The 112,242-nt window shown below is 64.9% G+C and carries 104 protein-coding genes (1 of these 104 only partly in view); 55 read left to right on the forward strand and 49 right to left on the reverse strand.

The genetic code is table 11. The features are described 5' to 3' along the window. Positions 1–1,320, reverse strand: a 1,320-nt coding sequence (locus I6F20_RS25665) for a T6SS phospholipase effector Tle1-like catalytic domain-containing protein (protein ID WP_225128400.1), incomplete at its 3' end; no start/stop codon positions are given. Between the two features lie 161 nt (positions 1,321–1,481). Between I6F20_RS25665 and I6F20_RS25670 the strand changes: the two genes are divergently transcribed. Beyond that, positions 1,482–2,159, forward strand: coding sequence for a hypothetical protein (locus I6F20_RS25670; RefSeq protein ID WP_225128402.1), 678 nt, complete (start codon positions 1,482–1,484; stop codon positions 2,157–2,159). Positions 2,160–2,343: 184 nt separating this feature from the next. Here I6F20_RS25670 and ftsZ read toward each other — a convergent pair whose 3' ends face one another. From ftsZ to rpmB, 4 genes are all read right to left on the reverse strand, one after another. Beyond that, entirely contained in the window at positions 2,344–3,600 is a 1,257-nt protein-coding gene (ftsZ, locus tag I6F20_RS25675; RefSeq protein WP_225128404.1) for a cell division protein FtsZ, read from the reverse strand. Between the two features lie 148 nt (positions 3,601–3,748). Then, complete coding sequence (locus I6F20_RS25680; protein ID WP_225128406.1) at positions 3,749–4,264, reverse strand: hypothetical protein; 516 nt, start codon at positions 4,262–4,264, stop codon at positions 3,749–3,751. A 205-nt stretch (positions 4,265–4,469) separates the two neighbouring features. Then, positions 4,470–5,141, reverse strand: coding sequence for an SNF2-related protein (locus tag I6F20_RS25685; RefSeq protein WP_225128407.1), 672 nt, complete (start codon positions 5,139–5,141; stop codon positions 4,470–4,472). A 212-nt stretch (positions 5,142–5,353) separates the two neighbouring features. Next, positions 5,354–5,662, reverse strand: coding sequence for a 50S ribosomal protein L28 (gene rpmB / locus I6F20_RS25690; protein WP_036001998.1), 309 nt, complete (start codon positions 5,660–5,662; stop codon positions 5,354–5,356). A 592-nt stretch (positions 5,663–6,254) separates the two neighbouring features. Between rpmB and I6F20_RS25695 the strand changes: the two genes are divergently transcribed. The 5 genes from I6F20_RS25695 (at position 6,255) to I6F20_RS25715 (ending at position 13,141) form a co-directional block, all read left to right on the forward strand. Next, positions 6,255–7,073, forward strand: coding sequence for a DUF3108 domain-containing protein (locus tag I6F20_RS25695; RefSeq protein WP_225128586.1), 819 nt, complete (start codon positions 6,255–6,257; stop codon positions 7,071–7,073). A 716-nt stretch (positions 7,074–7,789) separates the two neighbouring features. Beyond that, positions 7,790–11,221: a helicase-related protein gene (locus I6F20_RS25700; protein ID WP_225128409.1), complete on the forward strand. Its 3,432-nt coding sequence runs from the start codon at positions 7,790–7,792 to the stop codon at positions 11,219–11,221. Between the two features lie 28 nt (positions 11,222–11,249). After that, positions 11,250–11,501 carry an RNA-binding S4 domain-containing protein gene (locus tag I6F20_RS25705; protein ID WP_074447665.1) on the forward strand — a complete coding sequence of 84 codons (252 nt, stop codon included), beginning with the start codon at positions 11,250–11,252 and terminating at the stop codon, positions 11,499–11,501. A gap of 132 nt (positions 11,502–11,633) precedes the next feature. Beyond that, positions 11,634–11,972 (forward strand): ferredoxin FdxA, encoded by a 339-nt coding sequence (gene fdxA, locus I6F20_RS25710; protein WP_018643465.1) that lies wholly within the window; start codon positions 11,634–11,636, stop codon positions 11,970–11,972. A 344-nt stretch (positions 11,973–12,316) separates the two neighbouring features. Continuing rightward, a complete protein-coding gene (locus I6F20_RS25715) occupies positions 12,317–13,141 on the forward strand; it encodes a CarD family transcriptional regulator (RefSeq protein ID WP_074447640.1) in 825 nt (274 codons plus the stop codon). An 84-nt stretch (positions 13,142–13,225) separates the two neighbouring features. Here the strand turns inward: I6F20_RS25715 and I6F20_RS25720 are convergent, their stop codons facing one another. Further along, on the reverse strand, positions 13,226–14,614 hold the full coding sequence (locus I6F20_RS25720) for an adenylate/guanylate cyclase domain-containing protein (protein ID WP_225128588.1): 1,389 nt from the start codon (positions 14,612–14,614) through the stop codon (positions 13,226–13,228). A 28-nt stretch (positions 14,615–14,642) separates the two neighbouring features. Beyond that, the gene (locus I6F20_RS25725; protein ID WP_057028499.1) at positions 14,643–15,020 is read right to left on the reverse strand and encodes a winged helix-turn-helix transcriptional regulator; all 378 of its coding nucleotides are present in this window, start codon (positions 15,018–15,020) and stop codon (positions 14,643–14,645) included. Between the two features lie 108 nt (positions 15,021–15,128). Between I6F20_RS25725 and I6F20_RS25730 the strand changes: the two genes are divergently transcribed. Beyond that, entirely contained in the window at positions 15,129–15,833 is a 705-nt protein-coding gene (locus tag I6F20_RS25730) for a glutathione S-transferase family protein (protein WP_225128411.1), read from the forward strand. A gap of 185 nt (positions 15,834–16,018) precedes the next feature. Here the strand turns inward: I6F20_RS25730 and I6F20_RS25735 are convergent, their stop codons facing one another. The 7 genes from I6F20_RS25735 to cyoA are packed head-to-tail and all read right to left on the reverse strand — an operon-like array spanning position 16,019 to position 22,955. Continuing rightward, positions 16,019–16,552 (reverse strand): response regulator transcription factor, encoded by a 534-nt coding sequence (locus I6F20_RS25735; RefSeq protein WP_225128413.1) that lies wholly within the window; start codon positions 16,550–16,552, stop codon positions 16,019–16,021. Beyond that, the gene (locus I6F20_RS25740) at positions 16,542–17,945 is read right to left on the reverse strand and encodes an ATP-binding protein (protein ID WP_225128415.1); all 1,404 of its coding nucleotides are present in this window, start codon (positions 17,943–17,945) and stop codon (positions 16,542–16,544) included. The genes I6F20_RS25735 and I6F20_RS25740 overlap by 11 nt, the downstream gene beginning before the upstream one ends. Continuing rightward, on the reverse strand, positions 17,917–18,768 hold the full coding sequence (locus tag I6F20_RS25745) for an SURF1 family protein (RefSeq protein WP_225128417.1): 852 nt from the start codon (positions 18,766–18,768) through the stop codon (positions 17,917–17,919). Before I6F20_RS25745 ends, I6F20_RS25740 begins: the two co-directional genes overlap by 29 nt. Then, complete coding sequence (gene cyoD, locus I6F20_RS25750) at positions 18,765–19,145, reverse strand: cytochrome o ubiquinol oxidase subunit IV (RefSeq protein ID WP_036001948.1); 381 nt, start codon at positions 19,143–19,145, stop codon at positions 18,765–18,767. The genes I6F20_RS25745 and cyoD overlap by 4 nt, the downstream gene beginning before the upstream one ends. Further along, a complete protein-coding gene (cyoC, locus tag I6F20_RS25755) occupies positions 19,142–19,771 on the reverse strand; it encodes a cytochrome o ubiquinol oxidase subunit III (RefSeq protein ID WP_225128420.1) in 630 nt (209 codons plus the stop codon). The genes cyoD and cyoC overlap by 4 nt, the downstream gene beginning before the upstream one ends. Next, entirely contained in the window at positions 19,772–21,769 is a 1,998-nt protein-coding gene (gene cyoB / locus I6F20_RS25760; RefSeq protein ID WP_109142142.1) for a cytochrome o ubiquinol oxidase subunit I, read from the reverse strand. 25 nt (positions 21,770–21,794) lie between these two features. Then, positions 21,795–22,955: a ubiquinol oxidase subunit II gene (gene cyoA / locus I6F20_RS25765; RefSeq protein WP_225128421.1), complete on the reverse strand. Its 1,161-nt coding sequence runs from the start codon at positions 22,953–22,955 to the stop codon at positions 21,795–21,797. Between the two features lie 181 nt (positions 22,956–23,136). On the opposite strand from cyoA, the gene I6F20_RS25770 reads away from it, so the two are divergent. Next, positions 23,137–24,465, forward strand: coding sequence for an MFS transporter (locus tag I6F20_RS25770; RefSeq protein ID WP_225128423.1), 1,329 nt, complete (start codon positions 23,137–23,139; stop codon positions 24,463–24,465). A 59-nt stretch (positions 24,466–24,524) separates the two neighbouring features. On the opposite strand, the gene I6F20_RS25775 is transcribed toward I6F20_RS25770, so the two are convergent. Continuing rightward, entirely contained in the window at positions 24,525–25,019 is a 495-nt protein-coding gene (locus I6F20_RS25775) for a VOC family protein (RefSeq protein ID WP_225114901.1), read from the reverse strand. Positions 25,020–25,108: 89 nt separating this feature from the next. Next, positions 25,109–25,654: a carboxymuconolactone decarboxylase family protein gene (locus tag I6F20_RS25780; RefSeq protein WP_036001930.1), complete on the reverse strand. Its 546-nt coding sequence runs from the start codon at positions 25,652–25,654 to the stop codon at positions 25,109–25,111. A 127-nt stretch (positions 25,655–25,781) separates the two neighbouring features. On the opposite strand from I6F20_RS25780, the gene I6F20_RS25785 reads away from it, so the two are divergent. Together I6F20_RS25785 and I6F20_RS25790 are read left to right on the forward strand one after the other, a co-directional pair. Continuing rightward, positions 25,782–26,996 (forward strand): acyl-CoA dehydrogenase family protein, encoded by a 1,215-nt coding sequence (locus I6F20_RS25785; RefSeq protein WP_225128424.1) that lies wholly within the window; start codon positions 25,782–25,784, stop codon positions 26,994–26,996. 145 nt (positions 26,997–27,141) lie between these two features. Further along, positions 27,142–28,281: an acyl-CoA dehydrogenase family protein gene (locus I6F20_RS25790; RefSeq protein WP_225128425.1), complete on the forward strand. Its 1,140-nt coding sequence runs from the start codon at positions 27,142–27,144 to the stop codon at positions 28,279–28,281. 169 nt (positions 28,282–28,450) lie between these two features. Here I6F20_RS25790 and I6F20_RS25795 read toward each other — a convergent pair whose 3' ends face one another. The 10 genes from I6F20_RS25795 to I6F20_RS25840 form a co-directional block, all read right to left on the reverse strand. Continuing rightward, positions 28,451–29,488: an amino acid ABC transporter substrate-binding protein gene (locus I6F20_RS25795; RefSeq protein WP_036001959.1), complete on the reverse strand. Its 1,038-nt coding sequence runs from the start codon at positions 29,486–29,488 to the stop codon at positions 28,451–28,453. A gap of 130 nt (positions 29,489–29,618) precedes the next feature. Next, the gene (locus I6F20_RS25800; protein ID WP_225128427.1) at positions 29,619–30,212 is read right to left on the reverse strand and encodes a L,D-transpeptidase; all 594 of its coding nucleotides are present in this window, start codon (positions 30,210–30,212) and stop codon (positions 29,619–29,621) included. Positions 30,213–30,569: 357 nt separating this feature from the next. Then, positions 30,570–31,541, reverse strand: a complete 972-nt coding sequence (locus I6F20_RS25805; protein ID WP_036001914.1) for a hypothetical protein — start codon at positions 31,539–31,541, stop codon at positions 30,570–30,572. 103 nt (positions 31,542–31,644) lie between these two features. After that, a complete protein-coding gene (locus I6F20_RS25810; RefSeq protein ID WP_036020278.1) occupies positions 31,645–32,208 on the reverse strand; it encodes a thioredoxin family protein in 564 nt (187 codons plus the stop codon). A 31-nt stretch (positions 32,209–32,239) separates the two neighbouring features. Then, positions 32,240–32,938, reverse strand: coding sequence for a cytochrome c biogenesis CcdA family protein (locus I6F20_RS25815; protein ID WP_225128428.1), 699 nt, complete (start codon positions 32,936–32,938; stop codon positions 32,240–32,242). A gap of 484 nt (positions 32,939–33,422) precedes the next feature. Beyond that, positions 33,423–34,034: a sigma-70 family RNA polymerase sigma factor gene (locus I6F20_RS25820; protein WP_036020284.1), complete on the reverse strand. Its 612-nt coding sequence runs from the start codon at positions 34,032–34,034 to the stop codon at positions 33,423–33,425. Between the two features lie 407 nt (positions 34,035–34,441). Next, entirely contained in the window at positions 34,442–35,173 is a 732-nt protein-coding gene (locus I6F20_RS25825) for a response regulator (protein ID WP_036001902.1), read from the reverse strand. 39 nt (positions 35,174–35,212) lie between these two features. After that, a complete protein-coding gene (locus I6F20_RS25830) occupies positions 35,213–36,958 on the reverse strand; it encodes an ATP-binding response regulator (protein WP_225128430.1) in 1,746 nt (581 codons plus the stop codon). Then, positions 36,928–38,958 (reverse strand): sensor histidine kinase, encoded by a 2,031-nt coding sequence (locus I6F20_RS25835; RefSeq protein ID WP_225128589.1) that lies wholly within the window; start codon positions 38,956–38,958, stop codon positions 36,928–36,930. The genes I6F20_RS25830 and I6F20_RS25835 overlap by 31 nt, the downstream gene beginning before the upstream one ends. Before the next feature lie 54 nt (positions 38,959–39,012). Further along, entirely contained in the window at positions 39,013–40,023 is a 1,011-nt protein-coding gene (locus tag I6F20_RS25840) for a TRAP transporter substrate-binding protein (RefSeq protein ID WP_057028609.1), read from the reverse strand. Between the two features lie 296 nt (positions 40,024–40,319). Between I6F20_RS25840 and ugpB the strand changes: the two genes are divergently transcribed. From ugpB to I6F20_RS25895, 11 genes are all read left to right on the forward strand, one after another. Further along, the gene (ugpB, locus tag I6F20_RS25845) at positions 40,320–41,642 is read left to right on the forward strand and encodes a sn-glycerol-3-phosphate ABC transporter substrate-binding protein UgpB (protein WP_225128432.1); all 1,323 of its coding nucleotides are present in this window, start codon (positions 40,320–40,322) and stop codon (positions 41,640–41,642) included. A 162-nt stretch (positions 41,643–41,804) separates the two neighbouring features. Continuing rightward, entirely contained in the window at positions 41,805–42,752 is a 948-nt protein-coding gene (locus I6F20_RS25850; RefSeq protein WP_225128433.1) for an aminoglycoside phosphotransferase family protein, read from the forward strand. 352 nt (positions 42,753–43,104) lie between these two features. After that, positions 43,105–44,724, forward strand: coding sequence for an ABC transporter substrate-binding protein (locus I6F20_RS25855; protein WP_225128434.1), 1,620 nt, complete (start codon positions 43,105–43,107; stop codon positions 44,722–44,724). 218 nt (positions 44,725–44,942) lie between these two features. Then, positions 44,943–45,956, forward strand: a complete 1,014-nt coding sequence (locus I6F20_RS25860) for an ABC transporter permease (RefSeq protein ID WP_225128435.1) — start codon at positions 44,943–44,945, stop codon at positions 45,954–45,956. 62 nt (positions 45,957–46,018) lie between these two features. Continuing rightward, positions 46,019–46,918 (forward strand): ABC transporter permease, encoded by a 900-nt coding sequence (locus I6F20_RS25865; RefSeq protein ID WP_225128436.1) that lies wholly within the window; start codon positions 46,019–46,021, stop codon positions 46,916–46,918. A gap of 94 nt (positions 46,919–47,012) precedes the next feature. Further along, positions 47,013–48,797, forward strand: coding sequence for a dipeptide ABC transporter ATP-binding protein (locus I6F20_RS25870; RefSeq protein ID WP_225128437.1), 1,785 nt, complete (start codon positions 47,013–47,015; stop codon positions 48,795–48,797). 26 nt (positions 48,798–48,823) lie between these two features. Then, the gene (locus I6F20_RS25875) at positions 48,824–49,003 is read left to right on the forward strand and encodes a DUF4089 domain-containing protein (protein ID WP_036001861.1); all 180 of its coding nucleotides are present in this window, start codon (positions 48,824–48,826) and stop codon (positions 49,001–49,003) included. A 4-nt stretch (positions 49,004–49,007) separates the two neighbouring features. Next, entirely contained in the window at positions 49,008–50,402 is a 1,395-nt protein-coding gene (locus tag I6F20_RS25880; RefSeq protein WP_225128438.1) for an AtzE family amidohydrolase, read from the forward strand. A 1-nt stretch (position 50,403) separates the two neighbouring features. Then, a complete protein-coding gene (gene hpxZ / locus I6F20_RS25885) occupies positions 50,404–50,799 on the forward strand; it encodes an oxalurate catabolism protein HpxZ (RefSeq protein ID WP_057028479.1) in 396 nt (131 codons plus the stop codon). After that, a complete protein-coding gene (locus I6F20_RS25890; protein ID WP_225128439.1) occupies positions 50,796–51,518 on the forward strand; it encodes a GntR family transcriptional regulator in 723 nt (240 codons plus the stop codon). The genes hpxZ and I6F20_RS25890 overlap by 4 nt, the downstream gene beginning before the upstream one ends. Before the next feature lie 100 nt (positions 51,519–51,618). Next, entirely contained in the window at positions 51,619–51,834 is a 216-nt protein-coding gene (locus I6F20_RS25895; protein ID WP_225113424.1) for a hypothetical protein, read from the forward strand. A 15-nt stretch (positions 51,835–51,849) separates the two neighbouring features. On the opposite strand, the gene atzF is transcribed toward I6F20_RS25895, so the two are convergent. Then, on the reverse strand, positions 51,850–53,658 hold the full coding sequence (gene atzF, locus I6F20_RS25900) for an allophanate hydrolase (RefSeq protein WP_225128442.1): 1,809 nt from the start codon (positions 53,656–53,658) through the stop codon (positions 51,850–51,852). Between the two features lie 185 nt (positions 53,659–53,843). Beyond that, positions 53,844–54,350, reverse strand: coding sequence for a MarR family winged helix-turn-helix transcriptional regulator (locus tag I6F20_RS25905; RefSeq protein WP_225128445.1), 507 nt, complete (start codon positions 54,348–54,350; stop codon positions 53,844–53,846). A 152-nt stretch (positions 54,351–54,502) separates the two neighbouring features. Here I6F20_RS25905 and I6F20_RS25910 point away from each other — a divergent pair, with 152 nt between their 5' ends. After that, entirely contained in the window at positions 54,503–56,350 is a 1,848-nt protein-coding gene (locus tag I6F20_RS25910) for a feruloyl-CoA synthase (protein ID WP_036020320.1), read from the forward strand. Positions 56,351–56,693: 343 nt separating this feature from the next. Here I6F20_RS25910 and I6F20_RS25915 read toward each other — a convergent pair whose 3' ends face one another. Further along, positions 56,694–57,200, reverse strand: coding sequence for a MarR family winged helix-turn-helix transcriptional regulator (locus I6F20_RS25915; protein WP_225128447.1), 507 nt, complete (start codon positions 57,198–57,200; stop codon positions 56,694–56,696). Between the two features lie 83 nt (positions 57,201–57,283). Between I6F20_RS25915 and I6F20_RS25920 the strand changes: the two genes are divergently transcribed. From I6F20_RS25920 to I6F20_RS25930, 3 genes are read left to right on the forward strand one after another with little or no spacing between them, the layout of a single operon-like run. Continuing rightward, complete coding sequence (locus I6F20_RS25920; RefSeq protein ID WP_225128449.1) at positions 57,284–58,492, forward strand: cytochrome P450; 1,209 nt, start codon at positions 57,284–57,286, stop codon at positions 58,490–58,492. A gap of 11 nt (positions 58,493–58,503) precedes the next feature. Continuing rightward, positions 58,504–58,827, forward strand: a complete 324-nt coding sequence (locus I6F20_RS25925) for a 2Fe-2S iron-sulfur cluster-binding protein (protein WP_225128451.1) — start codon at positions 58,504–58,506, stop codon at positions 58,825–58,827. Positions 58,828–58,875: 48 nt separating this feature from the next. Continuing rightward, positions 58,876–60,087, forward strand: coding sequence for an ABC transporter substrate-binding protein (locus tag I6F20_RS25930; RefSeq protein WP_036001888.1), 1,212 nt, complete (start codon positions 58,876–58,878; stop codon positions 60,085–60,087). 216 nt (positions 60,088–60,303) lie between these two features. Here the strand turns inward: I6F20_RS25930 and I6F20_RS25935 are convergent, their stop codons facing one another. Beyond that, positions 60,304–61,566 (reverse strand): NAD(P)/FAD-dependent oxidoreductase, encoded by a 1,263-nt coding sequence (locus I6F20_RS25935; RefSeq protein WP_036001827.1) that lies wholly within the window; start codon positions 61,564–61,566, stop codon positions 60,304–60,306. A 322-nt stretch (positions 61,567–61,888) separates the two neighbouring features. Between I6F20_RS25935 and I6F20_RS25940 the strand changes: the two genes are divergently transcribed. Beyond that, positions 61,889–63,061 (forward strand): ABC transporter substrate-binding protein, encoded by a 1,173-nt coding sequence (locus I6F20_RS25940; RefSeq protein ID WP_036001824.1) that lies wholly within the window; start codon positions 61,889–61,891, stop codon positions 63,059–63,061. A gap of 172 nt (positions 63,062–63,233) precedes the next feature. On the opposite strand, the gene I6F20_RS25945 is transcribed toward I6F20_RS25940, so the two are convergent. From I6F20_RS25945 to I6F20_RS25990, 10 genes are all read right to left on the reverse strand, one after another. Then, entirely contained in the window at positions 63,234–65,105 is a 1,872-nt protein-coding gene (locus I6F20_RS25945; RefSeq protein WP_225128453.1) for a bifunctional sugar phosphate isomerase/epimerase/4-hydroxyphenylpyruvate dioxygenase family protein, read from the reverse strand. After that, on the reverse strand, positions 65,102–66,160 hold the full coding sequence (locus tag I6F20_RS25950) for a Gfo/Idh/MocA family protein (RefSeq protein WP_225128455.1): 1,059 nt from the start codon (positions 66,158–66,160) through the stop codon (positions 65,102–65,104). Before I6F20_RS25950 ends, I6F20_RS25945 begins: the two co-directional genes overlap by 4 nt. Continuing rightward, on the reverse strand, positions 66,157–66,894 hold the full coding sequence (locus I6F20_RS25955) for an ABC transporter ATP-binding protein (protein WP_036020339.1): 738 nt from the start codon (positions 66,892–66,894) through the stop codon (positions 66,157–66,159). The genes I6F20_RS25950 and I6F20_RS25955 overlap by 4 nt, the downstream gene beginning before the upstream one ends. A 9-nt stretch (positions 66,895–66,903) precedes the next feature. After that, a complete protein-coding gene (locus I6F20_RS25960; RefSeq protein WP_036001814.1) occupies positions 66,904–67,647 on the reverse strand; it encodes an ABC transporter ATP-binding protein in 744 nt (247 codons plus the stop codon). Then, entirely contained in the window at positions 67,644–68,642 is a 999-nt protein-coding gene (locus tag I6F20_RS25965) for a branched-chain amino acid ABC transporter permease (protein WP_036020342.1), read from the reverse strand. Before I6F20_RS25965 ends, I6F20_RS25960 begins: the two co-directional genes overlap by 4 nt. Further along, positions 68,639–69,514 (reverse strand): branched-chain amino acid ABC transporter permease, encoded by an 876-nt coding sequence (locus I6F20_RS25970; RefSeq protein WP_036042799.1) that lies wholly within the window; start codon positions 69,512–69,514, stop codon positions 68,639–68,641. The genes I6F20_RS25965 and I6F20_RS25970 overlap by 4 nt, the downstream gene beginning before the upstream one ends. A 218-nt stretch (positions 69,515–69,732) precedes the next feature. Then, complete coding sequence (locus I6F20_RS25975; RefSeq protein WP_036001805.1) at positions 69,733–70,863, reverse strand: ABC transporter substrate-binding protein; 1,131 nt, start codon at positions 70,861–70,863, stop codon at positions 69,733–69,735. Positions 70,864–70,919: 56 nt separating this feature from the next. Next, positions 70,920–71,795 (reverse strand): shikimate dehydrogenase, encoded by an 876-nt coding sequence (locus I6F20_RS25980; RefSeq protein WP_225128457.1) that lies wholly within the window; start codon positions 71,793–71,795, stop codon positions 70,920–70,922. 132 nt (positions 71,796–71,927) lie between these two features. Further along, positions 71,928–72,866 carry a LysR family transcriptional regulator gene (locus I6F20_RS25985; RefSeq protein ID WP_225128458.1) on the reverse strand — a complete coding sequence of 313 codons (939 nt, stop codon included), beginning with the start codon at positions 72,864–72,866 and terminating at the stop codon, positions 71,928–71,930. Positions 72,867–73,233: 367 nt separating this feature from the next. Next, positions 73,234–73,410: a hypothetical protein gene (locus I6F20_RS25990; protein WP_036001797.1), complete on the reverse strand. Its 177-nt coding sequence runs from the start codon at positions 73,408–73,410 to the stop codon at positions 73,234–73,236. 165 nt (positions 73,411–73,575) lie between these two features. Here I6F20_RS25990 and I6F20_RS25995 point away from each other — a divergent pair, with 165 nt between their 5' ends. The 9 genes from I6F20_RS25995 (at position 73,576) to I6F20_RS26035 (ending at position 82,330) form a co-directional block, all read left to right on the forward strand. After that, a complete protein-coding gene (locus I6F20_RS25995) occupies positions 73,576–74,304 on the forward strand; it encodes a helix-turn-helix transcriptional regulator (protein ID WP_036001794.1) in 729 nt (242 codons plus the stop codon). An 83-nt stretch (positions 74,305–74,387) separates the two neighbouring features. After that, positions 74,388–75,047: an acyl-homoserine-lactone synthase gene (locus I6F20_RS26000; RefSeq protein ID WP_036020350.1), complete on the forward strand. Its 660-nt coding sequence runs from the start codon at positions 74,388–74,390 to the stop codon at positions 75,045–75,047. Position 75,048: 1 nt separating this feature from the next. Then, the gene (locus I6F20_RS26005) at positions 75,049–75,267 is read left to right on the forward strand and encodes a hypothetical protein (RefSeq protein ID WP_036001783.1); all 219 of its coding nucleotides are present in this window, start codon (positions 75,049–75,051) and stop codon (positions 75,265–75,267) included. A gap of 303 nt (positions 75,268–75,570) precedes the next feature. Beyond that, a complete protein-coding gene (locus I6F20_RS26010; RefSeq protein WP_036001780.1) occupies positions 75,571–76,488 on the forward strand; it encodes a branched-chain amino acid ABC transporter permease in 918 nt (305 codons plus the stop codon). Further along, on the forward strand, positions 76,485–77,429 hold the full coding sequence (locus I6F20_RS26015) for a branched-chain amino acid ABC transporter permease (protein WP_036001776.1): 945 nt from the start codon (positions 76,485–76,487) through the stop codon (positions 77,427–77,429). The genes I6F20_RS26010 and I6F20_RS26015 overlap by 4 nt, the downstream gene beginning before the upstream one ends. After that, positions 77,422–78,189, forward strand: a complete 768-nt coding sequence (locus tag I6F20_RS26020) for an ABC transporter ATP-binding protein (protein ID WP_036001772.1) — start codon at positions 77,422–77,424, stop codon at positions 78,187–78,189. The genes I6F20_RS26015 and I6F20_RS26020 overlap by 8 nt, the downstream gene beginning before the upstream one ends. After that, on the forward strand, positions 78,182–78,895 hold the full coding sequence (locus tag I6F20_RS26025) for an ABC transporter ATP-binding protein (RefSeq protein ID WP_036001768.1): 714 nt from the start codon (positions 78,182–78,184) through the stop codon (positions 78,893–78,895). Before I6F20_RS26020 ends, I6F20_RS26025 begins: the two co-directional genes overlap by 8 nt. A 232-nt stretch (positions 78,896–79,127) precedes the next feature. Next, complete coding sequence (locus I6F20_RS26030) at positions 79,128–79,895, forward strand: helix-turn-helix transcriptional regulator (RefSeq protein WP_225128460.1); 768 nt, start codon at positions 79,128–79,130, stop codon at positions 79,893–79,895. A 185-nt stretch (positions 79,896–80,080) separates the two neighbouring features. Further along, positions 80,081–82,330, forward strand: a complete 2,250-nt coding sequence (locus tag I6F20_RS26035) for a TonB-dependent siderophore receptor (protein WP_225128462.1) — start codon at positions 80,081–80,083, stop codon at positions 82,328–82,330. 31 nt (positions 82,331–82,361) lie between these two features. Here the strand turns inward: I6F20_RS26035 and I6F20_RS26040 are convergent, their stop codons facing one another. Then, entirely contained in the window at positions 82,362–82,715 is a 354-nt protein-coding gene (locus I6F20_RS26040; RefSeq protein WP_370142355.1) for a hypothetical protein, read from the reverse strand. A 652-nt stretch (positions 82,716–83,367) separates the two neighbouring features. On the opposite strand from I6F20_RS26040, the gene I6F20_RS26045 reads away from it, so the two are divergent. Continuing rightward, complete coding sequence (locus I6F20_RS26045) at positions 83,368–83,700, forward strand: PRC-barrel domain-containing protein (protein WP_036001758.1); 333 nt, start codon at positions 83,368–83,370, stop codon at positions 83,698–83,700. Between the two features lie 47 nt (positions 83,701–83,747). Here the strand turns inward: I6F20_RS26045 and I6F20_RS26050 are convergent, their stop codons facing one another. From I6F20_RS26050 to I6F20_RS26065, 4 genes are all read right to left on the reverse strand, one after another. Next, positions 83,748–84,182: a VOC family protein gene (locus tag I6F20_RS26050; protein WP_225128465.1), complete on the reverse strand. Its 435-nt coding sequence runs from the start codon at positions 84,180–84,182 to the stop codon at positions 83,748–83,750. A gap of 119 nt (positions 84,183–84,301) precedes the next feature. Continuing rightward, positions 84,302–85,030 (reverse strand): AraC family transcriptional regulator, encoded by a 729-nt coding sequence (locus tag I6F20_RS26055; protein ID WP_225128467.1) that lies wholly within the window; start codon positions 85,028–85,030, stop codon positions 84,302–84,304. A gap of 243 nt (positions 85,031–85,273) precedes the next feature. Then, positions 85,274–85,669 carry a group II truncated hemoglobin gene (locus tag I6F20_RS26060; RefSeq protein WP_225128468.1) on the reverse strand — a complete coding sequence of 132 codons (396 nt, stop codon included), beginning with the start codon at positions 85,667–85,669 and terminating at the stop codon, positions 85,274–85,276. Between the two features lie 2 nt (positions 85,670–85,671). Continuing rightward, positions 85,672–86,580 carry a helix-turn-helix transcriptional regulator gene (locus I6F20_RS26065; protein ID WP_225128469.1) on the reverse strand — a complete coding sequence of 303 codons (909 nt, stop codon included), beginning with the start codon at positions 86,578–86,580 and terminating at the stop codon, positions 85,672–85,674. A 121-nt stretch (positions 86,581–86,701) separates the two neighbouring features. Between I6F20_RS26065 and I6F20_RS26070 the strand changes: the two genes are divergently transcribed. The 4 genes from I6F20_RS26070 to boxB all read left to right on the forward strand — a co-directional run bounded on the left by I6F20_RS26070 (position 86,702) and on the right by boxB (position 92,677). Beyond that, the gene (locus tag I6F20_RS26070; protein ID WP_225128470.1) at positions 86,702–88,243 is read left to right on the forward strand and encodes a benzoate-CoA ligase family protein; all 1,542 of its coding nucleotides are present in this window, start codon (positions 86,702–86,704) and stop codon (positions 88,241–88,243) included. Between the two features lie 255 nt (positions 88,244–88,498). Then, a complete protein-coding gene (locus I6F20_RS26075) occupies positions 88,499–89,311 on the forward strand; it encodes an alpha/beta fold hydrolase (protein ID WP_225128471.1) in 813 nt (270 codons plus the stop codon). 124 nt (positions 89,312–89,435) lie between these two features. Then, on the forward strand, positions 89,436–91,124 hold the full coding sequence (gene boxC, locus I6F20_RS26080) for a 2,3-epoxybenzoyl-CoA dihydrolase (protein WP_225128472.1): 1,689 nt from the start codon (positions 89,436–89,438) through the stop codon (positions 91,122–91,124). Between the two features lie 101 nt (positions 91,125–91,225). Continuing rightward, positions 91,226–92,677 carry a benzoyl-CoA 2,3-epoxidase subunit BoxB gene (gene boxB, locus I6F20_RS26085; protein ID WP_212256045.1) on the forward strand — a complete coding sequence of 484 codons (1,452 nt, stop codon included), beginning with the start codon at positions 91,226–91,228 and terminating at the stop codon, positions 92,675–92,677. A 72-nt stretch (positions 92,678–92,749) separates the two neighbouring features. Here the strand turns inward: boxB and I6F20_RS26090 are convergent, their stop codons facing one another. Further along, positions 92,750–93,559: an SDR family oxidoreductase gene (locus tag I6F20_RS26090; RefSeq protein ID WP_225113441.1), complete on the reverse strand. Its 810-nt coding sequence runs from the start codon at positions 93,557–93,559 to the stop codon at positions 92,750–92,752. 91 nt (positions 93,560–93,650) lie between these two features. After that, the gene (locus tag I6F20_RS26095; protein WP_036020404.1) at positions 93,651–94,709 is read right to left on the reverse strand and encodes a polysaccharide deacetylase family protein; all 1,059 of its coding nucleotides are present in this window, start codon (positions 94,707–94,709) and stop codon (positions 93,651–93,653) included. A gap of 164 nt (positions 94,710–94,873) precedes the next feature. Here I6F20_RS26095 and I6F20_RS26100 point away from each other — a divergent pair, with 164 nt between their 5' ends. From I6F20_RS26100 to phoB, 10 genes are all read left to right on the forward strand, one after another. Next, positions 94,874–96,268, forward strand: coding sequence for an OmpA family protein (locus I6F20_RS26100; RefSeq protein WP_036020406.1), 1,395 nt, complete (start codon positions 94,874–94,876; stop codon positions 96,266–96,268). 2 nt (positions 96,269–96,270) lie between these two features. Next, positions 96,271–96,573: a hypothetical protein gene (locus tag I6F20_RS26105; RefSeq protein WP_036001688.1), complete on the forward strand. Its 303-nt coding sequence runs from the start codon at positions 96,271–96,273 to the stop codon at positions 96,571–96,573. A 448-nt stretch (positions 96,574–97,021) separates the two neighbouring features. Further along, complete coding sequence (locus I6F20_RS26110) at positions 97,022–98,077, forward strand: lysylphosphatidylglycerol synthase domain-containing protein (RefSeq protein WP_036001683.1); 1,056 nt, start codon at positions 97,022–97,024, stop codon at positions 98,075–98,077. 46 nt (positions 98,078–98,123) lie between these two features. After that, positions 98,124–99,416 (forward strand): ATP-binding protein, encoded by a 1,293-nt coding sequence (locus I6F20_RS26115; RefSeq protein ID WP_036020408.1) that lies wholly within the window; start codon positions 98,124–98,126, stop codon positions 99,414–99,416. Between the two features lie 149 nt (positions 99,417–99,565). Continuing rightward, positions 99,566–100,579: a phosphate ABC transporter substrate-binding protein PstS gene (gene pstS / locus I6F20_RS26120; protein WP_225128473.1), complete on the forward strand. Its 1,014-nt coding sequence runs from the start codon at positions 99,566–99,568 to the stop codon at positions 100,577–100,579. Positions 100,580–100,714: 135 nt separating this feature from the next. Beyond that, positions 100,715–101,704: a phosphate ABC transporter permease subunit PstC gene (pstC, locus tag I6F20_RS26125; protein ID WP_036020411.1), complete on the forward strand. Its 990-nt coding sequence runs from the start codon at positions 100,715–100,717 to the stop codon at positions 101,702–101,704. 4 nt (positions 101,705–101,708) lie between these two features. Further along, positions 101,709–102,554, forward strand: coding sequence for a phosphate ABC transporter permease PstA (pstA, locus tag I6F20_RS26130; protein ID WP_036001676.1), 846 nt, complete (start codon positions 101,709–101,711; stop codon positions 102,552–102,554). Next, entirely contained in the window at positions 102,551–103,372 is an 822-nt protein-coding gene (gene pstB, locus I6F20_RS26135) for a phosphate ABC transporter ATP-binding protein PstB (RefSeq protein ID WP_036020413.1), read from the forward strand. The genes pstA and pstB overlap by 4 nt, the downstream gene beginning before the upstream one ends. Before the next feature lie 11 nt (positions 103,373–103,383). Then, positions 103,384–104,100, forward strand: coding sequence for a phosphate signaling complex protein PhoU (gene phoU, locus I6F20_RS26140; protein ID WP_036001670.1), 717 nt, complete (start codon positions 103,384–103,386; stop codon positions 104,098–104,100). 22 nt (positions 104,101–104,122) lie between these two features. After that, positions 104,123–104,830: a phosphate regulon transcriptional regulator PhoB gene (gene phoB, locus I6F20_RS26145; RefSeq protein WP_008143479.1), complete on the forward strand. Its 708-nt coding sequence runs from the start codon at positions 104,123–104,125 to the stop codon at positions 104,828–104,830. Between the two features lie 300 nt (positions 104,831–105,130). On the opposite strand, the gene I6F20_RS26150 is transcribed toward phoB, so the two are convergent. Beyond that, positions 105,131–105,643, reverse strand: a complete 513-nt coding sequence (locus I6F20_RS26150) for a GcrA family cell cycle regulator (RefSeq protein WP_036001664.1) — start codon at positions 105,641–105,643, stop codon at positions 105,131–105,133. 459 nt (positions 105,644–106,102) lie between these two features. Here I6F20_RS26150 and I6F20_RS26155 point away from each other — a divergent pair, with 459 nt between their 5' ends. The 3 genes from I6F20_RS26155 (at position 106,103) to I6F20_RS26165 (ending at position 109,529) form a co-directional block, all read left to right on the forward strand. Continuing rightward, positions 106,103–107,311 (forward strand): aspartate aminotransferase family protein, encoded by a 1,209-nt coding sequence (locus I6F20_RS26155; protein WP_225128474.1) that lies wholly within the window; start codon positions 106,103–106,105, stop codon positions 107,309–107,311. Beyond that, positions 107,311–108,246 carry an ornithine carbamoyltransferase gene (argF, locus tag I6F20_RS26160; RefSeq protein ID WP_036042744.1) on the forward strand — a complete coding sequence of 312 codons (936 nt, stop codon included), beginning with the start codon at positions 107,311–107,313 and terminating at the stop codon, positions 108,244–108,246. Before I6F20_RS26155 ends, argF begins: the two co-directional genes overlap by 1 nt. A gap of 275 nt (positions 108,247–108,521) precedes the next feature. Next, entirely contained in the window at positions 108,522–109,529 is a 1,008-nt protein-coding gene (locus tag I6F20_RS26165) for an Hsp33 family molecular chaperone (protein WP_225128475.1), read from the forward strand. A gap of 190 nt (positions 109,530–109,719) precedes the next feature. On the opposite strand, the gene apaG is transcribed toward I6F20_RS26165, so the two are convergent. After that, on the reverse strand, positions 109,720–110,112 hold the full coding sequence (apaG, locus tag I6F20_RS26170; protein ID WP_024337101.1) for a Co2+/Mg2+ efflux facilitator ApaG/CorD: 393 nt from the start codon (positions 110,110–110,112) through the stop codon (positions 109,720–109,722). Positions 110,113–110,307: 195 nt separating this feature from the next. On the opposite strand from apaG, the gene I6F20_RS26175 reads away from it, so the two are divergent. Both I6F20_RS26175 and I6F20_RS26180 read left to right on the forward strand, forming a co-directional pair. Continuing rightward, complete coding sequence (locus tag I6F20_RS26175; protein ID WP_036020420.1) at positions 110,308–111,564, forward strand: OpgC domain-containing protein; 1,257 nt, start codon at positions 110,308–110,310, stop codon at positions 111,562–111,564. Then, on the forward strand, positions 111,564–112,242 hold the 5' portion of the coding sequence (locus I6F20_RS26180; protein ID WP_036020422.1) for an SGNH/GDSL hydrolase family protein. The gene runs 101 nt beyond the window's last position; 679 of the gene's 780 nt are visible here — the first part of the coding sequence; its start codon is at positions 111,564–111,566; its stop codon lies beyond the right edge, outside the window. Before I6F20_RS26175 ends, I6F20_RS26180 begins: the two co-directional genes overlap by 1 nt.

Genomic DNA, 112,242 nt, shown 5'->3' on the forward strand with positions numbered 1-112,242 from the left:
CTCCACCTCCGCCCCCACATCCGCCCCCGGCGGCACCGGCATCGGCACCGTCACGTAATCCTTCGGCAGGTTCACCGGCCGGTAGCCCGGCTCCACCGCCATGCGCTTCAGCACACTCTCATGCACATGCGCGCCTTCGGGGATCAGGCGCGGCTCGCCATCGGGGATGTAGAAGCCGAAATAGACTTTCCGCGCCGGCCATTCCCTGTACTTCGCGCGCTTCGGCAAGAACTCCAGCAGGCGCCAGGCCGCCGTCATGGAATCGTGCAGCATGCCGCTCTTGCCGGTAAAAGCGGGCTCGACGTAGGTGAACGGCGAGTTCTTGCGCTGGACGCCCCAGGCGAGCTGGTTCACCGTGCGCGGGTTGAACTTCAGCCCGGCCTTCTCGGCCTCGTCGATCATCCAGAGCAGCGGATATTTGGACTGCCCGCTCTCGGCCTCCGGATAGCCGCCGCCGACGTCGCAATGCACGCCGGCGAACCACACCTGCATGATGTCTTGCGGCACCTTCTTCTCGTCAGGCACGTAGCGGTTGCTCCAGAACTCCTGCGGCTCCGCGTAGGGCTTCAGGCGGAACATGCGCCGCCGCTCGTCGATCGCGATCGCCTGCCGGAAGATCCTGATGCTGGGATCGCGCAGTGTGAAGGCGAGCTCCTCCAGGCTCGGCCAGTAGAAGCGATCGGCGCGCGGCACGATCACGCTCGCCACCGTGTCCCAGACGCCGACGAAATGGATGGTCGGCCAGCGCGTCGAGGTGATGCGTGCGAACTGCGCGGCGAGGTCGAATTCGTCCTTCGGCAGCGGCCCGCTCTCGTCGAACACGATGTTCTTGATATCCTCGACGTCGTTGCCGCGCCCGCTGCCGGAATATTGCTTGTAGGCGATGAGGCCCGAGCCTGAGAGGTTCGCCTGCTCCGGCGAGATCAGACCAATTTTGTGGATCAGCCCCGCCAGCACGCGCACCGTGTAAGCCCCGCGCGAGAAGCCGAACAAATAGATCTTGTCGCCGGGCGCGTAATGCTGAACCAGGAAGCAATAGGATGACAGCACGTTGTCATCGAGCCCGTATCCGGTCGCGAGCCCCCACACCAGCTTGATGTTGGCCTTCCAGCGCCCCCACGTCGACGGCTCCGTCATGGTGCCGACCCCGGGATCGTAAAACACCATCTGCCGCGGCGACGTCTTGTCCGTCTTGCGCAGGCAGCGATAGAGCTTCAGGACGTTGGAGATGTTCTCCGAGATTTCGTTGCCGGTGCCGTCACAGCAGATGACGAGGTTCTTGCCGGCGCCCTTGTGGTCGGCGGGGTGGGCGGATTCCATGGGATGCGCCTCCGGGTGATGCTACCGGGGCGAGTATAGCGGAAAATGGATGGCAGCGAGGAGGCGACGTCGCCGGCACCCGGTCCCATGGCCGAAGGCTGTGTTGACATTAACCTCTTGTTAACCATGCGGTTGCCTAATGTCGACGATGGGGGATCACCATGTCGGCCCATGTGACGCGACGGAAGTTGATGCCTGTTTCGGCCGATCCGGCCATCTGGTCGATGGCGAGGCTGGCGGTTCGCGCCAAGGCCGTCCTACAGGGCAGAACGCCTGTCCTATGGAGCAAAGCCATGTTCGCAAGGGACGACTTAGTGGACAATCTCAGCCGCGATCTCGATCGCGCGCGCGGCAGACGCGATGCGCTCGCATCCGAAGCCACGACCCTGGCGGCGCAGATCGCCGAAATTGAAGCCCGCCTTTCGGAGGAGAAGAAAAGGCGGGAGCGTGAGCGCGTCCTGAGCGAGATCGAACTGATCAAGACGCGAATCAAGCAAGCCGCCGGAGCGTTTGCACCTGTCGTGGACGGTCTCTCCAGGGCGGTCGAATCGGCTGCGGCCGTTGTGCCCGAGGCGCGCGAGCTCAATAGTTTCCTGGTGTCGGTGGCGACCGAGGTCGACAGCGTGCTCGATCCCCTGTTGCGTGAACTGGATCAGCGCGCGGATGCAGTGCGATCCGGCCATGCGGCGCTGGACTTGCCGAGTTCGGCCGTTGAAGCCCCGCCCATCGAGCTGCCGAAGGACACCAACGAACGCCTGCTTCGCTTTCCGGCCTGGCTGTCCCGCGACAAGGAAACGGACAAGGAAGCAGCGGAGAAGCCGCACAGCACGGCGGCCTGAAGCCTCGGCGGCTGCGCACGCTCTACGCCGTCATTCCGGGGCGCGCCTCTTGGCGCGAGCCCGGAATCCATACTCACGATGGTGGTTATGGATCCCGGGCTCGCGACTTCGTCGCGCCCCGGGATGACAAGTTGTCGTTGGGCTCGCTGGTTGCCGAGCAGGTAACTTCCCCGCTCGCCGCCGCTCAGCTCGCCGCGCGGCGCAAGAAGGCCGGAATATCGAGAGCGCTCTCGTCGGGCGCATTGCGCGCAGGCGCACGCCCGTAAGGATCCAGCGGCTGAAGCGCCGCCTGCTGCGCATGGTCCAGGCTCGGCCGTGCCGGCGGTCCGACGGGGTGGTGCGGCTGCGGCCGCAGCGGCGGGCTTGCCGCTTGCGGAAGGGGGGCACTGCGCTCGATGCGATCGGCGATGCGACGGCCGTCATTGCGCAGCCTGCCGGCGAGCTGGGTGAGGGCGGTTTCCACCGGGTGCGCCTGCGCCGGATCGAGATTATCGATTCCGGTCGCCACCACCGAGACGCGGACGATGCCTTCTAAGCTTTCGTCAAAGGACGCCCCGACGATGATGTTGGCGTCCGGGTCGGCCTCGTCGCGAATGCGGGTCGCCGCTTCGTCGACCTCGTACAGCATGAGATCCTTGCCGCCGGTGATGGAAATGATGAGGCCACTGGCGCGCTTGATCGAGGGATTCTCGATCAGCGGATTGGAGATCGCGGCCACGGCGGCTGCGAGCACGCGCTTCTCGCCGGAAGCCTCGCCCCGTCCCATCATGGCCTTGCCCTTTTCCTTCATGACGGAGAGGACGTCGGCAAAATCGAGATTGATCAGGCCTTCCTTGACGATGAGGTCGCTGATGCAGGCCACGCCCGAGTAAAGCACCTGGTCGGCAAGGGCGAAGGCGTCGGCGAACGTGGTCTTCTCGCTGGCCACCCGGAACAGGTTCTGGTTCGGGATGATCAGGAGGGTGTCGACTGTCTTCAGCAGCTCCTCGATGCCGGCTTCGGCAAAGCGCATGCGGCGCTGGCCCTCGAAATAGAACGGCTTGGTGACGACGCCGATGGTGAGAATGCCGAGCTCGCGCGCGATTCTGGCGACGACGGGTGCAGCCCCGGTGCCGGTGCCGCCGCCCATGCCTGAAGTCACGAACACCATGTGCGCGCCGGTCAATTGCTCGCGGATCGTGTCGATCGCCTCTTCGGCTGCGGCGCGTCCCAGTTCCGGCTGCGAGCCGGCGCCGAGCCCTGCGGTCACCTTCGTGCCGAGCTGGATCAGGCGCTTCGCCTTCGACATCGCCAGCGCCTGCGCGTCGGTGTTGGCGACCACGAACTCGACCCCTTGCAGCCCGGCCGTGATCATGTTGTTGACGGCATTGCCGCCGGCGCCGCCGACGCCGAACACGACGATGCGGGCCTTCATTTCATGGATATCGGTGTTGCCAGTCATTCTTCCCTCGCGATTGCTCCGGCAAGCCGGGGATTAAAGAAAGTCTCGCGTGCTACCTGCAAGCATGATCCGGAAAAGTGCGAAGCGGTTTTCCGAAAAGATCATGCTCGAACAAAAACCTGGAGCGCGATGACGATTCATCCCAATCTCATCGCGCTCTAGCCGCGCGGTCTGCTTGCACGATGAAGGCGGCCAGATGCCCCAACCGGCGCGCCGCGTGTCCTGCGATCGAGCCGCCAGGGCGGCGATCGCTCCGCAGCGCCGCCACTTCGTCTTCCAGTCGTGCCGCCCATGCATTGGCGGCCGTCGTCTCGGCGGCCGCCTGCGTCAGCTCGACGGCGAGGCGATCGGCACGTTCGCGCTCGCGCTCGAACACGGCCCTGTAGGCGGCTGCGACGTCTTCGAGCCGCGCGATCTCCGCCTTGAAGGCCCCAATCTTGATTGCCTCGATCTTTGCCATGGAGGCATCGACGGGGTCCGCCCCGCGGCCCTTTCGCGGGCGGGGCGTGTACCGGAGCTCGGCGAGATCGACGCTCACCACCGCCTTGCCGTCGTCCGACCGCGAACGCGGCAACCGGCGACGCCGCGCCAGTGCCCGCGCGGCCTCGCGCGAGACATTGAGGCGGGCACCGAGATCGGCATACGTCAACAACTCAACGCACATCGGCGCTTCTCCTGGAGCGAACCGGGAAGGCATTTCGAGCTAATGATGGCTGGACGATTGCAGCAGGCTAGGGTGCGTTGGTTAATGGACGGTTAACGGGCGCGGGGGGTGTTTACGGGTGGCGCTGCGGTGCCGGCCTTGAGTTCGCAGGGTACCAGCTGCCACGGCTGCGTCTTGTGGGTCTTGCGCGGGCAGCGATGGAGCTTCAGGGCGTCGGAGAGTTCTCCGAAATCTCGTTGCCGGTGCCGTCACAGCAGATGACGAGGTTTACCCCGATCTCCCTATGCACTCTTCCGTCTAGTCCGACGAGCGTCATTTCCAGTCGAGGTGTGAACTCGTCTTCTAGTCTCTTGCGCTTGCGTGCATCGGACGCGCGCGTGGTCTCCTGTTCCCGGCGCTCCAAGTAGAAGCGTGAGAATTCAGAAATGCCTTCATCCGACAACGTGGCTCTTTGAAGTCTATCGACGTCGATGCCAAGAGATTGAGGTTTGTCGAACGCTTTCGCAATGGGATTGATGGCGGTTTCCTTCCATTGCTGGGCGAGAATTTTTGGACAAACGATCAGGACTTTAGACAGTCGAGATCGAACCACAAGTTCGCTAATGATCAAGCCGGCGCTGATCGTTTTTCCGAGGCCAACGTCGTCCGCGAGCAGAGTTACCGGAAGTCGTCGACAGAAAGTAATGAGGTTGGTTACTTGGTGATGATAGGGAGTGAGGCGATCGCTCCATCTTGGTGTTGATTTAAAGTCCTCAGCTCGATCAATAACGATAGGGTCGGTCAGATCCCACTCGAGACCTGCCCGGTAAATTCGATACTCGTCGGGTTCTTTGCTCCGGCTAAGAATCTTCGACTTAAATTCAGTGGCGACGTCCATCCTCCTGCCCCAACCAAAGACGTGCTCAACCACAAGATGCTCGGTGCTACTCTTGCGGGCAAGTGGCACTTTCGTCGGTGCGCTACTAACCTACCGTCGCTCCACAAACAAAAACGGCCGGATCTCCCGATCCGGCCGCTACTCAAACTCTTTACTCGGCTAAGCCTACGCCACGCGACGCAACTTAGCCCCCGCCCAATTTCGAAAAAATCTCAGCTCGCCTGCTTGGCCGGCTGGGTGTCGCCGACCTTCTTCTGGATGGCGCGCTTCAGCTCGACCGCGCGCGGGGAGAGCGCATCAGTGTTGGCCTTGAGCAGGTAGGCGTCCAGGCCGCCATTGTGGTCGACGCTCTTGATCGCGTTGGTGGAGACGCGCAGGCGCACGTTGCGGCCCAGGGCTTCCGAGATAAACGTCACGTTGACGAGGTTCGGCAGGAAGCGGCGCTTGGTCTTGATGTTGGAGTGGCTGACCTTGTGGCCGACGAGGGGGCCCTTGGCCGTCAGTTCGCAGCGGCGAGACATGGCATAAATCCTTTAGTTCGAACCCCCAACGAGTGCGGCCGCCATTTCGGCGCCACGGGGGCAAATTCTTTCGTCCTTGCAGGGAGCGGGCGGACGTATAGGGGGGAAGGGGCCTTGCGTCAAGGCGACGGGCCGTTTTTGGCCCGTCGTCCCGGGGCGGGCAGAGCCCGAACCCGGGATCTCGTGCCCCGCCTCGGTGTCATCGCCCGCGAAGGCGGGCGATCCAGTACTCCGCGGCGGCGCGGCTGACCAGAGGCGCTGCGGCGTACTGGATGCCCCGCCTTCGCGGGGCATGACAGCTGAGGGTGGGGAGAGGTGGGAACGTCCCCCGTTACCGTCCGATCACCAAAACGGCAATGATTGTCGCGCCTTACCATCACATAAAGGGCGTATTCGCCGTCGAAGAGTCCGGTGGAGTTCCCGGGGCTGCACGCCCCGACACATTGTTTGCCGCCGGTTTTGGCTTAAGTAACAGCACATCGCGCTCTGATTGGATTGTTTCGTGCCGACAACGCTTCATTTCGCGCAAGTCCTGCGCTCAGCCTGTCTGTGTCGGGGCGTCCGCTTGGACGTCCCCTTGGCCGGCCGGCTGATGGCGCTTTGTGGCCTGGCGGTGGTGCTGGGCCTGGCGTCCGGCGCGGCGCCGGCGGCGGCGCAAGGCAAGCTCGAGGCGCAATATGAGGCGACGCTGGCGGGCATTCCCGTCGGCAAGGGCGCCTGGAACATCGATATCCAGGACGACGTGTTCTCGGCGGCGGCCGCCGGCGGCACCACCGGGCTTTTGAAGTCGTTCACGGGCGGGTCCGGCACCGGCGCGAGCCAGGGGCGCGTCGTTGGCGGCGCGCTGGTTGCGACCGGCTACCAGGCCTCCACCACCACCCAGAAGAAGACCGAAGAGATCCGCATCACCCTCGACAAGGGCAATGTGAAGGATTTCGGCATTTTGCCGGAGCCGCCGGTCGATCCGGACCGCATCGTCGTCACCGAGGCCCACCGCCGCGGCGTCTGGGACCCCATGACGGCCTCGCTGCTGCGCGTGCCCGGCACCGGTGATCCCGTTTCGCAGGACGCCTGCCACAGCTCCGCGCCGGTGTTCGACGGCCGCATGCGCTACGAGCTCAAGCTCGATTTCAAGCGCATGGAGACCGTGAAGGCGGAGAAGGGGTACAAGGGCCCGGTCGTGGTCTGCGCGATCTATTTCGTGCCGATCGCCGGCTACATCCCCGACCGCCCGGTGATCAAATACCTCGCCGCCCAGCGCAACATGGAGATCGCGTTCGCCCCCATCGCCGGCACGCGCATCCTGGTCCCGTTCTGGCTGAAAGTGCCGACCCCGCTCGGCCCCGCCATGCTGGAAGCCACCAGCTTCATCACCGCCCCCCAGCCGCCACGCGTCGCGAAGACGCAGTAGGCAAGGAGGCCGCGCCGGCTCTCTCGGCCGTCATTCCGGGGCGCGCCATCTTGGCGCGAACCCGGAATCCATCGGGCTACAGAGACGGTTTCACGATGGATTCCGGGTTCGCGACTGCGTCGCACCCCGGAATGACGAGCGAAATGGGAGCCCAAAAGCGCGCCCTAATGATTTCAACGACTTACCTACTGTGCATGGGGTTGTTTTCGCACACTTCGTTTGACCAAACCCCGCCGCAGGGAATCCATTTGACTCCTCCCCGATTCTGATTCGACTCGGCGCCGTCCCCAGCTTTAACCACCCCGGTCGCTTGTGCGCCCCCGCAAAACTCCATCTAGTGCGCAACCAAGACGAGTCCCGCGACATGTTGCGTGAACGGAACGGGACTCACAGGGGAGTCAGCGATTCGGCCGCGATTCGTTCTAGAGTCGTTCCGAAGCTTAAAGCGAACGGGAAAAGCGTCGCAAAGTGAGACAGTTGCGCGGGATTTGGGGCGGGCGTTTTCACGCCCGCGGTGTGCCCCTCACCCTGAGGAGGCCGCGCAAGCGGCCGTCTCGAAGGGCGAGGGGCTTGGCTTGCCCAGCAGCACCAGCCGGGCCTTCATCCTTCGAGACGCGCTGACGCGCTCCTCAGGATGAGGAACGAAGAGCCAGCCCCCTCTCCGCCCCGGATAGCACTGACATTCGCCCAAATCGCCATTACCTAATCCCCTAGACATGGCTTTTTCCTCCTCCCCCTTCGCTTCCGAGCGCGCACCCGGCGCGGGCGTCACTGCGGTGCTCGGTCCGACCAACACCGGCAAGACCCATCTCGCCATCGAGCGGATGCTGGCGCATCCCTCGGGCATGATCGGCCTGCCGCTGCGCCTCTTGGCGCGCGAGGTCTACAACAAGATCGCCGACCGAGCCGGCGAGGCCAGCGTCGCGCTCGTCACCGGCGAGGAGAAGATCAAGCCGAAGAATCCGCGCTATTGGGTCTCGACCGTCGAGGCGATGCCGCGCGATATCGACGTCTCCTTCCTCGCCGTCGACGAGGTCCAGATCGCCGCCGATCTCGAGCGCGGCCACGTCTTCACCGACCGCATCCTCAACCGCCGCGGCCGCGACGAGACGCTGCTCTTGGGCGCCGCCACCATGCGCCCGATCATCGAGCGCCTGTTGCCGGGCGTGTCCATGATCACGCGGCCCAGATTGTCGCAGCTCGAATTCGCCGGCGATCGCAAGATCACGCGCCAGCCGCGCCGCACCGCCATCGTCGCGTTCTCGGCCGATGAAGTCTATGCGATTGCCGAGCTGATCCGCCGCCAGCATGGCGGCGCCGCCGTGGTGCTGGGCTCGCTGTCGCCGCGCACACGAAACGCGCAAGTGGCGATGTTCCAGAACGGCGACGTCGATTATCTCGTCGCCACCGATGCCGTCGGCATGGGCCTCAATCTCGACGTCGATCACGTCGCCTTCGCCTCCGACCGCAAGTTCGACGGCTACCAGTTCCGCCGCCTGACGCCGGCCGAATTCGCGCAGATCGCAGGCCGCGCCGGCCGCGCCACCCGCAACGGCACCTTCGGCACCACGGGCCGCTGCGCGCCGTTCGAGCCCGAGCTCGTCAACGCGCTGCAGAACCACACCTTCGATGCCGTGAAGGTGCTGCAATGGCGCAATTCCAAGCTCGATTTCTCCTCGCTCGGCGCGCTCCAGGTCTCGCTGAACCTCGCCCCCGGCCACGAGACGCTGACGCGCGCGCCGATCGCCGAGGACATGCGCGTGCTCGATCACGCCGCCCGCGACGGCGAGGTGCGCGATATCGCGCATGGCAAGGCTGCCGTGGAGCGGCTCTGGGAAGCCTGCCAGGTCCCGGACTATAGAAAGCTGTCGCCGGCCGCCCATGCCGAGCTGGTGACGACGCTGTACGGCTTCCTGATGCGCAAGGGCTGCATTCCCGATGCCTGGTTCGAGTCCCAGGTCACCCAGGCCGACCGCATCGACGGCGACATCGACACGCTGTCGGCCCGAATCGCCCAGATCCGCACCTGGACCTTCGTCGCCAACCGCCCGGACTGGCTGAAAGACCCGGAACGCTGGCAGGGGATCGCGCGGGAGGTCGAAAATAAATTGTCGGATGCGCTCCATGAACGCTTGACTGAGCGTTTCGTTGATCGCCGGACCAGTGTATTGATGCGCCGCCTGCGGGAGAACACGAGCTTGAATACTGAAATCGGCAAGACCGGCGAAGTCATCGTCGAAGGCCATGTCATCGGCCGCCTCGATGGCTTCACCTTTGCACCGGATGCGGCGGAAGCCGGCTCCGATGCGAAAGCCTTGCAGGCTGCAGCGCAAGCGGTGCTCGCCGGCGAGATCAACGCGCGCGCCGAAAAGCTGGGCAATGCGCCGGACGAGCAGTTCGTGCTGACGTCCGAAGGCATCATCCGCTGGACCGGCGATGCCGTGGCGCGCCTTGCCGCCGCAGACGAGGCGCTGCATCCGCGCATCCGCATCATCTCGGACGAGCGCCTGACCGGCGCGCCCCGCGACAAGGTGCAGGCGCGGCTCGAGCTCTGGCTCAAGACGCACATCGAAAAGCTGCTCGGGCCGATGTTCGAGCTGTCGAAGGCCGAGGACGTCACCGGCATTGCCCGCGGCATCGCCTATCAGCTGGTCGAGGCGCTCGGCGTGCTCGAGCGTCCGAAGATCGCCAGCGAGCTGAAAGATCTCGACCAGTCCTCGCGCGCCGTCTTGCGCAAATACGGCGTCCGCTTCGGCGCCTATCACATCTATTTCCCCGGCCTGCTCAAGCCCGCCGCGCGTGCGCTGGCCGCGCTGCTCTGGGCGCTGAAGCAGGACAATGTCGATCTCTCCGCGCTCTCGGGCGCGCAGCATCTGGCCTCCTCGGGGCGTACCTCGTTCCCGGTCGACAAGGCGCTGCCGCGCGATGCCTATCGCGTGCTCGGCTACAAGCAGGCCGGCGAGCGCGCCGTGCGCGTCGACATCCTGGAGCGCCTTGCCGACTTGATCCGCCCGGCGCTGGCCTGGCGCGAGAATTCGCCGGGCGAAAAGCCCGCCGGCGCGTTCGATGGCCGCAGCTTCGTGGTGACGCAGGCGATGACCTCGCTCACCGGATCTGCCGGCGAGGATTTCGCCTCCGTGCTGCGCGCGCTCGGCTATCGCATGGAGAAGCGCCCGCCGCTGCCGCCGAAGCCTGTCGTGACCGAGCCCGTCGCGACCGAGCAGGTCGTGACCGAGACCGTCGCGGCCGAGACGCCGCCCGTTGAAGGCAGCGTAGAGACCTCGACCGAGACTGCAGCCGAGGCCGTTGCCGGCCTGCCGGCTGAGGCCACGGCCGCTGATGCTACGGCCGAATCCGTCACGGTCGAAGACGCCCCCGGCATGGAGCCGCACGACGAGCCCGCTCCTGAGAAGGCTCACAAGGAGCCGGCGCTGGAAGCCTCTCCGGAAGCGCCCGTCACCCCCGAGGACGCCCCCGGAATCGCGCCGCCCGCAGAAGAGGCTGCGACGCCCGCCGAGGCTGCCGGCCTCGAAGCGGCCGCCGCCGAGACCGCCGCGACGGAAGCTGCTGCATCCCCCGATGCTGCCGCGCCTGAGGCAACAGTCGCACCGGCCGAGCCCGACCTGGTCGAGGTCTGGCGCCCTGCCGGTCGTCACGAAGATCGCAAGCCGCGCCACGAGCGCCATCGCCATCAGCGTCACAACAACCAGCGTCCGCGGCCCGGCGCTGCACCCGATGCAGCGAGCGCCGCGCCCGGCGAAGCCGCCGACGGCGCGAAGCCGGGCCATCGTCATGGCGGCGGCCATCGCCGCGATGGCGGCCGCGACTTCCGCAAGCCGCGTGAAGGCGGCGAGGGCGGTGAGCGCCGCGACGACCGCAATCGCAGCTTCCAGGGCAAGGGAGACCGCGACAAGGATCGCGATCGCAACCGCGACAACAAGAAGTTCGGTGGAGATCGCGACAAGGGCCGCGACAATCGTGGCCGCGACCGCGACAAGGGCCGTGACCGCCGCGATCGCGAGTCGGGTCCGTCACTGCGCCCCTACGCCTCGAGCGCGAACCCGCGCGAGCGCGATCGTCCGATCGATCCGAACTCGCCCTTCGCCAAGCTCGCCGCGCTGAAAGAGCAGCTGGGGCGGAAGGAGTAATCCCACGACGACGACCGAGCGGCAGCGCATCGACAAATGGCTGTGGCACGCGCGCGTGGTGAAGGCGCGCACCTCCGCGGCCGAGCTCGTCGTCACCGGCCATGTCCGTGTCAACGGCGTGCGCGAGACATCGCCGGGCCATGCGATCAAGCTTGGCGACGTCCTCACCATCGCGCTCGATCGCACCGTGCGCGTGCTGAAGGTCACCGCCTTCAACGAGCGCCGTGGCGATGCCGCTTCGGCTCGCGTGCTCTACGAGGAGCTCGGGACGCGCAATTAATTGCGCTTTGCATTCATTTCTTGATCGATCAAACACACAAAGCCGTCATGATCGGGCCTTCCCGACCTTGCGGCGCCCGGCCATCCGCGCTAGGCAAGCCGCGACTTCTAAAAGAGCTTTTCGGAGCGTTGGATGACTTACGTCGTCACTGAAAACTGCATCAAGTGCAAGTACACCGACTGCGTCGAGGTCTGCCCGGTCGATTGCTTCTACGAGGGCGACAACATGCTCGTCATCCATCCCGACGAGTGCATCGATTGCGGCGTGTGCGAGCCGGAATGCCCCGCCGACGCCATCAAGCCGGACACGGAACCGGGCCTCGAAAAGTGGCTCCAGGTCAACGCCGACTACGCCAAGAGCTGGCCGAACATCACCCAGAAGAAAGAATCACCTGCCGACGCCAAGGAATTCGACGGTATGGAAGGCAAGTTCGAGAAATATTTTTCTCCGAACCCCGGCTCTGGGGACTAATTCGCGCCCAAACTTAACCCTAATAGCGGCGCTGCCGCCGAAAACCAGCCCTCAAGACCCCTAAATCATTGATTTTTGCGGGAAATGTGCTATATTGGGCACATTAAGCCGAACCCCGTCAGCCCCGTTGGCCCCTCTGGGTTCCCGTGAAACCAAATGTCGAACAGGGGCGTGGCAGTTTCCGCGCGCAGGCTGTGTCACAGAAAACGCGTAAAAAGAGTACTTCAGCGAGGGCTTCCCATAAGGAGGCCAAAAAAGTCGCCGCGGCCAGCCGTAGCGCATCCAAGGGTCGGACCGCGACGAAGGCGCCGGCTGCAAAGTCCTCGAAGAACAAAAGAAGCGCAATGCCTAACAAGACTGCCAAACCGGCCGCGAAAGCGACCGCTGCCAAGCCTGCTGCCGCCAAGCCTTTGAATGTCAAGCCTGTGACTGCCAAGGCCCCCGCTGCCAAGCCCGCCGCGACGAAGGCTCCTGTTGCCGTTGCGCCCGCCAAGGCTCCCGTCGCCGCCAAGCCGGCCGCCAAGCCCGCGGCTGCGCCGAAGGTCGAGGAAAAGAAGGTCGTGACCCAGCGTCAGGGCTTCAAGGCCAACGAATTCGTGGTCTATCCCGCTCACGGCGTCGGCCAGATCCTGGCCATCGAGGAGCAGGAGATCGCCGGTGCGAAGCTCGAGCTGTTCGTCATCAACTTCATCAAGGACAAGATGACGCTGCGCGTGCCGACCGCCAAGGTCGCCAATGTCGGCATGCGCAAGCTGTCCGATCCGGCGCTGGTCAAGAAGGCGCTGGAAACGCTCAAGGGCCGCGCCCGCGTCAAGCGCACCATGTGGTCGCGCCGCGCCCAGGAATACGAAGCGAAGATCAATTCGGGCGATATCGTCGCGATCGCGGAAGTCGTGCGCGACCTCTATCGCTCGGAATCGCAGCCCGAGCAGTCCTACTCGGAACGCCAGCTCTATGAAGCGGCGCTCGACCGCCTGTCCCGCGAGATCGCGGTGGTGCAGCACTCGACCGAGACCGAAGCGGTCAAGGAGATCGAGGCGCAGCTCGCCAAGAGCCCGCGCCGCAATGCCAAGGCGGAAGCTGCCGAGGGCGAAGCTGACACGGATGCCGAGGGCGATACCGACGATACCGATGGCGACGACAGCACCGTCGCCGACGAGGCCGCGTAAGCCGGCACCGAACGCAAGCAATCAAAAGCCCGGCCGTTTGGCCGGGCTTTTTGTTTGGCTTCCTGAGGCCGCGGGAGTTCGGTTCTACGCGCCGCGCGGCTGGGTCCAGATCGCGATCGGCTGCTGAATGCCGCGGACCGCCCGCGCCTCTCGCGCTTCCAATGTCTGAAACGTTGTGGCTGCACCGCCCAGCTCGGCCTTCGCCTGGCTGACGAGGTCGTCACTTGCCACCAGCGCGCAGCCCAAGGTGCGGGTCAAGGCCTCGAGACGGCTTGCCACGTTGACGGTCGCGCCGATCACGGCAAATTCCAGACAGGTCTGCCCGAGGTCGCCGAGCACCACCGGCCCATAATGCAAGCCAAAGCTCACATGCAGCTTTGGCTCGCCTGACGCTGCCCGCTGATCGTTCCAACTCTCCGCCGCCGCGATCATCGCCTGGGCACATCGCAGCGCGTTGCTGGCGTCGTGCTCGCCGGCAAAGGGCGTGCCGAACGTTGCCATCAATCCGTCCCCGAGATATTTGTCGAGCGTGCCGCTATGGCGGAAAACCTCCTGCTCCATCAATCCGTGGAATTCCCGCAACGTCCGCACAACCTCCTGCGGCGATCGTCCATCGGCAAAGGCCGTGAAGCCGACGATGTCGACGAACAGCACCGCGACGTGTTGCGTGCGCACCTGCTTCAACGGCTCGTCCTGTTTCGACAATTCCGCCACGACATTGGGGGAGAAGTAGCGCGCCAGGTTGCCGCGCTCGCGCTCCACCGCGGCATGCCGGACCAGGAGGTCGTTGCTGCGGCGGACCGCGAGCGCCAAGGTCATGGCCACGATCATGAAGACGACGATCTCCTGGATGCGAACGTGGAACACGATCTCGCTCGGCGAGATCATCGCAAACAAGCGCTCATCGTTGCCTGTCGCGGCCGCGATGCGGGCCGTCAGCGCAGGATCGCGATCGGGTTGCCACCAGACCCAGGCGATGCCGATCAACCAGAGCGCAGCCGTCCAAACGCCGACCGCAATCACGGTCCGCCAAGTATAGGCCAGTGTGGCGCCCGCGAGCAGGACGAAGAAATAGATGAAGTTGCCGAAATGGTACTGCATCGCGACCGGCCAGTGCGAGGCTCCGAACGGATTGGGAACCACGATGAGGCACGTGAGCAGCGCCAAGTCGCAAAACAGGAGTGCCAATTCCGGCCGCGACACGCCAACCCGCCCAACCCTGACCTGGGCCCAGCCGATCAGCGCGAACAAGCCGAGCAGCGCCACGTAGTAGAGCTGCTCCCAGGCCGGGTTGATCACCATGATCAGGCAGCCAATGACGACGAGGGCGACATAGCGCGCCCGCACTGCGAGTTGCAGGCCCTCCCGCTTGGCGGACGTCAGCGCGGCCTGTGCGAACTGAACTGTTTCGGCATCGCGTTCGCTCGGCGCGGGCGAATGCGCAGCCGGCAGGTTGAAGCGCTCGACGAGCATTGTCACGGCAGTCTCCTCGCTTGGGCCTTCAGCCGCTGGTTCGCTGCGCCCTTGCCGAGACGCTGATTTCGTTCCGGCGGCCTTCTCCGTCAGCCGCCGCCGCAACCGACGTCCACCAGTCCCCCAAAGCATCGATCAAGGGCACGAGCGCGTGACCGGCGGAGGTCAGATCGTACTCCACGCGCAGCGGATATCCGCCGAATTCGGTGCGGCTGACGATGCCGGCGTCCTCCAGCTTGCGAAGCTCGAGCGCGAGCATCCTGTGTGAGATGGTCGGATTATCGCGGCGCAAGTCGCTGAAGCGCTTGGTGCCCTGCTTCAAATAATAGATCAGCAGAGTCGGCCAGCGACCGCTCAGAATCTGCATCACTTCCTCGATGGGACATCTCGACACGAGATCCTTCATCGGCGCCTCCAGGTTACAAAAAAGTTCGTAATTTACTTGATGCGGCGAGCGGCTAGGGTCGCATCACCGCTGCGCAGCGTGATCATCAGAAATCACGGAGAATGGATCATGGACCCAATTCTACTCTACGGCTTCCCGAAGGGAAGCTCCATGGGGCTCGTTGCGGCTCTCGAATGGCTGGGCAAGCCATATCGGCTGTGTCGGGTCGATATGTTGGGCGAGATGCGAAACCCGTCATACGCCCGTATCAATCCGCGACACGAGACGCCGGTCTTCATCACCGAGCAGGGCGAGGTGCTGACGGAAACGATGGCGATCGCGGCCTGGCTAGAGGCCAGGGATGTCGAACGGCGCATCAGCTTCGATCCGCTGTCGCGGCAAGCCGATCGCATGCATCAGCTCATGGCGTTCGTGAATACCGGTTTCACCGCCGCGTTCGCGCCGCTGTGGGCCGCATTGGAAGCCGAAGCCATGGAGCCTGCCGCGAAGTCGGTCCTGCGCGCCTTCGGCACAGCAAGGGTCATCGAGCGTCATGACAAGCTCGAAGAAATGATCGAAACGCAGCAATTTCTGCTCGGGGACCGGCCGACCCTCGCCGACGCCGTGCTTGTCGGTGTCGCACGCTGGCTCGACTTCCACGCGGTCGCGGAGAGGAGCCGCTGGCCGAAGCTGGCGGCGCTGCGCGCGCGCCTCGAAGCCGATCCCGCGGTCCTCTACGCCACCGCTCTGGAGGACGGCGGGTCTGATCCGGGAACGGGATCGTGCACAGGCCACGTCGCGCTAGCCGAATTGATCGCGCAGTTCGGCAAATAGCGGCCGGTGCGCACGCCTCGTCCTTCGAGACGGCGTTGACGCGCCTCCTCAGGATGAGGCTCATCAGCATCAGTGCTCGTTGAAAACTGCTGCCGCGCACTCCTCCCTCATCCTGAGGAGCCCGCTTAAAGCGGGCGTCTCGAAGGATGGGCCGCAGGGAATGCTCTCAAATGGCGATAGCGCTCCTACTTCACCGGGCGCTTCTCGAGCTTCCTCGCCAGCGTCCGCCGGTGCATGCCCAGCCGGCGGGCCGCTTCCGAGATGTTGAAGTCGGTCTCGATCAAGGTCTGGTGGATGCGTTCCCATTCCAACGTCTTGATCGAGGTCGGCCGCGAATCGAGCGCGACCTCGGCGTTGCCTTCGGCCTTGTGGAAGGCGGCCTCGATGTCGTCGGTGTTCGACGGCTTTGCCAGATAGTGACAGGCCCCCAACTTGATCGCCTCGACCGCGGTGGAGATGCTGGCAAAGCCGGTCAGCACCACGATCAGCATGTCCGGGTCATGCGTGTGCAGGAGCTCGACGCAGGCAAGGCCCGAGGCGCCGCCGAGCTTGAGGTCGACCACGGCATAACCGAAAGAGCGTTCCTCCAGCACCTGGCGCACCTCCTCGATCGAGGCGGCGAGTACCACCTCGTAGCCGCGGCGCTCGAACGAGCGCTTCAGCGTGCGGGCAAAACCCGCATCGTCCTCGACGACGATCAGCGAACGGTCAGGCGTCAAAATTCCCTCCGATCGCCAATGTTGCGAGCGGCAGCGTGAGGCGCACCGTGGCGCCGCGCTTCCTGTGGTTCTTGGCGCTCACGGTGCCCCCCAATTTGCGCACGACGTTCACCACCAGGAACAGGCCGAGCCCGCCGCCGGCGCGACCCTTGCTCGACTGGTAGGGCTTGCCCAGCTGCGCCAGCATCTCCGGCGCAAAGCCCGGGCCGCGGTCGGAGATCGACAGCACGAGATTGTCGCCCTCGCGCTCGGCGACGAGCTCGACCCACTCGCGCGAGACCTCATAGGCGTTGTCGAGCACGTTGAAGATCACCTGCTTCAGCGCGACGTCGGAGACGATTGCGACGTCCTCGCCGAAGGTGTTGACGAAGTAGAGCGTGCGGGCGGAGCGCGCATTGCGCCATTCGTCGACCAGCGCGGTGACGAAGGCCGTCACCGTCGTCGGTGAGGAGCCTTCACCGCGCGCTTCGCCCGCCGACACCAGGATGCCTGTCACGATCGACTTGCAGCGCTGCAACGAGGTTTCCATCTCCGCGAGGTCCTCGGCAAGCTCCTGATCGGCGGCAAGATCGGGCATGCGGCGCCAGTCGCTGAGGATTACCGAGAGCGAGGCGAGCGGCGTGCCGAGCTCATGCGCCGCACCGGAGGCGAGCAGGCCCATGCGCACGATATGGTCCTGTTCGGCGGCATGCTGGCGCAGCGCCGCCAGATGCGCGTCGCGCTCGCGCAAATTCCTGTTGATGCGGGTGACGAACACGACGAGCAGCACGGCGTTGAGCACGAAGCCCAGGAGCATGCCTGTTACGGTGAGCGTATAGGTCTCGCTCAACGGATTGGGCGGCAGATCGAGCGGCCGGTAGGCCAATGTCAGCCAGACGAAGCTGGCGCAGGTCAGCGCCACCAGCGACCAGGTCGATCGGGCATCGAGCAGCACCGCACCGAGCGTCACCTGGAGCAGGAACAGCGAGGTGAAGGGATTGGTGGCGCCGCCGGAGAGATAGAGCTGCGCGGTCAGCGCGGCGACGTCCAGTATCAAGGCGACCAACAGCTCGTTGTTGGTGATCGCAGCGCGATGGCGCACCCAGACCAGGCTGGAGACGTTGAGCAGCACCAGCGCGCCGATCACCGCGCCCATCCGCTCCAGCGGCAGGGGGATGCCGAGGCCGAAATGCACGGCACCGATGGTCACGATCTGGCCGACCACCGCGGTCCAGCGCAGCTGGATCAGCAGCGCCATGTTCTTGCGGTTGGTCTCGTCCTCGGTCGGCATGGTGCCGATCAGCTCGCTGCGCGCGTCGGCCTGCGATTGCAGCGTGACGGCTTGCCCGTCACGCCCAAGCGTCTGGGAAAGCGTTTTCCCGTCGTCAGGTCGGCTCGACGATCGTTCCAGCATCTGATCCCGTCCTGCGGGCGTCGGCATCCGAGCCGCCGGCCTTGTCGTGGACGAAGCGCTTGCGACGGAACAGCCCGCCGCCGAATATGACGAAAAGTCTGCCGGCCAGCATGAAAACCAGGGCAAACCACGTCAGCGCGTAGATCAGGTGGTTATTGGGAAAGCGGATCACGGTCAATCCGCCGATTGGGCCGCCGGCGATTTGTGATCCGGCGTCGGCGTCCACGAAGAAGGGCGCGACCTCGCGAAGACCGCGCGCCGCCGCAATGGCGGCGACGTCCCGCGAGTACCAGCGGTTGTGCTGGGGCACGTTGGTCCGCAAGAAGCCGCCCTTCGGCTCGGTGATGCGCAGGAGGCCGGTGATCTCGACTCGACCTTGCGGATTGCCGTCCCGGCGCGTCGATGCGTCGCGGCGCTCGGACGGCACGAAGCCGCGATTGATCAGGACCAGCATGCCGTCGTCGCGCGCAAGCGGCGTCAGCACCCAATAGCCGGGGCCTTCCTCGGTGACGGCCTGAACCAGCGTCTCGCTCTCATGCAGGAAGCGCCCGCTGAGGCTGACGTGCCTGTATTCGTCATTTGCGGCGCTAACGGTGGACCACGCCGCGGGCGAGGGGATCGGCTGAGCCGGCGCGTGGACGCGCTGCTCGATCCGGTCGATCAGCGCCAGCTTCCAGGCGCGGCGCTCGATCTGCCAGACGCCAAGCGCGATCAGAAGCACGAAAGCAATGAGCGAGAGGACCGTGAGCCACAAGGACGGCGACCGCGCAGCCTTGCTGCGCGCATCTCCGTCCTCACCCGTCACGGTCCCGGTTTCGCTCACTTCATGCCGCTCATCTGGTGCATCGGCATCATGTTGCTGTTGAGGTGGCTCATCACCCACAGCGAACCCGACAGTGCGATCACCACCATCACGATGGTGAAGATCAGCGCCATCATGGTCCAGCCGTTCTCGGAGGTCGTGTTCATGTGCAGGAAGTAGACCATGTGCACGACGATCTGCACGATTGCGAAGGCCATGATCACCAGCGCGGTGATCTGCTTGCTCGGCAGCGCGCCGCTCATCACCAGCCAGAACGGGATCGCGGTGAGCACGACCGAGAGCACGAAGCCGAGCATGTAGCCCGAGAACGTGCTGTGGGCGTGGCCGCCCTCGTGGTGATGGTCGTGCGCGCCGGCTGCGTGGGTATCGGTGCTCATCGCAGAACTCCCAGGAGATAGACGAAGGTGAAGACGCCGATCCAGACCACGTCGAGGAAGTGCCAGAACATCGACAGGCACATCAGGCGGCGGCGGTTGGCCTCGATCAGGCCGAACTTTCCGACCTGCACCATCAGCGTCACCAGCCAGATCAGGCCGCAGGTGACGTGAAGGCCGTGGGTGCCGACCAGGGTGAAGAAGGCGGAGAGGAAGGCGCTGCGCTGCGGCGTGGCGCCCTCGTGGATCATGTGGGCGAACTCGAAGAGCTCGATGCCGATGAAGGCGAGGCCGAACAGGCCGGTGATCGCGAGCCAGACCTGCGTCTGCGCGACCTTGTTCTGCTGCATCGTCAGCATGGCGAAGCCGTACGTGATCGAGGACAGCAGCAGCATGGACGTGTTCACCGCGACCAGGTTCAGGTCGAACAGGTCCTTCGGCGCGGGGCCGGCGGCGTAATTGCCGCCGAGCACGCCGTAGGTGGCGAACAGGATCGCAAAGATGAGACAGTCGCTCATCAGATAGATCCAGAAGCCGAGCGAGGTGCTCCAGCCTTCCGGATGCGGATGCTCGTCGGCGAGGTAGAAGACCGGTTCGCCGGTCTGCGAGGGATGAACAGCGGCAGTCATTTACTTGGCTCCGGCGAGCAGCTTGGTGCGCGCGTCCTCGGTCCGGATGACGTCGTCAGCCGGAATGTCGAAGTCGCGGTGATAGTTGAAGGTGTGGCCGATCCCGACGGCGAGCATCGCGATGAAGCTCAGGGCGGCGAGCCACCACATGTACCAGACGAGAGCAAAGCCCATCGCGGTGGCGAAGCCGGCGAGGATGATGCCGGTGCCGGTGCTGCTGGGCATGTGGATCGGCTTGAACCCGGTGAGCGGACGCTGATAGCCGCGCCGCTTCATGTCCCACCACGCGTCATTGTCGTGAACGACCGGGGTGAAGGCGAAGTTGTAGTCCGGCGGCGGCGAGGAGGTCGCCCATTCCAGCGTGCGCGCGTCCCAGGGATCGCCGGTGACGTCCTTGAGCTGCTCGCGCTTGAGCAGGCTGACCGCGAACTGCATCAGCATCGCGAGGATGCCGATGAAGACGAACACGGCACCGATTGCGGCGATGACGAACCAGATCTGCAACGACGGATCGTCGAACACGCGCAGGCGGCGGGTCACGCCCATCAGGCCGAGCACGTAGAGCGGCATGAAGGCCAGGTAGAAGCCCGTGACCCAGAACCAGAACGACATCTTGCCCCAGAACGGATCGAGCTTGAAGCCGAACGCCTTCGGGAACCAGTAGTTGATGCCGGCGAACGCGCCGAACACCACGCCGCCGATGATCACGTTGTGGAAGTGCGCGATCAGGAACAGGCTGTTGTGCAGCACGAAGTCGGCCGGCGGCACCGCGAGCAGAACGCCGGTCATACCGCCGATCACGAAGGTCAGCATGAAGGCGATGGTCCACATCATCGGCAGCTCGTAGCGGATGCGGCCGCGATACATCGTGAACAGCCAGTTGAACATCTTCGCGCCCGTCGGGATCGAGATGATCATCGTGGTGATGCCGAAGAACGAGTTGACGCTGGCACCCGAGCCCATCGTGAAGAAGTGGTGCAGCCAGACCAGGTAGGACAGGATGGTGATGACCACAGTGGCGTAGACCATCGAGGTGTAGCCGAACAGCCGCTTGCCCGAGAAGGTCGAGGTGACCTCGGAGAAGATGCCGAAGGCCGGGAGAACCAGGATGTAGACTTCGGGGTGGCCCCAGATCCAGATCAGGTTCACGTACATCATCGGGCTGCCGCCGAAATCGTTGGTGAAGAAGTTGGTGCCGACGTAGCGGTCGAGCGACAGCAGCGCGAGCACCACGGTCAGGACCGGGAAGGAGGCGACGATCAGCACGTTGGTGCAGAGCGAGGTCCAGGTGAACACCGGCATCTTCATCATGGTCATGCCGGGGCAGCGCAGCTTGACGATGGTGCAGATCAGGTTGATGCCGGATAGCGTCGTGCCGACGCCGGCGACCTGCAGCGCCCAGATGTAATAGTCGACGCCGACATCGGGACTGTAGCCGATGTTCGACAGCGGCGGGTAAGCCAGCCAGCCGGTGCGGGCGAATTCGCCGATGAACAGCGAGGCCATCACCAGCACCGCGCCGCCGACCGTCATCCAGAAGCTGAAATTGTTCAGGAACGGGAACGAGACGTCGCGCGCGCCGATCTGCAGCGGCACGACATAGTTCATCAGGCCGGTGACCAGCGGCATCGCCACGAAGAAGATCATGATCACGCCGTGGGCGGTGAAGATCTGGTCGTAGTGATGGGCGTTGAGATAGCCTTCGGAGCCGTTGAACGCGAGCATCTGCTGGCCGCGCATCATCAGCGCGTCGGCAAAGCCGCGCAGCAGCATCACGATGCCGAGGATCATGTACATGATGCCGATGCGCTTGTGGTCCACCGTGGTGAACCATTCGCGCCAGAGATAGCCCCAGAGGCGGAAATAGGTGAGGCCGCCGAGCAGCGCGGCGCCGCCGAGCGCGACCACTACGAAGGTGCCGACGACGATCGGCTCGTGCAGCGGCAGCGATTCGAGGCCGAGCCGGCCGAAGATGAGCTTGAGAAGATCAGGAGACATGCGCGTTCTCTTTAGGAATCTGACTTCAGGAATCGGACTTGGGACGCTGTCCGAGGAAGAAGGACGAGGACTTCAGCGGCGTGAACGACGGCCGCTTCAGGCCGGCACCCAGGAGCGGCGCGAAATCGGTCGGAGCCTTGATCGAGGCGGTGGTCTGCCCCTGCGGCGCATCCGGCGTGCAGGTGCCGGCGACGAAGGTCGGCTCTGGTCCGAGCACCGTGCCGCGGCGGGCATACTTGTCGTAGGCGAGCGGCAGGGTGTTGTTCAGGCCCTGATGGCCGTTGCCGCCCTTGGCGTCGATCGCCATCATCTCGCTCTGGCACATCTTGCCGGTCTCGACGCACATGTTGAGGATCAGGCGGTAGAGATCGGCATCGACGGCGCCCCAGCGCCGCACCGGCTCGTTCTGGCTGGGCTTCTCCAGCTGAAGATATTCGGCCCGGCCGAGCGAGCCGCCGGCCGACTTGGCGCTGGCGACCCAGGCGTCAAAGCCGTTGTCGTCGAGTCCCTTGAAGTTGAAGTGCATGCCCGAGAAGCCGGCGCCGCTATAGTTCGCCGAAAAACCCTTGTAGGTGCCGGCGTGGTTGACGACGGCGTGGAGCTTGGTCTCCATGCCCGGCATCGCATAGATCTGGCCGGCGAGCGCGGGGATGTAGAACGAGTTCATCACCGAGGACGCGGTGATGCGGAAGGTGATCGGGCGATCGACCGGAGCTGCGAGCTCATTGACGGTGGCGATGCCGTAGTCCGGGTAGATGAAGAGCCACTTCCAGTCGAGCGCGACGACGTCGACCTCGAGCGGGGCCTTGGACTTGTCCACGGCGCGCTCGGCATGAATGCGGCCGAGGGTGCGATAAGGGTCGAGCAGATGCGTGCCCATCCAGGTTAGCGCGCCGAGGCAGATGATGATGAGAAGTGGCGCCGACCAGATCACCAGCTCGAGCTTGGTCGAGTGATCCCAGTCCGGCTCATAGCGGGCCTCGGTGTTGGACTGGCGGTAGCGCCAGGCGAACAGCACCGTCAGCGCCATCACGGGCACGACGATCAGCAGCATCAGGACGGTGGAGATGATGACGAGGTCACGCTGTTGCGCGGCGATATCGCCGGCTGGCGCCAGCACGACGTAGTCGCAGCCGCTGAGCGCGGCAGCCAGAGGTAGTAGCGCCAGGATCTTGAGACGGGACACGGGCCGAGCCTTATGAGATTGAGTTTCCTTTGCGGGGCCAAGGGGTAGCTGCGGCGCAACAATGGGGACATTGGACAATTTGTCCAATGTTGCAGTGCGGGAGGTTGGGCCAGATAGGGCCAGATTGCCTGGGCCCCGCCGGGCGGTCGGCTTTGGTTTTCAGGACGTTAAGGGCGCACGAATGGCGACGGCACAGACCCCCGCAATGGCAAACCTCCACACGGGCGAGCACGGCCACGACCAGGCCAGTCCCGGCGAGATCGCCATCGGCGTCATCATCGGCCGTACCTCGGAATTCTTCGACTTCTTCGTCTTCGCGATCGCCTCGGTGATCGTGTTTCCGCGTCTGGTTTTTCCGTTCGCGAGCGAGCTGACCGGGACCCTCTATTCCTTCATGGTCTTCGCGCTGGCCTTCATGGCCCGTCCGATCGGCACCGTCGTTTTCATGACGATCGACCGGGAATACGGCAAGACGGCCAAGTTGATCTCGGCGCTATTCCTGCTCGGCACCGCCACCGTCGCGCTCGCGTTCCTGCCCGGATATCAGGAGATCGGCGTCGCCGCGATCTGGCTGCTGGCGCTGGCGCGCATCGCGCAGGGTCTGGCCTGGGGCGGCGCCTGGGACGGCATGGCTTCGCTGCTGGCGCTGAATGCGCCGGCCTCCCAGCGCGGCTGGTATGCGATGGTGCCGCAGCTCGGCGCGCCGCTCGGGCTGATCGTGGCGAGCGCGCTGTTCGCCTATTTCGCCGGCCTCCTCTCGGCCGATGATTTCTTCGACTGGGGCTGGCGCTATCCGTTCTTCGTCGCCTTCGCCATCAATGTCGTCGCGCTGTTCGCGCGTCTGCGCATGGTGACGACGGAAGAATACGCTACGCTATTCGAGACCCGCGAACTCCAGCCGGCGCGGATCTCAGAGACGGTCGCGCGCGAAGGCCAGAACATCATGCTAGGGGCCTTTGCGCCGCTGGCGAGCTTCGCGCTGTTTCACATGGTCACGGTGTTCCCGCTGTCCTGGGTGTTCCTGTTCACCCACGAAAGCCCGGTGCGCTTTTTGATCATCGAGATCGTCGCCGCCGTGTTCGGCGTCGCCGCGATCGTGGCCTCCGGCATCATTGCCGACCGCGTCGGGCGCAAGTCGCTGCTGATGGGATCGGCGATCGCGATCGCAGTCTATAGCGGCTTCGCGCCGCAGCTGCTCGACGCCGGCGCGTTCGGCGAGACCATCTACATGGTGATCGGCTTCATCCTGCTCGGCCTGTCCTTCGGCCAATCCTCCGGTGCTATCGCCTCGAACTTCCGGCAGGCCTATCGCTATACGGCGTCGGCGCTGACCTCCGACATGGCCTGGCTGTTCGGCGCCGGCTTCGCCCCGCTGGTCGCACTGCTGCTCGCCACCAATCTTGGCGTCATCGCCTCGGGTGCGTATCTGCTGTCCGGCGCGTTCTGGACCCTGCTCGCGCTCTGGCTCAGCGGCCAGCGCGAGGCGGGGGACATGGACGCAGGGCGCTGATCACGCAGCGCATGCAGGGTGGGCAACGGCGCTGGTGGCGCCGGGCCCGCCTCTAGGCATCACCCCTCCCGCTGCCGCAACAGCGCTTCGACATCCAGCCGCTTGGTGAACATCGCGAGCTTCCCGTCAGGCCCGAACGGCCATTGCTCCCGCGGCTTGTCCCAATACAGCTCCACGCCGTTCTGGTCGGGATCACGCAGGTAAAGCGCCTCGCTGACGCCATGGTCGCTGGCGCCATCGAGCGCAATCCCGGCCGTGAGCACCCGATGCAGCGCATCCGCCAGCGCGGGGCGCGTCGGAAACAGGATCGCGGTGTGATAGAGCCCGGTCGCATCACGCGGCGGCGGTGAGCCGCCCTTGCTCTCCCAGGTGTTGAGCCCGATGTGGTGGTGATAGCCGCCGGCCGAGATGAAGGCCGCCCCCGAGCCCATCCGCTGCATCAGCTCGAAGCCGAGCACGCCGCAATAGAAGCCGAGCGCACGATCGAGATCGGCGACCTTGAGATGGACGTGGCCGATCCTGGTGCCGGCAGGAATGGTGGGGCTTTGCGACATGTGAATGCTCCCTCGAAAACATGCACGTAAGCCCCGCTTCGAGCCAGTGCTACGGCCAAACTCGAAACCCATCGTTTCTGAATGGGAAACTAAGCCAGCTCCGACACCTCGCCCTCGGGCAGGCCGAACTCGAACGTGTTCAGCGTCATCGACACCAGCGTGTAGTAGCCGCACAGTCCGATGACCTCGACGACGCCGCGCTCGCCGAGCAGCTTGACCGCTTCGTCGTAGAGACCTTTCTCGACGCCGTGGCCCTCGTGCAGCGACTTCGCGAGATCGTAGATCATCTTCCCCATGGGATCGTCGAAATCGGGGGTGCGGCGGTCGCGGATCGCATCGATGATCTCGCCCTTCATGCCGCCGGCGAGCGCGAGGCGCTTGTGCGCGTACCATTCGTAATGCGCGGTCCAGTGCCGCGCCGTCACCAGGATCGCGATCTCCGACAGCTTGGCCGGGAAGATCGTGTCGAAGCGCATGACCTCGCCGAGCCGCGTGGCGTGCCGGGCCATCTCGGGACTATTGAGCCAAGCCATCATCGGAGGCGGCGGCTTGCCGCGCTTGCCGGCGATCGACTCGTCATAGGTCTGCCGCTGGCTCTCGTTCATTTCGCCAGGCGAAAGAAGTTTTAGGCGCATTGTCGTTTCCTCTTTGTTTTCAAGGCTCGCCGCAGCAATGACTATAACCGATAAGTGGTTGAATTCCGCGGGGGCTTGGCCCAGACTCGCTGTCAACAATTCGAATGTTGGGTGATGGAAACGACCAATGACCGATCTCAAAACCAGCGATTCTGAATTCGCCGATCTCGAAACATTCCGCAACGAGACCCGCGCCTGGCTGGAGGCAAATTGCCCGCCGGAGATGCGCAAGCCCGCAACGTCCGATGCCGACGTGTTCTGGGGCGGACGCAACGCGAAATTCTCGTCCGAGCCGCAGCGCATCTGGTTCGAGCGCATGCGCGACAAGGGCTGGACCGTGCCCGACTGGCCGAAGGAGTATGGCGGCGGCGGCTTAAGCGCTGCCGAGCACAAGGTGCTGCGTGCGGAGATGGCGCGGATCGGCGCGCGGCCGCCGCTGTCGAGCTTCGGCATCTGGATGCTCGGGCCGGCGCTCTTGAAATACGGCAACGAGGCCCAGAAGAAGGAGCATCTGCCGAAGATCGCCGCGGGCGAGATCCGTTGGTGCCAGGGCTATTCGGAGCCGAACGCCGGTTCCGACCTCGCTTCGCTCCAGACCCGCGCCGAGAGCGATGGCGACGACTTCATCATCAATGGCCAGAAGATATGGACGTCCTACGCCAATTACGCCGACTGGATCTTCTGCCTGGTCCGCACCGACCCGGCCGCGAAGAAGCATGACGGCATCAGCTTCATCCTGTTCGACATGACCTCCAAGGGCGTCTCGACCAAGCCGATCCTGCTGATCTCGGGCTACTCGCCGTTCTGCGAGACCTTCTTCGACAATGTCCGCGTGCCGAAGTCGCATGTCGTCGGCACCATCAACCGCGGCTGGGACGTCGCGAAATATCTGCTCCAGCACGAGCGCGCGATGATCTCGGGGATGGGCGAGCGCGGCGTCGGCCGGCCGCTCGGCCAGATCGCGGCCGATTCCGTCGGCACCGATGGGCAGGGCAGGCTCGACGACGCCATGCTGCGCGGTAGAATCGCGACCTTCGACGTCGATGAAGCCGCGCTGGCGGCCTGCGCCGAGCGCGCGGTCGATCTCGCCAAGGCCGGGCAGGCGCATCCGGCGTTCTCCTCGGCGATGAAATATTACGGCACCGAGCTCAACAAGCGCCGCCACGAGATCCTGATGTCGGCGGGCGGCGTCGATGCGCTGGAATGGGAGAGCGAGCGCTCCAGGCAGGGCGCGCGCCCGCGCGCCTGGCTGCGCACCAAGGCCAACTCGATCGAGGGCGGCACGTCCGAGGTCATGCTCGGCATCGTCGCCAAGCGCATCCTAGATCTGCCGGGGGCGTGAGGTTTCCGTCATTCCGGGGCGCGACGAAGTCGCGAGCCCGGAATCCATTCATCCTCCCCCTCTGCCGCCCGATGGATTCCGGGCCTGCGCCTGCGGCGCATCCCGGAATGACGAACCAGATAGATTTCGAATCGGAAACACGCATATGGCCCTCGTCCTCACCGAAGAACAATCCATGCTCCGCGACTCCGCGCGCGGGCTGATCAGCGACAAGGCGCCGGTGTCGCACCTGCGCCACTTGCGCGACAGCAAGGACCCCACCGGCTTCTCCAAGGATCTTTGGCATTCCTTCGCCGAGATGGGGTTTGCCGGCTTGCTCGTGCCGGAAGAGTTCGGTGGCAGCGATCTCGGTTTCGTCGAAGCCGGAATTATCATGGAGGAGATCGGCCGCACCTTGATGCCATCGCCCTTCCTCGCGACGTCAGTGGTGGCGGCATCAGTGCTGACCCGCGGCGGCAATGCCGCGCAGAAATCGGAATATCTGTCGAAGATCGCGAACGGCTCGCTGCTCGCGACGCTCGCGATCGACGAGGGCGCCAAGCATCGCCCGCTGCAGACCAGCCTCAAGGCTGTGCGCGCCGGCAACGGCTTCAAGCTCTCCGGTGCCAAGGCGCTGGTGATCGACGGTCATGTCGCCGATCTCCTCATCGTCGCCGCGCGCACCGCGGGCTCTGCCGGCGAGCGCGAGGGCCTGACGCTGTTCCTGGTCAACCCCAAGGCCAAGGGCGTTGCGATCGAGCGCACCATCATGGTCGATGCGCACAATGCGGCGCGGATCGAGTTCGCCAATGTCGAGGTCACCGCCGACAGCGTGCTCGGCGAGGTCGACCAGGCGGCCGGCCTGCTCGATGGCGTGCTCGATATCGGCCGCGGCGCGGTCGCCGCCGAGATGGTCGGCCTTAGCGACGAGGTGTTTGGCCGCACCGTCGAGTATCTGAAGAGCCGCAAGCAATTCGGCAAGCTCATCGGCGAATTCCAGGCGCTGCAGCATCGCGCCGCCGAGCTCTACATCGACATCGAGATCACCCGTGCTGCCACCATGAAGGCGCTGCAGGCACTCGATGCCGACGTCGTCAAGGCCGCACCCGCCGTAGCCGTCGCCAAGGCGCGCGCCGGCACCACCGCCACGCGCGCGGTGCAGGAAGGCGTGCAGATGCACGGCGGCATGGGCATGACCGACCAGTTCGACATCGGCTTCTTCATGAAGCGCGCCCGCGTTTGCGAGGAGCTGTTCGGCGACGCGAACTATCACACCGAGCAGCTGGCCAAGTCGCGGGGGTATTGAGATGCTCTCGTAGGGTGGGTTAGCACTGCAGAAGCGCGAAGCGCATCTGCAGTGCGTAACCCACCATCTTCGTCCGGCAAACGCGGAAGCATGGTGGGTTGCGCCGAGCAATTGCGCTTAGCGCAATTGCAAGGCTAACCCACCCTACGACGTTCCCCGGAGACACCCCTTACCGCATCGGCGGTGCGTACTGCACGCCACCTGCGTTCCACAGCTGGTTCATGCCGCGCGGGATCTTCAACTTCGACTTCTCGCCGATGTTGCGATCATACATCTCGCCGTAATTGCCGACGTGGCGGATGATGCGCGCGGCCCAGTCCTTGGTGAGGCCGAGCTGCTCGCCGTAACGGCCTTCGGTGCCGACGAGGCGCATCACCTCCGGCTTCTTCGACTTCAAGGCCTCGTCGATGTTCTCCGAGGTCACGCCGAGCTCCTCGGCGTTGATCATCGCGTAAAGCGTCCACTTCACGATCATCATCCAGTCGTCGTCGCGCTGGCGCACCACGGGGGCGAGCGGCTCCTTGGAGATCATGTCCGGCAGGATCATGTGGTCGCCGGGCTTCGTCAGGTTCAGCCTGAGAGCATAGAGCTGAGAAACGTCGGCGGAGAACGTGTCGCACTTGCCGGTGTCGTACGCCTTCACCACGTCGTTGAGGTTATCGAACTTCACCTCTTCATACTTCATGTTGTTGATGCGGAAGTAATCGGCGACGTTGAGTGTCGTCGTGGTTCCGTTCTGCACGCAGACCTTGCTGTCTGCCAGGTCGAGCGAGGTCTCCTTGTTGCGCGTGCGCGGCACCATGAAGCCGACGCCGTCGTAATAGGCCACGGCCGGGAAATACAAATCGTAGTCGAGCTCGCGTGCCATGCTCCAGGTCGTGTTGCGCGAGAGGATGTCCACCTTGCGGCTCTGCAGCTCCTTGAAACGCTCGTTGGCGTCGAGCGGAACGAACTTCGCCTTGCCGGGGTCGTTGAAGATCGCAGCGGCCACCGCGCGGCAGAAATCGACGTCGAAGCCGGTCCAGTTGCCCTTGTCGTCGGGGATCGAGAAGCCCGGCAGGCCCTTGTTGACGCCGCACAGCACCTCGCCGCGGCGAACCGTGCGCCTCAGGGTGCGGGTGTCGTAAAACTCGTAAATGATCGCGCCGATGGCGACCAGCACGGCGATGGCGACCCCGATCAGCAGGCCGCCACGAAAAGTGCGCATCATGTTGCTCTCTCGAAAAATCGGGAAAAGGAATCAGGCGAGGACGGAGTGCATGATCCGGATCCGGACGACCGCGTTGGCGCAAGGCACGCTGCGGCCGTCCGAAGCAATCATGCCGGGATCATGAACCTTAGAGCTCGGGCTTCTGCCGGATGACCACCTTGGTGCCGACAGGGACGCGATCGTAGAGGTCGGCGACGTCGCCGTTGACCAGGCGGAAGCAGCCGGACGACACCTTGGTGCCGATCGTGTCGGGTCGGTTGGTGCCGTGGATGCGGTAGACGGTGGTGCCGAGATACATGGCGCGGGCCCCCAGCGGGTTGCCCGGGCCGCCGGCCATGAAGCGCGGCAGATAGGGCTGGCGCTGGATCATCTCCGGCGGCGGTGTCCAGTCCGGCCACTCCTTCTTGTTGGTGATGGTCACCAGCCCCTGCCACTGGAATCCGTCGCGGCCGACGCCGATGCCGTAGCGGATGGCGCGCCCGCCGGGCTGCACCAGATAGAGGTGACGCTCGGCCGTCGAGACGATGATGGTGCCCGGCGGCTCGGTGGTGCGGAAGTAGACCACCTGCTTCTGCCATTCCGGCTCGAGCTGGTATCCGTCATCGGCGATCAGGCCCGGCTCGTCGCCGCGGTCCGGCTGCTGGGCGAAGGCGTGCGGCGTGGACAGGACCAGTCCCATCGCAGCCACGAAAATCCCGGTCAGGCGACGAAAATTCGTCATTTCAAGCTCTCCCCGCTGCCACAGCGCAAATCATTCGGAACCATCAAACCTGAGGGGCAAGTTCATGGCAAGTTGATGGCGCGCCGTCCTGGCATGTCACGAGAATGCTTTGGTTTTTTGACGGGCCCGGCGCAATGCCACGAACAGGGGATGGCGCGAAAAGCATAGGATGTGCGGCTGGGCGGGGTGCGCTCCCTTCCCCGCTTGCGGGGGAGGGTTGGGGAGAGGGTGCTTCCGCAATGGGACACTCCCCCAGAGGATAGAACCCTCACCCGCCGCTACGCGGCGACCTCTCCCGCAAGCGGGAGAGGCTTAGATCGAACGCGTGGTGAGATCGAGGCCGACAATTTGCGCCAGCTAAATCTTGTTGCTCCCCGCCGGGATCCCGAGCCGCCGGACGATCTCCGTCGCCACGGCGCGGGCTTCGACGCGCGAGCCGATGCGGGGGCTGCGAAACCGCCGCCCCGAATGCAGCCGGATCACCACGATGCAATGCTCGTCCTCGGAGCGGCCCCGGCGCTCGACCGTGATCGTTTTCACGTCGGGTCCGGCGATGCGGTCGGCGCGCAGGCTGCCGTCGCCCCACAGGCGCTCGACGCGAATATCGTTCGGCCCGATGATCCAGAACGCGCCGGTCGCAAGGTTGGCATAGCGATAGACGGCGAATGCGGCGATCGCGCCCAGCGGCAGCAGCAGGATATCGACATGGCTCGGCGAGAGGCCGCGCCACAGCTTGTAGGCATAGGGGGCCGCGGACAAAGCCACCGCGATCAGTGCGACGATGCGGATCTCCCGTGCAGGAAACGCCTCGAGAGGCTCGCCGAGATGCATCTCGGGATTGCTGGCGTCGAGCGGGTTGCTCGGCGCCTCGACATTGGGAACGTCGAAATGCGCCGCGATCCACGCCACGGTGTCGCGGACATGGGTGACATCGGAAATCGGCGGCGAGGTCAGCCGCTCGCCCGAGGCCAGGGTGAAGACGAGCTGGAAGCGGGCCTTCACCCTCTTGCTGCCGGGGACCTGCAGCGCCGTGATCTCGTCCTTCCCGACGAGGCGCGTCCTTAGTTTTCCGAACGGCCGTTGCCGGCCGATCAGGATCTCGTCCGGCGTGATGATCCACACCACCGCCGGCGCCATCATGATGCCGACGACGAATCCGGCTCCCACCAGCAGCGCCACCGTCGATATCGTGATTTCCAGGAGGTCCTGCGTGAACAGACCCGGCGTGAAGCAGAGGGCAACGGCAGCCGCACAGCCGGCCACGACCAGCCGCTGCGCGATCGAGGAACCTTCACGAAGGCGGATGTCGGTGCTGGTGGTCGCGTCCATTGCGGGCGGCTGATTGCGTCGGTTGCGAAACTCCACGGACGGCTCCGTGGAGTCAAGCAACAAGGGCGACAATTGAAGCCCGCCGCGCGATGACCGTGCGGCGTCAGCTGCTCGCGTTCAGCAGCTTGGCCACCGTGCGATCGATCTCGTCATAGCTGCCTTCGCCGGCGTGCTGGAACACGATCTTGCCGCTCTGGTCGACGATGTATTGCGCCGGCCAATATTGATTGCGATAGGCGTTCCAGGTCTTGGACTCATTGTCCTGCGCCACCGGATAGGTGATGCCATGGCGCTTCAGCGCGGCCTGCACGTTGGCGGCGGAGCGCTCGAACGGGAATTCCGGCGTGTGCACGCCGACCACGACGAGGCCTCGATCCCGGTACTTGGCGTAGAGGCCGGTGACATGCGGCAGCGTGTTGACGCAGTTGACGCAGCCATAGGTCCAGAAATTGACCAGCACGACCTTGCCGCGGAGATCGGCGATATGAAGCGGCTTCGAGTTGAACCAGTTGGTGATGCCGGTGAAGTCGGGCGCGGCCTGCTGGTTCGCGGCGGCGGTGACGACAGGCGCGGCGCGTGCGGCCTCGTCGCAGATGCCGGGGATCACGGCGCCGGTCACTGTGATGCCGATCAGTGCAGCAGACATTGCGAGCAGCTTGAGAGTCATGGAAAGCGTCCTCCGGTGAAGATGAGGGGGATCACAGGCCGATCTGGCCGGTGGGGTAGAAGCCGGTGAGCCACGCCACGATCAGCGTGTCGTATTGGAAATAGGCGGCGACCGCGAAGCCGATCACGACGACGCCAAAGCCCTGCTGCAGCCGCGGCGAGATCCGGGCCAGGCTGCGCACGCGCGTGGTCGCGGCCTGTCCGCCGTAGGCGATCGCCAGCATCGGGATCGCAGCGCCAATGGCATAGGCGACCAGCAGCGTGCCGGCCCAGGCAACGTTCTTCGACGTCGCCACCAGCGTCAGGATCGAGCCGAGCACGGGCCCTGCGCAGGGCGTCCAGACCAGTCCCAAGGTGGTGCCGAGGATCAGCCCACCGAGCGCGCCCTCGCGCTGCGTGGCGCCGATGTTGCCGAGATCGAGCCAGCCGTTGATCCGGAGCGACAGCCATTCGAACGGCGCCGGCCACAGCATCAACAGGCCGAAGCCGAGCAGCAGGACCGCTGCCGCCTCGCGCAGCACGTTCGGATCGAAATCGAAGGCCCGCGTGATCGCGCCGAGCGCCAGCGCGACCATCGAGAAGGAAAAGACGAAGCCGAGCGCGATCATCGCGGGTCGCAGATGCCCCGCGCGCCCGATCGAGGCGCCGAGCAGGATCGGCAACATTGGCAGCGTACAGGGCGCCGCGATGGTGAGGATGCCGGCGAGGAGAGCAAAGAGCAGGTCGAGCATGAGGCACTCGTGAGGGAGGTCACGAGGGCTGTTCGCGTGCGGTGGGGCGGTCGTTACGCAGCGTCACGGCTTCGTGACGGGGGCTGTTGCTTTGCAGAGCACGGTGGCCGCGGGCTCCCGCCTCTCCCGCTTGCCGGAGAGGCCGGCGCACTCGCAGAGTGCGGCGGGTGAGGGTTCTTTCCTCTGGGGGGAGTGCCCCGTTGCGGAAACACCCTCTCCCCAGCCCTCCCCCGCAAGCGGGGGAGGGAGCGCACCGACCGCGGAGCCGGCAACCACTCAGGCCCAAATAAAAACGACCCGGACGGGGCATCGTCCGGGTCGCTGGAGGTCTTGGGAGGTTTAACGAAACCGTATGGGAGCTTTATAGAAGGGAAGTTTTTCCGCCTGATGTTGTCGTTTGTTTCAATTGTTTCGTCAGTGGTAACGCTTCCGTGTCCGGGGAGAGGGCCAAAACGGAGGTCCTATCCCCTTGAAAACATTGTTGTTAAGCGGCGAAACGGTCGACGCCGGCGCCCTTAAGCAAATCGGCGAGTTGCTTGCGAGCATAGAACATCCGCGTCTTCACCGTGCTCTGGGGGATGCCGATGATCTGGCCGACCTCCTCCACCGACTTCTCGTGGTAATAGACGAGGTTGATGATCTCCCGATGCGCCGGCGACAGCTTCTGCACGCAGGCGCGCAGGATGGCGCTGGTGTCGCTGCGGTCGAGCGAGGTCTCCGGCGTGTCGCAACCATCAGGGATCTGACGCACGTCCTCCTGATCGATGTCCTCAAAGCGGCGCTGGCGCATCGCGGTCAGCGCCTTGAAGCGGGCGATCGAGAGCAGCCAGGTGGACACCTGCGAGCGGCCCTGGAATTGGCCGGCGGTCCGCCACACGTCCAGAAACACCTGGCTGACCAGATCTTCCGCCGTGGTGGCGTCGCGCACGATGCGCAGGATGAATCGGTACACCCGTACATTGTGCCGGCAGTAAAGGATGTGCATGGCCGTCCGGTTGCCGTCGGCAATGCTTGCGAGGAGCATGTCGTCCGAGGTCGCCTGAGCGGCAATGATGCTCTGGCTGGCTTGGGCGTTGATGGCAATGACGTTCGGCATGGACTTGGCTCCCCGTAGCGCCGCAACCGAGCGGCGTTTCCTTGGGTCAAAGTGTTAATGAGCCAACGTTTCGGGACGTCTGCACGAAAAGCGGAAAATGGTTTCGTGCGCCGTCAAATTGTTTCGCCGGACAGGGTGCGACGAAACATTCGGGGCAAAAAACCTTGTGATTTCAACGTACGGAAAATACGGGGGTGGGGATTCGGGGCCGGACGGGCGCGCCGCGGAACGAATTTAGGAGGATTGCGTTTGGTCGCGCCGCACCTACCGCTGTCGTCCCGGGGCGATAATCTCGTAGCCCGGATGAAGCGCAGCGAAATCCGGGGCAACTCCATCCGCGGCTACAGCACCCCCGGATTGCGCTGTGCTCCATCCGGGCTACGGCAGAGCGGGTTGTGCCGCTCGCCCTACGCCTTCTCGCCCTGCGGCGAGAACAGATAGCCGCCGCCGCGGATGGTGCGGATTACGGCAGGCTTGGCCGGGTCGGGCTCGATCTTGCGGCGGATGCGCATGATGCGCAGATCGACCGCGCGGTCGAAGGCTTCGGCGTCGCGGGCGTTGGCAAGCTCGAGCAGGCGCTCGCGCGACAGCACGCGCTTCGGATTGGCCGCGAACACCTTGAGCAGCCCGAACTCGGATGCGGTCAGCGGATGCTCGTTGCCCTCGTCGTCGCGCAAGGCCTGCGCTTCGAGGTCGAGCCATTTGGTGCCGAAGCGCACCAGCTGCTCCTTGTCCGACTTCGCCGCCGGCGCCTCTGCCGCCTTGGCCGGTCCGCTCCGCCGCAGCACCGAGCGGATGCGCGCCATCAGCTCGCGCAGCTCGCAGGGCTTCGCCACGTAATCGTCCGCGCCGAGCTCGAGGCCGACGACGCGGTCGATCGGGCTCGCGGTCGCCGTCAGCATGATGACGGGCACGTTGATGCGGCTCTTGAGGTCGCGGATGATCGAGAGCCCGTCTTCCTCGGGCATGTTGAGGTCGAGCACGACGAGATCGGGCATGCTGCCCTGGATCGCGGCGCGCAAGGACTTGCCGCCGTCGCACAGCGTCACGGTGAAGCCGTGCATCTTGAGGTAATCGCCGACCATCTCCCGGGCCGGAGCCTCATCGTCGACGATCATGATGTGCTGGCTTTGGGTCATGGGCTTTGCATCATGGGCTTTGCATCACGGGCTTTGGCATCACGGCGCTTCAGTCGCAGGGAGGGTGATGGTGAAGGTCGAGCCCTTGCCGGGGCCCTCGCTCTCGGCGGTCACCTCGCCGCCGTGCATGTCGATGATACGCTTGACGATGGAGAGCCCAAGTCCCGTCGAGCTCTCCCCGGCAGTCGGCTTGGCCGACAGCCGCTGGAACCGGCCGAACAGCCGGCCGAGGTCCTCCGGCGACAGCCCGGCGCCCTCGTCGCTGACGCTGACGATGGTGTCGCTGCCCTCGTGGATCACGGTGACGTCGATCTTGCCGCCGATCGGCGAGTATTTGATGGCGTTGCTGATGAGATTGTCGATCGCCTCGCGGATGCGGTCGGTGTCGCACATGGTGACGATGTTGGGCGGCGCGGTGACGCTGATCGCCTGCTGCTTGTTGACCGCGAGCGGCTGGTTGGCCTCGGCGACTTCCTTGACCAGGGCGGCGACGTCGACCGGCTCGCGGCGGATGGTGATGTCGAAGGCATCGGCCATCGCGTCCGAGATCAAATGATCGACCATCGTGGTCAGGCGCTTGGTGGCGTCGCGGATGTGGTCGACCTGGGCGACGACCCCGCTTTCCGAGGCGCCGGTCGAGATCAGCTCCTTGAGCATCTCGGTGCGGCCGAGAATGACGCCGAGCGGGTTCTTCAGGTCGTGCGCGACGGTGCCGAGAATCTCGTTCTTGAAGCCGTTGGCGCGCTGCAGCCGCAGCCATTGCGCCGAGAGGCGGCGGTTGGCCTGCATCAGGGCGCGGGTGCGCTGGGCGACGCGGTCCTCCAGCTGGGTATTGGCGTCCTGCAGCTGCTGGTAGAGGATGACGTTGTCGAAGGCGATCGAGAGCCTGGAGGAGAAGATCTCGACCAGCGAACGGTCGGTCTCCGACAGCTCGCGCTCGGCCTGGAGGAGCACCACGACCTCGCGGCCCGATCCGGTGCGCAAATAGATCACGCTCCGGTGGTCGGCGAATTCGTTCTTGCGGCGCTGGAACGCGGCCTCCACCATCTCGCGCAGCTCGGGGTCGAGCGCCTTCGATGAGGTGGTGCCGATGAAGCGGCTGTAGCAGCCGCTGCCGGCGAGCACCGAGAGCTCGGGGTCGATGCCGCCATTGTCGCGCAGCACCAGGATGCCGGCGCAGTCGACGTTGAGCAGCGAAGCGAGCTGGGTCAGGACGCCCTCAGCGAGCCGCTGCATCGACTTGAAGTCGTACAGCGTGGACGCCGCGTCGATGATGATCTCCAGCCCGCGCCGGGTCTGCACCATGCGCTCAAGCTGCTGGTAGGAGCGCAGCGCCGCGGTCAGCGAGGTGAACAGCTTGTCGGCGGTGAGCTCGGTCTTGGCCTTGTAGTCGTTGATGTCGTACTGCACGATGACGCGCCGCTCCGGCGCCTGGCCGGGCTGGCCGGTGCGCAGGATGATGCGCACGGTCTCGTTCCGGATCTCGTTGCGGATGAACTCGACCAGCTCGAGGCCGGCGACGTCGGTCTCCATGATGACGTCGAGCAGCACGGCGGCGACGTCGCGGTGCTCGGCCATCAGCTTGCGCCCTTCGGCCGCGGAATAGGCCGACAGGATCTCCAGGCTCTGGCCGTTCAGGCTGTAGTCCGACAGCGCGAAACGCGTACCGTCATGCACGGCCGGATCGTCATCGATGACGGCGATCTTCCATTTCCGGGCGTTGCTGTCCTCCGACGCGGTACCGGTGTCGTCGATCAGGTGGAGGACATCGTCCTGTTCGGCCATTGCGAAGATCCGTCACTTTCTGTGCTTTGCGCGCCGCCCTTGGCGACGCGGGGCATGATAATGCGAAAAGTAGTGCCTTGTCCCAGCTTGGATTCCAGCATCATCCGGCCGCCGAGCTGCTGGGTGACGAGGTTATAGACGATATGAAGGCCAAGTCCCGTGCCGCCTTCATTGCGCCGGGTGGTAAAGAAAGGGTCAAAGGCCTGGCGCTGCACGTCCGGGGTCATGCCGGCCCCGTCGTCGGAGAAGCTGATCTCGATGTCCTCGGTGCCGCGCGGCCGCGCCGAGATCGCGATCCGGCCGGCGCGGCCGTCGGCGAAGGCGTGGTTGGCGGCGTTGAGGAAGAGGTTGGTCAGGATCTGGCCGTAGGAGCCGGGATAGCCGTCGAGCAGCAGCCCCTCGGGGACATCGACCTCCAGCGTGATCGGCGAGCGCTTCAGCACCGGCTTGAGGCTGGCGATGATCTGGTCGGTAGCTTCGCTGAGCGAGAACTGCCGCCGCTCGGCATGGGAGCGGTCGACCGCGACCTGCTTGAACGACTGGATCAGCTCGCCGGCGCGGGTCAGGTTGGCGACGAGCTGCTGCGAGGCGTCGCGCGAGGACTGCACGAATTCCTCCAGCTGTGAGCGGCGCAGGCCGCCCTCGCCCTTGAGCTGGGCTTCGAAAATCTCGGTGCGCCGGGCAAAGCTCGAAGCCACCGTCAGGCTGATGCCGATCGGGTTGTTGACCTCGTGCGCGACGCCGGCAACCAGGCCGCCGAGCGCGGCCAGCCGCTCGGCGTCGATCAGGTTCTGCTGCGCGGTGTTGAGCTCGAGCAGGGCGCTCTCGGCCTTTTCCTTGGACGCGCGCAGCTCGTCCTCGGTCCGGCGTTTGGCGATCGCGTTCTCGCGGAACACCTCCACCGCGCGCGCCATGGCCCCGACCTCGTCGCGCGCTTTCGTGCCCTGCACCTCGCGGTCGAGGTCGCCGAGCGTGATCGCCCGCATCGCGGACATGATCTGCTGCAGCGGCAGGCGGATCGACAGCGCGATCAGGACGCCCGCGGTGAGGATGATGCCGAGGAAGATCACCGCGATCGACAGCACCCTGCGTGAGATATCCGCCAGCGTGCGGTCGAACACCTCCTGCGCCTTCTGCTCGCGCTGGCGCATCTTGGTCGAGAGGTCGTCGATGGCGCCGATCGCCTCGGCCTGGCTGGCGTCGATGGTGTTGCGGAGCAGCTCGGTGCGGCTCGCAAGCTGCTCGGAGAGTTTTGCAAAGCCCTCGCGAAGTGCGGCGGTGCGGGCCGCGAGCCGCCGCAAGGCCATCTTCTGCAGGTCGTTGTCGGCGAGATCGATCATGACCGGGATGGTCCTCTCGATCGTCTCGGTATGGCGGCGCGCGTCGTCGGCGGCGCCCGACGACTGCGACAGGTAATAGGAATTGGCCGCGACCAGCATCGCGGTGAAGGCTTCGCGGGATTTGCCGAGCGAGGGCCAGATCAGCGCGTCGCGATGGCCGGTGGCACCCTCGATGATGGAGTAGAGTCCCGCCATGTCCCTGGCCGGGCCCTGCACCTGCTCCTCATAGGTCTTGGCGATGGTGGACTGCACGCTGCGCAGCTCGCCGAAGCCGTTGAGGAAGCGGTCGGTGGTGCGCTCCAGCTCCTCGACCGACCCTGATAGCATCGGGTCCTTGGCGGCGCGGTTGGTCAGCGTGCCCAGCACCGCCTCGCGCAGCAACAGGATCTCGGCGAACAGGTCCGGACTCGGCTGGTTGATGTAGCGGTGGATCAGGTTCTGCAGCCGCCCGGTCTCGCTTTCGAGCAGCGCCAAGATCCGGTCGGACTCGCGCACCTGGCGCACATCGTCCCAGGCCGAGCCGAGCACCTTGGCGCCGTTCCAGATCATCGCCACCAGCACCACGACCACGGCGGAGTTCAGCGCGGCGATCGACAGGATGCGCCAGCGGATCGGCACCGCCCGTAAGAGGCCGACGATGCGCGCGCGCAGCTGCCCGATCGGGCCGGGTGGCTTGTCCGCGTGATCGCTATGTCCAAGCGCAGCCAACAGGCCTCACTCCACCTTGCGAATCCGTTCGATCAGCGCGGCCGCCGCGGGGTCGCGCGCGGCCTTGGCGTAGATTGCGGCCATGGCGTCCTCGAACGGCTTGCGGTCGATGTCCCTGATGATGGTCACGCCGGCTTCCTGCGCTTTGCGCTGCGACTGTTCCTCGAGGTCGCGCCACTTCTCGCGCATGAACCGGCTGGAGCGCTGCGCGGCCTCCTTAAAGATCGTCTGCTCCTCCGCCGACAGGCTGTTCCAGGCCTTCAGAGAGATCACCAGCACCTCCGGGCTCATCGTGTGCTCGGTCAGCGTGTAATGGCCGGCATGCTTGTAATGGTTCGTGGTCACGAAGGATGGCCAGTTGTTTTCGGCGCCGTCGATCAGATGGTTGGCAAGCCCGGTGAGCACCTGCCCGTAGGGCAGCTCGACCGGTTCGGCGCCGAGCGCGCGCATCATCTGGCTCATCAACTCCGACTGCTGCACGCGGATCCGCAATCCCTTGAGGTCCGCGATGGTCTTCACCGGGCGGACCCCGTTATAGATCGAGCGCGCACCCGAATCGTAGAAGGCGAGCCCGACGAAGCCGTAGGGCTCGAAGCTACCGAGGATCTCGCTGCCGACAGGTCCGTCCAGCACCTTCTGCATGTGCTCGATGGACCGGAACAGGAACGGCATCGCCAGCACGTTCATCGCCGGGACGAAATTGCCGATCAGGGCGACATTGGTCCGGTTGAGGTCGATCGCACCGGCCCGGGTCTGCTCGATCGTCTCCTTTTCCTCCCCGAGCTGGCGGGAGTGGAACACCTTGATCTCGTGGCGGCCCTTGGTGCGCTCGGCGATCAGGGCGCCCATGTAGCGCAGCGCCTGGACGGTCGGGTAATCTTCGGCCTGGGTGTCGGCGGCGCGAAATTCGCGCGCAACCGCACTCGTCGCGCGCATGCTCGACGAGACTGCGGCAAGCAGAAGCGCGACGAAGACCACCCCGGTCCGCGAGAGTTCGGCACGGCTCAACACTGGCACACTCAACCCCTCAGTGGTGGAGTCTATGGCGGAAGGAAAAGGTTCAATGCAATCTAAAGCGTTTTCAAGCGAAGTGGATACCGGTTCGCGTAAAGAAAACCCGTCAAATTAATAATTTAGAACCCGTTCCGATCGGAACGGGGCTCCAGCAGAAGTTAAGGGAAGCCCCATCCCGTCCCCGGCCAGCGGGCTGATTGTGCGGCGCGGCCGGCGTTCATTCCCGGTTGAAACGGCCACTGCCGGGCCTTAAGCAGGACAGCCGCCACGTCGACCGCGGCCTGGGAAGAGCCATCCTGATGTCAGCCTTGCGCCTTTTGCAGCTCGTTGCCGCCTTTGCGGCCCTCGCATTGGCCGCCCCTGCGCGGGCTGCCACCGAGATCGCCTGGTGGCACGCCATGTCCGGCGAGCTCGGCCGGCAGCTGGAAAAGCTCGCCGCCGACTTCAACGCCTCGCAATCCGATTACCGCATCGTGCCCGTCTACAAGGGCAATTACACCGAGACGGTGACGGCGGCGATCTTCGCCTTCCGTTCGCGCACCCAGCCCGCCATCGTCCAGGTCAACGAGGTCGCCACCGCCACCATGACCGCGGCCAAGGGCGCGATCTATCCGGTGTTCAGCCTGATGCGGGACCAGGGCGAGCCGTTCTCGCTCAGTGATTATCTGCCCGCGGTCTCCGGCTATTACACCGATGCGGCCGGCAATCTGTTGTCCTTTCCGTTCAATTCCTCGACGCCGATCCTCTATTACAACAAGACCATGTTCCGCGACGCCGGCCTCGATCCGGAGGCGCCGCCGAAGACCTGGCCGGAACTGGGAGCGGTCGCCAAGCGCCTGCGCGACCGCGGCGCTGCTTGCGGCTTCACCACGTCCTGGCCGTCCTGGATCCATGTCGAGAATTTCGCCGCCTTCCACAATCTGCCGCTGGCCACCCGCACCAACGGCTTTGCAGGCCTCGATGCGGAATTGACCATCAACAATCCGATCGTGGTCAAGCACGTCGGCCAGCTTGCCGAGTGGCAAAAGACAAAACTGTTCGACTATAGCGGCCGCGGCCAGTCGGCCGAGCCGCGATTCCAGAAAGGCGAATGCGGCATCTTCATCGGCTCCTCGGCCACGCGGGCCGACATCAAGGCGAATTCGAAGTTCGAGATCGGCTACGGCATGATGCCCTATTGGCCCGACGTGAAGGGCGCGCCGCAGAACTCGATCATCGGCGGCGCCACGCTGTGGGTGCTGCGCGACCGTCCGCGCGAGGAATACAAGGGCGTGGCGCGCTTCTTCGCCTATCTGTCCCAGCCCGGCGTGCAGGCCGCCTGGCACCAGAACACCGGCTATCTCCCCGTGACCCGCGCCGCCTTCGAGCTGACGCGCTCGCAAGGCTTCTACGAGCGCAATCCGGGCTCGGCGATCTCGTTCGAGCAGATCACGCTCAATCCGCCGACTGAGAACTCCAAGGGCATCCGGCTCGGCTCCTTCATCCTGATCCGCGGCGTGATCGAGGACGAGCTCGAGCAGGCCTTCGCCGGCCACAAGAGCGCGCAATCAGCACTCGATTCCGCCGTCGAGCGCGGCAACAAGCTCTTGCGCCAGTTCGAGCGCGCCAGTCCGGACAGGTAGGGTGGCTGCGCTGCGAATGAAGCTTGATGTTGGCGCGCACGATCTTTCCACCGCGTCATGGCCGGGCTTGTCCCGGCCATCCACGCCTTGCCACGCGGTACGAAGAACGTGGATGCCCGGGACACGCCCGGGCATGACGAACTCAAACGCATAAAGCACGCGATGTCGCTGACATTGCCTCACCTCGCCGACGCCGCAAGCTTCCGCGCTTTCCGCTCCGCGTCCACGCAATGGCTGCCGATCGCCCTCGACATCGCACGTAGCCATGGCCTCGATGCCGGCTCGCCGCATGTGTTTGCGACCGGCACCAATCTCGTGGTCGGCCTCGGCGAGACGCTGATCCTGAAGATCTTTCCGCCGCTGCTCGCAGCGCAATTCGTCTCGGAGCGCGCGTCGCTGGCGCAGCTCAAAGGCCGTCTGCACCTGCCGATCCCCGAGATCGTCGCGGAGGGGATGCGCGACGGCTGGCTCTATCTCGTCATCACGCGCCTTGCCGGCACGCTGGGTTCGGAGGTCTGGCCATCACTGCCGGAGCCGCAGAAGGAGCGGCTGCTGCGCCAGATCGGCGAGACCATTGCGAGCGTGCAGCGCGCGCCGCTTGGACCGCTCGCGCATATCGAGCCGCGCTGGGACGCGTTCTTGCGCCGGCAGATGCAGGCTTGCCGCGCGCGGCACGAGCGTCTCGGCCTCGCACCAAAATTCCTCGAGGGCCTCGACGACTTCCTGCGCGATGCCGCAAAGCTGATCCCGATGGACGCGCCGCCGGTGATCCTGATCGGTGAATACATCCCCGAGAACTTTCTGCTCGCCTGTGACGACGGCCAATGGTCGCTCGGCGGCCTGTTCGATTTCGGCGACGTGCTCACGGGGTGGCGCGATTACGATCTGCTCGGCCCCAGCGCCTTCATGGCGGCGGGCCGTCCGGGCAGAGTGAATAGCCTGCTCGAAGGCTTTGGCTATACGACACTGGATTTTACCCTCAAGCGCCGCCTGATGGCCCTGATGCTGCTGCACCGCGCCAGCGACCTGAACAGCCACATCTGCATCGAGGGCTGGCAGGAGCGGGCGGATGATCTGGTTGAGCTGCAGGAGTTGATCTGGCCCAACTGAGTGCCCCCTCCGTCATTCCGGGGCGCCGCGCAGCGGCGAGCCCGGAATCCATTGTGCCGCGCGTTCTGCCGCCCGATGGATTCCGGGTTCGATGCTGCGCATCGCCCCGGAATGACTCTGGGGGCAGGGGCGAGCGCCGGCGGCTGCCTCCATAATGATCCCTCAAGTCGATCAGCCTAAGTTTTACGCAATTGTGCGTCTTTGTATGCAATTGCGCGTTGCGGTGCAGAGTGCTGAGAACAGGAATAATTTGTGATATCAGCGGCTTAGATGGACTTTAGTCTTCCGTTAAGCCTTGGCACAAACCTTGCGAATCCAGTTCCAGCTAAAAACTTTGTGTTGGAGCGATTTCATGAAGCGCCGCGATTTCCTCAAATCCGTTTCCGGGTTGGCCGCTGGCGCGGCGCTCCCGGCCATGCCGTCCGTGATCTCCCCGGCCAAGGCCGATGCCCGCTCGGAGACCTTGCTGATCGTTTCCGAAGGCGGCCCGAACAATCTCGACATCCATGGCATCGGCACCAACGTGCCCGGCTATGAAGTCTCCTGGAATTGCTACGACCGCCTGATCAGCCACGAGATGAAGAGCGGTCCCGGCGGCGTGCCCTATTACGACCGCGACAAGTTCAAGGGCGAGCTCGCCGAGGATTTCAAGGTCGACGACATGTCGGTCACCTTCAAGCTGAAGAAGAACGCCAAATTCCACGACGGCGCGCCTGTTACCGCGAAAGACGTGAAATGGTCGCTCGACCGCGCCGTCAGCGTCGGCGGCTTCCCGACCTTCCAGATGAGCGCGGGTTCGCTCACCAAGGCCGAGCAATTCGTCGTGGTCGACGATCACACCGTGCGCGTCGACTTCCTGAAGAAGGACAAGCTGACGATCCCCGATCTCGCCGTGATCGTGCCCTGCATCGTCAATTCCGAGCTGGTGAAGAAGAATGCCAGCGAGAAGGATCCCTGGGGCCTCGAGTTTACAAAACAGCAGACCGCCGGCTCCGGCGCCTACAAGGTGACGAAGTGGACCGCCGGCACCGAAGTGATCATGGAGCGCAATGAGGATTGGGTCGGCGGTCCGCTTCCCAAGATCAAGCGCGTGATCTGGCGCATGGTGCCGCAGGCCGGCAACCGCCGTGCACTGCTCGAGCGCGGCGATGCCGACATCTCCTATGAGCTGCCGTTCAAGGATTTCCAGGAGATGAAGGCGAACGGCAAGCTCAACGTGGTGTCGCTGCCGTTCTCCAACGGCATCCAGTATATCGGCATGAACGTCACCAAGCCGCCGTTCGATAACGTCAAGGTGCGACAGGCCATCGCCTATGCGTTGCCGTACCAGAAGATCATGGACGCCGTGCTGTTCGGTCTCGGCAATCCCATGTTCGGCGCAAAGGACAAGGCCACCGAAGTCGCCTGGCCGCAGCCGCACAAGTACAACACCGACATGGAGAAGGCGAAGGCCCTGCTGGCTGAAGCCGGTTACGCCAACGGCTTCGAGACCACGATCTCGTTCGATCTCAACTTCGCCGGCGTCAACGAACCGCTCTGCATCCTCGTGCAGGAGAGCCTCGCCCAGCTCGGCATCAAGACCACCATCAACAAGGTGCCAGGCGCCAACTGGCGCACCGAGCTCAACAAGAAGGAGATGCCGCTGTTCACCAACGTGTTCTCGGGCTGGCTCGATTACCCCGAGTACTTCTTCTACTGGTGCTATCACGGCAACAACTCTGTCTTCAACACCATGAGCTACAAGTCGGCGGCGATGGACAAGTTCATCGACGGTGCGCGCACGGCGGCCGCCACCGGCGACAAGGCCGCTTACGATGCCGACGTGAAGGGCTTCGTCGATCTCGCCTTCGCCGACGTCCCGCGCATCCCGCTCTACCAGCCCTTCGTCAACGTCGCGATGCAGAAGAACATCAGCGGCTACCAATACTGGTTCCACCGCAGGCTCGATTATCGCGCGATGGCGAAGGGGTAAGGGGTCATGAGTGAGGTGCGCACGCCTCTCTCATTCCCTCTCCCCTTGTGGGAGAGGGTGGCTCGCCGCGTAGCGGCGAGACGGGTGAGGGGTAGCCACGAACTCCGATCTCGTTTGTCGCTACCCCTCACCCCAACCCTCTCCCACAAGGGGAGAGGGGGCGCAGCGGCGCAAGCCGTGCGAGCTTGTTCCCAATCGGAATGCGGAAGGAGGTTGCTATGCTGACCATGATCGGCAAGCGCCTGATGTTCGCGATTCCCTCGCTGATCGGCGTCGTCATCGTCACCTTCCTGCTGACGCGCGCGCTGCCGGGCGATCCCGCGGCATACTTCGCCGGCCCCGCCGCGACCAAGGAAGCCGTCGAGCAGATCCGGAAAAAACTCGGCTTGGACAAGCCGCTGGTCGAACAGTTCTTCCGCTATGCCAACGATCTCGCGCACGGCGATTTCGGCAACTCGCTGACGACGGGCCAGCCGGTCGCGACCGAGATCCGCAACCGCCTGCCGGCCTCAGCCGAGCTGACGCTGCTCGGCCTGTTCGTGTCCGTTGCGATCGCCATTCCGCTCGGCGTGCTGGCGGCAACGCGGCCGGGATCATGGATCGACCATCTCTGCCGGGTCACGACCACGGCCGGCGTGTCGCTGCCGGTGTTCTTCACCGGCCTCGTGCTGGTCTATGTCTTCTACTTCCGGCTCGGCTGGTCGCCGGCGCCGCTCGGCCGTCTCGACGTGTTCTACAGCGCGCCGCCGACGGTGACAGGCTTCTATCTGATCGACACCCTGATCGCGCGCGATCTCGAGGCGTTCCGCTCGGCGCTGAGCCAGCTCATTCTTCCCGCAACGACGCTCGCAATCTTCTCGCTGGCGCCGATCGCGCGCATGACGCGCGCGTCGATGCTCGCGGTGCTCGCATCCGAATTCGTCCGCACCGCGCGCGCCAGCGGCCTGTCGCCGGCAACCGTGATCGTCACCTACGCGTTCCGCAACGCGATGCTACCGGTCATCACCACGCTCAGCATGGTGTTCTCGTTCCTGCTGGGCGCCAACGTGCTGGTCGAGAAAGTGTTCGCATGGCCGGGCATCGGCTCCTACGCGGTGGAGGCGCTGATCTCCTCGGACTTCGCGCCGGTGCAGGGTTTCGTGCTGACCATGGCGGTGATGTACGTGCTGCTCAATCTGATCATCGACATTTTGTACGGCGTGATCGATCCGCGCGTGCGGTTGGAGGGCTAGCGCATGATCCGGAAAAGTGGAGACCGGTTTTCCGATCAGATCATGCGCAAAAGGAGAGGCACATGAGCTCCGTAGCGCCTGCTGTTGAACCTGTCGGCCCCGCCCGCACGTCAGGCCTCGTCGCGATCCTTGAACAGACCCGCTATGTCCTCGGCGAGAACAAGGTCACGGGCTTTGCCTTTGCGTTGCTCCTGATCATCGTGTTCGCCGCGCTGTTCGGCCCTTACGTGGTGCCGTACGATCCGCTCGCCTCGGATACGGCCGCTGCGTTGAAACCGCCGTCGGCGGCGCACTGGTTCGGCACCGACCAGCTGGGCCGCGACATCTTCAGCCGTGTCATCGTCGCCACGCGCCTCGACTTCTTCATCGCGATCGCGTCGGTTGCTCTGGTGTTCCTGATGGGCGGCCTTGCCGGCATCGCGGCCGGCTATTTCGGCGGCTGGACCGACCGCGTCGTCGGCCGCATCGCCGATACCATCATGGCCTTCCCGCTGTTCGTGCTGGCGATGGGCATCGTCGCCGCGCTCGGCAACACCGTGCAGAACATCATCCTGGCCACCGCGATCGTGAACTTCCCGCTCTATGCCCGCGTCGCCCGCGCGGAAGCCAATGTCCGCCGCAATGCCGGCTTCGTGCAGGCCGCGCGTCTCTCCGGCAATGGCGAGTTCCGCATCCTCCTGGTGCACATCCTGCCGAACATCATGCCGATCATGATCGTGCAGATGTCGCTGACCATGGGCTACGCCATCCTCAACGCCGCCGGCCTGTCCTTCATCGGCCTCGGCGTCCGTCCGCCGACCGCCGAATGGGGCATCATGGTCGCCGAAGGCGCCGGCTTCATGGTGTCGGGCGAATGGTGGATCGCGCTCTTCCCAGGCCTTGCCCTGATGATCGCCGTGTTCTGCTTCAACCTCCTCGGCGACGGCCTGCGCGATATCGTCGATCCCCAGCGGAGGACGTGATGGCAGACGTAGGTCAGAAATTCTCCAATGATTTCAGTCGCCATTCTACTGTGCATGGGGTTGTTTTTGAACTTTTGAACGGCGGGAGACCGGCATGACCGCCCAGCCGCTGCTCGACGTCCAGGACCTCACGGTCGAATTCACCACCCGACGCGGCATCGTCAAGGCGGTGCAGCACGTCAACATCTCCGTCGCCAAGGGCGAGACGCTCGCCATCGTCGGCGAATCCGGCTCCGGCAAGTCGGTGACATCCTACGCGGTGATGCGCATTCTCGACCGCGCCGGCAAGATCGCCGAGGGCTCGGTGATGTTCTCCGGCATCGACGTCAAGGCGGCGACCGAAGACCAGATGCGGGACTTGCGCGGCCGCGAAGTCTCGATGATCTTCCAGAACCCGCGCGCCGCTCTGAACCCGATCCGCAAAGTCGGCGACCAGATCGAGGACGTGCTGCGCACCCATGTGCAGCAGGCCCAGGTCGCCGACCACGGCGAGAAGGCGATCGAGGCGCTCGAGCAGGTTAAGATCGCCCGCCCACGCGAGCGGTATCACGCCTATCCGTTCGAGCTGTCGGGCGGCATGTGCCAGCGCGTCGTCATCGCGCTCGCGCTGGCCTGCAATCCGCAGCTGCTCATCGCCGACGAGCCGACGACCGGATTGGATGTCACCACGCAGAAGGCGGTGATGGACCTGATCGTCGAACTGACGAAACGCCGCGCGATGTCGACCATCCTGATCACGCACGATCTTGGCCTCGCTGCCGCCTATTGCGACCGCGTCGTCGTGATGGAGAAGGGCCGAGTCGTCGAGACCGCCACGGCGGCGGATATCTTCGCGAACCCGCAGCACCCCTACACCAAAAAACTGATGCGCGCGACGCCGCGGCTCGGGGTGAGCTTGCGCGATCTGCTGCCGGAGGAAGAGGCCGGAGCGTCGCAATCCCCACCCGTCAAGGCCGCGCCTGACCCGGCCATCCATCACACTTCGAAAGACGCCTCTCCCTCGATGGACCCCCGGGTCAAGCCCGGGGGTGACGAGAGTGCAAAGCCCCTTCTCCTCGTCGACAAGCTCGTCAAGGAATATCCCCGCCAGGGCGCGACCGCCGTGCTCGGCAAGCTGTTCGGCCGCAAGCCGCCGGTCGAGCCGGACGTGTTCCGCGCCGTCGACGGCATCTCCTTTGCGATCGGTCATGGCGAGAGCGTCGGTCTGGTCGGCGAATCCGGCTGCGGCAAATCGACCACGTCGATGATGGTGATGCGTCTGCTCGACCAGACCTCCGGCCTGATCCAGTTCGACAGCGAGAACATTTCCGGCATTGCTCCTGCCGCCTTCGCCCGGCTGCCGCAGCGCAGCCGCATCCAGATGGTGTTCCAGGACCCGACCGACAGCCTCAACCCGCGCTTCACCGCCGCGCGCGCGATCGCCGACCCGATCATGCAGCTTGGCGATATCAAGGGCCGCGACGCGCTCCGCGCCCGCTGCGAGGAACTCGCCACCATGGTCGGTCTGCCGCACAATCTGCTCGACCGCTTCCCGCACCAATTGTCCGGCGGCCAGAAGGCCCGCGTCGGTATCGCCCGGGCGATCGCGCTGCATCCCAAGCTCGTCATCCTGGACGAGCCGACCGCGGCGCTGGACGTCTCCGTGCAGGCTGTCGTCCTCAACCTGCTGCAGGACCTCAAGGCGAGGCTAGGTATGAGTTATCTGTTCGTCTCGCATGATTTGAACGTGGTGCGCTTGTTGTGCGATCGTGTCATTGTGATGCGGACCGGACGGATCGTCGAGGAGGGCTCTTCCGAGCAGGTTCTCGGCGATCCCAAGGACGACTACACCAAGGAGCTGCTGACGGCGATCCCGCATCCGCCGTTGCCGACACACTAAGACTGCACTGATTGCTTGAGAGCGTGATGGCCGAACCCCTGGACGATTATATCGACGCCGTGTCGAAGGCGCTGGCGCTGCCGATCGAGGAGGCCTGGCGGCCTGCCGTTCGCGCCAACCTCGAGGTCTCGCTGCGGCTTGGCCGTCTGGTCGACGAATTCGCGCTGCCGGACGAGACCGAGCCGGCGCCGATCTTCACGGCCTGACGCCATGTCTGCCAAGCCAGAGATGACGGCCTCCGAGATCGCAAGTGCGGTTGCGGGGCGCAAGATGTCCGCGCTCGATGCCACCGAAGCCGCGCTCGCGCGCATCGAGCGGCATGACGGCATCCTCAATTCCTTCACCGACGTCACCGCCGAACGCGCCCGCGCGAAAGCGCGCGCGATCGATGCCGACATCGCCGCGGGCAGGAAAGTCGGTCCGCTCGCCGGCGTCCCCTTCGCCGTCAAGAACCTGTTCGATGTGGCGGGCCTTTCAACGCGCGCCGGCTCGAAGATCAACCGCGACCTCGCGCCCGCCAGGCGCGATGCGACCTTGATCGAGCGGATGGAGGCGGCCGGCGCCGTTCTCGTCGGCGCGCTCAACATGGGCGAATACGCCTACGATTTCACGGGCGAGAACATCCACGACGGTCCCTCGCGCAATCCGCACGACACCACGCGGATGAGCGGCGGCTCCTCCGGCGGCTCGGGCAGCGCCGTCGGCGGCGCGCTGGTGCCGATCGCGCTCGGCTCCGACACCAACGGCTCAATCCGCGTGCCGTCGTCCTTCTGTGGCATCTTCGGCCTGAAGCCGACCTATGGCCGGCTGTCACGTGCGCGCTCCTTCCCGTTCGTGGCGAGCCTCGATCATCTCGGCCCGTTCGCGCGCTCCGTCGCCGATCTCGCGCTCGCCTATGACGCGATGCAGGGTCCGGATGCCGACGACGGCGCCTGCACTACGCGCGGGTTGGAGCCCGTCACGCCGCGGCTCGATGAGTCCATCTCCGGCCTGCGCGTTGCGATCGCCGGCGGCCACTTCCAGAAGAACGTGTTTCCGGAAGCGGTCGAAGCCGTCAGCCGCGTCGCCAAGGCGCTGGGCGCAACGCAAGTGGTGGATGTTCCCGAAGCATCGCGCGCCCGTGCCGCCGCCTATGTCATCACCACCACTGAAGGCGCTTCGCTCCATCTCGATCGCCTGCGCAAGCGCCCTGGCGATTTCGACCCGGCGGTGCGCGACCGGCTGATCGCGGGCGCCATGGTGCCGGCCCCGCTGGTCGACCGCGCCCAGAAATTCCGCCGCTGGTATCGCGCGCAGCTTGCCGAGATCTTTCGGTCGGTCGACGTGCTGCTGGCGCCGGCGACGCCCTGCACCGCGCCGAAGCTCGGCCAGGTCAATTTCAATCTCGACGGCGTCGATTTGCCGGTGCGCGCCAATATCGGCATCCACACCCAGCCGATCTCCTTCATCGGCCTGCCGGTGGTCGCGGTCCCCGTGCCGCTCGAGCCGCTGCCGATCGGCGTGCAGATCATTTGTGCGCCCTGGCGCGAGGACATCGCGCTGCGCGTCGCGCACGCATTGGAGAAGATGGGCGTCGTCGCTGCGCCCGCGCCGAGAGGGTTCTAAGATGCAGATCGATCTCCCCGAGGTGATCGCGGAAGTCAAAGCCGCGTTCGAGCGCTATGAGCAAGCCCTCGTCAGCAACGACGTCGCCGTGCTCGGCGAGCTCTTCCGCAACGATCCGCGCACCTTGCGCTACGGCATCGGCGAGAACCTCTATGGCTACGAGGCAATCTCCGGTTTCCGCGCCGGCCGTTCGCCGGTCGGGCTGAACCGCCGCACCGCCAAAACCGTGATCACCAGCTATGGCCGCGACACGGCCGTGGCGTCCACCTTGTTCTATCGCGATACGGCTCCCGGCAAGGTCGGCCGGCAGATGCAGACGTGGATACGTTTCCCGGAGGGCTGGCGCGTCGTTGCCGCTCATGTCAGCATCATCGAGGAGCCGAAAGAGACCGTATGACGCTTGATGATCTTCCGCAGGGCGCATTGCCGGCCGAGCCGGTGGTGCCGCGCGTCGACCGTGCATCGCCGTCGCTGCTGAAGGTCACGCGCGCCGAGGAGCTGCGGCTGCAGCTTGCCGACGAGATCGTGCGGGGAACGCTGGCACCGGGCTCGCCGCTGGACGAGACCGACATCGCGCGGCGCTTCAACGTCTCGCGCACGCCGGTACGCGAGGCACTGCGCCAATTGGTGGCGAGCGGCCTCGTCGAGGCGCGGCCGCATCGCGGCGCCGTGGTGGCGCGGCCATCCGTCGAGCGGCTGAAAGGCATGTTCGAGGCGATGGCGGAGCTCGAGGCCTTGTGCGCCGGTCTTGCCGCCGAACGCATGTCGGCGGCGGAGCGTCACGGCCTGGAGGCCGTCCACGAGGAGCTGCGGGTGCTGAGCTACACCGGCAATCCCGAGCGCTTCCACGAGGTCAACGAGCGCTTCCACAACGCGCTCTATGCCGGCTCGCAGAACGGCTACATCGCCGAGATCACGCTCGCGACCCGCGTCCGCGTGCAGCCGTTCCGCCGCGCCCAGTTTCGCAATCTCGGCCGTCTCGCCAAGTCGCAGGCCGAGCACGACCGCGTCGTCGTCGCCATCATGCGCGGCGACAAGCAGGGTGCCGCCGCCGCCATGCGTGCGCATATCGAGCTGGTGCGCGGGGAGTATGAGATCTACGCGGTGTCGGTGTGAGTTGCGTGTTCACCACGAGGTGAAGGAGAGGCGTCGGTTCTCAGGAACCCGGCTTTGCACCGATCGTTTCCTCCCATCGATCCGATAAGGAGAAAACACCATGGCCTCCTCCGAGAAAGATCCGCGCCATCACACCCAGAAGATGAAGCAGCGTCTACAGGAGACGGTGACGCATCTGCGCGAAGACATCCGCAAGGTCGACGAGCCCCAGCTCACCGCGATGTTCGAAACGTCCGCAGAGGTGCTGTCCGGCCTCGTCAAGGCGTTCGACGATTACGAGAAGAAGAACGAAGCCGCCTGGCGCAAGCCGGTGTAAGGCCGCGGTCGCTGTCTACGCCGTCGTAGCTTCAGCCATAAACTTCCGCCAGCCGCCATACGCCGTGATGTCCCGCGCATCGCCCAGCACTTCCGGCTCGACGAGGAATCCCTTCACGCTGCGTCCGTCGGCGAGCCTGATTGTGCCGATCGCCATCGGCGCGGGGATCGCGTTGACGAACTTGCCGAAGGCGGACGACGACAACGACCAGATCTCCAGCTCGATGGCAGCGCCTTTGCTGGCCTCAACGCGCAGCATGCCCGGCTTCGGCGGCGTCGTCTTGAGCGCATAGAGCTTGTAGTCGGGCGCGGTCTTCGTCGCCTCGATCAGCTTTCCGTTCAGCGCCGTCAGCTCGCCGTTCAGCGCCATGCCAGTGAGATGCGCGCCGACCACCGCAATCGGGATTTCATCGCCATTGCTTGCGGGCAGTGGCGCGAGCGGGGCCTGTGCCACACCTTTCGCGCCGACCGTCAGTTTGGTATCGGCATGGAACACCCGGCCGATGCTCGCGAGCAGCGCGTCGCGCCCTGCGGGCGCCAGCAGAGTGATGCCGAACGGAATTCCGTCGCTGCGCATCGCAGCCGGCACAGCGAGACCGCAGAGGTCGAGCAGGTTCACGAAATTGGTGTAGGTGCCGAGCCGGCTGTTGAGCTCGATCGGATTGGCCAGCACCTGCGCGGTCGTATAGGCCGTCGGCGCCGTCGGCAGCACCAGCGCGTCGATGTTGGCGAACGTGCGCTCGGCGATCTTGCGCAGGCCCTGCAGGCGATAGAGCGCCGAGAAGGTTTCCGCCGCGGTCAGCCGCGCGCCGGCCGCGGTGATCTCCCGCGTGACGGGGTGGATCGTGTCTGGCGCGGACGCCAGCAGGTTCTTGATCACGAGGTAACGCTCGGCGACCCAGGGGCCCTCATAGAGCAGCCGCGCCGTCTCGTAGAACGGCTCGAGGTCGAACTCGACCAGCTTTGCCCCGAGCGCGGTCCATCGCTTCAGCGCATCGTTGTAGGCGGCTTCCGCTTTCTTGTCGCCGAAGAAGATCAGCTGGCCGTTGCGCGGCACACCCAAGCGCAGGTTTGCCGGCATCGGCGTGATCGCGCCGAACGGCCGGTCGCGCGAGAATGGATCGGCCTGGTCGGGGCCGGCCATCACCGACAGCGCGAGCGCGGCATCGGCCACCGTCAGTGCGAACACCGAGATGCAGTCGAGCGTGCGGCAGGCCGGTACCAGGCCTGCGGTGGAGATCATGCCGAGGCTCGGCTTCAGCCCGACGATGTTATTGAGCATCGCCGGCACGCGGCCCGAGCCGGCGGTATCCGTGCCGAGCGACAACGGCACGAGCCCGGCGCCGACCGCAGTGGCCGAGCCCGAGCTCGAGCCGCCGGGAATGAGATCCTCGCGGATCGAATTCCGGGGAATGCCGTAGGGCGAGCGGACGCCGACGAGGCCGGTCGCGAACTGGTCGAGATTGGTCTTGCCGATGATGATCGCCCCCGCTGCGCGCAGGCGCTCGACGGCGGTCGAGTCGTGCGTGGGCGTGTAGGAGAAAGCCGGGCAGGCCGCGGTGGTAGGGAAGCCCAGCGCGTCGATATTGTCCTTCACCGCGACCGGCACGCCGTAAAGCGGCAGGCTGGCAGCATCCGCCCGGGCCGCGAGCTTCTCTGCTTCCGCGATCGCGTCCTTCTCGTCGCGCAGGCTGATGAACACGGCAGGATCGTCGTGATCGCGGATGCGCTGATAGGTCCGCGCGACCGTCTGCGCCGGCGTCAGCGTCCCCGCGCGGTGCGCGGCCACAATCGCGGCGATCGTTTCAGGCTGCTCGGCCCCCATGGCGGCAAAACTCCGGCAATTCGTCCTCGCCCGGAGTGAAGCAAGCGATGTGCCATTGTGTGCAGAATCCGGGCAGGATGATCGTGCCGGATCCTATCGTGCGATCAGTGGCTTGGGGGACATTTCGGCCGGCGCCCGGCCGGTCGCCTCAGTGACCTATCTGCCCAAATCATAGGCAGTCGGGATCAGGTGAAGCCGGAGAGGATCCGGAGCAGCTGTGCCCGGTTCTCCTTGCCGATCTTCGCCTCGACGTGCCGCTCGTGCTCGGCTGCGAGCCGCTTGAATTTCGTCAGCGCCGTCTCGCCCTGCGCGGTGAGGTGCAGCGCATGCGAACGCCGGTCCTGCTTCGACTTGATCCGCTTCACCAGCTTGCGCTGTTCGAGGCTGTCGAGCAGGTGCACCAGCCGGGCACGCTCGATGCCGAGGCGTTTTGCCACCGCCATCTGCGACAGGCCCGGATTGGCGCCGATCACGGTCAGCACCGAATATTGCGTCGGCCTGATGTCGACCTCGCCGAGCGTCTTGATGAAGTCCTGAAAGATCCAGATCTGGAAGCGCCGTACCGCATAGCCGGCGTGGCCGACCAGTGCGTCGAGGCCGATGTCGTCGGCACCATCGCGTGGTGCTGCGCCGCTGCCGGCGCGCTTGCGCGGGGCGTGGCGGCCGTCGGCCCGGGATGCTGTGGCTGTCACGTCGTGTCTCCTGTCGCGCAACCCTAGCGCCCTTGGACCCGGAGCGAAAGATTGTTGTTGACGACAACAATTGGCGTGCCCAACATTATAGGCCAAAGCAGCCCGGAACGAGGCCGCGGCCGATCCTGTAACCGGGATGGAGGAGGAAACACATGACAGTCGCCTCACATGGTGATGTTGCAGGCCTGTTCGCAACGCCAAGGACCGTCGCAGAGCATCGGCCCGACGGCAGCATCGTTCTGCGCTCGCCCGAGCCTCTCGGCGAGACTGCGCGCTGCACCGGCGATTGGCTGGAGCAATGGGCGCAGCAAAGGCCGGATGCGATCTTCCTGGCCGAGCGCGGCAACGTCGAAATGCCCTGGACCACCGTCACCTATGCGCAGGCGCTGCGGAAGGTGCGCGCCGCCGCGTCCTGGATCCTGGCGCAAGGGCTCAGCGCGGACCGCCCCGTCGCGATCCTCTCGGACAACAGCATCGATCATGCGCTGCTCGCGCTCGCCGCCCAGCATGTCGGCGTGCCCTCGGCGGCGATCTCGCCGGCCTATTCGCTGATGTCGAAAGATTTCGACAAGCTCAAGAGCATGATTGCGCTGCTCGATCCGGGCGCGATCTACGTCTCTGCGCTCCAGCCGTTCGCGCCAGCGCTGGCCGCCATCAAGCCGTTGCACAGCGCACACATCATCAGCGGCAATGCCGATGACGTCGACGCGCTCGCGTTCCACGCCATTGCGGCAACGCCCGAGACGCCTGACGTCGCAAGAGCCTTCGCCGCGGTGACGCCTGATACGATCGCAAAATTCCTGTTCACCTCGGGTTCGACCGGCACGCCGAAAGCCGTCATCAACACCCAGCGCATGCTGACGTCGAGCCAGCAAGCCAAGGCGCAGACCTGGACCTTCCTCGAACGGAGCCGCGATCTCGTCATTCTCGATTGGCTGCCCTGGAGCCACACCTTCGGCGCCAACCACAATTTCAACCTCGTGCTGCGCAACGGCGGCGCGCTCTACATCGATGGCGGCAAGCCCGCGCCCGGTCTGTTCGCGACCTCGCTCGCCAACCTCAGAAGCGTGATGCCGACGGTCTATTTCAACGTGCCGCGCGGCTTCGACATGCTGATCGCGGCACTGCGCAGCGACGAGGAATTGCGCCGCCGCTTCTTCGGCGAGGTGAAATTCGCCTTCTATGCCGGGGCCGCGCTGCCGCAGAATCTGTGGGATGCTCTCGAAGAGCTCTCACTCGAGACGGTCGGCCGCAAGCTGCCGATGGTCTCGGCCTGGGGCTCGACGGAAACCTCACCGCTCGCCACCGACTGTCATTTTCTCGCCGAGCGCTCCGGCAACATCGGCGTGCCCATTCCCGGCACCGAGCTGAAGCTCGTCACCTCCGGCGACAAGCTGGAGGTGCGGGTGCGTGGCCCCAACGTCACGCCCGGCTATTGGAAGGCACCCGAGCTGACCAGGCAAGCGTTCGACGAGGAGGGCTTTTACTTGATCGGCGACGCGGTGAAGCTTGCCGATAGCGCGCGCCCCGAGCGCGGCCTGTTCTTCGACGGTCGCGTTGCCGAAGACTTCAAGCTCAATTCCGGCACCTGGGTCAGCGTCGGCGGCTTGCGCGTTGCCGGCATCGCCGCGCTGGCGCCGCTGGCTCAGGACATCGTCGTCGCCGGTCACGGCGGTGACGAGGTGCGTTTCCTGGTGTTCCCGAATATTGCGGCTTGCCGCGCCCATGCCGGTCTGCCCGAAACGGCGGCGGCCAGCGACGTGCTGGCGCACGACAAGGTCCGCAGCGCCATCGCGCAGGGTTTGGCGAAGCTGAAACAGCAGAGCGCCAACTCCTCCGGTCACGCCACCCGCGCGCTGCTGCTCGCCGAGCCACCGTCGGTCGACGGCGGCGAGATCACCGACAAGGGCTACATCAACCAGCGCGCCGTGCTGACGCGCCGCGCCGATGCGGTAGCGCGGCTGAACGATGATGCGTCGGGTGAGTGGATCGGATTGTAAAGGCCGAGTTAGCGACGCCACATTCCGCTGTCATTCCGGGGCGCGCCTCTTGGCGCGAGCCCGGAATCCATTTCACCGTAGGGGTGGTGCACGATGGATTCCGGGTTCGCGCTACGCGCCCCGGAATGACGAGTGGGATACGCCAACAACCCTGTCGCAATATCCTGCCGATTCTTTTGTTGCCTAAGCAACTAATCTGTGCGAACCGTTCCAGACAGAGATGACGGCGGGCGAACCGCCGCGTTCTTTTCTGGAGGAAGCAATGCGCGGCAGAAGGGGTGCCGTCGGCAAATGCCGGCGCATGATCGGGAGTGACGGGAGCTTGCGCGCCGCGCGCGACCCGTCAGGTGTCGACGCTGCCGGTGACTGCGCCGAGATTTTCGTGCAGCCGGCGCAAGAGATCGATCAGCACCTCGCGTTCGTCCTTGCTGAGGCAGGACAACAGCCGTCGCTCGCGTTCGAACGCAGCGACGATCACCTTGTCATGGGTGGCGCGGCCCCTTGCCGTCAACGAGATCGAGTGGGTGCGGCCGTCGTTCGGGTCGGTGCGGATCGACACCAGCCCGCGCTTTTCGAGGCCGGCAAGCGTCCGGCTCACCGGCCCCTTGTCGAAGCCGATGACGTGGCAGATGCGCGAGGCCGGGATGCCGGGTTCGATCGCCAACAGCGACATGATCCGCCATTCGGTGACGTTGACACCGAACTCGCGCTGATAGAACGCGGTCGCGCTGTTCGAGAGCTTGTTGGCGATGAAGGTGATGAACGCCGGGACGTAACGGTCGAGATCGAGCGTCGACCCTGCATCATGGGGCGCGGGCTTGTGGCGGGCTTTGGTCGAGGACGGCGGCATATCGGGTTTCTGACTCGCGGCGGGCCCAAAGACCTAAGGGCATGCGTCGTCCTTTCACAAGATCAAAATGAGGGAGGTCTTCCATGACCGCATCCGGCTGCGCGGGATCGGGTGTCCCGCATCTCGACGTCGACCCCTTCGACATGAGCTTTTTTGCCGACCCCTATCCGGCGCATGAGCTGCTGCGGGAAGCCGGCCCGGTGGTCTATCTCGACAAGTGGAACGTCTATGGCGTGGCGCGCTATGCCGAGGTCCACGCTGTGCTGAACGATCCCGCAACCTTCTGCTCCAGCCGCGGCGTCGGCCTTTCCGACTTCAAGAAGGAGGCGCCGTGGCGACCGCCGAGCCTGATCCTCGAGGCCGATCCGCCGGCGCACACCCGCACCCGCGCCGTCCTGTCAAAAGTGTTGTCGCCGACCGTGATGAAGCAGGTCCGTGACCGCTTTGCCGAGGCGGCCGAGGCGCGTGTCGATGCCCTGCTGCAGATGCGCAGCTTCGATGCGATCGCGGATCTCGCCGAGGCCTACCCGCTCTCGATCTTTCCGGATGCGCTGGGCCTGAAACCGGAGGGGCGTGAGCATCTGATTCCCTACGCGAGCGTGGTATTCAACGCGTTCGGCCCGCCCAACCGGCTGCGCCAGGAGGCGATCGAACGATCGGCGCCGCATCAGGCATACGTTGCCGAGCAGTGCCAGCGCGAGAATCTGGCACCCAGCGGCTTCGGGGCCTGCATCCACGCGCAGGTCGACGAGGGTGCTATCACGGCCACCGAAGCGCCGCTGCTGGTGCGTTCGCTGCTGTCGGCCGGACTCGACACGACAGTCAACGGCATCGGCGCTGCGGTGTATTGCCTCGCGCGCTTTCCTGATCAATGGCAGCGGCTGCGCGACGACCTCACGCTCGCACGCGGTGCTTTCGAGGAGGCCGTGCGCTTCGAGAGCCCCGTGCAGACCTTCTTCCGCACCACCACCCGTGAGGTCGAGATCTCCGGTGCGCGAATCGGCGAGGGCGAGAAGGTGCTGATGTTCCTTGCCGCCGCCAACCGCGATCCGCGGCGCTGGGATGCCCCTGACAGGTACGACATCACCCGCCGCACCTCCGGCCATGTCGGCTTCGGCTCCGGCATCCACATGTGCGTCGGCCAGCTCGTCGCCCGCTTGGAAGGCGAAGTGATGCTGACCGCGCTGGCCCGGCGCATCGCAAAGCTCGAGATCACGGGCGAGCCGAAGCGCCGTTTCAACAACACGCTGCGCGGGCTCGACAGCCTGCCTGTGACGATCACCCCGGCCTGACGAGGAGCTTGATGCCTGGCATTACCTTCATCCATCCCGACGGCAAGTCCGATCGCGTCGAGACCGCAGGCGGCGAGAGCGTCATGCAGGCCGCGACCCGTCACGGCCTCGACGGCATTCTGGCCGAATGCGGCGGCAACGCGATGTGCGCGACCTGCCATGTCTATGTCGACGAGAGCTGGCTCGCGCGCCTGCCAGCGATGGCCGACGACGAGGATGCGCTGCTCGATGGCACCGCCGCTGAGCGGCGACCGACGAGCCGACTGTCCTGTCAGATCACGATCACGCCCGATCTCGATGGGCTCGTCCTGAAGTTGCCAGAGCGGCAGGTCTGATCTGCCAAGCCGTCGGATCTTCGCAAAATATCAAACAGGGAGGGAATGATGAAACATCTGAAGTGGACGCTCGCGCTGGCTGCGAGCTTGGTGACCGGCGCGGCCAACGCCGAAATATCGGACAACGTCGTGCGCATCGGCGTGCTCAACGACATCTCCGGCATCTTCCAGGACACCAATGGCATGGGCTCGGTCGAGGCCGCGCGGATGGCGGCGGAGGATTTCAACGGCGGCGGCAAGGGCATCAAGGTCGAGATCGTCTATGCCGATCACCAGAACAAAGCCGATGTCGGCAACGCCATCGCGCGCAAATGGCTCGACGTCGAAGGCGTCGACGCGATCGTCGACGTGCCGAACTCGGCCGTCGGTCTTTCCATCAACGCGCTTCTGCGCGACAGCCGCATGACCTTCCTGGCGTCCTCGACCGCAAGCTCGGACCTCACCGGCAAGGCCTGCTCGCCCAACACGATCCAATGGGTCAACGACGCCTGGGCGACCGGCAACACCACCGCAGCCGCCATGGTGTCGCGCGGCGGCAAGGATTGGTATTTCCTCACGGTCGATTACGCGCTCGGCAAGGGCATCGAGGCGGAGGCGCAGAAATACATCGAGGGTCACGGCGGCAAGGTGATCGGCTCGTCCAAGCATCCGCTCGGCACCTCCGATTTCGCGTCCTTCCTGCTGCAGGCGCAAAGCTCGAAGGCGCAGGTCATCGGGCTCGCCAATGCAGGCGGCGACACCATCAACGCGGTGAAACAGGCCGCCGAATTCGGCATCCAGCAGAGTGGGCAGAAGCTCGTCGCCTTCCTGCTCTTCATCAACGACGTTCACGGCATGGGCATCAAAGTCGCGCAGGGCCTCCAGCTCATGGAAGCCTTCTACTGGGACATGAACGATGATACCCGCGCGTTCGCCAAGCGTTTTGCTGCACGGCCCGGCATGAACGGCAAGATGCCGAGCGGCAATCAGGCCGGAGTCTATGCTTCCACGCTCGCTTATCTCAACGCCGTCGCCGCCACCGGCAGCGACAATGCCAAGCAGGTCGTGCCCGAGATGAAGAAGTTCAAGGGCAAGGACAAGCTGTTCGGCGACACCGCGATCCGTCAGGACGGTCGCGTCGTGCATCCGATGTACCTGTTCGAGGTGAAGAAGCCGGAGGAGTCGAAATATCCGTACGATTATTACAAGCTGGTCGCGACGATTCCCGCAGACCAGGCGTTCCGCCCGCTGGCGGAAGGCGGGTGCGAGCTGGTGAAGTAGGAGCGGCGAGCGCGCAATTGCACCCTCTCCCCTTGTGGGAGAGGGTGGCTTCGCGAAGCGAAGCCGGGTGAGGGGTCTCTCTCCTCACGAACAATCGCGAGAGTTGAGAGAACCCCTCATCCGGCGCCGTAGCCGAAGCTCGCTTCGGCGTTCTTAAGAACGGCGGCCGAAGGCCGCCTATGCCACCTTCTCCCACAAGGGGAGAAGGAAGTAAGACTACACCACCTTGCTCGACCCCTGCGTGATCAACCGCGCTGCGCGCTGGTCTCGCGCGTAGATCCACAGCCAGCTCAGCGCGACGCTGAGGCGGTGGCGCAGGCCGATCAGGAAGTAGATGTGGGCGATGCCCCAGATCCACCACGCGATGGTGCCGCGCAGCTTGATCTTGCCGAAATCGATGATTGCGAGCCGCTTGCCGATCTGCGCGAGGTTACCGGAATGCTTATAGCGGAACGGACCCGCTGCAGCGCCGCGCAGGCGCGCTTTGATGGTCTCCGCGACGTGACGGCCCTGCTGCTTGGCGGCCGGCGCGATGCCGGGCACCGGCTTGCCGTCCCAGGCGTTGATGCTGACGGTATCCCCGATCGCGAAGATCTCGGGATGGCCTGATATGGTGAGGTCGGCCTCGACCAGCACGCGCCCGGCGCGATCGTGCGCTGCGCCGAGCCATTCGGCAGCGGGCGAGGCGCGCACGCCGGCGGCCCAGATCCGTGTCTTGGCCTCGAGCAGTTTGCCGCCGAACACGACGCCCTCGCGATTGATCTCGGTGACGGCCTGCCCGAGCACGACCTCGACGCCGATCTTTTCCAGCGAGGCCTGCGCATAGGCTGATAGCTCGTCGGGAAAGCCGGCGAGCACGCGCTGGCCGGCCTCGATCAGCACGACACGGGCCTTGTGCGTGTCGATGTTGCGGAAATCGGCGGGCAGGGTGTGATGCGCCATCTCGGCGATGGTGCCGGCGAGCTCGACGCCGGTCGGGCCGGCGCCGACGATCACGAAGGTCAGCCGTGCCGCGCGCCGCTTTGGATCGATCTCGCGCTCGGCGCGCTCGAACGCCACCAGGATGTGCCGGCGCAAGGTGGTCGCATCCTCCAGCGTCTTCAGGCCGGGCGCGAACTGCTCCCATTCATCGTGGCCGAAATAGGCGTGCCGCGCGCCCGTGGCCAGCACCAGCGTGTCGTAGGGCACCTCGCTGCCGTCGTCGATCAGCACGCAGCGTCGTTCGGCATCGACGCCGCTCACGGTGGCGAACAGCGTCGTCACCTCGCGCCGGTCGCGCATGAGATGACGGATCGGCCAGGCGATCTCGCTGGTTGCGAGCGAGGCGGTCGCGACCTGGTAAAGCAGGGGCTGGAACAGATGATGATTGCGGCGGTCGATCAGCGTGATCTCGACGGGAGCGCCCGCAAGCCGGTAAGTCGCCTCCAGCCCGCCGAAGCCGGCGCCGACGATGACGACGCGATGGGGATTTGCGGCCATGATTTAACCCTCGAATCTCGCTGCTGCTCGCCTTCATTTAAGTGCGGATTGGGCGCCGCGGTCCAATAGAGGTCATCAATCGTCGCATAGGCCTGATGTATCGATCCGGCGCGAAAAAGCGCCGCAGCCTCCCGGACCGGCCCTGGGCCGGCCTCGGCCGAAGTGAGTAGAATTATAATTCTTGCCATCTCAGATCGGGGCGAAATATGGTGCAGGGCGGGCGCTGAGCCATTGGCGGCGCGACATATTTTGCGTTCAATAGAGACAGGCCTGGAGCGGCGATCACCCCGCTTCCAGGACCGATAATTAAGGAGGGAGTGTTATGAGGACGGCATTCTGGCTGGCGGGCGCAGCGGCGCTGGTGCTGGCAAATCAGGCATTCGCCGGAGACACCATCAAGATCGGTTTCGTCTCGACCTTCAGCGGCCCGACCGCCGTGATCGGCAACGACATGCGCAATTCCTTCGAGCTCGCGCTCGATCATCTCGGCCGCAAGATGGCCGGCAAGCCGGTCGAGGTGCTCTACGAGGACGACGGGCAGAAGCCCGACGTCGGCAAGCAGAAGACCGAGAAGCTGGTGCAGTCGGACAAGGTCGACTTCATCGTCGGCTATATCTGGTCGAACGTGCTGCTCGCCTCGCTCAAGACCGCGGTCGATTCGAAGACCTTCCTGATCTCGGCCAATGCCGGGCCGTCGCAGCTCGCGGGCGAGCTGTGCTCGCCTTACGTGTTCTCGACCTCCTGGCAGAACGACCAGACCCCGCAGGCGGTCGGCACCTATATGAACCAGAAGGGTGTCAAGTCGGTGTTCCTGATCGGCCCGAACTATGCCGCCGGCAAGGACATGCTGGCCGGCGTCAAGAGCACCTTCAAGGGTCAGGTCGTGGGTGAGGAATATACGGTGTGGCCGAGCCAGCTCGACTTCTCCGCCGAGCTCTCCAAGGCGCGTGCCTCCGGCGCCGAGTCGATCTTCGTGTTCTACCCGGGTGCTGCTGGCGTGCAATTCCTGAACCAATATGCACAGGCCGGGCTGAAGAGCACGATGCCGCTCTACACCGCCTTCACCATCGACGAGCTCTCGCTGCCGCTCCAGAAGGAGAACGCGCTCGGGGTGCCCGGCGCGCAGCAATGGGTCAACGACCTCCCCAACGAGCAGAACAAGCGCTTCGTCGCCGACTACCGCAAGAAGTACCCCGGCCTGCGCCCGACCTTCTACGGCGCGCAGTCCTATGACGCCGCGAACCTGATCAACAGCGCCGTCGTCGCCGTGAAGGGAGACACCTCCAAGAAGGACGAGATGAAGGCCGAGATGGAGAAGGCCAACTTCAAGTCGGTGCGCGGCGCGTTCAAGTTCGGCAACAACCACATCCCGATCCAGAACTTCTATCTGCAGGACGTGGTCAAGGATTCCGAAGGCCAGCTCGCCTTGAAGACCGTCGCCACCATCGTCGAGAACGATCAGGATCGCTTCCACGAGAAGTGCAAGATGAAGTGAGCCACAAGCGACGTAGCCCCTTCTCCCCTTGTGGGAGAAGGTGGCGCGAAGCGCCGGATGAGGGGTTCTCTCCCCTTGCAAGATTGTCCGTGAGGAGAGAGACCCCTCACCCGTTCCGCCGCTTTGCGGCGAGCCACCCTCTCCCGCAAGGGGAGAGGGGAAGCAGAATTGCCTACACCCTCGGCATGCTTGCCGGGCGCACCTCGCGCGCTTGCGCTGCGAGCCTGATGCCGGCGTTGGCCGCGCCAAAACCCTGATAGTTCCTGCGCTCGACGATCTCGAAGAAGAAGCGCTCGTCGAAGATGTGGGTGTAGACCTGGAAGAACTCGCCGTCGCCTTCGCGGTCGTAGAGGATGTGGTTGGCGCGCAGCTGCGCCATCAGTTCGGGCGAAAGATCGTATTTGGCTTCGATGTCGTCGTAGTAATTGTCGGGGATGTCCAGGAAGCCCGCGCCGCGCCGGCGCATCGCGGCGACGGTCGCAAAAATATCCTGACACGCGAAGGCGACATGCTGCACGCCCGAGCCGAAGAACTCGGAGATGAAGCGCGCCGGCAGGGTGCGGTTGGCGGAGGAGCCATTGAGCACGAAGCGCAGGCTCTGGTCGGCGTTGATGACGGCCTGGCTCTGCACGAGGCCTCTGGGGTCGGCGATCTCCATCTGCGGCAGGCGTTTCAGATCGAGAATGCCGGTGTAGAACAACAGCCAGGTCAGCATCTCGTCATAAGGCATCGACTGCGCGATGTGGTCGACCGCGACCAGCGCATCGGCGCTTGAATCGCTTGCAACAGGCTCGAAATCGGTGTCCCAGTTCTTGCCGGCCTGGTCGAGAAAATAGAGCAGGCTGCCGCCGACGCCATGGATCGCGGGAATCTCGAGTTCACCCGGTCCGACCGGCTGGTAGAAGGTGCGCGCCTTCAGCGTCTCGGCGCGCTGCATGGCGCGGCCGGCATCGTCGACGTCGAGCGCGATGGCGCAGACGCCGGGCCCGTGGGTGACATAGTGCGAATGCGCAAAGCCGTCGGTCTCGCAATTGATGACGAGCTCGACCTTGCCCTGCGACCAGCGCTCCACCGCCTTGCTGCGGTGCTGGCCCGTCTTGCGAAAACCGAGCTGCGAGAACAGGCGGCCAAGCTCGGCTGCCTTGCTCTCGTTGACGGCAAATTCGATGAAGCCGGTGCCGCGGCTCTTCGCCTTCGGGGCCAGCGCCTTGCCGGCGAAATTCTGCCAGTCCGGTGCGAGCTGGTCCTCCAGCAGGATCAGCGAGCGCAGGCCGTCGACCGCGGTCTGTGCGGCCGAGCCGGCGCGGAACTGGTCGTTGAAGATTTCCAGCGACAGCGGTCCGGCATAGCCGGTCGCTGCGATCGCCGCCATGAACGCGCCGACCGGCAGGTCGCCCTGGCCGGGGAAGGAGCGGAAGTGCCGGCTCAATGACAGGATGTCGAGCTCGAGCCTTGGCGCGTCGGAGAGCTGCACCAGAAAGATCTTGTCGCCGGGGATCGAGGCCATGGCGCGGGTCGGAAAGCCAGGTGCCAGCGCATGGAAGCTGTCGAGGATGACGCCAATCGCGGGATGATCGGCGCGGCGCACGATCTCCCAGGCGTCGCGGTAATCGTTGACGTGGCGGCCCCAGGCCAGCGCCTCATAGCCGACGCGCAAACGACGTTTCGCGGCGCGATCGCCAAGCTCGCGAAAATCGTCAGCCGCGCGGTCGATGCCGCCGAGCGCGGCGGGTGAGACGTTGGAGCAGATCAGCAACAGATCGGTGCCGAGCTCCTGCATCAGATCGAACTTCCGCTCCGCGCGGGCGAAGTTGCGCGCACGCTGCGGCTCCGGCATGCCCTCGAAATCGCGGAACGGCTGGAACGCACAGATCTCGAGATTGAGGTCCGTGCACATCTTCGCGATATCGCGTGGGCCGGCGCCGAACGACAGCAGGTCGTTCTCGAAGATTTCGACCGCATCGAAGCCCGCGGCGGCGATGGCGCGGAGCTTTTCGTCGAGGCTGCCTGAGAGGGAGACGGTGGCGATCGAGCGCTTGTTCATGCGGCCTGCTCCATGATCTGCCCCGGCGAGATCGTTTGCCCGGTACGCGCGGCCGCGCTGACGGCTTCGACGACGGCGAGCGTTCCCATCGCGTCCTCGACCGAGATCAGCGGCTGTTCACGGCCGGCAATCATTGCGCAGAAATGCCGGAGCTGCTCGACCAGCGGATCGAACGCGGGCGGCGCGATGGTCGCGCGCGACAGCGGCGCGTACCAGCCGGGCTGCTCTGTGTATGACCACAGCTCCATGTTCGGCACGGAGAGCGAACCCGCCGTCCCTGCGAAGATGTAGCAGGGCTGGTCCTGCCTGGGATAGGCCGGGTTCTCGCCTGAGGAGAGCTCCCAGCTCCACGGCGCCGGCGTCGCATCCGACACGGTTACCGTGCCCAGCGCGCCGTTGGCGAAGCGCAGCAGCAGCGCGGCGGTGTCTTCGACCGGAAAGTCGCGCACCTTGTTCGAGGTCAGCGCCTGCACCTCGACGATCTCGCCGCAGATGAAGCGGAGATTGTCGATGTCGTGGATGAGATTGATCAGCAGTGGCCCGCCGCCTGCCTCACGCCGCCAGGCGACCTCGAAATAATCGTCGGGCTTCTTGAGGAGCCACAGCCCGACCACGGCCGTGAGCTGGCCGAGCTTTCCGTTCGTCACGGCCTCGCGGGCCGACTTGATGACGGGATTGTGCCGCCGATGATGGCCGACCAGCATCGGCACGCCGGTGCGTCTCACCGCCGCGCACAGGCGTTGCGCGGTGGCAACCGTCTCGGTCACCGGCTTTTCGACCAAAGCCGGCACGCCGGCTTCGGCGCAGTCGAGCGCCATCGGCAAGTGCAGCGTGTTGGGCGAGGCAATGATGAGGCCGTCGGGCTTCTCTTCTGCCAGCAGCGCGCGATGGTCCGCATAGCAGGGCACGCCATGCGCCAGCGCATATTCCTTCGCGGCGGGCGAGGGGTCCGCGATGCCGGCGAGCACGCAGTCCCGGGAGGACTCGATCAACCCGATATGGCGACGGCCGATCAGGCCGGCGCCGGCCACGGCGATCCGCATTCTCGCGCTCATGCTGCACTCTCCTCCATGGCGCCGCCGAGGAAGAGCTGCCCGATGCGCGGATCGTTCAGAATGCGCCTGGCGTCATCGACCATGCGGGTCTGGCCAAGCTCGAGCACGATGCCGATGTCGGAGATCTCCAGCGCCGAGCGCGCGTTCTGCTCGATCATCAGGATGGTGACGCCGCGATCGCGCAAGCTCTTGAGGATGTCGAAGGTCTGCTGCACCATCAGCGGCGACAGACCGATCGAGGGCTCGTCGACCAGCACCAGCTTCGGCTCGAGCAGCAGCGAGCGGGCGATCTCGAGCTGCTTCTGCTCGCCGCCTGACAGCGTCGAGGCCTGCTGCGCGGACTTGCGCCGCAATGCCGGAAACAGGTCGAGCGCCGCCTCGATCCGCTTGGGCAGGTCGAGGCCCTTGTCGGCGGCGACGCCGCCGAGCTCGATATTGTGGCGCACCGACAGCTCGGGAAAGATGTTGCGGCCCTGCGGCACGTAGCAGATGCCGGCGTTGAGCAGCGCGCGCTGGCTCAAATTGGTTACGTCGCGGCCGGCGAAGCTGATCTTGCCTTCGCGCAGCTTGAGCAGGCCGAAGATGGCCTTGAATACCGTCGATTTGCCGGCGCCGTTCGGGCCGATGATCGTCGTGATCGTGGCTGACGGCACGGCAAACGTCGTGCCGTTCAAGATCGTCATCTTGCCGTAGCCGCCGACGAGATTGTGGACCGAGAGAATGGGATCGCTCATTGCGCGCTCCTAATGTCCGAGATAGGCTTCGATCACGGCGGGGTTCTTGCGGACCTCGTCGGGCCGGCCCATCGCCAGCACCTTGCCTTCCGCCATCACCATCACGCGCGAGCACAGCGACATCACGAACTCCATGTTGTGCTCGATCACGACGAAGGTGGCGTTCTTCTCGCGGTTGATCGCGACCAGGCGCTCCTTGAGGTCCGCCAGCATCGACGGGTTGACGCCGCCGGCTGGCTCGTCGAGCAGCACCAGGCGCGAGCCCCCCATGAAGGCCATGGCGGCATCGAGCAGTTTTTGCTGACCATAAGAGAGACCCCCGGCCGGCTCGTCGGCGAGATGGTCGAGCTTGAAGAAGCCGATCATCTGGTTGGCGGCCTCGGTCAGCCCGGCATCGGAGCGGCCGACCAGGCGCGAGGCCATGTTGCCCTGGTGCTCCTGTCCGGCGAGGATCAGGTTCTCGCGCACCGAGAGCTTTGGGAACACCTGCAACAGCTGGAAGGTGCGGCTGACCCCGAGCTTGTTGAGCTCGGAGGGACGCAGGCCCGTGACGACCTGTCCGTCGAGCTTGACTTCGCCGCCGGTCGGCGTGAGCTGGCCGAGGATGCAGTTGAACAGCGTGGACTTGCCGCAGCCGTTCGGCCCGATCAGGCCGAGGATCTCGCCCTCGCGCACGTCGAACGAGACCCCGTTGACGGCGTGAATGCCGCCAAAGCTCTTCTTGATGTCGGTGACTTCGAGGACCGCACTCATTGCGCCGTCTCCAGGCGCGACTTTGCGACGGCGCGCAGCGCGGACGCCGCCTTGGTGCGGCGCTCGGCGAGATATCGGTCGAGGATTCCGAGAATGCCGGTCGGCGACCAGATCAGCAGCAGCATCACGGCGACGGCGTAGAGCATCAGGTAGTAGCCTTCCGTGAAGCGCAGCCATTCCGGCAGCAGCACCGCGATCATCGCTCCCAGGAACGGACCGAAATAGAAGCCGGCGCCGCCGACGATCACCATCAGCAGGAGGTCGAGCGAGAGCGACAGGTTGAACGGCACGGGATCGATATATTGCGTCAGCGGCGCATAGAGCGCTCCGGCGACGCCGCCGAGTGCCGAGCCGATCGCGAAGGCCATCAGCGTGTAGCGGCGGGTATCGACGCCGAGGGATTGCGCGCGCAACGGATTCTCGCGCAGCGCCATGAAGGCACGGCCCCAGGGCGATCGGATCAGCCACCACACCGCAAGCGAGACGATCGCGAGCGAGCCGAGGCAGACATAGTAGAACGGCAGCGGTTTGTTGGTCGCGATGCCGAAGATGTGCGGACGCGGAATGTTGGAGATGCCGTAGATGCCGCCGGTCAGCCAGCTCTCGTTGCGGAACACCAGGAAGGCGAGGGTGGAAAAGGCGAGGGTGACGAAGGCGAGGTAATGGTGCTGCACGCGCAGTGCGGGATAGCCGAGCACCCAGCCGATCGCAAAGCTCAAGACGATCGCCACCAGGATCGCCGCCGGCAGCGGCCAGCCATGTGTGGTCATGATCGCGGCCGCATAGGCGCCGATGCCGACGAAGGCGCCTTGCGCCAGCGAGACCTGGCCGGCATAGCCGAGCGTGAGATTGAGCCCCATGGCGGCGATGCTCATCACCGCCCATTGGCTCAGGATGAACAGGCCGTAGCGGTTGAAGTTCATGGGGACGATGATCAGCGCGGCGATGATGGCAAGGCCGAGCGCGATCTTCAGGGGTTTGGCGATGCCGCTCATACGGTGCGCTCCTCGGCACGGCCGAGCAAGCCCTGCGGCCGGAACAGGATGACGGCGATCAGGAACATCATCGGCACGGCGGCGCGATACTGCGTCGAGACATAGGCCGCCGCGAGATTGTCGAGGACGCCGATCAGCAGGCCGCCGGCGATGGCGCCGCGCACCTGGTTGAAGCCGCCGACGATCGCGGCGATGAAGGCGGCCTGGCCCAGCACCTCGCCGGACGAAAATTTTGCGAGGTAGATCGGCGTGATCAGCAGCGAGGCCAGCGCGACCAGAAAGGCGTTGATCAGAAAGGTCAGCAGGATCATGCGCTCGACCGGGACGCCGATGATGCGGGCCACCGTCGGGTTCTGCGCCGCCGCCTGCATCTGGTGGCCGAGCGAGGTACGGCTCAGCAGCGTGGTCAGGCCGAGAACGGCGAGGATGGCAACAGTGAGCACGCCGATGCTCTGCAGCGACACCGCATGGCCGAGGATGGAGATGTCGCCGGTCGGCACGATCGAGGGGAAGGGCGAAGCCTCCGCGCTGTAGAACTGCTTGACCGATTCCTTGATGCCGATCGCGAGCGCCATGGTCGCGATCGCCAGCGGTAGCACACCGTGACGCATCATCGGGTCCACCAGCAGCATCTTGAAGGCGAGCCCGAGCAGGATCAGCGAGAGCAGGATGCCGAGGATGATCGCGAGCCAGAACGGCGCGCCCACATGCATCGCGGCCAGCATCAGGAACGCCGGCAGCATCACGAACTCGCCTTGCGCGAAATTGATAGTCTGCGAGGTCTGCCACAGCAGCGTGAAGCCGACCGCGACCAGCGCGTAGATGGCGCCGGTGGCGAGCCCCGCGACCAGTAGATCGAATAAGTTGGACATGTTCCCCTCTTTCCTCTCCCTCTCCCCGCTCTCTTTCTTCTCCCTCTCCCCGTACTTACGGGGAGAGGGTTGGGGTGAGGGGCTGTCTCCGCGTACTCGATTGTCACCGTCGTCGCGGAAGCAGCCCCTCACCCCGCCCTCTCCCCGCGAAGGGGCGGGGAGAGGGAGACGAAAGATCTCTCCCCGCGTAGAGCGGGGCGAGGGAGAAGGGCCACGCTTCACTTCACCTTGGGCAGCACCTGCTTCACCACCTGCTTGCCTTCGACCACCTCGACCAGGAAGCTCTGGCGGTCGATGTCGCCGGTGTCGCTGAAGGTGACGTCCATCAAAATGCCCGGCTCGTCCGCGGCCTTGATGGTGAGGCCGTGCAGCGTGTCGGCGAACTTCTTCGGGTCGACCTTGCCCATCTTTTCCGTGGTCGCCTTCACCATGTAGACGGCGAGGTAGCCCTTCAGGCCGTTATGATCGGGGACGTAATTGTACTTCTTGGAGAACTTCTCGCGGAACGCCTTGACCAGATCGACCGGCGCGTCGGTGGTGAGGCCGACATGGCCGCGCGCGCCGTTGGCGGCATCGCCCGCGAGCTCGATCACCTTCTGGCCGATCAGCGTGGTCTCGCCCATCAGCGGCGCGGTGACGCCCTGGCGCTTCAGCTCCTTCAGGATGCGCGCGCTCTCTTCCTCGTTCAGGTAGACGAACACGGCGTCGGGATTGGCGGCCTTGATCTTGCCGACGTCGGCGGCGAAGTCGGCCTGGCCCGCTTCGGTGGAGAGATCGGCGACGACCTTGGAGCCGAGCCGGTCGAGCTCCTTGACCACGACGTCGCGGCCACCGCGGCCGAAATCGTTGTTGACCCAGACCACCGCAACGGTCTTCGCCTTCATCTCGTCGTGGATGTACTTTGCGACCTTCGGCATTGAGGATTGCTGGCCGAAGGAGGTGCGGAACAGGAACTTGTTTCCTGTCTGCGTCAGCTCGGCGGCTTCGCCGCCCATGATCTGCGCGATGCCGGCTTCGGCCGCGAGCGGCGCGGTCACCTTCACCGAGCCGGAATAACCGGGCCCGAGCAGCACATAGGGCTCGGCGTCGAGCGCCTTCTGCACCTGGGCGCGCGCCACCCCGGGGTTGGACTGCGAGTCGGCGTGGCTGACCTCGAGCTTGCGGCCGAGCACGCCGCCCTTGGCGTTGATCTCCTCGATCGCGAGGTCGATGCCGTTCTTCCAGTTCGTGCCGACGGTGGCACCGCCGCCCGAGAGCTCCGCGACGTTGGCGAGCTTGATCGCCTGGGCAAAGGCGCCCGTTGCGGTCATGACGGTGAGCAATGCGCCCACCACTAGCGTTGATTTCATCGTTCTCTCCTCCCGTTTCAAATCTTGCAAGCGGCCTTGTATCCGGCCGCTTCGCCTCAAGCTGCCTGATAGGCGGCGCTGCGCGCTGCCATCACGGCGTCGAAAGCCTCTCCCATGATCTCGGTGGATGGGGCAAGGCCTGTGAACAGTTCGAAGGCGTCGGCGGCCTGGTAGATCGCGAGGTCGCGGCCGGTCATGATCTTCGCGCCTTTCTCTCGCGCTGCGGCCAGCAGCGGCGTGATCAGCGGCGAATAGACGGCGTCGGCGACCCATAGGTCCGCCCTGAGCAGTCCCGCCGGCACCGGCGTGTCACGGTTCGGCAGCATGCCGACCGGCGTGCCGTTGACGAGACCGGTCGCACCCTCGAGCGCATCCTCGACGCTGGCGGCAACGCGGGCGCCGCGCGGGGCGAGCATGGCGGCCAGTTTCTCGGCGCGCGCCGGCTCGCTGTCGAAAATGCGGATGTCGGCCACGTTCAGGCTCGCCAGCGCAAACGCGATGGCCTTGCCGACGCCGCCGGCGCCGATCAGGGCGATGGCGTTGCCGGAGGGCGCCAGCAACGGCGTCACCGCCCGCGAAAAACCCGTGGTGTCGGTGTTGTGGCCGGTCAGCCGGCCATCCCTGACGACGACGGTGTTGACCGCGCCCATGCTGGCTGCGCCCGGCGCCAGCGCGTCGAGCAGCGGCACCACCGCTTCCTTGTAGGGGTAGGTGACATTGACGCCGGCAAAGCCGAGCCGCCGGACGCCCTCAAGCATCAAGCGCAGCCCGGCCGCATCGGCGCCGGCGACCTCGATAAGCTGGTAATGGCCGCGCAGGCCGAGCGCTTCGGCGGCGCGCTCATGCATGGCGGGCGAGGCGGAATGCGCGATCGGGGCGCCGATCAGGCCCGTGAGGAGCTTCTTGCTGGCGGCGTATCCGCGTTTCGACATGGTTCGCTATCGTCTCAAAGGGAGCGTCCGGCCCCGGCCATTAGCGGGGAAATCCGTGCAATTCCAGCTGCGACGATAGCCTTTCCCCCGCCTAACACAATTACCCTTTTATCTGGCAAACCTAACATCATGTTATTTCTTCCGCCCGCGGGCAGGGGCGGTCTTGCCACTGCCGCGGGACGGCTCGACCGCGCGCATCTCGGTGCGCAGGGCCTCGATGAAGTACTCCGCATGCAGCGACAGCGGCGTGCCGCGCTTGACTGCGATGTAGGTGTCGAACCGCGTCGGCTCGGCGATCTTCAGAAGCTCGATGCCGGGATAGCCGCCATGGGCGACGGTGAACTGGTCGATGATGGCGATGCCGAGCCCCGCTTTCACCAGCGCGCAGACGGTGGTGCCGAAGCGCGCGCGGATCGTGATGTTGTAGTCGAGCCGGTGGCGCGCGAAGATCCCGGCCATGATCCGGCCGTAAGGATCGTTGGGATCGATGCCGATCAGCGGATAGCGCGTGATCTCGGCGGCGGAGACCTGCTTGCGGCCGGAGAGCTCGTGGCCGGGCGGCACGATGCAATAGAGCTCGCCCGAAGCGAGCGGCATGAAGTCGAGCCCGGAATGCTCGAGCCGATAGCTCATCGCCACGCATTCGCCGCGGCCGAGCATCAGGTAGTCGATGGCCTCCTCGAGCTTGAGGATGTTGATGTCGATGCCGAGATCGGGATAGCGGCGGCGGACGCGCTCGATCGCACGCGGCACCATCACCTGCGAGATGCTCGGCACCGAGCCGATGCGCAGCTCCGACAGGCCGCCGCGGCCGATCTTGGAGATGATCTCGGAGAGGTCGTCGACCTTCTTGTAGACGCCGTTGATCTGCTCGAAGATGTTCTCCGCTTCCGGCGTCGGGAAGTAGCGCCCGTTCTGGCGCTGGAAGAAGCGGATGCCGAGCGAGCGCTCGGTGTATTTGACGAGGCGGCTGATCCCCGGCGCCGAGACGTTGAGCAGCTTCGCCGCACCGCCGATGGTGCCCGTCACCATCACGGCACGGATCACTTCGACCTGGCGCAGCGTCATCATGGCCTTGAACCGTCCCTGGCATCGACAAGAGATCGCGGCGATCATCTCACGAGAGATGCGCTGTCATCCAGCGGCAAGTGTGCGCCGATGTGGTCGGAGGCTGGCGCTTTCCCTCTCCCCTTGTGGGAGAGGGTGGATCGCCGCAGAGCGGCGAGACGGGTGAGGGGTCTCTCTCCGCGACTTCAAATGGGAGTTGGATTCGCGGAGAGAGACCCTCATCCGGCGCTTCGCGCCACCTTCTCCCACAAGGGGAGAAGGGAAGCCAAAATTCGCGGTCAGAGTGTTTCGACTAAAACCCGCGCGGTCAGATGGAGAGGCGTCCTCGTGACGCGATCTGTTGCTCCGGCGTCGTCTTTGCAACGGCGTTCTAGCTCGCCGGCCCTTCCGGCGACACGCTCTCGGCCAGCTCCGCGCGCTCGCTCTGCAGCACCTCGCGCGCAAACTCGATGATCTTCTGCTTGTTCGCCGTTTCGCGGACGGCAAAAAACACGCGGTTCAATTCCAGGCCGAGCACGCTGTTGAGGGCGATGTCCTCGTCTTCCATCGTTGGCTTCCCGCTTCGGATGTTCTCAGGTGTATCGTGGCGTCAATTCTGCCACAAGTAGTTAAATCCTCAGAGCGCATGAGCACCGGGAAACTACGGCCACAGCGAATTGAGGCGGTCTGTGAATACGTGCTATACGGAAGCGCGAGGGTCAGGAAACGTACGATGTCCGCCGTAGACTATGGCCGGGAGGCGCTCGACTTCATCGAAGGCCTGCAGACCTACCGCAAGGTACCAGAGGCTATGAACGCGCTCGAAGCGGCGTTCGGTCGCTTCGGCTTCGAAACCATCATCGTGACGGGGTTGCCCAATCCCGATCAGCAGTTTGCGCAGATGGTGCTCGCCAAACGCTGGCCTGCGGGATGGTTCAGCCTCTACACCGAGAAAAACTACGATCGTTTCGATCCCGTGGTGCGGTTGTGCCGGCAGTCGGTCAATCCGTTCGAGTGGTCGGAAGCGCCCTATGATGCGGAACTCGAGCCGAATGCGGCCGAGGTGATGAACCGTGCCAGCGAGTTCCGCATGTCGCGCGGCTTCATCGTGCCGATCCACGGCCTCACCGGCTACGAGGCGGCGGTCTCGCTCGGCGGTGTCCATCTCGACCTCAATGCCCGCAGCAAGCCGGCGCTGCATCTGATGGCGATGTATGGCTTCGACCACATTCGCCGTCTGCTCGAGCCGATGCCGCATCCGTCGACGCGCCTCACGCCGCGCGAACGCGAGGTGATCGCCTGGGCTTCGCAGGGGAAGTCGGCCTGGGAAATCGGCGAGATCCTCCACATCACCCAGCGCACCGCCGAAGAGCATCTTGCAACTGCTGCGCGCAAGCTCGGCGCGGTCAACCGTACGCATGCGGTCGCGCTGGCGATTCGGAACAAGATCATCAATCCTTAAGCCGCCTTACTGGGAAATTTCCCAATACCGAAGCTGCGTCTTTTCGCAGAATCTCCCCCCATTGAGGATGAATGGGGGTTTTCATGATTCACGCAGTTTCCGCGGTAAATCGTCACCTTTATGAAGACGTAATCGAGCAGCATTTCCGGCTGCGTCACGACATCTTCGTCGAGGAGCGGCGCTGGGAGACGCTGCGCAGGCCGGATGGCCGTGAGATCGATTCCTACGACGACGAGGACACCGTCTACCTGCTGGCGCTGGAAGGCCGCCGCGTCGTGGGCGGTCATCGGCTCTATCCGACCACCAAGCCCTCGATGATGAGTGAGGTGTTTCCGCATCTGGCGGCGGTTCGCGGCTGGCCCGCCGATCCGCTAGTGTGGGAATGGTCGCGCTACTTCGTCGTGCGCGATCGCCGCGACGGCGCGCTCAACCTGCAACTGATGGCTGCGGTGCAGGAGTTCTGCCTCGACCAGGGAATCGCGCAGGTCAGCGCGATCATGGAGACCTGGTGGCTGCCGCGCTTCCACGAAGCCGGCTTCGTCGTGACGCCGCTCGGCCTACCGGCTCTGGTCGAGAACGCATGGACCATGGCGGCGACCATCGACATTCGTCGGGAGACGCTCGATGCGCTGCATCATCGGATCGGCACGGCTTCGGTCGTGCAGCAGGACGGCCCTCGTCTCGATGCCATCGCCCGTGCCAACCTCTGCGGTCATGTTGCCGCGCAACGAAAGAGCGCCTGAGATGTCGAACGTGATGCGGGACAGCCAGATCATGGCGCAAATGAAAGACGAGGATCTCGGCTACATGTCCGACATGGCGCTCGAACTGGCGCAAATGGCGGAGGACACCGGATTGACGACGCTCGCTTATCTGTTTCGGATGGCGGCCCTGGAGGCGTCGACGGCCAACAGCGTTCTCGCCGAGCCGGACGAGCTCCCCCGGCAGATGACGTCGCACTAGACGCAGCCCTGCTCGATTTTACGACGATCGTACCCTCTCACCGCCAGCCGGTGAGAGGGTGATGCCGTTTCGCTGCGGCAGGTTGCCTCATGCCGCGCGGCAGCTTTTTTGCATTGCGGGGCGCGTCCCGGCCGCACGTGCCGAGATGCAACAAAGTGCATGTTTGATGTCGAATCGCTCTTGCCTCGGAACGATACTGCCATTACCCATTTTTCGGCCTTGAAGAGGCAGGGGGAGCTCTTTCACTGATGGCGACAGTGTTCGAACATCGGCGCGCGTCTGTATGCGCCTGAAAGAGTCCTGATGCTGCTCGTCGTCGAACAATTCTTGAATGGGTTGCAGTTCGGTCTGCTGCTGTTCCTGCTCGCCGCGGGCCTGACGCTGGTGTTCGGGATCATGGATCTCGTCAACCTCGCGCACGGCTCGCTCTATATGATGGGCGCCTATTTCGCCGCCACCTTCGCGGCCTGGACCGGCAGCTTCCTGCTCGGCGCGCTGATGGCGTTGGGCGCGACGCTCGTGCTCGGCATCGTGCTGGAGGTGAGCGCGCTGCGGCATCTCTATGGCCGCGACCATCTCGACCACGTGCTCGCGACCTTCGGCCTGATCCTGTTCTTCAACGAAGCCGTGCGGCTGATCTGGGGCCCGGCGGGCCTGGCGTTGCCGCTGCCGGCCTGGCTCACCGTGCCGGTGCCGATCCTGCCCGGCATTCACTATCCCGCCTATCGCCTCGCCATCATTGGGGTAGCGCTGCTGGTCGCGCTGCTGCTCTATCTCGGCGTGATGCGCACCCGCATCGGCATGCTGATCCGGGCCGGCGCATCCAACCGCGAGATGATCGGCGCGCTCGGCATCAACATCAAGCTGCTCTACACGCTGGTGTTCGGCCTGGGCGCCGCACTCGCGGGCCTTGCCGGGCTGATGCAGGCGCCGATCCTGACCGTGCAGATCGGCATGGGCGAGAACATCCTGATCCTCGCTTTCGTCATCATCGTGATCGGCGGCATCGGTTCGATCCGCGGCGCTTTCCTCGCCGCGATCTTCGTCGGCATGATCGACACGCTCGGCCGCGCCTTCCTTCCGAACCTGCTCCGCCAGGTGCTGAGCGGCGCCGCCGCATCCACCGCCGCGCCCGCGCTGTCCTCCATGCTGATCTATCTGCTGATGGCGATCGTGCTGGTGGTGCGGCCGGAGGGGCTGTTTCCGGCCAATCGTCGATGAAGGGTTTGAGCGTGAGCAAGGCCGTCACGGCCCTGATGCTGGCGGGCCTCGTGCTGCTGCCGCTCTATTCGCAGCTGACCGGCAACGTCTTCATCCTGACGCTGTTCACCCGCATCATCATCCTGGCGCTGGCGGCTGCGAGCCTCAACCTCATCATGGGATTTGCGGGCCTGATGAGCTTTGGCCATGCCGCGTATCTCGGCATCGGCGGCTATGCCGTCGGCATGCTCGCGCAGGAAGGCGTTGGGTCCGGCTTCATCCAGTTTCCGGTCGCGATTGCGGCGTCGGCGATCTATGCGCTGGTGATCGGCGCGCTGTCGCTGCGCACCCGTGGCGTCTACTTCATCATGATCACGCTGGCCTTCGCCCAGATGGCCTACTATGTCGCCTCGGGCCTGGCCCGTTACGGCGGCGACGACGGCCTGACCATCTACACGCGCAGCGACTTCTCGGGTCTGATCGATCTCGGCAACCGCACGCAGTTCTATTATCTCTGCCTCGCCTGCCTTTTCGGCGTCATGCTCCTGATATGGCGCATCGTCAACTCGCGCTTCGGTCTTGTCGTGCAGGGCCTGCGTTCCAACGAGCAGCGCATGCAGGCCATCGGCTTCCCGGCCAAGCGCTACCAACTGGTCTGCTTCGTCATATCAGGCACGATGTGCGGCCTTGCCGGCGCGCTGCTCGCCAACAACACCGATTTCGTAAGCCCGGCCGTGATGTACTGGACCCGTTCCGGCGACCTCATGGTGATGGTGATCCTGGGCGGCATGGGCACACTGTTCGGCCCGGTCATGGGTGCCGTGGTGTTCCTGCTGCTGGAAGAACTGCTGTCGCAGATCACCGAATATTGGGCGCTGATCCTGGGCCCGCTGCTGCTGCTCATCGTCCTGTTCGGCCGCGGCGGCATCATGGGCGCACTCGGGAGGGCTGGCCGTGGCTGAACCCTTGCTCCGCGTCGAAAAGCTGGTGCGCCGCTTCGGCGGCATCATCGCCACCGACAACGTCTCGCTCGACGTCGCATCCGGCGAGCTGCACGCCATCATCGGCCCGAACGGCGCCGGCAAGACCACGCTGATTAGCCAGCTCACGGGGCATCTCGAACCGCATTCCGGCAGCGTATCGCTGGCGGGGCGCGACATCACCTATCTGCCGGCCTATCGCCGCTGCGCGTTAGGCCTGGCGCGTTCGTTCCAGATCACCTCGCTGCTGCTCGACTTCACCGCCGCCGACAATGTCGCGCTGGCGGCGCAGGCGCATGCCGGCACCTCGTTCCGATTCTTCGCCAATGCGCGGAAAGAGAAGGGTCTGCGCGATGCCGCCCAGGCGGCGCTCGATCGCGTCGGCCTCGGCCATCGCGCCGATATCGTGGTCTCCAGGCTCAGCCACGGCGAACGCCGCGAGCTGGAGCTCGCGGTCGCGCTCGCCAGCAAGCCGAAGCTGTTGCTGCTCGACGAGCCGATGGCCGGCCTCGGCGTGACCGAATCCCAGCGCATGGTGAAGCTGCTCCAGGAGCTGCGGAAAGAGGTCTCGATCGTGCTGGTCGAGCACGACATGCCGGCGGTGTTCGCGCTGGCCGACCGCATCACGGTGCTGGTCTATGGCCGCGTCATCGCCTCCGGCGACCCGGCCGCGATCCGGGCCAATGAGGACGTCAAGCGCGCCTATCTCGGCGATCAGCATGTGGTGACGCATCATGGCTGACACGCTGCTCGAGGTCGACGGCATCGAGACCTGCTACGGCCTGTCCCAGGTGCTGTTCGGCCTGTCGCTGTCGATCAAGCCGGGCGAGATGGTCTCGCTGATGGGCCGCAACGGCATGGGCAAGACCACCACCATCCGCTCCATCATGGGCCTGACGCCGGCGCGCGCGGGCACCATTCGCTTCGCGGGCGCGGAGGTGCGGCAGCTTCCGTCCTACCGGATTGCGAAACTCGGTGTTGGTCTCGTGCCCGAGGGCCGGCAGATCTTTCCGAACCTCACCGTGCGCGAAAACCTGGTCGCGGCCGCGGCGGATCGCTTCAACAGCGATAATCCCTGGACGCTCGCCGCGATCTACGTGATGTTTCCGCGCCTCGCCGAACGCGCGTCCAACATGGGCAACCAGCTTTCCGGTGGCGAGCAGCAGATGCTCGCGATCGGCCGCGCGCTGATGACGAATCCAAAGCTCCTGATCCTGGACGAGGCGACCGAAGGCCTCGCGCCGCTGATCCGGCAGGAGATCTGGAATTGCCTGTCGCTACTCAAGAGCCGCGGACAGTCGATCCTGGTCGTCGACAAGAACGTCGACCATCTCGCCCGCATCTGCGATCGACACTACATCATCGAGCGCGGCAAGACGGTGTGGAGCGGCACCTCCGACGAGCTGATGGCCGCGCCGGACCTGCAGCACAAATATCTGGGAATTTAAACGCGTTCGTCCCCTTCGCCGCGGCAATGCGAGCTACTCTTCGAGCAAATCCAAATTCGAAATCCTCCAAACAGCGCGCTGAGCTCTTGAGCGTGCCGCCGTCAGCCGTCAAAGAAGACGCGGCGTTGTGGATTCGATGCGGGACTTTTACGAGCAAATTGTCGGGTTGCCTGAGGACGACGTCGGTTCCGCACAGCGAGGGGCAGCCCAATGGCTGGATTATCCGGGCTGCGTGGTCGTCCAAGGTGAGTTCCGAGCCGACGCCGAGGGGCCTGCAATCGCAGCGCCGGGCTTGTTCATCTCGGTGGCGTTCGATGAAGCCGGTGCTGGCCCCGGCACTCTGACGCGCTCGATCGGCGAGAGGCGGATGGGGGTGATCGCGGTGCGCGAGTCCCTCGCCGTGAAGCGCTCAATGCGGTGCGCCATCGGCCTTGCGTTGCCCGGAGCATCCATCGATCAGCTCGGACTTGGCGCCGCGTTTCGGGCGCTGTTCAAGGACGAAGGATCTGGCGCCGTCGTCCTCTCGCTGGCCGCATCAGCGCGCGTGCGGGCCGTCGCGGCGGAAATGTTCTCGCCGCCGGTCGCCGGAAACGCGGCGCGATTGCTGATGTCGGCGCATGCCGCCGAGATCGTCGTCCATGCCTTGTTCGGCGAGTGCAGCCGGATCGCGGTCGATCCGGCAACAGACCTCCAGCGCATGCGCCTGCAATCGGTCAAGGAGCGGATGGATGCCGACCTCGGCTATCCCTGGAGCATCGACGAGCTGGCGCGGAACGCAGGCCTGAGCCGGCGATCTTTCAATCAGAAATTCCAGATCGCCTATGGCGAGAGCGCCATCGACTATCTGAGGGCGCGCCGGCTCGATACTGCACGAGCCCTTCTGATTCACCAGCGCCTGTCGGTCACCGAGGCGGCCTATCGGGTCGGCTATACTCATCCGGCGAACTTCGCGACGGCCTTTCGCAGGCGCTTCGGTCATTCGCCCAGTCGCTGCGAGTAACGGCAGCAGGCGATGCGCCGCCTCACGCCTCAGTCTTGAAAGCCTCCACGTGGACTCAAAGGCGATTTGCGCAGTCGCAAAGGCGTCGTGCGTCTCGATCTGATTACTCCCGGGTGGTCCAAAGACGGAGCTTGGGGAAGACAATGAGGCGTGGCGACGGACAGACGTTCGGTTGGGAACGGTTGATGAAGGCTGGTCTGGGGGCGGCCGGTCTGGGCGTGGTTTTGCAGGTGACACCGACCCTTGCACAGGTCTCCGGGACCAATTCGGGATCGACGGCCGCGTCATTGCCGCCCGTCACCGTGGAGGCGCCGAATCAGGTGCGCCCGCGCGCCGTGTCTGCCCAGCGCACTTCACCGTCGCAACGCGGCCGTGTCGCGGCGCAACGCAATGCCGCCTCCAGGCAAGCCGCAAGCCAGGATGCGCGCGAGGCAGGTGGCGGTCGCGCCACGATATCGAGCGAGAACAGCTACGTTGCCAGCAGCAGCTCCGCCGGCACCAAGACGAACACGCCCCTGCTGGAGACGCCGCAGTCGATCTCGGTCGTGACGCGCAAGGAGCTCAACGACCGCGCCGTGCAGACGCTGACGCAGGCAGTCGGCTATGAGCCGGGCGTGCGCATCGATGCCTCGGGCTACGATCCGCGCTTCGACGCCATCTCGATCCGCGGCTTCGACATCACCTATAACGGCATCTATCTCGACGGCCTGCGTCTCGTCGGCGCTGGCCTTGGCGTGTTCAAGACGGAGCCCTATGGGGTCGACAGCATCACCGTGGTCCGCGGCCCGAGCTCGGCGCTCTACGGCCTCGGCTCGCCAGGCGGACTGATCGATCTGCAAAGCAAGCTGCCGACCAGCCAGCCTTTCCACGAGGTGCAGACGCTGTTCGGCGATCGCGAACGCGTTCAGGGCAATTTCGATTTTTCGGGGCCGATCGATCCCAACGGCCAATTCTCCTATCGGCTGACCGGCATGGTGCGAGACGCCGACGTGTTCGTACCGGGCGGCAAGGACAACCGCACCTATGTCGCTCCCGCCGTCACCTGGAGACCCGACCAATCGACAACCCTCACGCTTCTCGGCGCCTATCAGAAATCGAAGACGCCGGGCTCGATGTTCACCTATTCTTCGGGCATCGGGACGACGACGGACATCTTCACGGGCAGCCCGTCTTACAATTCGCTCGACCAGGAGCAGGGGCGCATCGGCTATCTGTTCGAGCACGCGTTCGACAACGCCGTGACCGTCCGCCAGAAATTCCGCTACGTCGATCTCGACGCTGTCACGCGCTATGTCGGCTTTCTCGGTGCTCCCGTCGGCAACGTCGTGTCGCGTTATACCGGCTACGTCCACGACACGCTGCAATCGGCCATCATGGACAACCAGGTCGAGGCGAAGCTCTCCACCGGCCCGGTGCAGCACACGCTTCTGGTCGGCACCGACTACGCATCGTCGAAGTTCACCGACAAGCAGGGGTTCGGCTTCGGCGTGTCCGATCTCAATCTGGCTGCGCCGGTCTATGCGCCGGAATCCATTCCGGATCCCGCGATCTCCTCGTCCACGGCGCAGCGGCAAACCCAGTCCGGCGTCTACATTCAGGACCAGACCAAACTCGACCACTGGATCCTGACGCTGAGCGGCCGCAGCGACTGGGTCCGCACCACCGGCGAGGACCGGTTCGCGCTGACAAGACAGACGCAATCTGATCAGGCCTATAGTGGGCGGGCAGGCCTGACCTATGTGTTCGATTCCGGTGTGGCGCCCTACATCGCCTATTCGACGTCGTTTTTTCCCAATCTCGGCGTCGATCCCTCAGGCGCCTTCTTCAAGCCGACCACCGGCAAGCAGACCGAGATCGGCGTGAAGTATCAGCCGCCGGGGACGCGAAGCCTCATTACCGCTGCCGTGTTCGACCTGACGCAGGATGGCGGCCTGGTGACGACGGGCACCGGCGTGACGGTCCAGCGCGGCGAAATTCAAAGCCGCGGCTTCGAATTGCAGGGGCTTGCAAGCCTCGGCAATGGTTTCGACATCACCTCGTCCTACACCTATCTCGACATGGTCACCAAGCAGGCCGGCGACAGCGCGCTGGTCGGCAAGTTTCCGTCGGGCAATCCTCCGCACACCGTGACGCTGTGGGGCAATTACGCCCTGCCGCTGGCTGGTCCCTTCGCGGGCCTGAGCGTCGGTGCCGGCGCGCGCTACATGTCTTGGAGCTATGGCGACGACGCGAACACGTTCAAGAACAGCTCGGTGACCCTGGTCGATGCCGCGCTGAAATACGATTTCAGCCAGGCCGCAAAGGAGCTGAAGGGCCTCACGTTCCAGGTCAACGCCAAGAACCTGTTCAATGTGCACTACACGACGTGTCAGGTCGGTTACTGCTACCGGGGCGCGCCGCTGACCGTCATCGCCACGCTCGGCTATCGCTGGTGAGCGGAGCTGCCGGGCGGACGTCGCCGGACAATTACCAATAGATCCCGTGGCGGTGCAGTTCGCGGATCACGCGGGCTTCGACAGATGGCTGCCGGCGTTTCGGCTTTGGCGCTTCGGTCGTCTTTGCCGGCGTCGTGCTTGATTGCACCGGAGCTGCGGCGGTCGGTGCCGTTGCGGCGGGTGCGGTCGGCGTCTGGACGTTTGCCGGTGACGCTTGCGTCGCCTGCGGCGGCACGGCGGCCGGCGCGGCCGGCTGCTCGGTGGCCGGTTGCTTCGAATCGGCCGCCGCCAGACTAAGGCTCCGCGAGCCTCCGGCATGGGCCTGGCTTGCGAGCAGCGACATCGCGGCGATCAGGATCAGCTTGCGCATGGCAATCCCCGTCATCTGGTCAATCGATCTTACCCAATTCCCTTGGGCTTCATGGACCTAACGCGCGAGGCGGTGCGTGCCGATCTCGATCAGGGTGGTCCGGCAGGACAGGCGATAGATCAGGCTGAAAAGTTGACCCCACATGACCGAACTCCGTTGTTGATCAATGCAGAGAATCTAGACCGCCTGCCTTTCCGGCGTTTTTCGCCGGGTGAGGAAAATGGCTTCGTCCGGGGGCGGCGCGATGTCGTCGCAACAGTCCGGAAGAAGTCGCCTCACGCGGGCGTGAAGCAGCGCGCCGAGCGGGGCCGATCGGATTCCGATCAAGGCCGGTAGTTCTCCCGGGATGAAGCGCCCGCAGCGCGGCAGTAACGTGCGGGCGCCTCAGCCCCGGTTATTGTATGAGTTCCGATCGCCAAGACGATCCGCCGATCCTCATCTGCTCAAAATGCAGGCGGCCAATGAAGTTCCTGGCGACACTACCTGGAATAGTCACGCTGCCTGCGGAGCACGTTTATCATTGCGTCCAGTGCCGTCGCGTCGACACGATTCGGCTGAAGTGACGCTCTGGTGGCCGGGGCGGGCCGCTTACAGCAGTTGTAGCTGCTCCCGCCGCCGCGAAACCGGTGCTATAATATCGTGAACAGACGAGAACAGGGAGGACACCATGAACCACACCATGGTTCCCAGTGATCGCGTGGAGCACGTCGCCGTCTACGGACGCGACGGCACGAAGCTCGGCACGATCGAGCGGTTGATGCTCGACAAGATGAGCGGAACGGTTGCCTATGCCGTGATCAAGACCGGCGGGCTGCTCGGTACGCGTCACCATTATCCGCTGCAGTGGAGCGCGCTGAAATACGATCCAGCACGGCAGGCGTTCCAGACCGAGCAGACGCTGGACGAACTCAGCAGCGGCCCGTGCGAGTTCGATGGCGACGCGTTCGACTGGGGCGACCGCTCGCGGCCCTACCCGCATCCGCATTACTGGTCGGTCTAGCGAGCAAGACGGTTCGGCCGCGGAGCAGTATTTGACGCGAGCGCCCGCTATCCCGCGAGCGGCTGCTCGCCGACCTTGGGCCAATAGGTGCCGAAGCTCCAGAGCCCGCCCTCCGGATCGCGTGCGGCGAAATCGCGGCTGCCATAATCGGTCGTGTAGGGCTCCATCTCGATCTGCGCCCCGGCGGCTTTCACCTTTTCAAAGAGCGCGTCGGGATCCTCCACGGCCAGATAGACGGCATCCGTCCGCCGGCCGCCGATGTCGCCAACCAATTTGCCGTAGGCGTCGTCGCGATGCGCGCCCAGCATGAGGATCGACGATCCGAACGCCAGCTCGGCGTGAACGACCGTGCCCTCCTTGCGGTACACCACCCGTTCGGTGAAGCCGAGAACGTTCTTCAGCCAGGCGATCATCGCCTCGGCATCCTTGCAGCGCATGGTGTGGTAGAGGCGCGGCGCTTCGTAGCCGTTCGGCTGGTTCATGACACTCTCCAGGTTCGGTGCAAGCTTGTTGCGAAGCCGACCCTAGTTCGGATCATGGCGGCCGGCTTGAACAAATGGGACCTGACCGTGCCTCGCGCCGTCTTGCCGCTGTTTTGGCGCTAGCCCCCGCCGTCCCGCATCAGGCGTGAATCGACGACATCGAGCCGCGCGGCCCATCCGGTCGGCGTCTCTCCGCTGAACATCCGGAAATCGCGAGCAAGATGTGCCTGGTCGGCATAGCCGGCGTCCGCGGCAATGGCCGCCCAGCCGCCTGCGCCATCCGTCCGGGCCAGGACGCAAGCGCGATGAAAGCGCAGCATCTGGGCCAGCGTCTTTGGCGGAGCGCCGATCTCGCGGTGGAAGCGGCGTGTGAGATGCTTGCGGCTCCAGCCGATGTCGGAGGCAATGTCGGCGATCCTGACCGCGCCCGCGCGCCACAGCGTCTCCAGCGCGAAGGCGACCTCAGGCGAGGGCTCGTGTACGGCGCGGCGAAGCACGAAGTCTTCGACGATCTCGAATCGTCGCTGCCAGCCGGCCGCCTCGGCCACTCTGGCGCGGAGCTCCCTGCCGTGCCGTCCCAGAATGTCGTCGAGCCCGACGATCCGCGCGGTCAGATCGGGCACGGCGCCTCCGAAGAAGCGATACGCCCCGAGCGGCGTGAAATCGACCTGAACGCATTCGGCGCGCCCGTCGGATTCGATCACGACCGGCCCAGGAAACAGACCCGCTGCGAAACTCGGCCGCGCATCGGCGGTGTCCGGTCGGTGTCCGAGCGCAATGCGGAAGGGCGTTCCCAAATTCACCAGCAGAGGCAGTGCAAGCGGCGCGGCGTGGCGGAAGGCGGCCAAGCCGATCCCGCGCTCGCGGTAGAAGGAAATGCTGGAGATCAGCCGCGCAAGACGCGGCGAGGGCGGTCGACGGATGACATCGGGAGGTGCGTCCATCACGCGCTAACGCTCCGTCACTTCGCGCTCCATGCGTATGGTGTCGCAGAGCATGTCGGTCATGCCTGGAGCTTAGCAGGCGATCGCAGCGGAACTCAAATGACCCGGTGCGGGGCCGTCGAATTGCGCCGAAGCGCTGCCGCCCCGTCACGGCCGGTTGCGCATCCAGTCGGCCAGGCCCGCTATCGCCTTGTCGAGATCCTGGCGCGCGGCGGCGTCGGTGATCGTCTCCTCCAGCGCGCCGCGCATGCAGAGCATCCAGGCGTCGCGCTCGGCGTCCCCAATGGCGAAGCCGAAATGGCGCTGGCGCAGCCGCGGATGACCTTTCTCGGGTGTATAGAGCCGCGGGCCACCGGTCCATTCGGTGAGATAGCGCTTCAGCACGTCCCTGATCAGGCCGAGGTCGTCCGCATGCATGGCGCGGATGATCTTCGCCTCCGGCAGCGTGTCCATGCGGTCGTAGAAGCGGTCGACGAGGGCGTTGATCGTGGCGCTGCCGCCGATCCGCTCGAACATGGAGGTGGCGACGTCGGTGGACGTCATCGCTACAGCGCCACGCTGCGCAGGCCGAAGCTGCGGGCTTCGTTCTGCAGCACCGGCCGCACCGCATCGATCAGGCGTGCGGCGGCGGCATCGACGGAAAGGCCCGCGGTATCCACCACCGCGGTCGCGCGCGAATAGAGCGGCTCGCGGCTGAGCAGGATGTTGCGCAGCTCCGTCATCGCCGAGCGATCATCAGCCATCGGGCGTAGATCGCCCTGGCGACGCACGCGCGCCATGTGCTCCTCGGGCTCGGCCTTCAGCCAGATCGTGTAGAACGAGGAGAGGACCTGATCGAAGGTCAGGGGCTCGGAGACGATGCCGCCGCCGGTTGCCAGCACCATCAGCTCGTTGCGCGCGAGCAGCTGTTGCAGTGCCGCCTGCTCCATGCGGCGAAAGCCTTCCTGGCCGTACAGCGCGATGATCTCGGCGACCGAGAGCCCGTTCTGCTGCTCGACCTCCTTGTTGAGCTCGACGAAAGTCCAGCCGATCCTCTTCGCCAGCATCCGCCCAAGTGTGGACTTGCCGGCGCCGCGCAGGCCGATCAGCGCGATCCCGCAGAACGGCGCGCGCCGGGGCGCGGTTGCGCTGCCGCCGGCGAGCAGATCCTTGGCCTGAGCAATCTGCGCGGGCGTCGCCTTGCGCAGGAGGTCGCGAAACACCTGCCAGTCCGGGGTCGGATCGGCGCTGGGCAGCAAATCTTCGAGATGGGCGCCCATCGCGTCGGAGACGCGGCGCAGCAGCACGATCGAGACATTGCCCTTGCCGCTCTCGAGCTGCGCGATGTAGCGCTCCGAAATTCCCGACACCTTGGCGAGTACTTTGCGCGACATGCCGCGCAGCGCGCGCATGGTGCGCACACGCTGGCCGAGTTGTTCGAGGAAGCGGGATTCGGCGTCGGGACTTTCGGTCATGAGTCTTCTTTACAGGGGTCCTGCGGCGCGTTTTAATGAAACATAGTGCCTGCTGGCATTGACAGCAAGCCGCCGTGGTGTCTTTCTATGAATTATAATTCTAAATTCCGGGGAGATGTCCGTGAGCGAGGGATCCTATAACGCGGTGACCTGGCTGCTCGACCGTAACGTCAGGGAGGGCAGGGGCAGTAAGCTCGCCTTCGACGACACCGTCTCGCGACTCACCTATGGCGAGCTCCAGCAACAGACCCGGCGCGCCGCCAACATGCTGCGCCGGCTCGGCGTCCGCCGCGAGGAGCGCGTGGCGATGATCATGCTGGATACAATCGATTTCCCGATCGTGTTCCTGGGCGCGATCCGCGCCGGCATCGTGCCGGTGCCGCTCAACACGCTGCTGACCGCGGACCAATACGCCTACATCCTCGCCGACTGCCGCGCGCGCGTGCTGTTCGTGTCCGAAGCGCTCTATCCCGTCATCAAGGACGTTGTCGGCCGCATGCCGGATCTCGAGCATGTCGTGGTCTCCGGCGCCAAGCAGAACGGCCACAAGCAGCTTGCCGAAGAGCTCGCTGGCGAGAACGATCAGTTCACCACCGCCGTGACGCATCCGGACGAGCCGGCGTTCTGGCTGTACTCGTCGGGCTCGACGGGCATGCCGAAGGGCGTGCGCCATTTGCATTCCAATTTGCAGGCCACTGCCGACACCTATGCCAAGCAGGTGCTCGGCATCCGTGAGAGCGATGTGTGTCTCTCCGCGGCGAAATTGTTTTTCGCCTATGGCCTCGGCAATGCGCTGACCTTCCCGATGTCGGTCGGCGCCAGCGTGATCCTCAACAGCGAGCGGCCGACGCCGGCGCGCATGTTCGACCTGATGAATCGCTACAATCCCTCGATCTTCTATGGCGTGCCGACCTTGTTCGCCGCGATGCTCAACGACGAGACCATGAAGAGCGAGCGCGGCGGCAAGGCTTTGCGCATCTGCACCTCCGCCGGCGAGGCGCTGCCGGAATCCGTCGGCCACAGCTGGAAGGCACGGTTCGGTGTCGACATTCTCGACGGCGTCGGCTCGACCGAGCTGTTGCACATTTTTCTGTCGAACGCGCCCGGCGACATCAAATACGGCTCGTCCGGCAAGCCGGTGCCCGGCTATGCGGTGCGGCTCGTCAACGAGGCCGGGCAGGACGTCGCCGACGGCGAGGTCGGCGAGCTCCTGGTCGATGCGCCCTCGGCCGGCGAGGGCTACTGGAACCAGCGCCACAAGAGCCGCCGCACCTTCGAGGGGCCGTGGACCCGCACCGGCGACAAATACATTCGTGACGCCGAGGGCCGCTATACCTTCTGCGGCCGCGCCGACGACATGTTCAAGGTCTCCGGCATCTGGGTCTCGCCGTTCGAGGTCGAAAGCGCGCTGATCACGCATCCGGCCGTGCTGGAAGCTGCCGTCGTGCCCGAGGCCGATCCAGAAGGACTCCTAAAGCCGAAAGCCTTCGTCGTGCTGCGCCCCGGCGCCAAGACGACGGATTTGCAGGAGATGCTCAAGGAGCACGTCAAGCAGAAGATCGGCCCCTGGAAATATCCGCGCTGGATCGATGTGGTGGAGTCCTTGCCGAAGACGGCGACGGGCAAGATCCAGCGGTTCAAGTTGCGCGAGGGCGCGCATTGATGGTGCAGGCGGCGGACTGGCTTCCTTACCCTCCCCTGGAGGGGTCCGGGACGAGCGTAGCTCGCCCGTGGGTCGGCACGCGATCGAGCGTAGCGAGACGCGTGACGGGTTGGGTGATCTTTCCACGGGCACCGCATCCGTGGAGAACCTGTCACCCCACCCCGCTTCACATCTCGCTGCGCTCGCTGTGAATCGATCCTCCCGCTCCAGGGGAGGGTGGGCATCTCGGCATTGGCTAGGAATGGGAATTCGACCATGACCAACCTCACCCCCAGCGGCTTCCTCAGCATCGATGGCGCCAGCCTCGAATACAGATGGCTCGCGCCGCTAGTCCCCGACGCGCCCACCATCGTGATGCTGCATGAGGGCCTCGGCTGCGTCGGCCTCTGGGGTGATTTCCCCGAGAAGCTGCAGCAGGCCACGGGCGCGGGCATCTTCGCCTATTCGCGCGCAGGCTACGGCCAGTCCAGCCCGGTCGCGCTGCCGCGGCCGCTCGACTACATGCATCGCGAGGCGCTGGACGTGTTGCCGAAGCTGCTCGACATGATCGGCTTCAAGCGCGGCCTCCTGCTCGGCCATTCCGATGGTGCCTCGATCGCCACCATCTATGCCGGGGCGCATCAGGATCATCGCCTCAATGGGCTCGTGCTGATCGCGCCGCATTTCATCGTCGAGGACATCTCGATCAAATCCATCGCCGCGATCAAGACGACGTTCGAGACCACGGACCTCAAGACAAAGCTCGCGCGCTGGCACAAGGACGTCGACAACGCCTTCTACGGCTGGAACGGCGCCTGGCTCGATCCGGATTTCCGCGATTGGGATATCTCCGAATACCTCGCCTACATCCGCGTGCCCGTGATGATTGTGCAAGGCGCAGATGACCAATACGGGACGCTGCGCCAGGCCGAGATCGCACAGGAGGAATGTTACTGCCCGGTCGACCTGAAAATCATTGCCGGCGCGGCGCATTCCCCGCATCGCGAGGCCCCGGGGCCGACCCTCGATGCCATCATGCAGTTTGCAAAGGCCGCCTTGCGGGATGATCCAGGGCTTCAGGCCGCGTGACCTCCATGCGGATTTAGATGAAGCAAAGTGCATGTGAGTTCGAGATTCGGGCTGGACTAGCCCAGTTAGATGCACTATTGTGCATCTAATGCTCCAAATGCATAATCAAGCTTAAGGGTGGCTCATGGCCGGGGAAGATCGGCGCCTCGCAGGCGGCGCGACATTCATCGATTTCCAGACCGAACCGTCCCGCTACAAGCATTGGAAGCTCGCGGTCGACGGCGACGTCGCCACGTTGACGATGGACGTCGACGAGAATGGCGGCCTGTTCGAGGGCTACCAGCTCAAGCTCAATTCCTACGACCTTGGCGTCGACATCGAGCTGGCCGACGCGATCCAGCGCCTGCGCTTCGAGCATCCGCAAGTGAAGGTCGTGGTGCTGCGCTCGGCCAAGAACCGCGTGTTCTGCGCTGGAGCCAACATCCGCATGCTCGCGGGCTCGACCCATGCCCACAAGGTGAACTTCTGCAAGTTCACCAACGAGACGCGCAACGGCATGGAAGATTCGTCGGAGAATTCCGGCCAGCGCTTCATCACCGTGGTGAACGGTTCGGCCGCCGGCGGCGGCTATGAGCTCGCGCTCGCGACCGATCACATCATCCTCGCCGACGACGGCTCGTCCGCCGTCGCGCTGCCCGAAGTGCCGCTGCTCGCGGTGCTGCCGGGCACCGGCGGTCTCACGCGGGTGGTCGACAAGCGCAAGGTGCGGCGCGACCACGCCGATGTCTTCTGCACCATCGAGGAAGGCGTGAAGGGCAAGCGCGCCGTGCAATGGCGCCTCGTCGACGAGATCGCGCCGAACTCCAAGCTGGAAGCAAAGATCGCCGAGCGCGCCAAGGAATTCGCAGGCCAATCGACGCGCAAGGGCAGCGGCAAGGGCATCGCGCTGACGCCGCTCCGGCGCCTGATCGACGAAAACAGCATCCGCTACGGCTTCGTCACCGTCGACATCGATCGCACCGCTCGCATCGCCACCATCTCGATCAAGGCGCCGGAGACCGCGCCGCCCGCCGACATCGACGGCATGATGGCGCAAGGCGCCTCGTTCTGGCCGCTGCAAGTGGCGCGCGAGCTCGATGACGCCATCCTGCACTTGCGCATCAACGAGCTCGAGATCGCGATGCTCGTCTTCAAGAGCCATGGCGACCGCGCCCATGTGCTCGCGGCCGACGCCTTCCTCGAAGCCAACAAGGCGCATTGGCTGGTCAACGAGATCAGGCACTACTGGAAGCGCGTGCTCAAGCGCGTCGACGTCACCTCGCGCACGCTGGTGACGCTGGTCGAGCCCGGCTCCTGCTTTGCCGGCACGCTCGCCGAGCTCGTCTTCGCCGCCGACCGCTCCTACATGCTGATCGGCACCCGCCAGGGCGACAATCGTCCGCCGCCGTCGATCGAGCTGTCCGCCATGAATTTCGGCCCCTATCCGATGAGCCACGGCCTGACACGGCTGGAGTCGCGCTTCCAGGCCGATCCGTCCGATCTGGAGCGCGCGGAAGCAACGCTCGGCACCAGCCTCGACGCCGAGCAGGCCGAAGAGCTCGGCCTCGTTACCTTCGCGCTCGACGACATCGACTGGGACGACGAGGTCCGCGTGTTCCTCGAGGAGCGCGCCAGCTTCTCGCCCGACAGCCTCACCGGCATGGAAGCGAGCCTGCGCTTCGTCGGCCCCGAGACGATGGAATCGAAGATCTTCGCGCGCCTCACCGCCTGGCAGAACTGGATCTTCCAGCGCCCGAACGCCGTCGGCGAAGAAGGCGCGCTGCGCCGCTACGGCAGCGGCCAGAAGCCGAAATTCGATATGACGCGGGTTTAGCGAATAGGGAGTGGCGAATAGCGAATAGGGGAATTCCATTCGCTACTCGCCATTCGCCCTTCGCGCCCTTCAAACGAGTAAGTCCCCCACGGGAGGTCCACATGAACATGAACATCATGAACGTCGACTACTCGACCAAGATTCCGAACAACGTCAATCTCGCCGAAGACCGCCAGGTGCTCAAAGCGCTGGAAGGCTGGCACCCCGGCTACATGGACTGGTGGAGCGACATGGGGCCGGAAGGGTTCCAGGAATCGCTGGTCTATTTGCGCACCGCCTACTCCGTCGATCCGCGCGGCTGGGCCAAGTTCGACTACGTCCGCATGCCCGAATATCGCTGGGGCATCCTGCTTGCGCCGCAGGAAGAGAACCGCGTCGTGCCGTTCGGCGAGCATTATGGCGAGCCGGCCTGGCAGGAAGTGCCGGGCGAGCACCGCGCCATGCTGCGCCGCCTGATCGTGATCCAGGGCGACACCGAGCCGGCCTCGGTCGAGCAGCAGCGCCATCTCGGCAAGACCGCGCCCTCGCTGTACGACATGCGCAATCTGTTCCAGGTCAACGTCGAGGAAGGCCGTCACCTCTGGGCGATGGTCTACCTGCTCCAGAAATATTTCGGGCGCGACGGACGTGAAGAAGCCGATGATTTGCTGCGCCGTCGCTCCGGCGATGCCGACGCGCCGCGCATGCTGGGCGCGTTCAACGAAGCGACGCCGGACTGGCTGTCCTTCTTCATGTTCACCTATTTCACCGACCGCGACGGCAAGATGCAGCTGCACTCACTGGCGCAGTCCGGCTTCGATCCCTTGTCGCGCACCTGCCGCTTCATGCTGACGGAGGAAGCGCACCACATGTTCGTCGGCGAGACCGGCATCACCCGCGTCGTGCAGCGCACCTGCGATGCGATGAAGGCGGCCGGCATCACCGACCCCACCGACATCGCGAAAGTCCGCGCGCTCGGCGTGATCGATCTTCCGACCATCCAGAAGAAGCTGAACCTGCACTACACGCTCTCGCTCGACCTGTTCGGCTCGGAAGTCTCGACCAACGCGGCCAACGCCTTCAACGCCGGCATCAAGGGCCGCTATCACGAGACCCAGATCGACGACGATCACCAGCTCAAGAATTCGACCTATCCGGTGCTCAAGTTGATCAACGGCGAGGTCAAGCTGGTCGACGAGCCGGCGTTGACCGCGCTCAACATGCGCCTGCGCGACGATTACAGCCAGGATTGCGTCAAGGGCATGCTGCGCTGGAACAAGGTGATCTCGACCGCCGGCTACGACTTCAAGCTGACGCTGCCCAATGTCGCCTTCCACCGCCACATCGGCGAGTTCAAGGACGTGCACGCGACGCCCGACGGCATTTTGATCGACGATGCCACCTGGGCCAAGCGCAAGGACGAATGGCTGCCGTCGGCCAGCGACGGCGACTTCATCACCTCTCTGATGCAGCCCGTCACCGAGATCGGCCAGTTCGCCTCCTGGATCTCGCCGCCCAAGGTCGGCATCGACAACAAGCCCGGCGATTTCGAGTACGTGAAGATCGAGTCGTAAGATAGTCGAATGGCGAGTGGCGAATAGTGCGACAGATGCTATTCGCCATTCGCTACCTCACTACTCGCGCATTCAGCTGTCCCACCCGCTGCCCTTGATCCCGGGGTTCGCATAGACGATGCCGCCATCCACCGCGATGGTCGCTCCCACCACGTAATCGCCGGCGCGGGAGGCGAGGTAGATCGCAGCGCCCGCCATGTCCTCGTCGGTGCCGATGCGGCCCACGGGGACGCGCGTTGCGACCTCGTCGGCGTGGTCGCGCGCGGCGCGGTTCATGTCTGACTTGAACGGGCCCGGCGCGATTGCGGTGACCACGATGTGGTCCGGGATCAGCTTCACCGCCATGCGCCGCGTCAGATGAATCAGCCCGGCCTTGCTCGCGGCATAGGAATAGGTCTCGCCGGGATTGACGAAGATGCCGTCGATCGAGGCGATGTTGATCACCTTCGCCGGCCGTTCCGCGCTCGCTGACGTGCGCAGCGTCGGCGCCAACGCCTTGGTCAGGAAGAACGGCGCCTTGACGTTGAGGTTCATCACCTTGTCCCAGCCGTTCTCCGGAAATTCGTCGAACTCCGCGCCCCAGGCCGCGCCCGCATTGTTGACGAGGATGTCGAGCCGGGACTCGCGTTTCCCGAACTCGCTGGCCAGCAGCTCGGCGCCGGCAACGGTCGAGATGTCGATCGGCAGCGCGATGCATTCCCCGTCATATTGCGCGCTGAGCTCCTTCGCGGTGGCCTCGCACGGTCCGGCCTTGCGCGCGGTGATGTAGACCTTTGCCGCGCCGGCGCTGAGAAATCCCGCCGCGATCATCTTTCCGATGCCGCGCGAGCCGCCGGTTACCAGCGCGATGCGGCCTTTGAGCGAGAACAGATCGTTGAACATGCGTCCCTCCCTTGGTTGCCGCCGGTTGTGGGCGGAGCGGGGAGGGGTGTCAAGGAAGGCACGCTTGTCCTCGACCAGTGCAGATTGAGGCCTACGCCGCCGCGATGCGGCGGAAGCCGTTCCACATCGCGGTCGCGGCACCCGAGGTCAGCACCGGCAGGATCCGCGCGTCCTGATAATTGCCATTGAGCGAGACGCGGGGCAGCGCGGTCATGTGGCCGGCGTTCTCCGCGAACAGCATGCCGGGCCGCGTCGTCACCGCGGTCTTGAAACCGGCGGATGCGGCAAGGGCGAATTCGCGCGCGCCCGCGGCGTCGCGGTCGCCATAGGGATAGGCGAGGTGCAGCACGGGGCGCTCCAGCACCTGCTCGATCCGCGCGCGGCTTGCGGCCATCTCCTGCGCGGCGATGTCTTCCGTCTGCTTGGCGAGATTGCAATGGCTGATGCTGTGCGCGCCGATCGTGACCAGCGGATCGGCGGCAAAGGACTTGAGCTCGGCCCAGGACAGGCAGAGGCCGCGGCACTGCGCTTCCATGTCGACGCCGTGAGTCCTGCACAGCGCCCCGATCTCGCGCGCAAGATCGTGCTCGCCCGGCAGCGCGCGCAGCCAGTCGTGCAGGCGGTCGAATGCCGCCTGCTTCGCCGCGACACTGGTCGCATCGAGCCGCAGGGCGGAATTGCCGATCTGAATGTCGATCTGCTCGGCCTTGGCGATCACGGCCTCCAGCGCCGTCCACCACAATCGCCCGGTGCCGTCGGCAAAATCGCTCGTGACATAGACTGCCAGCGGCGCGTCAAATTCGCGCAGCACCGGCAGCGCGTAATCCAGATTGTCGCGGTAACCGTCGTCGAGGGTGAAGGCGGCGAAGCGACGGTCGAACCGGCCCTGCACCAGCCGCTCATGCAGCTCGTCCATGCTGACGATGTCGATGTCGCGCGAGCGCAAATGGCACAGCGTGGCGCGCAGGAAGTCGGGGGTGACCTCGAGATGCCGGTTCGGCTGGAACGCAGCCTCGCGCGCCGGCCGCACGTGGTGCAGCATGAAAATGGCGCCGACGCCCGACAAAAGCGGGCGCAACAGGTGGTGCGCCCCGCTGAGATAGAGTGCTCCCAGCCCGGCGCGGATGACGTTGTTACGCAGTTGTTTCATGACCGGGTGGGGGACTTTGGCATTCCGGCCTCAACTTACGGAAGAACCCTTGAAGAAAAAGTTATTCCGATTGTCCCACCCGGGCCTTGGGACCAGGGCCATTTCCGGTTTGACAGCCTGCCAAGGGTTTGTTTTGTCTCCGTTTCCAGAGGTCGGGTCGTCGAATGCAGAAGCTTTTCTCGTGGGCCAGCAAATGGTGGCCGGGGTTGATCCCCCTTGCCGTCATGTGGGGATTTGCGGCCTGGAATAATACCTTACCGGTCGAGGCTGATCTGTCGGCCCGCAGCTCGGCTGCGCTCAAGGACACCGTTCTGGACAAGACCCGGATCGCGGTCGACGGCCGCGACGTCAGCCTGGCCGCGGACGCCTTCTCCGAGGAGGGGCGCCGCGACGCAGTGATGGCGGTCGAAACCGTGCCCGGCGTGCGGCTGGTCGACGACCGGACCCGCCTCGTTCCCGAGGCCAAGCCCTTCGTGTGGAATGCCGAGCGCGACGTGGTGCGGGTGACGCTGTCGGGCTCCGCGCCGCTGCCATCGATGAGGGCCCGGCTGACCGAGGCGGCCCGCAAGGAAGTCGGCGGCGTCGAGGTCGCCGACCAGATGGGGCTGGCGCGCGGGGCGCCGCCTCGGTTCGAAGCCGCCGCGATGCTGCTGCTGGATCAGATCGGCAAGCTGAAGGACGGCAAGATCACGATCACCGACACCAAGGTCAATCTGTCGGGCATGGCGCGCGAGCTCGGCGGCCGTGAGGCGATCGCGGCTGCGCTGAAGAACCTGCCCGAGGGTTTTTCGATTGCGGCCAACGAGATCAAGGCGCCGCCCTACATCTTCCAGGCCTACAAGGATCCGGTGGCTGCGACGGTGACGCTGACCGGCTATGTTCCGGACAACAACGTCCACGCCGCGATCGGCACCAGCGCCTCGCGAAAGTTCTTCACCGAAAAGGTCGTCGACAATCTCAAGGCCAGTATCGGCGCCCCCGGCTCCTTCAGCACGGCTGTTATCGCCGCGCTCGGCGCGCTGTCGCGGCTGTCGACCGGCACGCTGGTCGTCTCCGACCGCGAGGTGAAGCTCTCGGGCGATGCGCTCTACGAGGGCGCCGCCAACGAGATGCGCGCAGGCCTCGGCAAGGACTTCCCGAAGAACTGGCAGTACAAGCCGGAGATCACGGTGAAGCCCGCCGCAGGCCCGGTCGACGGCACCGTGTGCCAGCAATTGTTCTCGGAGCTTCTGACCAAGGGCAAGATCCGCTTCGCGAACAGGCGCGCGGACATCGATCCTGACTCGGCCGGCATTCTCGATCGCCTCATCGAGACTGCGCTGCGCTGCCCCACCACCAATATCGAGGTCGTCGGACATACCGACGCCGATGGCGAGGATGCCTTCAACCAGGCCCTTTCGGAAAAGCGCGCGCAGGCGGTGATCGACTATCTGGTCAAGGCGGGCCTTCCTGCCAGCCGCTTCACCGCGGTCGGCCATGGCAGCACGCAGCCCGTCGCCGGCAACGACACCGATGAAGGCAAGGCGCAGAACCGCCGCATCGAATTTCTGGTGAGGTGACGATGCCTTATCTCGTCTCGTTCCATCTGGGCTGGCTGATCGGCTCGCTGCTGCTGGGCTTCTGCATGGGCTGGATCTCGGTGGTCCAGCGCGGCAACGGCACCTCGAAGGTGATTGCGCGGTGGCTCGCAGTGCTTGCCGCCGCCCTGGTCGCGGCCTCTCTCACCCATGTGGTCCCCGGTCGCTTCGGCTACTGGCTCGACCTCGGCCTGATCATGTTCGCCTGCTATCTCGTCGGCGGCACGATCGGAGCGTGGCTGCGCGATCGGGTGGTCTCGCGTACCGCGCCGCCAGCCGCTGTGTGATGTTGCTATGCACCCTCACGCGCGGGACGGGGTGTGCTCCGCCGCGGCCTTTCGGCGCATTGGAAAACCGGGACCTGGCCGCTCCAGTCACCCCTCTTTCAACAGGCAGGCCGGCTCCATAGATTGACGTTGGCTTAAGGCGTGACGGAACATTGTGCGGCCGAAATCATCAAAACTTCATGGCCCCTGCGCAGGATCGCCTGGAGATTCGCGCCAAGCCTTGCCGACGAAAGCGCCAAACCCTGCACTGGGAGCTGCAACCCTGCCTAAAATACTGAAGGCACGTGTTTTTGTTCGAATTGGCGAATTCCACTTCGGCCGAAAACGCGCTAGTGGAGGGGCAGGGGGCATGCGCGATTCCGGCGCCGGCGGCGAGGGTTCGTTGAATGCCTGCGCGTCCGCCTGTCCGCCGGCCACCCTGGCCGCTGAAGCGTTGTTCGAGGTCTAGATGCTGGAAGCCATACGCAGGGCGACGACGTTTCTGCGCCAGAAGCAAGTCCTGCATAAGCTTGGAGTCGTGATCAGCATCGCGGTCATCGGCATCGCTTGCTACGTGCTCTACCACATGCTGCGCGGCATTGATTTCAACGAGGTCCTCGAAGCGATCAAGAGCACTGAGCCGAGCCAGATTGCGATGGCGGCGCTATTCGTCACTGCGGGCTATTTCACGCTGACCTTCTACGACCTCTTCGCCACGCGCGCGATCGGCCATGCCCATGTGCCCTATCGCATCAACGCGCTCGCGGCCTTCACCAGCTATTCGATCGGCCACAATGTCGGCGCCTCCGTCTTCACCGGCGGGGCGGTGCGCTACCGCATCTATTCGGCCTATGGGCTCAACGCGATCGACGTCGCAAAAATCTGCTTTCTCGCCGGCCTGACCTTCTGGCTGGGCAATGCCGCGGTGCTCGGCCTCGGCATCGCCTACCATCCGGAGGCGGCAGCCTCGATCGACCAGCTGCCGGTCTGGCTGAACCGGACACTGGCGCTGATGATCATCGTGGCGCTGATCGGTTACGTGATCTGGGTCTGGAGCCAGCCGCGGGTGGTCGGCCGCGGCCCTTGGACGGTGGTGCTGCCGGGCGGCCCGCTGACGCTGCTCCAGATCGCGATCGGCATCGTCGATCTCGGTTTCTGCGCGCTGGCGATGTATGTGCTGGTCCCCGACGAGCCCAATCTCGGCTTCGTGATGGTCGCGGTGATCTTCGTCTCGGCGACCCTGCTCGGCTTCGCCAGCCATTCACCCGGAGGCTTGGGGGTGTTCGATGCCGCCATGCTGGTCGGGCTCTGGCAGATGGACCGCGAGGAGCTGCTGGGCGGCATGCTCCTGTTCCGCGTCCTCTATTATCTGTCTCCGTTCGTCTTATCTGTAATCTTGCTGACGTTTCGAGAGGTTATAATCGGCGCCCGATCGAAGCGCTTGCAACAGGCGGCGCTCAAGCTGGACCCCGGCCCGGCGCCTGAAGCCGCCTATGTGAGAGAGCGCAGCGACAGCGGCGCCTGACCGGTGTCAGGTCCTTAAGGACAGTCCCCAGGAGAAGTCCGCCCCGATGGCGATCGACGCCCCCTCTTCTCCCTCCGCCCAGCCCTGGTCCGATCGGCTGCGGCACTCGACCATCATCCTGATCGCCGCGGCGCTGGCGCTGTCCGTCGTGGTCTCGCTCGGCGAATTGTCGGCGCTGCACGCTGCAATCGTGTTCCTCTGCATCGCGGCGGCTGCCTTGATCCCGTGGCGGCTGCACGATCCCGCCACCTCCCGCGACGACGTCAGACGCATCAACCCGGTCGAGAGCGCGGCGGTGGCCGCGGTGGTCGCCGGCATGCCGGATCCGGCGGTGCTGCTCGACCGGGCCGGCCGCGTCATCCACCTCAACGCCGCCGCCGCCCAGCTCGCGCCGGCGCTGCGCAAGAACGAGCTCGCCCAGTTCGCGCTGCGCTCGCCGGAGATCATCACCGCGCTGCGCGAGGCCATCGCGACCACCGAGCCGCGGCGCGCGACCTATCTCGATCATGTTCCGGTTGATCGCTGGATGGAGCTGATCATCACGCCGGTACCGGTGCCGACCAGCTTCGGCGGCGCCGACAAATGCATGCTGATGACCTTCCACGACCAGACGCCGCTGCGCCGGGTCGAGGAGATGCGCGCCGACTTCGTCGCCAATGCCAGCCACGAGCTGCGCACGCCGCTGGCGGCGCTGTCGGGCTTCATCGATACGCTCCAGGGCCAGGCCAAGGACGATCCCAAGGCGCGCGAGCGCTTTCTCGGCATCATGCACAACCAGGCCACGCGCATGGCGCGCCTGATCGACGATCTCTTGTCGCTGTCGCGGGTCGAGCTGTCGGCCCATGTCCGGCCCGACACCCTGGTCGATCTCGTCCCGATCATCCGTCAGGTCGCCGACGGGCTCGAGCCGCTGGCGCGCGAGCGTCAGGTCGAGGTGGACATCCACCTGCCGGAGCCGCCGGTGATGATCGCGGGGGACCGCGAGGAGCTGCTCCGCCTGTTCGAGAACCTGATCGAGAACGCGCTCAAATACGGCGCCTCCGGCGGGCGCGTCATCGTGTCGCTGACCTCGAGCGCCGCCGCTGACGGAACTCAGGAAATCCGGGTCATGGTCCGCGATTTCGGCCCGGGCATCGCGCCGGAGCACCTGCCGCGGCTGACCGAGCGCTTCTATCGGGTCGACGTCGGCGACAGCCGCTCGCAAGGCGGCACCGGGCTCGGGTTATCGTTGGTGAAACATATCCTTAACCGTCATCGCGGCCGCCTTTTGATCGAAAGCGTGCCCAGGCAGGGCGCCACCTTCACCGCCTGTTTTCCCCAGATCAAGACTCCGGTTTGATTGGAAACGCAAGCAATTTCAATTGCTTGGTGTCGTCATCCAACTGTCACGAAACCTTCGTAAAAGCACAGCCGACCGCCCCTAAAGCGGCGGCGCGGGGAGCGCGATCGGGCGCGGATGGCGCTTCGCTCCCCTGTATGGAGACCAGCATGAATTTCCTCAAAACCATGGTCGCTGCCGGCTTGGTCGCCGCATCGACGACGGTAGCCTTTGCGGCCGACATCACCGGTGCCGGCGCGACGTTCCCGTTCCCGATCTATTCGAAGTGGGCTGACGCCTACAAAAAGGAGACCGGCAACGGTCTGAACTACCAGTCGATCGGCTCGGGTGGCGGCATCAAGCAGATCCAGGCCAAGACCGTGACCTTCGGCGCCACCGACGCGCCGCTCAAGGCCGAGCAGCTCGAGAAGGACGGCCTCGTCCAGTGGCCGATGGTGATGGGTGCCATCGTCCCCGTCGTCAACATCGAGGGCGTGAAGCCGGGCGAGCTGGTGTTCGACGGCGAGACCCTGGCCAACATCTATCTCGGCAAGATCACCAAGTGGGACGATGCCGCGATCAAGAAGCTCAATCGCAACGCGAAGCTGCCGTCAGAAGCCATCACCGTGGTCCGTCGTTCGGACGGCTCGGGCACCACCTTCAACTTCACCAACTATCTCTCCAAGGCCAGCGCGGACTGGAAGAGCAAGGTCGGCGAGGGCACCGCGGTCGAGTGGCCGGTCGGCGTCGGCGCCAAGGGCAACGAGGGTGTGTCGGGCAACATCAGCCAGACCAAGAACTCGATCGGCTATGTCGAATACGCCTATGCCAAGCAGAACAAGCTCACCCACACCGGTCTCGTCAACAAGGCCGGCAAGCCGGTGCAGCCGACCGTCGAGGCCTTCCAGGCGGCCGCCTCCAACGCCGATTGGTCCAAGGCTCCCGGCTATTACGTCATCCTGACCGAGCAGCCCGGCGAGAAGTCCTGGCCGATCACGGCGGCGACCTTCATCCTGATGCACAAGTCCGCCACCGACAAGGCGGCCGCGCAGGAAGCGATCAAGTTCTTCCGCTGGGCCTTCAAGAACGGCGGCAAGATGGCCGAGGAGCTCGACTACATTCCGATGCCGGACAGCGTCGTCCAGCAGATCGAGAAGACCTGGGCTGCCGAGATCAAGAGCTAAGGCGCTATATGTGTCCCGGACACGGTTCCGGGACGCTGCAAGATCTCCGCTCCGGATCGGCCTCCTGCCGCATCCGGAGCGCGCCACCAACAACAAGCGTACATAAAACGGGTATAGGGGATCGGCGTGGCTGAGATGGCTGTTGAGAGCAATGTGATTGATGCTGCCGGTCCATATGATCGCGCCAAGGCCTTGAGCGCGTTCAAGCTCGGCGACGTCACCTTCTACTGGATCACGCGGTTGTCCGCGATCTCGGTGCTGCTGATCCTCGGCGGCATCATCATCTCGCTGATCGTCGGCGCCTTACCGGCGATCCAGGAGTTCGGCATCTCCTTCCTGTGGACGCAGCGCTGGGCGCCCTCGGCCGATCCGCCGGTGCTCGGCGCGCTCGGGCCGATCTACGGCACGCTCGTCACCTCCTTCATCGCGATGCTGATCGCCATTCCCGTCGGTCTCGGCATTGCGATCTTCCTCACCGAGCTCTGCCCGCAATGGCTGCGCCGCCCGATCGGCATGGCGGTCGAGCTGCTCGCCGGCATCCCCTCGATCATCTACGGCATGTGGGGCTTCTTCGTGCTCGGCCCGTTCCTGGCCAACACCTTCCAGCCTTTCATGATCAGGGTGTTCGACGGCGTCCCCGTGCTGGGCGCGATCTTCGCAGGGCCCCCGTCCTATCTCAGCCTGTTCAACGCCGCGCTGATCCTCGCCATCATGGTGCTGCCCTTCATCACCTCGATTTCGGTCGACGTGTTCAAGACGGTGCCGCCGGTGCTGAAGGAAGCCGCCTACGGCGTCGGCTGCACCACCTGGGAGGTCGTCCGCAGCGTGGTGATCCCCTACACCCGCGTCGGCATCATCGGCGGCGTCATGCTGGCGCTGGGCCGGGCGCTCGGCGAGACCATGGCGGTGACCTTCATCATCGGCAACTCGTTCCGGATCTCCTCGTCGATCTTCGCGCCGGGCACGACGATTTCGGCGGCGATCGCCTCCGAATTTGCCGAGAGCGACGGCCTGCACCAGTCCGGCCTGATCCTGCTCGGCCTCCTGCTGTTCGTGCTGACGTTCTTCGTGCTCGCTGCCGCCCGTTTGATGCTGCTGCGCCTCGAAACCAAGGCCGGGAAGTGAAGCCATGAACCCGATCTATTCGCGCCGCCGCCGCTGGGACATCGTCATTCGCGGCCTCTGCATCGCAGCCGCCGCCTTCGGCGTCACCTGGCTCGCGCTGATCCTGGTCACGCTGCTCTACAACGGCTTGGCCGGGCTCAACCTCCAGGTCTTCACAGCTGACACGCCGCCGCCCGGATCGACCGAGGGCGGCCTGCGCAACGCCATCGTCGGCTCGTTGATCATGACCGTGATCGGCGTCGGCATCGGCGCGCCGCTCGGCCTGTTCGCCGGCACCTATCTCGCCGAGTACGGCCGCAACGACAAGCTGACCTCGGTGATCCGCTTCATCAACGACATTCTCCTGTCGGCACCCTCGATCATCATCGGCCTCTTCATCTATGGCGCGGTGGTGGTGCCGATGCGCGGCTTCTCGGCGATTGCGGGCGCGCTGGCGCTTGCCGTCATCGTGATCCCGGTCGTCGTGCGCACCACCGAAGACATGCTACTGCTGGTGCCGAATCCGTTGCGCGAAGCTGCCAGCGCGCTCGGCCTGCCGCGCTCGCTGGTGATCAAGCGCATCGCCTATCGTGCCGCGCGCTCCGGCCTCATCACCGGCGTGCTGCTGGCGACCGCCCGCGTCGCCGGCGAGACCGCGCCGCTGTTGTTCACGGCACTGTCGAACCAGTTCTTCAGCCTCGGCCTGAACAAGACGATGGCGAACCTGCCTGTCACCATCAACAACTTCGTGCAGAGCCCCTACGAGTATTGGAAGCAACTCGCCTGGAGCGGTGCGCTGTTGATCACCCTGACCGTGCTTGCCCTTAACATTGGCGCGCGCATCCTTGGCGCCGAGAGGACTGCAAAATGAGTGAAATGTCTGTTTCCGTCAGCGCACCGTCCGTTCATCCCGGCTCGCAGCCCCTGCCCGAGGCGCCCGCCAAGGTCACGGCGCGCAACCTCAACTTCTACTACGGCGACCACCACGCGCTGAAGAACATCAACCTGGCGCTCGGCACCAACCGCGTCACGGCGTTCATCGGCCCGTCCGGCTGCGGCAAGTCCACCCTGCTGCGCATCTTCAACCGGATGTACGACCTCTATCCGGGCCAGCGCGCCGACGGTCAGCTGTTACTCGACCATACCAACATCCTCGACCCCAAGCTCGACCTCAACCTGCTCCGCGCCCGGGTCGGCATGGTGTTCCAGAAGCCGACGCCGTTCCCGATGACGATCTACGAGAACATCGCCTTCGGCATTCGTCTCTATGAGAAGATCTCCAAGTCCGAGATGGACGACCGCGTCGAGAAGGCGCTGCGCGGTGGCGCGCTGTGGAACGAGGTCAAGGACAAGCTCAATGCCTCCGGCCTGTCGCTCTCCGGCGGCCAGCAGCAGCGCCTCTGCATCGCCCGCACCGTCGCGGTGCGGCCCGAGGTGATCCTGTTTGACGAGCCCTGCTCGGCGCTCGACCCGATCTCGACCGCCAAGGTCGAGGAGCTGATCCAGGAATTGTCCGAGAACTACACGATCGCGATCGTCACCCACAACATGCAGCAGGCGGCGCGCGTTTCCGACAAGACCGCCTTCATGTATCTCGGCGAGTTGATCGAGTTCGACGACACCAGCAAGATCTTCACGTCGCCGAGCGATCGGCGCACGCAGGATTACATCACCGGCCGGTTCGGCTGAGGAGACGGAACATGGGTTCTGAACATACCGTAAAGGCTTTCGACAGCGACCTTCAGGAGCTCACCCGCCTGGTCGCCGAGATGGGCGGCATCGCCGAGCGCATGATCGTCGATTCCGTCGACGCGCTGATCCGCCGCGACGTCGCGCTCGGCCAGCGCGTCGTCGCCACCGACGTCGAGCTCGACGCGCTGCAGAAGCGCATCGAGGAGCGCGCCGTGCTCACCATCGCCCGCCGCCAGCCGATGGCCGTCGACCTGCGCGAGATCGTCGGCGCGATGCGCGTTGCGACCGATCTCGAGCGCATCGGCGATCTCGCCAAGAACATGGGCAAGCGCGTCGCGGCGCTGGAGACGGATTTCCATCCGCTCAAGCTGTTCCGCGGCCTGGAACACATGACCGACCTCGTGCAGCAGCAGGTCAAGTCGGTGCTGGACGCCTATGCCGCGCACGACCTGCCGGCGGCGATGGCGGTGTGGAAGGGCGACGAGGAAGTCGACGCCATCTGCACCTCGCTGTTCCGCGAGCTCCTCACCTACATGATGGAAGATCCGCGCAACATCTCGTTCTGCATCCACCTGATGTTCTGTGCCAAGAACATCGAGCGGATCGGCGACCACGCCACCAACATCGCCGAGACCGTGTTCTACATGATCGAGGGCCAGGCGATCACCGACAAGCGGCCGAAGGGCGACATGACGACCTTCGCCACGACGGTGCCGAACACCTGACGACTTAAGGAGCTACGACCACATGGGCGCACGCATTATGGTGGTTGAGGACGAGGAAGCTCTCACCGAGCTTCTTCGCTACAACCTCGAAGGCGACGGCTATGACGTCGAGACGGTGATGCGCGGCGATGACGCCGACACCCGCCTCAAGGAGCACATTCCCGATCTGATCGTGCTCGACTGGATGCTGCCGGGCCTGTCAGGCATCGAGCTGTGCCGGCGGCTTCGGACCCGCCCCGAGACCAAGCAGCTGCCGATCATCATGCTCACCGCGCGCGGCGAGGAGAGCGAACGGGTGCGCGGGCTCGCGACCGGCGCGGATGATTATATCGTCAAGCCGTTCTCGGTGCCGGAACTGCTTGCGCGCGTGAAGGGCCTGCTCAGGCGTGCGAGTCCCGAGCGCCTCGCCACTGTGCTCGCCTATGGCGATATCGAGCTCGACCGCGACAAGCGCCGCGTGGCGCGCTCGGGCCGGCCGATCGATCTCGGTCCGACCGAATATCGCCTGCTGGAGTTCTTCCTGGAGCATCCCGGCCGCGTGTTCTCGCGCGAGCAGCTGCTCGACAGCGTCTGGGGCCGCGACATCTACATCGACGAGCGCACCGTCGACGTCCATATCGGCCGCCTGCGCAAGCTGCTCAATCTTGGCCGCGAGCAGGACCCGATCCGCACCGTCCGCGGCGCCGGCTACGCGCTGGACGATCGCTTCGCGAAGGCTGAGCAGACGTAAGGCGCCAGCGACAGCTGGTTTGGCGAACTGCGGCGCCGATCTCGGCCGTCATCCCCGGGCGCGCGCAGCGTGAGCCCGGGATCTCAGCGCGAGCGCTTGCGCTCTTCGCGATCAGCCACAGGACGTGGTTTGGCGAAGACTCGGAGTGACCATCTCGCGCAACGATTGCGCCCCGCGGTTACGGATCCCCGCCTTCGCGGGGATGACACCGAGCGATTGGGAGCCGCCATCGTGTGACGGCTGCAGTCTTGGCGATCAAGCTTGGCGATCAAAGCTTGGCGATCAGGGAATTCCGCAAGCTCACCGCGTGCCCGGTTTCGGTGCTGCGCGACGGCGATCCGCTGCGGGCTGATAGGCCACGCGCGAATGCTGGGCACAATAGGGCAGGCCGGAGAGCGCCTTGCCGCCGCAGAAGAAGAAATCCGGGCTCGAGGGATCGCCGACCGGCCAGTGGCAGGTCGCCTCGTTCAATTCCAGCAGCGACAGCCGCTGGCTCATCGGCACCACGTTGTCGTAGGTAACCGGCTCGGCTTCCAACTCGACCTCGAAGGCCTGCGCCAACGCGGTGTTGCCGCGCGCGACGGGGCGGGTCACCCGCATCATATGCTGCGCGGGCCGTGCCTTGCGCGGCCGCGGCGCTGCCGATGAAGGGCTCTTGGCGCGGCCGGACAGGCCGAGCCGGTGCACCTTGCCGATCACGGCATTGCGGGTCACATTGCCGAGCTCCGCCGCGATCTGGCTGGCCGAAAGTCCGGCCTCCCAGAGCTTCTTCAGCTGCTCGACGCGATCATCGGACCAGGTCAAAACCGTCATTGCACCCTTTCCCTCGCTGCGCGCCTGCCATCCTGGGGCCTTCGCAGCGAATGCTTTAGCCTTGAAAAACCCGTGCCGTCAGAATCCCTTAAGGCTCGCCGGGCGCGCTCAAGACGCCCGAACGTTTACGCCGGTACATGAGGACTTCTGGGATCAGAACTGCTGCACGAGATGTCGTATCTGACAGTCCAAACGCTACAATATGGCGTGACTCCCGCGCAAGAGTCCGCCGACTCGCTTCCACATGTTCCGTGGTGAAAAACCCGCAAAATCGGCACCGCAAGACTACGGAATCAGCGTTTCGCGAGGCTTTCCGGGCGGCATTGACACCCGTCTTGCCAGGCATAAGATAGTGCCACGTGCCGCCCTTAAAAGGCGGCACGTTTCGTTTTCCGGGGCCGGTCGATGGTGCGTCGCGCAATTCATGCCTCACACCGTCCGCAACATTCAAGTGACGTCATGACTAACAGCGCAGCGCCGCATTTGCTCCCCGTTTTCGCCAGGGCCGACCTCGGTTTCGAGCGCGGCGAAGGCTGCTGGCTGATCGCGACCAACGGCGATCGCTATCTCGATTTCACCTCGGGTGTCGCGGTGAATGCGCTCGGCCATGTCCATCCCGCGCTGGTCAAGGCGTTGCAGGAGCAGGCGACCAAGCTCTGGCACATGTCGAACCTGTTCCAGAGCCCTGACGGCGAGAAGCTCGCAAGCCGCCTCTGCAATGAGAGCTTTGCGGACTTCGTGTTCTTCTGCAATTCCGGCGCCGAGGCGCTGGAAGGCGTGATCAAGCTGGTGCGCCACCATCACTTCTCCAAGGGGCATCCGGAACGTTACCGCATGATCACCTTCGAGGGTGCCTTCCATGGCCGCACGCTGGCGACGCTCGCCGCCACCGGCTCTGCGAAATATCTCGAGGGCTTCGGTCCGCCGATGGACGGCTTCGATCAGGTGCCGCACGGCGACCTCGACGCCGTGAAGAAGGCGATTGGTCCGCACACCGCCGGCATTCTCATCGAGCCGATCCAGGGCGAGGGTGGCGTTCGTTCTGCACCTCACGCCTTCCTGAGGGCGCTGCGCGAACTCTGTAACGAGCGCGGCCTGTTGCTCGCCTTCGACGAGGTGCAGACCGGCATGGGCCGCACCGGCGAGCTCTTTGCCTACAAGCGCACCGGCGTCACACCGGATGTGATGTCGCTCGCCAAGGCGCTCGGCGGCGGCTTTCCGATCGGCGCGGTGCTGGCGACCGCGGACGCGGCGGCCGGCATGGGGCCCGGCTCGCACGGCTCGACCTTCGGCGGCAATCCGCTCGCGATCTCGGCTGCCAATGCCATGCTCGACGTCATGCTCAAGCCCGGCTTCTTCGACCACGTGCAGAAGATGTCGCTGCTGCTCAAGCAGAAGCTTGCCTCCGTGATCGATCGTCATCCTGATGTCGTCAGCGAGGTGCGCGGCGAGGGCCTGCTGATCGGCATCAAGGCGGTGGTGCCCTCGGGCGATCTCGTCGCGGCGCTGCGCGCCGAAAAGCTGCTCACCGTCGGGGCCGGCGACAATGTCGTGCGCTTCCTGCCGCCCCTGATCGTCACGGAAGCGGAGATCGAGGACAGCGTCGGCCGGTTAGAGCGCGCCTGCGCTGCGATCTCCTCCAGCCAGACCAAGCGGGCGGCAAGCTGATGAGCACGACGCCCAACAAAGCTCCCAAGCACTTCCTGGACATCAACGAGCTGCCGCTCTCGGAGCTCAAGAGCATGCTCGCCGCCTCTTCGGCGATGAAGGCGAAGCAGAAGGCGCAGCAGCCGGTCAGGCCGCTCGAAGGCAAGACGCTGGCGATGATCTTCGAGCGTCCCTCGACCCGCACCCGCGTCTCGTTCGACGTCGGCATGCGCCAGCTCGGCGGCGAGGCGATCATGCTCACCGGCGCCGAGATGCAGCTCGGCCGCGGCGAGACCATCGCCGACACCGCGCGGGTTCTGTCGCGCTATGTCGACGCCATCATGATCCGCATCCTCAACCATGATGCGCTGCTGGAGCTTGCGGCCAACGCCACCGTGCCCGTCATCAACGGCCTGACGCGGCGTTCGCATCCCTGCCAGGTGATGGCCGACCTCATGACCTATGAGGAACATCGCGGCCCGATCGAGGGCAAGACGGTGGCCTGGACCGGCGACGACAACAACGTGCTGGCGTCCTGGGCCCATGCCGCCGAGCGCTTCAAATTCCAGCTCAATGTCGCAACGCCGCCGGAGCTCGCACCGAAAAAGGCCATGCGCGACTGGATCAAGGCGACGGGCGCGCCGATCGTGCTCGGCACCGATCCGGAAGCCGCCGTGCGCGGCGCCGATTGCGTCGTCACCGACACCTGGGTGTCGATGGGCGACAAGGAGGGCGAGCACCGCCACAACGTGCTCAAGCCCTACCAGGTCAATGCCAAGCTGATGTCGCTGGCCAAGGCGGACGCATTGTTCATGCATTGCCTGCCGGCCCATCGCGGCGAGGAGGTCACCGACGAGGTGATCGACGGGCCGCAATCGGTCGTGTTCGACGAGGCCGAAAACCGCCTGCACGCGCAGAAGGGCATCTTGGCCTGGTGCTTCGACGCGGTGAAGTAGGCCCGCCAGAGGCCCCGCTGCGGCCTCACACGCAATTGTCGTCCCGGACAAGCGCGCCAACAACATGCAATCCGGGACCCATAACCACAGGAAGTCGTTTGGCGAAGACTCGGAGTTGCCATCTCGCTCGATGACGTGGTCCTGTGGTTATGGGTCCCGGGCTCGCGCGTTGCGCGCCCCGGGACGACACCGAGCTTGCTGTAGCGTTGTGCACCCTCATCGCAGCCGGAACGCGCCCCCTTCCATTTCCGCCCTCCGACCCCAGATAAAGCGCCATGGTTTCCCAGTCTCCTGACATGAACACCGGGCCTGAAGGCCCGGTTCGCGCGCCATCATCGGTTCCGATCGATGACGCCGTGCTGCCTTACGAGGTCGACGCGCTTGACGTGCGCGGGCGCCTGGTGCGGCTTGGCCCCGCGCTCGACGACATCCTCACCAAGCACGATTATCCCGCATCCGTGGGCAAGCTGCTCGGCGAGGCCATCGTGCTGACGACGCTGCTCGGCTCGACGCTGAAATTCGAGGGCCGCTTCATTCTTCAGGCCCAGACCGACGGTCCGGTGTCGTTCCTGGTGGTCGACTACAAGGCCCCGGACCGCCTGCGCGCCTATGCGCGCTTTGACGCCTCGCGCCTGGGCACGGCCAAGGATTCCGGCACGCTGCTCGGCCGCGGCCATCTCGCCATGACCATCGACCAGGGCCCCGACATGAGCCGTTACCAGGGCCTGGTTGCGCTCGACGGCGGCAGCCTGGAAGACGCCGCCCACGAATATTTCCTGCGCTCCGAGCAGATCCCGACGCGCGTGCGCCTCGCGGTCGGCGAGGAGTGGCGCTCGAGCGACGGCGGCAAGCATCGCTGGCGCGCCGGCGGCATGCTGATGCAATTTCTGCCGAAGGCGCCGGAGCGCGCGCGGCAGGCGGACTTGCATCCCGGCGATGCGCCCGACGGCACCGAGGTGCACAGCGTCGCGGAAGACGATGCCTGGGTCGAGGCACGCTCGCTGATCGAGACGGTCGAAGACGTCGAGCTGATCGATCCCGAGCTCTCCGGCGAGCGGTTGCTCTACCGCCTCTTCCACGAGCGCGGTGTGCGCGTGTTCAATCCGCAGGTGCTCGAGGCGCGGTGCTCCTGCTCGCGCGATGCGGTCGCCGCGATGCTCAAGAGCTTCTCGCACGACGACCGCGCCGCCATGGTCAAGGACGACAAGGTCGTCGTCACCTGCGAATTCTGTTCGTCGGTGTACCAGTTCACGCCGCACGAGGCGGGCGTCGAGGACGCCTGAGCCTACCCGCGTCGCTGCACTCGCAATGTCGAGTGGAGCAGTGCCACACGCGCGGTGTCATCGCCCGACTTGATCGGGCGATCCAGTACTCCGAGACGATGCTGATCGAAACGAGAGGCCGCGGCGTACTGGATGCCCCGGTCAAGCCGGGGGGCATGACAGTTGTGAGTGTTACGGCGAACTCGCCTCTCTAATTCAACACGCGCTTGTTGTCGGGGCTGTCCAGCGAAAACGTCGGCACGTCGATCTCGAAGCGTTCGCCGGTTTCGCTGACCATCTGGTAGCGGCCGGTCATGAAGCCCGAGGCGGTCGAGAGCGGCACGCCGGAGGTGTATTCGAAGCGCTCGCCGGGGGCGAGGATCGGCTGCTCGCCGACCACGCCTTCGCCCTTCACCTCCTGCTGGCGGCCGGAGGCATCGGTGATGATCCAGTGCCGCGTCTTGAGCTGCACGGTCTCCTCGCCCGAATTGGTGATGACGATGGTGTAGGACCAGAAGTAGCGCGAGCGGTCGGCCGACGATTGCTCCGGAACAAAGTTCGGCTCGACGGTCACTTCGATCTGGCGGGTCACGGCGCGGTACATGGCTGTCATCATACCGAAATCCGCCCCGGGAACCAAACCCCCGCGGGCGCCTTGGCGACATCGTCCCGCCAGAATTGGCGGGAAAGCACACCACCGAGGGAGACACCCTGATGTGATCCGGACGCTTTGCGAGACGACAGCCGGACCATTACACTGCTTCAATGTCGCGATTTGCGGAAGGGTTTCCAGGCCCCGATGACCATTGCCGACCAAGTGACGGGATCGACCATCGCAGGAACCGCGGGCGCCAAGCCCGCAGGGACCAAGGCGCGCGCCGCAGCGCCGGCCATCACGCTGCCCGCCATCGGCGAGCGCGAGCTCCGGCTCGATCTGTTCCGCGGGCTCGCGCTGTGGCTGATCTTCATCGACCATCTGCCGCCCAGTCTGCTGACCTGGTTCACGATCCGCAATTACGGCCTCAGCGACGCCACCGAGATTTTCATCTTCATCTCCGGCTACACCGCCGCCTTCGTCTATGGCCGGGCCATGCTGGAGAGCGGCGTTCTCATCGCCACCGCGCGCATCCTGCGCCGGGTCTGGCAGATCTACGTCGCCCACGTCTTCCTGTTCACGATCTTCCTCGCCGAGATCTCCTATGTCGCGACCAGGTTCGAGAACCCGCTCTACACCGAAGAGATGGGCATCATGGACTTCCTCAAGCAGCCCGACGTCACCATCGTGCAAGCGCTGCTGCTGCGCTTCCGTCCCGTCAACATGGACGTGCTGCCGCTCTACATCGTGCTGATGCTGGCGCTGCCTCTGATCCTGTGGTCGATGAAATGGCGGCCGGACGTCACGCTCGGGCTGTCGGTCCTGCTCTACGCGGTGACCTGGGAGTACGACCTTTACCTGTCGGCCTATCCGAACGGCTTCTGGGCCTTCAATCCTTTCGCCTGGCAATTGCTGTTCGTGTTCGGTGCCTGGTGCGCGCTCGGAGGTGCGCGTCGCATGTCGGGCATCCTGGCCTCGCCCGTGACGATGTGGATCTCGATCGCCTATCTCATCGCGGCGTTCTACGTGACCTTGACCTGGTACGTGCCCCAGCTCTCCCAGTTCATGCCGAAGCAGATCGAACAATGGATGTATCCGATCGACAAGACCGACCTCGACGTGCTGCGCTTCGCGCACTTCCTGGCGCTGGCGGCGCTGACCGTACGCTTCCTGCCCCGCGACTGGCCGGGCTTGAAATCGCGCTGGCTGCGACCATTGATTCTATGTGGTCAGCATTCGCTCGAGATCTTCTGCCTCGGCGTCTTCCTGGCCTTTGCCGGCCATTTCGTCCTCGCCGAAATCTCCGGCGGGCCGGTCATGCATGCGTTGATTAGCCTCTCCGGAATCCTGATCATGTGGGGGGTGGCCTGGGTCATTTCGTGGTACAAGCGTGTGGCTGACAAGAGCGGTGCGAAAACCAAAAACGCCGTCGGCAACGCCGATCTGGCGGGAGGGGGCTGATGAAGGCGAAGGTTCTCCTGAGCCTGGTCCTGCTATGCGGTAACCTCGCCGCGCCCACGGCGCGCGCGGGCGATGCCGCGTCTGCCGCATCCCCTATGCCTGCGGCCTGCGAACTGCCGTCCTATCTGCTGACCAGCGAAAGCCAGCTGCCCAAGGTCGCCGAGGCGATCAAGGCCGGCAAACCGCTCGACATCCTGGTGATCGGCAGCCGCTCGACCACGATTCCGTCGTCGGAGAGCAGCTCCTATCCGGCGCGTATGGAGGCGATCCTCAAGGAGAAACTGCCGCCCTCCGAGCCGGTGCACGTCTCCGTAGAAATACAGAGCAAGAAAACGGCAGAGGAGACCGCGTCCACCTTCGTTAAGCTGATGGAAGCAAAAACGCCTACTTTGGTCATCTGGCAGACCGGGACCGTGGATGCTATCCGATCCATCGATCCCGACGAATTTCGTAGCGCGGTGACCGACGGGGTTGTTGCGTTGCAAAAGGCAGGGGCGGACGTCGTCTTGATGAATTTGCAATATAGCCCGCGCACCGAGACCATGATCTCGGCGCAGCCTTTTCTCGATAATATGCGCGTCGTGGCACAGGAGCACGACATCCCGCTGTTCGATCGTTTCGCGATCATGCGGCAGTGGAATGAACAGGGTCAGTTCGACCTGTTCAACCCGTCCCGCG

The organism is Bradyrhizobium sp. IC3123 (assembly GCF_020193625.1).
Taxonomy (GTDB): Bacteria; Pseudomonadota; Alphaproteobacteria; order Rhizobiales; family Xanthobacteraceae; genus Bradyrhizobium; species Bradyrhizobium yuanmingense.

What these genes read in the sequence shown, in the direction of transcription:
- I6F20_RS25880 (WP_225128438.1), top strand. Translation starts at nt 49,008, where the DNA reads ATGTCTGCCAAGCCAGAGATGACGGCCTCCGAGATCGCAAGTGCGGTT.
- boxC (WP_225128472.1), top strand. Translation starts at nt 89,436, where the DNA reads ATGGCCGGGGAAGATCGGCGCCTCGCAGGCGGCGCGACATTCATCGAT.
- ftsZ (WP_225128404.1), bottom strand. Translation starts at nt 3,600, where the DNA reads ATGACTGGCAACACCGATATCCATGAAATGAAGGCCCGCATCGTCGTG.
- I6F20_RS26015 (WP_036001776.1), top strand. Translation starts at nt 76,485, where the DNA reads ATGAAGGGTTTGAGCGTGAGCAAGGCCGTCACGGCCCTGATGCTGGCG.
- I6F20_RS25820 (WP_036020284.1), bottom strand. Translation starts at nt 34,034, where the DNA reads ATGCCGAACGTCATTGCCATCAACGCCCAAGCCAGCCAGAGCATCATT.
- pstS (WP_225128473.1), top strand. Translation starts at nt 99,566, where the DNA reads ATGAATTTCCTCAAAACCATGGTCGCTGCCGGCTTGGTCGCCGCATCG.
- pstA (WP_036001676.1), top strand. Translation starts at nt 101,709, where the DNA reads ATGAACCCGATCTATTCGCGCCGCCGCCGCTGGGACATCGTCATTCGC.
- argF (WP_036042744.1), top strand. Translation starts at nt 107,311, where the DNA reads ATGAGCACGACGCCCAACAAAGCTCCCAAGCACTTCCTGGACATCAAC.
- I6F20_RS25795 (WP_036001959.1), bottom strand. Translation starts at nt 29,488, where the DNA reads ATGCGCACTTTTCGTGGCGGCCTGCTGATCGGGGTCGCCATCGCCGTG.
- fdxA (WP_018643465.1), top strand. Translation starts at nt 11,634, where the DNA reads ATGACTTACGTCGTCACTGAAAACTGCATCAAGTGCAAGTACACCGAC.
- phoB (WP_008143479.1), top strand. Translation starts at nt 104,123, where the DNA reads ATGGGCGCACGCATTATGGTGGTTGAGGACGAGGAAGCTCTCACCGAG.
- I6F20_RS26150 (WP_036001664.1), bottom strand. Translation starts at nt 105,643, where the DNA reads ATGACGGTTTTGACCTGGTCCGATGATCGCGTCGAGCAGCTGAAGAAG.
- I6F20_RS25875 (WP_036001861.1), top strand. Translation starts at nt 48,824, where the DNA reads ATGGCCGAACCCCTGGACGATTATATCGACGCCGTGTCGAAGGCGCTG.
- I6F20_RS25775 (WP_225114901.1), bottom strand. Translation starts at nt 25,019, where the DNA reads ATGTCGCAAAGCCCCACCATTCCTGCCGGCACCAGGATCGGCCACGTC.
- I6F20_RS25930 (WP_036001888.1), top strand. Translation starts at nt 58,876, where the DNA reads ATGAAACATCTGAAGTGGACGCTCGCGCTGGCTGCGAGCTTGGTGACC.
- I6F20_RS25995 (WP_036001794.1), top strand. Translation starts at nt 73,576, where the DNA reads ATGTCCGCCGTAGACTATGGCCGGGAGGCGCTCGACTTCATCGAAGGC.
- I6F20_RS25715 (WP_074447640.1), top strand. Translation starts at nt 12,317, where the DNA reads ATGCCTAACAAGACTGCCAAACCGGCCGCGAAAGCGACCGCTGCCAAG.
- phoU (WP_036001670.1), top strand. Translation starts at nt 103,384, where the DNA reads ATGGGTTCTGAACATACCGTAAAGGCTTTCGACAGCGACCTTCAGGAG.
- I6F20_RS26175 (WP_036020420.1), top strand. Translation starts at nt 110,308, where the DNA reads ATGACCATTGCCGACCAAGTGACGGGATCGACCATCGCAGGAACCGCG.
- I6F20_RS26060 (WP_225128468.1), bottom strand. Translation starts at nt 85,669, where the DNA reads ATGACGTCCACCGACGTCGCCACCTCCATGTTCGAGCGGATCGGCGGC.
- I6F20_RS26045 (WP_036001758.1), top strand. Translation starts at nt 83,368, where the DNA reads ATGAACCACACCATGGTTCCCAGTGATCGCGTGGAGCACGTCGCCGTC.
- I6F20_RS25680 (WP_225128406.1), bottom strand. Translation starts at nt 4,264, where the DNA reads ATGTGCGTTGAGTTGTTGACGTATGCCGATCTCGGTGCCCGCCTCAAT.
- I6F20_RS25915 (WP_225128447.1), bottom strand. Translation starts at nt 57,200, where the DNA reads ATGCCGCCGTCCTCGACCAAAGCCCGCCACAAGCCCGCGCCCCATGAT.
- hpxZ (WP_057028479.1), top strand. Translation starts at nt 50,404, where the DNA reads ATGCAGATCGATCTCCCCGAGGTGATCGCGGAAGTCAAAGCCGCGTTC.
- apaG (WP_024337101.1), bottom strand. Translation starts at nt 110,112, where the DNA reads ATGTACCGCGCCGTGACCCGCCAGATCGAAGTGACCGTCGAGCCGAAC.
- I6F20_RS26025 (WP_036001768.1), top strand. Translation starts at nt 78,182, where the DNA reads ATGGCTGACACGCTGCTCGAGGTCGACGGCATCGAGACCTGCTACGGC.
- I6F20_RS25770 (WP_225128423.1), top strand. Translation starts at nt 23,137, where the DNA reads ATGGCGACGGCACAGACCCCCGCAATGGCAAACCTCCACACGGGCGAG.
- I6F20_RS25890 (WP_225128439.1), top strand. Translation starts at nt 50,796, where the DNA reads ATGACGCTTGATGATCTTCCGCAGGGCGCATTGCCGGCCGAGCCGGTG.
- I6F20_RS25855 (WP_225128434.1), top strand. Translation starts at nt 43,105, where the DNA reads ATGAAGCGCCGCGATTTCCTCAAATCCGTTTCCGGGTTGGCCGCTGGC.
- I6F20_RS26075 (WP_225128471.1), top strand. Translation starts at nt 88,499, where the DNA reads ATGACCAACCTCACCCCCAGCGGCTTCCTCAGCATCGATGGCGCCAGC.
- cyoC (WP_225128420.1), bottom strand. Translation starts at nt 19,771, where the DNA reads ATGACTGCCGCTGTTCATCCCTCGCAGACCGGCGAACCGGTCTTCTAC.
- I6F20_RS26050 (WP_225128465.1), bottom strand. Translation starts at nt 84,182, where the DNA reads ATGAACCAGCCGAACGGCTACGAAGCGCCGCGCCTCTACCACACCATG.
- I6F20_RS25960 (WP_036001814.1), bottom strand. Translation starts at nt 67,647, where the DNA reads ATGAGTGCGGTCCTCGAAGTCACCGACATCAAGAAGAGCTTTGGCGGC.
- I6F20_RS25895 (WP_225113424.1), top strand. Translation starts at nt 51,619, where the DNA reads ATGGCCTCCTCCGAGAAAGATCCGCGCCATCACACCCAGAAGATGAAG.
- I6F20_RS25720 (WP_225128588.1), bottom strand. Translation starts at nt 14,614, where the DNA reads ATGCTCGTCGAGCGCTTCAACCTGCCGGCTGCGCATTCGCCCGCGCCG.
- I6F20_RS25965 (WP_036020342.1), bottom strand. Translation starts at nt 68,642, where the DNA reads ATGAGCGGCATCGCCAAACCCCTGAAGATCGCGCTCGGCCTTGCCATC.
- I6F20_RS25785 (WP_225128424.1), top strand. Translation starts at nt 25,782, where the DNA reads ATGACCGATCTCAAAACCAGCGATTCTGAATTCGCCGATCTCGAAACA.
- pstB (WP_036020413.1), top strand. Translation starts at nt 102,551, where the DNA reads ATGAGTGAAATGTCTGTTTCCGTCAGCGCACCGTCCGTTCATCCCGGC.
- I6F20_RS25940 (WP_036001824.1), top strand. Translation starts at nt 61,889, where the DNA reads ATGAGGACGGCATTCTGGCTGGCGGGCGCAGCGGCGCTGGTGCTGGCA.
- I6F20_RS26090 (WP_225113441.1), bottom strand. Translation starts at nt 93,559, where the DNA reads ATGTTCAACGATCTGTTCTCGCTCAAAGGCCGCATCGCGCTGGTAACC.
- I6F20_RS25695 (WP_225128586.1), top strand. Translation starts at nt 6,255, where the DNA reads ATGGCGCTTTGTGGCCTGGCGGTGGTGCTGGGCCTGGCGTCCGGCGCG.
- I6F20_RS25935 (WP_036001827.1), bottom strand. Translation starts at nt 61,566, where the DNA reads ATGGCCGCAAATCCCCATCGCGTCGTCATCGTCGGCGCCGGCTTCGGC.
- I6F20_RS25980 (WP_225128457.1), bottom strand. Translation starts at nt 71,795, where the DNA reads ATGTCGAAACGCGGATACGCCGCCAGCAAGAAGCTCCTCACGGGCCTG.
- I6F20_RS25920 (WP_225128449.1), top strand. Translation starts at nt 57,284, where the DNA reads ATGACCGCATCCGGCTGCGCGGGATCGGGTGTCCCGCATCTCGACGTC.
- atzF (WP_225128442.1), bottom strand. Translation starts at nt 53,658, where the DNA reads ATGGGGGCCGAGCAGCCTGAAACGATCGCCGCGATTGTGGCCGCGCAC.
- I6F20_RS26165 (WP_225128475.1), top strand. Translation starts at nt 108,522, where the DNA reads ATGGTTTCCCAGTCTCCTGACATGAACACCGGGCCTGAAGGCCCGGTT.
- I6F20_RS25910 (WP_036020320.1), top strand. Translation starts at nt 54,503, where the DNA reads ATGACAGTCGCCTCACATGGTGATGTTGCAGGCCTGTTCGCAACGCCA.
- rpmB (WP_036001998.1), bottom strand. Translation starts at nt 5,662, where the DNA reads ATGTCTCGCCGCTGCGAACTGACGGCCAAGGGCCCCCTCGTCGGCCAC.
- I6F20_RS25830 (WP_225128430.1), bottom strand. Translation starts at nt 36,958, where the DNA reads ATGGCCGAACAGGACGATGTCCTCCACCTGATCGACGACACCGGTACC.
- I6F20_RS25850 (WP_225128433.1), top strand. Translation starts at nt 41,805, where the DNA reads ATGTCGCTGACATTGCCTCACCTCGCCGACGCCGCAAGCTTCCGCGCT.
- I6F20_RS25955 (WP_036020339.1), bottom strand. Translation starts at nt 66,894, where the DNA reads ATGAGCGATCCCATTCTCTCGGTCCACAATCTCGTCGGCGGCTACGGC.
- I6F20_RS26040 (WP_370142355.1), bottom strand. Translation starts at nt 82,715, where the DNA reads ATGACGGGGATTGCCATGCGCAAGCTGATCCTGATCGCCGCGATGTCG.
- I6F20_RS25860 (WP_225128435.1), top strand. Translation starts at nt 44,943, where the DNA reads ATGCTGACCATGATCGGCAAGCGCCTGATGTTCGCGATTCCCTCGCTG.
- I6F20_RS25740 (WP_225128415.1), bottom strand. Translation starts at nt 17,945, where the DNA reads ATGCTGGAACGATCGTCGAGCCGACCTGACGACGGGAAAACGCTTTCC.
- I6F20_RS25985 (WP_225128458.1), bottom strand. Translation starts at nt 72,866, where the DNA reads ATGATGACGCTGCGCCAGGTCGAAGTGATCCGTGCCGTGATGGTGACG.
- I6F20_RS25990 (WP_036001797.1), bottom strand. Translation starts at nt 73,410, where the DNA reads ATGGAAGACGAGGACATCGCCCTCAACAGCGTGCTCGGCCTGGAATTG.
- I6F20_RS25975 (WP_036001805.1), bottom strand. Translation starts at nt 70,863, where the DNA reads ATGAAATCAACGCTAGTGGTGGGCGCATTGCTCACCGTCATGACCGCA.
- I6F20_RS26105 (WP_036001688.1), top strand. Translation starts at nt 96,271, where the DNA reads ATGCCTTATCTCGTCTCGTTCCATCTGGGCTGGCTGATCGGCTCGCTG.
- I6F20_RS26005 (WP_036001783.1), top strand. Translation starts at nt 75,049, where the DNA reads ATGTCGAACGTGATGCGGGACAGCCAGATCATGGCGCAAATGAAAGAC.
- I6F20_RS25780 (WP_036001930.1), bottom strand. Translation starts at nt 25,654, where the DNA reads ATGCGCCTAAAACTTCTTTCGCCTGGCGAAATGAACGAGAGCCAGCGG.
- I6F20_RS25725 (WP_057028499.1), bottom strand. Translation starts at nt 15,020, where the DNA reads ATGAAGGATCTCGTGTCGAGATGTCCCATCGAGGAAGTGATGCAGATT.
- ugpB (WP_225128432.1), top strand. Translation starts at nt 40,320, where the DNA reads ATGTCAGCCTTGCGCCTTTTGCAGCTCGTTGCCGCCTTTGCGGCCCTC.
- I6F20_RS25810 (WP_036020278.1), bottom strand. Translation starts at nt 32,208, where the DNA reads ATGACTCTCAAGCTGCTCGCAATGTCTGCTGCACTGATCGGCATCACA.
- I6F20_RS25800 (WP_225128427.1), bottom strand. Translation starts at nt 30,212, where the DNA reads ATGACGAATTTTCGTCGCCTGACCGGGATTTTCGTGGCTGCGATGGGA.
- I6F20_RS25970 (WP_036042799.1), bottom strand. Translation starts at nt 69,514, where the DNA reads ATGTCCAACTTATTCGATCTACTGGTCGCGGGGCTCGCCACCGGCGCC.
- I6F20_RS26155 (WP_225128474.1), top strand. Translation starts at nt 106,103, where the DNA reads ATGACTAACAGCGCAGCGCCGCATTTGCTCCCCGTTTTCGCCAGGGCC.
- I6F20_RS26100 (WP_036020406.1), top strand. Translation starts at nt 94,874, where the DNA reads ATGCAGAAGCTTTTCTCGTGGGCCAGCAAATGGTGGCCGGGGTTGATC.
- I6F20_RS26110 (WP_036001683.1), top strand. Translation starts at nt 97,022, where the DNA reads ATGCTGGAAGCCATACGCAGGGCGACGACGTTTCTGCGCCAGAAGCAA.
- I6F20_RS26065 (WP_225128469.1), bottom strand. Translation starts at nt 86,580, where the DNA reads ATGACCGAAAGTCCCGACGCCGAATCCCGCTTCCTCGAACAACTCGGC.
- I6F20_RS25950 (WP_225128455.1), bottom strand. Translation starts at nt 66,160, where the DNA reads ATGAGCGCGAGAATGCGGATCGCCGTGGCCGGCGCCGGCCTGATCGGC.
- I6F20_RS25685 (WP_225128407.1), bottom strand. Translation starts at nt 5,141, where the DNA reads ATGGACGTCGCCACTGAATTTAAGTCGAAGATTCTTAGCCGGAGCAAA.
- I6F20_RS26010 (WP_036001780.1), top strand. Translation starts at nt 75,571, where the DNA reads ATGCTGCTCGTCGTCGAACAATTCTTGAATGGGTTGCAGTTCGGTCTG.
- cyoD (WP_036001948.1), bottom strand. Translation starts at nt 19,145, where the DNA reads ATGAGCACCGATACCCACGCAGCCGGCGCGCACGACCATCACCACGAG.
- boxB (WP_212256045.1), top strand. Translation starts at nt 91,226, where the DNA reads ATGAACATGAACATCATGAACGTCGACTACTCGACCAAGATTCCGAAC.
- I6F20_RS26035 (WP_225128462.1), top strand. Translation starts at nt 80,081, where the DNA reads ATGAAGGCTGGTCTGGGGGCGGCCGGTCTGGGCGTGGTTTTGCAGGTG.
- I6F20_RS25870 (WP_225128437.1), top strand. Translation starts at nt 47,013, where the DNA reads ATGACCGCCCAGCCGCTGCTCGACGTCCAGGACCTCACGGTCGAATTC.
- I6F20_RS26115 (WP_036020408.1), top strand. Translation starts at nt 98,124, where the DNA reads ATGGCGATCGACGCCCCCTCTTCTCCCTCCGCCCAGCCCTGGTCCGAT.
- I6F20_RS25925 (WP_225128451.1), top strand. Translation starts at nt 58,504, where the DNA reads ATGCCTGGCATTACCTTCATCCATCCCGACGGCAAGTCCGATCGCGTC.
- I6F20_RS26000 (WP_036020350.1), top strand. Translation starts at nt 74,388, where the DNA reads ATGATTCACGCAGTTTCCGCGGTAAATCGTCACCTTTATGAAGACGTA.
- I6F20_RS25945 (WP_225128453.1), bottom strand. Translation starts at nt 65,105, where the DNA reads ATGAACAAGCGCTCGATCGCCACCGTCTCCCTCTCAGGCAGCCTCGAC.
- I6F20_RS25865 (WP_225128436.1), top strand. Translation starts at nt 46,019, where the DNA reads ATGAGCTCCGTAGCGCCTGCTGTTGAACCTGTCGGCCCCGCCCGCACG.
- I6F20_RS25700 (WP_225128409.1), top strand. Translation starts at nt 7,790, where the DNA reads ATGGCTTTTTCCTCCTCCCCCTTCGCTTCCGAGCGCGCACCCGGCGCG.
- cyoB (WP_109142142.1), bottom strand. Translation starts at nt 21,769, where the DNA reads ATGTCTCCTGATCTTCTCAAGCTCATCTTCGGCCGGCTCGGCCTCGAA.
- I6F20_RS26095 (WP_036020404.1), bottom strand. Translation starts at nt 94,709, where the DNA reads ATGAAACAACTGCGTAACAACGTCATCCGCGCCGGGCTGGGAGCACTC.
- I6F20_RS25670 (WP_225128402.1), top strand. Translation starts at nt 1,482, where the DNA reads ATGTCGGCCCATGTGACGCGACGGAAGTTGATGCCTGTTTCGGCCGAT.
- I6F20_RS25825 (WP_036001902.1), bottom strand. Translation starts at nt 35,173, where the DNA reads ATGACCCAAAGCCAGCACATCATGATCGTCGACGATGAGGCTCCGGCC.
- pstC (WP_036020411.1), top strand. Translation starts at nt 100,715, where the DNA reads ATGGCTGTTGAGAGCAATGTGATTGATGCTGCCGGTCCATATGATCGC.
- I6F20_RS25730 (WP_225128411.1), top strand. Translation starts at nt 15,129, where the DNA reads ATGGACCCAATTCTACTCTACGGCTTCCCGAAGGGAAGCTCCATGGGG.
- I6F20_RS25790 (WP_225128425.1), top strand. Translation starts at nt 27,142, where the DNA reads ATGGCCCTCGTCCTCACCGAAGAACAATCCATGCTCCGCGACTCCGCG.
- I6F20_RS25815 (WP_225128428.1), bottom strand. Translation starts at nt 32,938, where the DNA reads ATGCTCGACCTGCTCTTTGCTCTCCTCGCCGGCATCCTCACCATCGCG.
- I6F20_RS25805 (WP_036001914.1), bottom strand. Translation starts at nt 31,541, where the DNA reads ATGGACGCGACCACCAGCACCGACATCCGCCTTCGTGAAGGTTCCTCG.